General features: G+C 40.8%; 82 protein-coding genes (2 of these 82 only partly in view). 18 read left to right on the top strand and 64 right to left on the bottom strand.

All coding sequences use genetic code 11. The annotated features are described in order from the left end of the window. Positions 1-677, top strand: partial view of a helix-turn-helix domain-containing protein gene (locus ABIE26_RS04130; protein ID WP_310139711.1) — the 3' portion only. Its footprint begins 130 nt before the window's first position; only the last 677 of its 807 coding nucleotides appear in the window; the start codon falls outside the window, past its left edge; its stop codon occupies positions 675-677. Positions 678-1,164: 487 nt separating this feature from the next. Here the strand turns inward: ABIE26_RS04130 and ABIE26_RS04125 are convergent, their stop codons facing one another. After that, entirely contained in the window at positions 1,165-9,585 is an 8,421-nt protein-coding gene (locus ABIE26_RS04125; protein ID WP_310139713.1) for a neuraminidase-like domain-containing protein, read from the bottom strand. 61 nt (positions 9,586-9,646) lie between these two features. Beyond that, on the bottom strand, positions 9,647-17,185 hold the full coding sequence (locus ABIE26_RS04120) for a SpvB/TcaC N-terminal domain-containing protein (RefSeq protein WP_354375075.1): 7,539 nt from the start codon (positions 17,183-17,185) through the stop codon (positions 9,647-9,649). Positions 17,186-17,450: 265 nt separating this feature from the next. On the opposite strand from ABIE26_RS04120, the gene ABIE26_RS04115 reads away from it, so the two are divergent. After that, the gene (locus tag ABIE26_RS04115) at positions 17,451-18,599 is read left to right on the top strand and encodes a hypothetical protein (protein WP_310139716.1); all 1,149 of its coding nucleotides are present in this window, start codon (positions 17,451-17,453) and stop codon (positions 18,597-18,599) included. 386 nt (positions 18,600-18,985) lie between these two features. Here the strand turns inward: ABIE26_RS04115 and ABIE26_RS04110 are convergent, their stop codons facing one another. Then, on the bottom strand, positions 18,986-19,393 hold the full coding sequence (locus ABIE26_RS04110; protein WP_310139719.1) for a DUF1493 family protein: 408 nt from the start codon (positions 19,391-19,393) through the stop codon (positions 18,986-18,988). Between the two features lie 145 nt (positions 19,394-19,538). On the opposite strand from ABIE26_RS04110, the gene ABIE26_RS04105 reads away from it, so the two are divergent. Together ABIE26_RS04105 and ABIE26_RS04100 are read left to right on the top strand one after the other, a co-directional pair. After that, on the top strand, positions 19,539-20,030 hold the full coding sequence (locus ABIE26_RS04105) for a hypothetical protein (protein ID WP_310139721.1): 492 nt from the start codon (positions 19,539-19,541) through the stop codon (positions 20,028-20,030). A gap of 130 nt (positions 20,031-20,160) precedes the next feature. After that, positions 20,161-20,949 (top strand): hypothetical protein, encoded by a 789-nt coding sequence (locus tag ABIE26_RS04100; RefSeq protein WP_310139723.1) that lies wholly within the window; start codon positions 20,161-20,163, stop codon positions 20,947-20,949. Positions 20,950-21,155: 206 nt separating this feature from the next. Here ABIE26_RS04100 and ABIE26_RS04095 read toward each other — a convergent pair whose 3' ends face one another. The 3 genes from ABIE26_RS04095 to ABIE26_RS04085 form a co-directional block, all read right to left on the bottom strand. Beyond that, on the bottom strand, positions 21,156-22,694 hold the full coding sequence (locus tag ABIE26_RS04095; RefSeq protein ID WP_310139726.1) for an argonaute/piwi family protein: 1,539 nt from the start codon (positions 22,692-22,694) through the stop codon (positions 21,156-21,158). Further along, entirely contained in the window at positions 22,684-24,072 is a 1,389-nt protein-coding gene (locus tag ABIE26_RS04090; protein ID WP_310139728.1) for a toll/interleukin-1 receptor domain-containing protein, read from the bottom strand. The genes ABIE26_RS04095 and ABIE26_RS04090 overlap by 11 nt, the downstream gene beginning before the upstream one ends. A gap of 314 nt (positions 24,073-24,386) precedes the next feature. Continuing rightward, on the bottom strand, positions 24,387-24,827 hold the full coding sequence (locus tag ABIE26_RS04085; protein WP_310139731.1) for a helix-turn-helix domain-containing protein: 441 nt from the start codon (positions 24,825-24,827) through the stop codon (positions 24,387-24,389). Positions 24,828-25,166: 339 nt separating this feature from the next. Between ABIE26_RS04085 and ABIE26_RS04080 the strand changes: the two genes are divergently transcribed. Then, complete coding sequence (locus ABIE26_RS04080; protein WP_310139733.1) at positions 25,167-26,111, top strand: hypothetical protein; 945 nt, start codon at positions 25,167-25,169, stop codon at positions 26,109-26,111. Between the two features lie 153 nt (positions 26,112-26,264). On the opposite strand, the gene ABIE26_RS04075 is transcribed toward ABIE26_RS04080, so the two are convergent. Next, the gene (locus ABIE26_RS04075) at positions 26,265-27,785 is read right to left on the bottom strand and encodes a P-loop NTPase fold protein (RefSeq protein WP_310139735.1); all 1,521 of its coding nucleotides are present in this window, start codon (positions 27,783-27,785) and stop codon (positions 26,265-26,267) included. 23 nt (positions 27,786-27,808) lie between these two features. After that, positions 27,809-29,596 carry a tetratricopeptide repeat protein gene (locus tag ABIE26_RS04070; protein WP_310139738.1) on the bottom strand — a complete coding sequence of 596 codons (1,788 nt, stop codon included), beginning with the start codon at positions 29,594-29,596 and terminating at the stop codon, positions 27,809-27,811. Positions 29,597-29,863: 267 nt separating this feature from the next. Here ABIE26_RS04070 and ABIE26_RS04065 point away from each other — a divergent pair, with 267 nt between their 5' ends. From ABIE26_RS04065 to tnpC, 3 genes are read left to right on the top strand one after another with little or no spacing between them, the layout of a single operon-like run. Further along, positions 29,864-30,190 carry a transposase gene (locus ABIE26_RS04065; RefSeq protein WP_310139740.1) on the top strand — a complete coding sequence of 109 codons (327 nt, stop codon included), beginning with the start codon at positions 29,864-29,866 and terminating at the stop codon, positions 30,188-30,190. Next, positions 30,187-30,555 (top strand): IS66 family insertion sequence element accessory protein TnpB, encoded by a 369-nt coding sequence (tnpB, locus tag ABIE26_RS04060; protein ID WP_310139742.1) that lies wholly within the window; start codon positions 30,187-30,189, stop codon positions 30,553-30,555. The genes ABIE26_RS04065 and tnpB overlap by 4 nt, the downstream gene beginning before the upstream one ends. Before the next feature lie 60 nt (positions 30,556-30,615). Continuing rightward, positions 30,616-32,355, top strand: coding sequence for an IS66 family transposase (gene tnpC / locus ABIE26_RS04055; RefSeq protein ID WP_310139744.1), 1,740 nt, complete (start codon positions 30,616-30,618; stop codon positions 32,353-32,355). Here tnpC and ABIE26_RS04050 read toward each other — a convergent pair. The 21 genes from ABIE26_RS04050 to ABIE26_RS03950 all read right to left on the bottom strand — a co-directional run bounded on the left by ABIE26_RS04050 (position 32,352) and on the right by ABIE26_RS03950 (position 54,217). Then, positions 32,352-32,879 carry a hypothetical protein gene (locus ABIE26_RS04050; protein WP_310139746.1) on the bottom strand — a complete coding sequence of 176 codons (528 nt, stop codon included), beginning with the start codon at positions 32,877-32,879 and terminating at the stop codon, positions 32,352-32,354. The genes tnpC and ABIE26_RS04050 overlap by 4 nt on opposite strands. 284 nt (positions 32,880-33,163) lie before the next feature. Further along, positions 33,164-33,514, bottom strand: a complete 351-nt coding sequence (locus ABIE26_RS04045; protein ID WP_310139749.1) for a helix-turn-helix domain-containing protein — start codon at positions 33,512-33,514, stop codon at positions 33,164-33,166. Between the two features lie 17 nt (positions 33,515-33,531). Beyond that, complete coding sequence (locus ABIE26_RS04040) at positions 33,532-33,762, bottom strand: hypothetical protein (RefSeq protein ID WP_310139751.1); 231 nt, start codon at positions 33,760-33,762, stop codon at positions 33,532-33,534. 18 nt (positions 33,763-33,780) lie between these two features. Beyond that, positions 33,781-33,921 carry a hypothetical protein gene (locus tag ABIE26_RS04035; RefSeq protein ID WP_310139753.1) on the bottom strand — a complete coding sequence of 47 codons (141 nt, stop codon included), beginning with the start codon at positions 33,919-33,921 and terminating at the stop codon, positions 33,781-33,783. Between the two features lie 3 nt (positions 33,922-33,924). Continuing rightward, positions 33,925-34,302: a hypothetical protein gene (locus tag ABIE26_RS04030; RefSeq protein ID WP_310139754.1), complete on the bottom strand. Its 378-nt coding sequence runs from the start codon at positions 34,300-34,302 to the stop codon at positions 33,925-33,927. A 129-nt stretch (positions 34,303-34,431) separates the two neighbouring features. Then, entirely contained in the window at positions 34,432-36,921 is a 2,490-nt protein-coding gene (locus tag ABIE26_RS04025; RefSeq protein WP_310139756.1) for a zinc-dependent metalloprotease, read from the bottom strand. A gap of 115 nt (positions 36,922-37,036) precedes the next feature. After that, a complete protein-coding gene (locus ABIE26_RS04020; RefSeq protein WP_310139757.1) occupies positions 37,037-37,444 on the bottom strand; it encodes a hypothetical protein in 408 nt (135 codons plus the stop codon). 47 nt (positions 37,445-37,491) lie between these two features. After that, a complete protein-coding gene (locus ABIE26_RS04015) occupies positions 37,492-37,941 on the bottom strand; it encodes a protein-disulfide reductase DsbD domain-containing protein (protein WP_310139759.1) in 450 nt (149 codons plus the stop codon). A 2-nt stretch (positions 37,942-37,943) separates the two neighbouring features. Beyond that, positions 37,944-39,224: a TlpA family protein disulfide reductase gene (locus ABIE26_RS04010; RefSeq protein ID WP_310139761.1), complete on the bottom strand. Its 1,281-nt coding sequence runs from the start codon at positions 39,222-39,224 to the stop codon at positions 37,944-37,946. An 18-nt stretch (positions 39,225-39,242) separates the two neighbouring features. Then, positions 39,243-40,610 (bottom strand): RagB/SusD family nutrient uptake outer membrane protein, encoded by a 1,368-nt coding sequence (locus ABIE26_RS04005; protein WP_310139763.1) that lies wholly within the window; start codon positions 40,608-40,610, stop codon positions 39,243-39,245. Positions 40,611-40,626: 16 nt separating this feature from the next. Beyond that, positions 40,627-44,106, bottom strand: a complete 3,480-nt coding sequence (locus tag ABIE26_RS04000; RefSeq protein WP_310139765.1) for a SusC/RagA family TonB-linked outer membrane protein — start codon at positions 44,104-44,106, stop codon at positions 40,627-40,629. A gap of 316 nt (positions 44,107-44,422) precedes the next feature. Beyond that, positions 44,423-45,577: a FecR family protein gene (locus ABIE26_RS03995; protein ID WP_310139766.1), complete on the bottom strand. Its 1,155-nt coding sequence runs from the start codon at positions 45,575-45,577 to the stop codon at positions 44,423-44,425. A gap of 344 nt (positions 45,578-45,921) precedes the next feature. Beyond that, a complete protein-coding gene (locus ABIE26_RS03990; RefSeq protein WP_310139768.1) occupies positions 45,922-46,980 on the bottom strand; it encodes an alpha/beta hydrolase in 1,059 nt (352 codons plus the stop codon). A 73-nt stretch (positions 46,981-47,053) separates the two neighbouring features. Next, positions 47,054-47,632, bottom strand: a complete 579-nt coding sequence (locus ABIE26_RS03985) for a DapH/DapD/GlmU-related protein (protein WP_310139770.1) — start codon at positions 47,630-47,632, stop codon at positions 47,054-47,056. A 92-nt stretch (positions 47,633-47,724) separates the two neighbouring features. Then, positions 47,725-48,546, bottom strand: a complete 822-nt coding sequence (locus tag ABIE26_RS03980) for a helix-turn-helix domain-containing protein (protein ID WP_310139771.1) — start codon at positions 48,544-48,546, stop codon at positions 47,725-47,727. A gap of 155 nt (positions 48,547-48,701) precedes the next feature. Continuing rightward, complete coding sequence (locus tag ABIE26_RS03975; RefSeq protein WP_310139774.1) at positions 48,702-49,277, bottom strand: RNA polymerase sigma-70 factor; 576 nt, start codon at positions 49,275-49,277, stop codon at positions 48,702-48,704. 500 nt (positions 49,278-49,777) lie between these two features. Further along, positions 49,778-50,161, bottom strand: a complete 384-nt coding sequence (locus ABIE26_RS03970) for an endonuclease domain-containing protein (protein WP_310139776.1) — start codon at positions 50,159-50,161, stop codon at positions 49,778-49,780. Positions 50,162-51,142: 981 nt separating this feature from the next. Further along, positions 51,143-51,391 (bottom strand): hypothetical protein, encoded by a 249-nt coding sequence (locus ABIE26_RS03965; RefSeq protein WP_310139779.1) that lies wholly within the window; start codon positions 51,389-51,391, stop codon positions 51,143-51,145. 315 nt (positions 51,392-51,706) lie between these two features. Then, positions 51,707-52,039 (bottom strand): hypothetical protein, encoded by a 333-nt coding sequence (locus ABIE26_RS03960; RefSeq protein WP_310139780.1) that lies wholly within the window; start codon positions 52,037-52,039, stop codon positions 51,707-51,709. A gap of 227 nt (positions 52,040-52,266) precedes the next feature. Further along, a complete protein-coding gene (locus tag ABIE26_RS03955) occupies positions 52,267-53,649 on the bottom strand; it encodes an MFS transporter (protein ID WP_310139782.1) in 1,383 nt (460 codons plus the stop codon). 1 nt (position 53,650) lies between these two features. Next, the gene (locus ABIE26_RS03950) at positions 53,651-54,217 is read right to left on the bottom strand and encodes a TetR/AcrR family transcriptional regulator (RefSeq protein WP_310139783.1); all 567 of its coding nucleotides are present in this window, start codon (positions 54,215-54,217) and stop codon (positions 53,651-53,653) included. 682 nt (positions 54,218-54,899) lie between these two features. Here ABIE26_RS03950 and ABIE26_RS03945 point away from each other — a divergent pair. The 3 genes from ABIE26_RS03945 to ABIE26_RS03935 all read left to right on the top strand — a co-directional run bounded on the left by ABIE26_RS03945 (position 54,900) and on the right by ABIE26_RS03935 (position 57,819). Next, positions 54,900-55,775, top strand: coding sequence for a helix-turn-helix domain-containing protein (locus ABIE26_RS03945; RefSeq protein WP_310139785.1), 876 nt, complete (start codon positions 54,900-54,902; stop codon positions 55,773-55,775). A gap of 63 nt (positions 55,776-55,838) precedes the next feature. Continuing rightward, positions 55,839-56,963 carry an aldo/keto reductase gene (locus ABIE26_RS03940; protein ID WP_310139786.1) on the top strand — a complete coding sequence of 375 codons (1,125 nt, stop codon included), beginning with the start codon at positions 55,839-55,841 and terminating at the stop codon, positions 56,961-56,963. A gap of 10 nt (positions 56,964-56,973) precedes the next feature. Beyond that, a complete protein-coding gene (locus tag ABIE26_RS03935; RefSeq protein ID WP_310139788.1) occupies positions 56,974-57,819 on the top strand; it encodes an SDR family oxidoreductase in 846 nt (281 codons plus the stop codon). Between the two features lie 589 nt (positions 57,820-58,408). On the opposite strand, the gene ABIE26_RS03930 is transcribed toward ABIE26_RS03935, so the two are convergent. From ABIE26_RS03930 to ABIE26_RS03895, 8 genes are all read right to left on the bottom strand, one after another. After that, positions 58,409-59,995, bottom strand: coding sequence for an ATP-binding protein (locus ABIE26_RS03930; RefSeq protein ID WP_310139790.1), 1,587 nt, complete (start codon positions 59,993-59,995; stop codon positions 58,409-58,411). 31 nt (positions 59,996-60,026) lie between these two features. Beyond that, positions 60,027-61,247 carry a sensor histidine kinase gene (locus tag ABIE26_RS03925; protein ID WP_310139793.1) on the bottom strand — a complete coding sequence of 407 codons (1,221 nt, stop codon included), beginning with the start codon at positions 61,245-61,247 and terminating at the stop codon, positions 60,027-60,029. A 391-nt stretch (positions 61,248-61,638) separates the two neighbouring features. After that, entirely contained in the window at positions 61,639-62,748 is a 1,110-nt protein-coding gene (locus ABIE26_RS03920; RefSeq protein ID WP_310139796.1) for a TlpA family protein disulfide reductase, read from the bottom strand. 46 nt (positions 62,749-62,794) lie between these two features. Beyond that, entirely contained in the window at positions 62,795-64,198 is a 1,404-nt protein-coding gene (locus ABIE26_RS03915) for a RagB/SusD family nutrient uptake outer membrane protein (protein ID WP_310139798.1), read from the bottom strand. 11 nt (positions 64,199-64,209) lie between these two features. Further along, positions 64,210-67,749 carry a SusC/RagA family TonB-linked outer membrane protein gene (locus ABIE26_RS03910; protein ID WP_310139801.1) on the bottom strand — a complete coding sequence of 1,180 codons (3,540 nt, stop codon included), beginning with the start codon at positions 67,747-67,749 and terminating at the stop codon, positions 64,210-64,212. 279 nt (positions 67,750-68,028) lie between these two features. Further along, positions 68,029-69,141 carry a FecR family protein gene (locus tag ABIE26_RS03905; RefSeq protein ID WP_310139804.1) on the bottom strand — a complete coding sequence of 371 codons (1,113 nt, stop codon included), beginning with the start codon at positions 69,139-69,141 and terminating at the stop codon, positions 68,029-68,031. A gap of 134 nt (positions 69,142-69,275) precedes the next feature. Then, positions 69,276-69,854 carry an RNA polymerase sigma factor gene (locus ABIE26_RS03900; protein WP_310139807.1) on the bottom strand — a complete coding sequence of 193 codons (579 nt, stop codon included), beginning with the start codon at positions 69,852-69,854 and terminating at the stop codon, positions 69,276-69,278. Between the two features lie 406 nt (positions 69,855-70,260). Continuing rightward, positions 70,261-70,779 carry a GNAT family N-acetyltransferase gene (locus ABIE26_RS03895; RefSeq protein WP_310139810.1) on the bottom strand — a complete coding sequence of 173 codons (519 nt, stop codon included), beginning with the start codon at positions 70,777-70,779 and terminating at the stop codon, positions 70,261-70,263. A gap of 219 nt (positions 70,780-70,998) precedes the next feature. On the opposite strand from ABIE26_RS03895, the gene ABIE26_RS03890 reads away from it, so the two are divergent. Beyond that, positions 70,999-72,765, top strand: coding sequence for a PAS domain S-box protein (locus ABIE26_RS03890; protein WP_310139812.1), 1,767 nt, complete (start codon positions 70,999-71,001; stop codon positions 72,763-72,765). A 239-nt stretch (positions 72,766-73,004) separates the two neighbouring features. Here ABIE26_RS03890 and ABIE26_RS03885 read toward each other — a convergent pair whose 3' ends face one another. From ABIE26_RS03885 to ABIE26_RS03845, 9 genes are all read right to left on the bottom strand, one after another. Further along, entirely contained in the window at positions 73,005-74,006 is a 1,002-nt protein-coding gene (locus ABIE26_RS03885) for a type II toxin-antitoxin system HipA family toxin (protein ID WP_310139816.1), read from the bottom strand. Further along, positions 73,984-74,331 (bottom strand): HipA N-terminal domain-containing protein, encoded by a 348-nt coding sequence (locus ABIE26_RS03880; protein WP_310139819.1) that lies wholly within the window; start codon positions 74,329-74,331, stop codon positions 73,984-73,986. The genes ABIE26_RS03885 and ABIE26_RS03880 overlap by 23 nt, the downstream gene beginning before the upstream one ends. Further along, positions 74,318-74,539 (bottom strand): helix-turn-helix domain-containing protein, encoded by a 222-nt coding sequence (locus tag ABIE26_RS03875; RefSeq protein WP_310139822.1) that lies wholly within the window; start codon positions 74,537-74,539, stop codon positions 74,318-74,320. The genes ABIE26_RS03880 and ABIE26_RS03875 overlap by 14 nt, the downstream gene beginning before the upstream one ends. Positions 74,540-74,820: 281 nt before the next feature. After that, positions 74,821-76,263, bottom strand: a complete 1,443-nt coding sequence (locus ABIE26_RS03870; RefSeq protein WP_310139825.1) for a TlpA family protein disulfide reductase — start codon at positions 76,261-76,263, stop codon at positions 74,821-74,823. 2 nt (positions 76,264-76,265) lie between these two features. Continuing rightward, complete coding sequence (locus tag ABIE26_RS03865) at positions 76,266-77,720, bottom strand: TlpA family protein disulfide reductase (RefSeq protein WP_310139826.1); 1,455 nt, start codon at positions 77,718-77,720, stop codon at positions 76,266-76,268. Between the two features lie 36 nt (positions 77,721-77,756). Then, positions 77,757-79,121, bottom strand: a complete 1,365-nt coding sequence (locus ABIE26_RS03860) for a RagB/SusD family nutrient uptake outer membrane protein (protein WP_310139829.1) — start codon at positions 79,119-79,121, stop codon at positions 77,757-77,759. Positions 79,122-79,132: 11 nt separating this feature from the next. Then, positions 79,133-82,729 carry a SusC/RagA family TonB-linked outer membrane protein gene (locus ABIE26_RS03855; RefSeq protein WP_310139832.1) on the bottom strand — a complete coding sequence of 1,199 codons (3,597 nt, stop codon included), beginning with the start codon at positions 82,727-82,729 and terminating at the stop codon, positions 79,133-79,135. 132 nt (positions 82,730-82,861) lie between these two features. Beyond that, positions 82,862-83,977 carry a FecR family protein gene (locus ABIE26_RS03850; RefSeq protein ID WP_310139835.1) on the bottom strand — a complete coding sequence of 372 codons (1,116 nt, stop codon included), beginning with the start codon at positions 83,975-83,977 and terminating at the stop codon, positions 82,862-82,864. A gap of 81 nt (positions 83,978-84,058) precedes the next feature. Next, entirely contained in the window at positions 84,059-84,628 is a 570-nt protein-coding gene (locus ABIE26_RS03845; RefSeq protein WP_310139837.1) for an RNA polymerase sigma factor, read from the bottom strand. Positions 84,629-84,728: 100 nt separating this feature from the next. Here ABIE26_RS03845 and ABIE26_RS03840 point away from each other — a divergent pair, with 100 nt between their 5' ends. Beyond that, complete coding sequence (locus ABIE26_RS03840; protein ID WP_310139838.1) at positions 84,729-84,908, top strand: hypothetical protein; 180 nt, start codon at positions 84,729-84,731, stop codon at positions 84,906-84,908. 263 nt (positions 84,909-85,171) lie between these two features. Here ABIE26_RS03840 and ABIE26_RS03835 read toward each other — a convergent pair whose 3' ends face one another. Further along, the gene (locus ABIE26_RS03835; protein WP_310139841.1) at positions 85,172-85,429 is read right to left on the bottom strand and encodes a zf-TFIIB domain-containing protein; all 258 of its coding nucleotides are present in this window, start codon (positions 85,427-85,429) and stop codon (positions 85,172-85,174) included. Between the two features lie 187 nt (positions 85,430-85,616). Between ABIE26_RS03835 and ABIE26_RS03830 the strand changes: the two genes are divergently transcribed. From ABIE26_RS03830 to ABIE26_RS03820, 3 genes are read left to right on the top strand one after another with little or no spacing between them, the layout of a single operon-like run. Then, a complete protein-coding gene (locus ABIE26_RS03830; protein ID WP_310139844.1) occupies positions 85,617-88,067 on the top strand; it encodes a TonB-dependent receptor in 2,451 nt (816 codons plus the stop codon). 10 nt (positions 88,068-88,077) lie between these two features. After that, a complete protein-coding gene (locus ABIE26_RS03825; protein ID WP_310139846.1) occupies positions 88,078-89,415 on the top strand; it encodes a PepSY-associated TM helix domain-containing protein in 1,338 nt (445 codons plus the stop codon). After that, positions 89,412-89,645, top strand: coding sequence for a hypothetical protein (locus ABIE26_RS03820; RefSeq protein ID WP_310139849.1), 234 nt, complete (start codon positions 89,412-89,414; stop codon positions 89,643-89,645). Before ABIE26_RS03825 ends, ABIE26_RS03820 begins: the two co-directional genes overlap by 4 nt. 75 nt (positions 89,646-89,720) lie before the next feature. Here the strand turns inward: ABIE26_RS03820 and ABIE26_RS03815 are convergent, their stop codons facing one another. From ABIE26_RS03815 to ABIE26_RS03775, 9 genes are all read right to left on the bottom strand, one after another. Continuing rightward, a complete protein-coding gene (locus tag ABIE26_RS03815; RefSeq protein ID WP_310139852.1) occupies positions 89,721-91,100 on the bottom strand; it encodes a thioredoxin family protein in 1,380 nt (459 codons plus the stop codon). A gap of 18 nt (positions 91,101-91,118) precedes the next feature. After that, positions 91,119-92,282 carry a TlpA disulfide reductase family protein gene (locus ABIE26_RS03810; RefSeq protein WP_310139854.1) on the bottom strand — a complete coding sequence of 388 codons (1,164 nt, stop codon included), beginning with the start codon at positions 92,280-92,282 and terminating at the stop codon, positions 91,119-91,121. Between the two features lie 26 nt (positions 92,283-92,308). Beyond that, entirely contained in the window at positions 92,309-93,439 is a 1,131-nt protein-coding gene (locus ABIE26_RS03805) for a TlpA disulfide reductase family protein (protein ID WP_310139856.1), read from the bottom strand. A 41-nt stretch (positions 93,440-93,480) separates the two neighbouring features. After that, a complete protein-coding gene (locus ABIE26_RS03800) occupies positions 93,481-94,923 on the bottom strand; it encodes a RagB/SusD family nutrient uptake outer membrane protein (RefSeq protein ID WP_310139857.1) in 1,443 nt (480 codons plus the stop codon). 11 nt (positions 94,924-94,934) lie between these two features. Next, positions 94,935-98,585, bottom strand: a complete 3,651-nt coding sequence (locus tag ABIE26_RS03795; RefSeq protein WP_310139858.1) for a SusC/RagA family TonB-linked outer membrane protein — start codon at positions 98,583-98,585, stop codon at positions 94,935-94,937. Between the two features lie 256 nt (positions 98,586-98,841). Further along, positions 98,842-99,924, bottom strand: a complete 1,083-nt coding sequence (locus ABIE26_RS03790) for a FecR family protein (protein WP_310139860.1) — start codon at positions 99,922-99,924, stop codon at positions 98,842-98,844. Between the two features lie 82 nt (positions 99,925-100,006). Next, the gene (locus ABIE26_RS03785; protein WP_310139862.1) at positions 100,007-100,570 is read right to left on the bottom strand and encodes an RNA polymerase sigma factor; all 564 of its coding nucleotides are present in this window, start codon (positions 100,568-100,570) and stop codon (positions 100,007-100,009) included. Between the two features lie 151 nt (positions 100,571-100,721). Continuing rightward, complete coding sequence (locus ABIE26_RS03780) at positions 100,722-100,970, bottom strand: hypothetical protein (RefSeq protein ID WP_310139864.1); 249 nt, start codon at positions 100,968-100,970, stop codon at positions 100,722-100,724. A 349-nt stretch (positions 100,971-101,319) separates the two neighbouring features. Continuing rightward, positions 101,320-102,102 (bottom strand): hypothetical protein, encoded by a 783-nt coding sequence (locus ABIE26_RS03775; RefSeq protein ID WP_310139866.1) that lies wholly within the window; start codon positions 102,100-102,102, stop codon positions 101,320-101,322. 145 nt (positions 102,103-102,247) lie between these two features. Here ABIE26_RS03775 and ABIE26_RS03770 point away from each other — a divergent pair, with 145 nt between their 5' ends. Next, the gene (locus ABIE26_RS03770; protein ID WP_310139869.1) at positions 102,248-102,715 is read left to right on the top strand and encodes an SRPBCC family protein; all 468 of its coding nucleotides are present in this window, start codon (positions 102,248-102,250) and stop codon (positions 102,713-102,715) included. 20 nt (positions 102,716-102,735) lie between these two features. Here the strand turns inward: ABIE26_RS03770 and ABIE26_RS03765 are convergent, their stop codons facing one another. The 8 genes from ABIE26_RS03765 to ABIE26_RS03730 are packed head-to-tail and all read right to left on the bottom strand — an operon-like array spanning position 102,736 to position 114,615. Continuing rightward, entirely contained in the window at positions 102,736-103,947 is a 1,212-nt protein-coding gene (locus tag ABIE26_RS03765) for an aspartyl protease family protein (protein WP_310139870.1), read from the bottom strand. Then, positions 103,937-105,592, bottom strand: a complete 1,656-nt coding sequence (locus tag ABIE26_RS03760) for a S8 family peptidase (RefSeq protein ID WP_310139871.1) — start codon at positions 105,590-105,592, stop codon at positions 103,937-103,939. The genes ABIE26_RS03765 and ABIE26_RS03760 overlap by 11 nt, the downstream gene beginning before the upstream one ends. Before the next feature lie 31 nt (positions 105,593-105,623). Next, a complete protein-coding gene (locus ABIE26_RS03755; protein ID WP_310139873.1) occupies positions 105,624-106,760 on the bottom strand; it encodes a TlpA family protein disulfide reductase in 1,137 nt (378 codons plus the stop codon). A 24-nt stretch (positions 106,761-106,784) separates the two neighbouring features. Then, a complete protein-coding gene (locus tag ABIE26_RS03750) occupies positions 106,785-107,687 on the bottom strand; it encodes a hypothetical protein (RefSeq protein ID WP_310139874.1) in 903 nt (300 codons plus the stop codon). A gap of 11 nt (positions 107,688-107,698) precedes the next feature. After that, positions 107,699-109,204 (bottom strand): RagB/SusD family nutrient uptake outer membrane protein, encoded by a 1,506-nt coding sequence (locus tag ABIE26_RS03745; protein WP_310139876.1) that lies wholly within the window; start codon positions 109,202-109,204, stop codon positions 107,699-107,701. Positions 109,205-109,214: 10 nt separating this feature from the next. Continuing rightward, entirely contained in the window at positions 109,215-112,793 is a 3,579-nt protein-coding gene (locus ABIE26_RS03740; RefSeq protein WP_310139877.1) for a SusC/RagA family TonB-linked outer membrane protein, read from the bottom strand. 37 nt (positions 112,794-112,830) lie between these two features. After that, positions 112,831-113,997, bottom strand: a complete 1,167-nt coding sequence (locus ABIE26_RS03735) for a FecR family protein (protein ID WP_310139879.1) — start codon at positions 113,995-113,997, stop codon at positions 112,831-112,833. 54 nt (positions 113,998-114,051) lie between these two features. Beyond that, positions 114,052-114,615 carry an RNA polymerase sigma-70 factor gene (locus tag ABIE26_RS03730; protein ID WP_310139881.1) on the bottom strand — a complete coding sequence of 188 codons (564 nt, stop codon included), beginning with the start codon at positions 114,613-114,615 and terminating at the stop codon, positions 114,052-114,054. 216 nt (positions 114,616-114,831) lie between these two features. On the opposite strand from ABIE26_RS03730, the gene ABIE26_RS03725 reads away from it, so the two are divergent. After that, on the top strand, positions 114,832-115,343 hold the 5' portion of the coding sequence (locus ABIE26_RS03725; RefSeq protein ID WP_310139884.1) for a DUF4142 domain-containing protein. It continues 76 nt past the right edge of the window; only the first 512 of its 588 coding nucleotides appear in the window; its start codon is at positions 114,832-114,834; its stop codon lies beyond the right edge, outside the window.

The raw sequence follows: 115,343 nt of genomic DNA, 5'->3' as shown, positions 1-115,343 counted from the left end.
AAACGGCCGGACAGCGCATGGAGGTTAAAGCAGGCGAAATGATGCTGGTCGGTAAAAATCAGCTGGGTACACTGACTAAAACACCTCTTCCAGGCCAAAGTTACGAGAGCATCGTCATTTGCCTTCAGGAAGATCTGTTGCGTAAAATAGCACTAGAAGAACAAATCGGTGCCAGTCCTAAATATGTTGGCCCATCTAATGTGCCTATTCCACCCGATCCATTTCTTGTTGGTTATTTTCAATCCATTATTCCTTATGCACGTGCCATAGCAGGGCCGCTTACAGAAGATATGGGTATGCTCAAAGTCAAAGAAGGTGTTAAACTATTATTACATAGTCTGCCGCAATTGAGGTCGTACTTATTTGATTTTGCAGAACCTCATAAGATCGATCTGGAACGGTTTATGATGGCCAATTTTCATTTTAATGTCCCTATTGAAAGATTTGCACGGCTCACCGGACGCAGCCTGGCAGGCTTTAAACGCGACTTTACAAAAACCTTTGGCATGCCGCCGCGTCAATGGCTGTTAGATAAACGTCTTAATGCAGCAAAGCATTTGATCGAGCAGAAACATCAAAAGCCATCAGCCATTTATTTAGATCTCGGCTTCGAGAGTCTGCCCCATTTTTCACGTTCGTTCAAACAAAAATTCGGTAAAGCACCCTCGCTCATTTGATAATGCGACCGGAGCAGCCTATCATCCATACCTGATCAGCCAATTGAGAATAGTTCGCAGCCAGATATTTGTTTTCCCTCAATACCTCCTCATAGCCCAGTAGCCAGATATCAATCATAATTCTTCCTATATTGGCCTAGTCATATTAATTTGCGAATACCATGAAGTACTTATGTTATACTTTTTATCATTTTTAATCATTGCCTGCAGTAAACCAAAAAAAATAGATCTATCAAAACTAAGCCTGAAAGAAGGCCAGGCATAATGATTATACAACTCTACCTCATGTTGCCGCGATACAGTTTTCTCCGTATCAATATCGGGGCTGTTCTACGCCTGCTGCTTATTCAAATTAACAGGAAACAACTTATTTTCCCAATCCGGCTGCTGCAAAGCAAGCGGGGAAAGCAGTACTTTTACGACCAGACAATTGCTATTATCGGATTGTTTTTATTCCACTCTATTTTATGGGTTGGCAAGTACTATCCTACATTCCATACTTTATCAGCAATACCAAATCTTCAATTTTTCCCTTATCTGCTTCAGCAACTGATAGCGTAAACAATGTTTCCAACTGAATTGCCATACTTGTACCTATGAGCGTGCCCAGTTCAGTGTTTAGCTCAAGGGTAACCGTGCTGTTGTCCAGCGTCATGGTAAAAGTCTGTGGGTTACCTTTTACCTGGGCCATAAATGTCACCTGTTTCAACCCAACGTTCATCCCCTGAACCATATAAGGTAACCTGGATTTATCAATGCTTAGGTTTACAGTCCCTCCGGTCTTAAGCAAATTCCATCCAGAAGGAATATCCTGTCTTAAACCAATCAGCAAATGCATGCCGGTTTCATTAAGTTGCTGGCTAACTTTGTTCAGCTGTCCTGATACAGACTGTACTGCTGACGCTTTTAATTGCTGTCCGCCTTCGCAAGCGGTATACTTTACATGCAATACGATATCAGCAATATGCGTATAATCAAATTGTCTTAACTCAGGGAGCCCCAGCCTCCATCGGCTGATTACCCCCGCGCCTTCAAATGGCAAATAACGCTCATCTTTAAAATTGAGTTCAAACATACCGGCATCGTTCTGCGCAGAACTGGCCGCGATAGCTGTGATCGGGATATTGTATGCTATAAAACGCTCATCTTGTTCGTCTGTTTTTTCAGGATAGTTGTTTGATATAGAGCTGTTCCTGAATTTGTTGTTTAGCAAACGTAGCGTAGCATTTACCCCAACATACGGACCAGCAATACAAGGAATAGAAACCGAAATAGATTTAATTCTGCGTTTAAAATGCCCCGGATAGTCCATATCAAACAGAACTTCAGGTAAGTCAAACTCACAGGTGCCGGTTGTTTTAAGCTGCAGGAGTGCAAACGGATCCAGCTTACAAACAGAAACATGTTTGGTGATCTCATAGTCGTAACCACGTTTTTCCTGATATGCAGTCTCAAGTTGTTTCAAACCAACATAAAGCTGCTCACCTGCCAATAGCCCTTCCCTGCCTGCATCAAAATAAGTGGACTGGATAAAATTTGTGTTACTGATACCTCTTTCAAAACAATAGGTTTTTTCGGCTTTTTTGGCAAGATCATAAGCAAGGTTATACACCTGCCGGTAAAGCGTTTTCAGGCTCCCGCGCATCCAGGTATATAGTTCTTCGTTACTGTACTTGTTTTTTAAGAATTCTTCTATTTCCGCAGCATTGTCTATTTGTTTTTGCTGGTTACGAATCTCCTGGTTAGCCATATCGATCCTGATCTGCTGGGTTGTGATCTGTTTGTCTATTTGCTTCAATTCAAAGCCAGCAGCATTGGTCTGAAATATTCGTTCCTGCATTGCCCTTTGGAAACCACCTTTTTTTGCCGCAATTGATGCTACATAGGTTTTAACATTTGCATCATTTTGTAATGCCTTGGCCCATGCCTGCATAGCGCCGCCCAACATCGGTCCGCCAAACTGTACACCCAGTCCAATCCCAAACGGCTTTGCATCAACAGCAGCTGTAGGTAATAAATGAAGTATACTGGCCAATAATTCTTTTTGACCAACTTCTGTCTGAAGTTTATGTGCCTCAAAAGACTTGTCCATTTCTTCCTTTTCAAACTTGCTTAGCTTCAATCCGCTCTCGTCAACAGGCTGATCTATCCCATTGGCTAATTCTGCAAAATCGGTGTCCTGTCCGGGTATTTTCCCGACATCTTCGCCGATAAGCTGCAGGTAATATTTCATCCTTGCTTCTGGCGCTTTACGGTTTTGGAGCAGTGCATCAAGTGACTTTTGGGCTTCTTCCAATTGCAGCTTTTTGATTTCCATCATCAGGTTATTGGCCGTACTTTCGTGCCTGGCACGGATGAGGGTAACTGTTTCGTTGTCTTTTTTCTCGATAGCAGCAAGTATGGCTCCACCCATTGATTTTAATTCGCCGCACAACTCTAATGCTTTTTGCAGCAGGTAATAAAAGCGGTAATTGGGCATAGAGGTGTTCAGGTCGTTAACCACGCTTGACAGGCTTAGCCCTTGTGCTGCTGCTTTTACCAGCAAAGCCGGATCTATCGGCGCCTCAAACAACGGTAATTTGCGGAATACACCTTCGATATTCAGGCAATGCCGTATTTTAAATAGGCGATCGGCAAGTGTATCCCAATAAGCAGTTAGTTTAGGGTTGTTGGGGATACAGAAATATAATGCACTGGCGGTACCAAAAATATCCGCAACGGCCGTTTCGCCTGCTGTCTCGTCACTGTACCCAAGTTGTTGGATATTATAAATCGCCGCAATTTCCATCTCGCTGATCGCATTGCTGAAAGCATCCCATTTGTCCATTAAGGAATTGTAACTTTGTGCACTCAGTTCACCACGTTTAGGAATTACCATTGGTTTTCGGCCAAGGATATGGCCGGCCAGAACATATAGTTGTGTTGCCTGGTTAATACTTTCGATCGTATCCTGCCGGAAAAGATAATCGCCCCAGTCCAGAATATTGTCGATATATTTCATCACCACCCATTTCATATAGGCCACCGGACGGCTTCGCGCCACCACATGCGGTTTAAAAGGATTGTTACGCCATTCGCTAATCGCCGGATCAGGCTCATTGGCACCGAGGCTTCCGAAAATTTGTGCCAGTATGTTTTTGCTGTCTGTTTCCTTAAAGGGACCAAACATCCAGAAGCGCTTGTCATCTGTACCCTCGGCAATCGGGTTAAAGACATAATGGAACCATTTCATAGCCTCCTCAAATTGCTGCGCTTTGCTAAGTGCATCGGCAATCATAACGGGAGTATGAAAATACAATTCCCAATTGTAAAGCGAATAAGGCCGCTTCAGCTCATGGTAACTTGCATGGGCTGTTTTACCAAACGCATTTTCCAGCCCATCAGCAGGGATAGAAAGTGTATAATCAAACAGTTCTTTGAGCTGAGGTAAATTGGAAAGTTCTATTAATTTCGCAGCATTTACAAACCAGAATGGATAACTTTCCCAGGCCCATGTAGACCTGTTTGGTACCCACCGGAACTTTGTTACCAAGAAATTATCAAACAGTATATTTAACCTTTCTTCATGATCCTGATTACTACGTTTACCGTTGGAATAGTCAAAGTATATTGCGTCAGGGCCTCCCAGTTCGGATGAGCTGACCGTACCTGTGTGAAGCGTGCCGTCAAAATCAAATGCACCTATTTTGTATCTTCCCGCATAATTTCCGTATACAGTAATTTTAACAAAACCACCAGATATTACCGGGTAGAAATTATATGCGCCCAATGAAGGAAGGGATAACCTGACATCGTAAAGACAATCAGTACTCAATTGCTTTTGTGTCCATTTGCCATTTTTGTATTCGCTATAAGCCATCTTTATTTCGCGGTACTCAATTGGTTTTAATTGGTCCTGCGTTTTATCAGCCAGGGTTTTAATTTGTCCCGAACCAATATTAGGCTTCGTTTTAGCAGTAATCTGCGGAAAGAAAATCATTAACCGTCCGTTTAAGATCACAGGTGTAAGGTAGCAGCCATTGCCGAGAATGCGTCCATCAGTAAACAAAACATCATAGCTAGGAATATCGACCTGTATTTTTTCCCATGGGTACCAGTTCATTTCATCTAGTGCCATGTAGCGATAGTAAAAGAAGTACGGAGCATTACGGCTGCGCGAAAACACGTGCAACCTGGCACCGTCCTGCCAAACGGTATCTCCGTTTTTTTTACCTTCAATGTACAGACCAATCACTTCCATATTGGCTATTTCACCTACTTTGTACAAGTAAGTTTTCAGCGCTTCGGTTACGTTTTGCTGGTTAATGTCTTGTTGAAGCAACTCACTCTCCAGCTCTTTAAAAAATGGGCTTTTGTCATCGCGGAGATTGCTGTCTATCCAATTTTCGGGATAAAGAAAAACCTTTCGGTTGGCTTCCCAAACCCGGTAATGCTGCATCCACTCCCATCGTTCCCTGTCCAGCGCATTTGGGGCGATGCCGTAAATCACCTCTTCCAACCCCAGGAAACATCGTTGAACAAATAATTGAACAGAAGAAATCGCTTGTTTAACACGTGAGGTTTCCATACAGGTCTCCATCTGTACATCGATCAGGAAATATTCAAACAGGCCGTCAGCATCTGTAACTCCTGCTGTTTTGAGTTCCGGTTGCTGCAACAGATAGGCAATCAATGCATTTTTTTGATTGTTGCGTAAAACGTCATTTAAGGGTTTTACAACCTGCTCCCAATCCGATTGGTTGTATTTGGCGCGTAAGGCCATCTGAATACTTTCTGCTATAGCCCGAGTTGCATCAAAAGCAAAAGATGGTATTGCCCATTGAAATAAGGTATCAATGTCTACACCAATATTAGTGGCTACTGAAAGTGCCTGCTGAAGCTTCAAAAGATTCTTTTCGTTTCTAAAATCAGCTGCAACCAGATTAAAATGCGGACCGGAAATAAGCTTGCTGATCTGTTCTTGTTTCCATTTGGTCAGCTGTGCTATTTGTTCGGTTAAGTTTGCACCAGCCTGGTTCAGCTGCTCCCAGAACTGCAATAGATTGAGACTGGTTTTAGGCAACGAATCGCGAAGCCTGCAATAGCGGATGATCCTTATCAGGTGGTAAAAGCTCAGGTCACTAAAGTTAATATCCCCAAAATCAGAATGATTTGCCTGAATATGGTTAAGCTCATCGGCACTTAAAGCAAGTGTTTTGACCAGTATTGCCATTTTCCCGAGCTGTCTCAATGCGCTCCTAATAGCCTTTAGTTTCGCATCAGGTAACAGCGCCTTTGCCGGGATGTTTTCTATAGCGGAAGTTTCTGTTTTCCAGAACAGGTTTTCCGGCAGAATCCCTTCAAGCGAAAGCTGGCAGACTTTTCCGGCGCTGAGCTTTATTGCTTCACTACGCAGTTCAAAGTCCCCATTCGAAGGTATCCCTGTATGTTCCAGCACAACAACATTATCCAGGCTTAACTTGAAAGTTACATTTGTACCTACCCTGACAATAAACGTAAAGTTATCTTCTGATGCAGGAATCAGCTTGCCATACCAGGATGCAGGGGCAAGCGATGTAGAGGGAGCTGTGAGTTGGGCATACAACGAGGCCCCATCTGGCTTTAAGATATTTTTAATCAGGGATTGTACCAGCAAATGGTCTAAACCTGTTTGAGCAGACAATGTAGCTACAACATGTATCTGTATAAGTTTCTCTCTCAGATAAGGTAAAAACACCTCCAAAAAAGCGATACGTTTTTGCGGCGCAGAACTTGTATTATTTTCAGATTTGAGTAAGGTTGTTTCCACAGGGCTTGTTACGAAAATGCCAGCAAGTATATCGTTGAACAACTCATCTTGCTGCCTTTTTATTTCCGCTACAGCCTGTGTCCAGGCATTTGTACCAGGCACTGCTCCTTCCAGCTCTGCCAATTCATTCGCCGTCAGCGCCCCGTTTACCTGGAGAGAACCGGTACCTGTATCGTCATTTCTCCGGTATTTTATTTTTAGTTTGAGGGCTGCCCCAAGCGTGGCGCTATCGGTTAGTACCGTGTCGGCCAACAATGGTGCCGAGGTACTGTAAACCGTTGTCCCCTCTAAAATTGAGATGAGCTGCTCTGCCCGGTCCGTTTCAAATAACAAAGTAGCTTTGCTGCGTACCAGTTCAGTAGTGGCCTTGCTTATGATCGATTCGAGCTTCTCCGCATCGCTTGTTGCTGCGGCATCAGGCACAATATCGGCATGTTCCATTTCAATCGCAGTCTGTCCGTCATAAATGTCTTTAGCCAGGGCAAGGGTTGCTTTATTGTCAAGATGAGATAAATTACCAGTGCCATTAACCATATAGCTCAATTGATCAAACGTAAACCCAGCTGTTTCGGCCTCTGCTATTTGATCAAGAAAACGAAGTGTTATATGGGGGCTTTCAAAAACATCTCCCACCACTTCCATGAGGTTAATCAATCTGGAAATATTCAATCCCAGCATTTTTGAAAGCAGGCGATAACGATACAATAAAGAAAGATGCTCAAGGGTAAGCGTTAAAGGCCCCGACAAAGATTTATAGGTGCTGATTAGGGAAATATCATTTGCCGATAAATTGAGCGTTGCCATGATCGCCGGTAAATGATCGGCCAGCATTTCGGTACCGGATAGTTTTGTTGTAAAAACCGGATCAATAGCCGCCAGGTTATGAGCTATGAATAAACGGTTAAATAGTGCATTTTCTCCTGCCGTACCTATATTCCCCCAAAAGCATAGCAGTTTACTAAGCTCGATGCCGGTAAGATCTATTATCTTCTTAACGGCCATTAACCTATGGATCATTATCGGCGTAATATCGCCACTGCCTAAACTCATGATGACCTGATCGGTTTCCTCAATAGTAAAGCCCATTTTTCGCCAAAGACGGATAAACCGGTTGAATTTATTGTAATCATCCTCCGACAGGAAATCTTCATCATAACGCAGGAGCGTAACCTTATCAAGGTTACAATCATTATCGGGGCTATTCAATGCAAAACAGCCCGGAATACTTTCAAAAAAGCTACTCAGTTTTTGTAAACGTGTCTTTTCATCGTATTTATCCAGCAGTTTTTTAAGCTGGGGGTTATCCGTCAGCAGGTTTCCACCCATATCATCCTGATAAGTAAGCCATGCCGCCGCGAGAGGTTGTGAAAGACTGCGCAGCATTTCGCCATATTCCGGAACAACGAGCCCCGGATTGATATATTCTGTTTGAAGCAGGCCAACCAATTCAGTGTATAGCAGTCCTGTTCTTGGCAGAAATTCATCTTTTACGCGGCATAATCGCTCGCGCCAATTTGTAGCCACAGCCAGGCCATAATATTCTTTTGTGTTACGACTGTCGTTTGTTCCATCGAAATTCTTTTTTGTGATGATCCGATATTCTTCTTCTGTAAGTGCAAGAAACTCTGCATCTGCAGCTACTTCCAATCTGATATCCGAATGGTTGTTTTGAAAGGTATCCATCAACTCGTATCGGCTGGTATTCAATTGTTTTAAAAAGATACGGATGGCGTCAATGGGCTGATGGTATGGCAGACTAAAGGGGAAAAAAGCTTCTTGCAACACTTTGTAAGCTTCTTTACTGGTGTGCTGCGGAGCCGATAACAGTTCGCCGCTGGTCTCCTTGTCTACATTAAACCCCTTATAATTATTAAAACCGCCCGGTTTGAGGACAATATACTGCTCCATCACTTCATTCACCAGATCAACATAAGGTAAAATGGTATTGGTATTTTTGCAACTGAGTTCCAGATGGCCCAAATCGGGCCTACGTGCAAAAAGTGTTTGCAAAGGGGGATTGTCTTCAGTACCTGTTTTTACCTTACCCGTGTCAAGGTTGTTGTTTCTTAAATATTGCAGCAGGTCTACATAATAGGCGGTTGCACTATACACTGAGGTACATTCGCCACACTCACAAAAATCAGCGTCGCCAAAGAGGAGATTCCAGCTCAGGTTGTTTTTAGAAAGGATGCCCTCAACATCGGGGTCTACAGCAGAAGCGCCACTCTTACCGCTGCTATTGCCATCAATCATGGCGATACCGGTTTTCATCCCAGCTTCCTTAATGCTAAGCAGCGAATGTTCATAAAAAGCTTTCTTTTTTTGCGCTGCTGTATAAATACGTTTCAGGATATCGGTTGACAATTCAGTGCCTTGCATTGTGGCGATGAACTGCTTAAGCGGCAAGGCAGTAACTGCAGGTACAGATAGATAGTTTTTGTTGATCAAAACCGGAACAGCTTCAGGAACAGGACTCATTAAAGTTACACGCTGCAGCACCTTTAAGTTATGGATTACCGTATCTATATATTTTTTCGCTACGGGCTTCAACAGCTGTTCATCATTGATCAACTCATAAACAGATGTTGTGGTAATCTTGAAATCCGGAACTCTAGACAATATTGAAGAAATGATCTTGCCAGTTTCATTGTTCCACAAGGGCACTTTCGGATCGTTAATCATATTGACAATTATAGCTGTGGGTTCCAGCGCATAAAGGTTCGTATACAGACCATTAATAAAATCCTTCTTATTTTGCAATGGCGGCGTAGCAGTATTGTCTATTTTTTTTGATAAAGCCTCTTTGTTGTAATTGAGCGCTATATCACGCAGGGAATTCACTGCGCTATCTCCCCGAAAAGTATCCATCAACACCTGATTTGCGCCGGCCCACGTCATTAACCCAAAAGTAAAGGAGATATCTGCTAAAGTTTTTTTAGAAAAGAGTTTGTTCCCTGAAAGCTGGGCCAGTACCGAAGGTACGTTACCATCATTCTTCAGGTACAATTTGGTAAAAGCATCTGTTAAGCCAGCTTTCCCTTTAAAATTTGCAGAAAACAGTTTTATGTTTTCCATCAGCCGGGCATCTCCGGCCTCGCTTTCAATAACCTTTTTTTTCATGGTCAGGAAGATATTGTCGTTTATATGTATGCAGATTAAATGTTCCTAAGCTTTTAGCTCATCAACCATCCTGAATACGTTTCATAGGTTTATTTGTTTTTTTATCAAACCGTACCCCGCCAGGCCCCAGATATGTCCGCCCATCGTCAGAGTCCAATCTCGCATCGGGATCTCCACGTTCTACCTTCAATCTGTAGAGCTGCTCTCTCAGTGTGCTCATTTTCTTTGCATTTTCACCTGCTTTCATCATCGCCTCATGCAGTTTCTTGGTATCATATGCCTGACCGACTAAGGGAATTTCACCGAAAACTTTTTCTGCAAAATGCTCAACACCTTCTTCTGCAGCATTCATCGCAGCACTACTTTTATCACCTCTGTAAAGGTCATAAATTGAGGCCAGAGCCCAACCCACTATAGGAACAACGCCTAAAGACTCGGATTTGGCTTCTTCAAGGGACTTCTCCAGCTCCGGCTGCAGTTTCCTGATTTCCGATTTTACTTTGAAAATATCATCGTCTATATCTTCAGCAGTACGCTGCTTAGCCACTTCAATGATATCATCATCAAAATCGACCGATACAGGTTCAGGCTTTGGTTTAGGCTTGGGAGGTATACGAATCGGCCCGGCATCAACCAATGGCGGGGCAGAGAAACTAAGTTCACCAGGCGTTGTTTCTTTTACGGTGTCTGCACGGCTACCTACTCGCCATGCAAGTTGTTCCCAATAGGCGTTGCCTGGAATAATCGCGATCACATCCGGGGCATCATTGGGCAGTAAAAGTGTATATTCTTTACCCCTAATAAATTTTGTATACTGTGCTTCAGGCTTATATGCAGCTCCATCCCAAAGCCCCGTAAGTGGCGGACTGCTTGATTGATGCCCAGATGTATCGGTTAAAACAATTGGATTGTTCCGCGAAAATGCAAATACATTTGTACCGTCTGCCAGGCCTATCGGATCTGCACTCAGCCATCTGGCCATCCAGGGCATATAATATCGTGCGCTATGATAAGACAAGCCTGTTTCCTCGTCCCTTTCCATACCAGCGTAGCGGTAACGCTTAGCAGCAGCTCTGATCTCTGTGCTACGCGCCTGATAAGCTGTTGTACCATAAGGATGGTATTCCTCATAAGAAATTATCCTGGCAGTATCGTCTAATTCAAGAGCAGCCGAGCCTAAATGGTTATGTAGCTGATAACACGATAACCTTGTCCCTACCCGATCTGAAGGAACAGCACCAGGTTCCATATTCTTTGTAACGGTATCAACCATTACAAAACGATGCCCTTTATCCAGCAGGCTAAGTGTACTTCGCTCAAAAATCAGCTCATTTTCCTTGTAGGTTTTGTAACTCTCATAACCTTCTATATAAATACGTTCCTCTTTTTTTGTGGGAACATTTCCGGCGGCTGCCTGGTTTTCGGTTATCTTCCGGAGACGCTGTCCGCTGCCATCATACTGATAATAAGTAATTACAGGTATCTGGTCATCCGTACAGTGTTGCCTTATCGTAAGTACCATCTCTTCTTTAAAATTCCAGTTTATTTTTTCAAGATGGGGCAATGTTTCTATAAAGCCATGCGGGTTATGGTGCTTATAGGATGTGAAACTCACAGGGTTACCATTATCACCAATCCGGGTACTTTTTAGCCAGTTGTTGCTGGTTTGGTATTCGTAGTTTCGGGTCCAGTTTCCCGCCCGGGCAAGGTGTTTCATTTGCAGAATATTACCTACCGCATCATAGGCAAAGTGCTGGCTGTAATTTCTTACCGCCATTGGGTTAACAGGGTTTAGCACATGCATAAATGCTTTATCGTTCCAGTTATCACAGCCACCAAAGCCCGGCACGATATCATTTTCTTTACCTGTTGCAGCTATAATTCTATAAAGCGCGTCGTAAGTATACTCGTTCTTTGCGATGATTGCCTGATTGCTGTAGAACTGAACAGGTTGCGCCTTATCCTCAATACAGGTAATATTGCCTACAGCATCATAGGTGTAATACAAATCCTGCAGCAGTTCATTATTTTTTCTCCTGGTCTCCAGGTGTCTTAAACGCAAGGTCTCTTCATCATAAATAAAGCGGGTAATTACATCATTGCCATAAATAATTTTGTTGCGCTGGCCATGTTCATTATAGTCAATATCTTTAATATAGGTAGTTGTAACAGCAGAATGATGATGTATTACCTCCTCGCCATCCAACAACCCGGCCTCATTATAGGAAGGTAAAATAACAGCCCCGTCGGGTGTAATCTGCCTGATTATTCTTCCAAGGGCGTCTGTATAGGTAGTATGAGTAAACACATCATTTTCCAGGTCATTGACCAGGTTATCATCAGTCCAGTTAGCTACTTCTTTGTATTTGCTAAAAAACTTTCGGCTGGTATGCAAAGGCTGCCCTTTAAAATCATATTCCGGCGTAGTTACAAGCCCCCCAGTATCATAGTGCTTAACCGGCTTTCCCCTCAGATTTTTTCGTTCAGGTTCAGCTTCGTGCTCACCATAAAATATCCGGTTAAAAGTGTGGTTAAGCACAGCTCCCTCCCCTCCTTTAACTTTGGTTTCAATTGGACGGTGCAACACATCATAAAAATATTGGAACTCATAGTCCCGCTCATCCCAGGTATGTAAAGGACTGCCCATAATATCAAGCATCAGCCAGCGCCGGCCAGCATCCATGCTGTGCTGATATACCAGGTTACCTAGCATATCATATTTGTATTGCATTACCGCATTGCCCTTAAACCCATTTTCGGCCAACTCCCTGGCATCTATAACACTGCGTAGATGTCCTTCTGCATCAAGCACAATTTTGGTACTATAATATTCGTCTATGCCAGTACTGGTATCCCTATTGTGCTCAACGGACAATACCGGTCTGCCCAGCGTATCAAAATGCAACACCTTAGGTGTGCTGGCATGTTTGGCAGCTTTAACTGCTGCTACTTGCGCATTCAGATCAGTAATAAAATCGGTTCTTCCACTATCAGTCCGTTTTAAATACCATTCACTATCCAGTATGTTATCGTTGGCATCATAAACAGCTTGTTTCCACGAATCAAACACTACTTTAGTATAGCTGCCATCAGGCATTTCAGTTTTGATCAGACGTCCGGCAGCATCATAAAACAAAATTGAGGTAATGCCCGTTTCCACCAGCTCTTTTTCGTTTTCAAATTTTGGGGAAACAGAGAAAAACGGCTCATATTGTTTTACTGCATTACCTTTGTTGTTTTTAATTGTACGTCCATTGCCAATCCAGCGCAGTTGTCTGGCATTGCCTCCAGCAGAATTATTGGTATCAACACGGTCAATAATAATCGTATCACCTGTACCAGACCTTACATAGTTTGCCCATCCAGGTTCGGCCTGCACTTTTTTCATAATTACCTCGCCTAAGCCATTGACGTATTCAAAGCTAAGCTGAACATCACTTTCAGGATTAAGCTGCCCATCCTCGCTACGGTAATGTATTTCTCTTGTTATTGTGGCCACCACAAATGGCTGCCCATTTTGAGCATAGTTGTCAATATTATATATAAAACGCGTAGTGGCACGTTGCAACAATTGTTTCGCTATGTTTTGTAGGCTGACTGATTCACATATCCCGGGGGCATCGGCAACAGTAAAAAAATGATTAATGCCCGCTTGTTCATTTTCCGTAATTTCTTCCTGTCCGAACAACTCATCAGCCTGTGCCCCTTTCCCCATTACCGCCATTGCTTTTACAATCCCCAGCTCATCGCTGATCGTTTCTGATAAGTTATTGTTACTGTCAATCATACGTTGGGGAGAAAGCGTACGGAAGTTAAAGTCAACTACGCCCGTCTTGTTCCCCAATGCGTCTTCCGTTTCTTCTACAAACAGGAAATAAGTACCATCATATTTTACTTTGGTTACCGCACCATATGGATCTTTATGGGAAACGGGGGTATAAAAACGGTTTTTCGCAACCTGTTCGTCTTCACTGTCTTTTATAAAATGCATGGTACCAGAGCGTACCCACCAATTCGCATCCATTGTCCCGTTTTCGTCAATAACGTGGGTAAATCTGCCCTCTGCCATTAACGTTTCCAATGTGCCGTTATCTGCTTTATCTTTATAAATATCCTTAAGCAGTTCAGGTGTATATGCCAGTTGATAGCTTTCGTATGGCAGAGCTAAAGATGTCATTTTTCCCAAGGGCAGCGGATCAGTAAGATTACTTTTGTAAAAAAGTGACCGGGTATGCGCTATCGGTCTCCTCTGGGCCTTTCCGGCAACAGCTGTTATATCAAACTCTTGATAGCTAACTATGTCCGATCGGGTATCAAGAAGAATATCAGCAAAATCTTCCGGAGAATAGTAATCGTTAGTTTTAATAACTCCCCTTAGCTCAAATGTGTTCACTTCCGAATGCAGTGGCAATCGGTAGGTACCTGGTGTGATCACCTCATTGGTAAACTGATTTTGTGTATAGGTAATTACAGTTTTCTGCTGCGCATCCCGGGTTGTTTCAGGTAAGGATGTTTCAATATTGGATATCCGCCTGGGATAAACAACAGCAGCACTCTCCAGTACATTTCCATATTTATCTAAACTGATATTGAGCTTATGAGCAATACAGGGGTCATCGGCCTCCCTTTCGTAGCGGTAAGTAATAGTTTCACTTTCATTTATTGTAAATATCGCATGCTGGTTTTTCCCTTTGGGCTGAACCAATTCGATGAGGCAATTAGACGATACTACAGAAAATGGGATTTTTTCCCTTTGTAATGCTGCCTCGGTATTGCCAAAAGTAGCAGCGTCTTTGGCAAATACTTCTGATCTCAATATCATACCCTTACAGGCACGCATGGCTTCGTGCCATTCACCTGGCGTAAGGTGCCCCAATGCTGAAACATCAATACCTGAAGCAGCTACCAGTCGTGTATCGGGCAAATTCTTTTCCCGATGTGTATACACAGTACCCAACTTTTTCAGCTCCGCATACCAGTAATCGGCCTCAAACTGATTTAATATTGTCCCATCCTTTGAAAAAGCACCGGTGTGATACCACGTTTTAGTTATCACAGGCTCCTGATGTAACCTGGCTTCTGTAACATTTGCAGCCCCCTCTCTTTTCCAATGTTCAAAAAATTCAGTATCTGTTTGTTCTACCATACCAAATCCCCTGAACTCCCGTTCGGTGTGATCATAATAACCGTGATGGTATTTGTACCCTGTAACAAATTTGTATCCGGATACCTTATCCTCTGTAACAGTCTTTGAAACACAATGGACAGGAAAGTGCAGTTTGGTAACCCATGGACTTCCGGCCAGTTTATCCTCTATATAGAATTTAGTAGAGGGGCTGTATTCTAAAGATACTTCCTTTCCGAGATTGTTTTTATAGGAAACCATAATGTGCGGTTTCTTACTGTTCATCAGGTCGATATATTTTAGTGGCGCATGTGCATCTTTTGCCAGCGGACTGGACCAAACAATACAGGCAACTCCATTCCCCAATAGGTCAGTTACCGTTATACGGGCTTCATTTTGAACCTCAGGAATTACCTCTATTTCAAATGGGGCAATGCTAAAACGGTTACCGCTGAGATTTTTCCAGCAGCTGAATTTATTATTACCCAAATAAACAATGTCACTGGTACCGGAACCATCTATGTCGGCCAGGTAAATGTATTGTGGGTTAAATGCATCGGGATGATCAAAAACAGGAGTTTGATCCATGGTCACTTTTGTCCCAAATTTGCCGTATCCCAAATTTGGCCAGTAACACACTTCTCCGTTCCTGATGCGTAATATATCTGTCATGCCATCACCAGACATATCAGCCAGATAAATGCTTTGTTTGGCATCCGAAAACACCATGTGGGGCCCAGCTTCTTCATCAAATGACTTGAGGGTCTTTCTTGCCGTTGCAAAGCCTTCCCTGCCTTCAGAGGCATACCATGTAAAAACATCATCCTCCGATATCAACACCTCAGGTTTTCCATCGCCGTTAAGGTCCAATAATCTTATGTTGGCATCTCCAAAGTCAACATTCGGCATTGCTTTGAAAGGACGAAAGCACTGCCAGTCGCCATCATCACCCAATTCAAAAAAACCTGTTGGGGCAGTACCAAAACTGGTCAATTGTTTTCCTCCATCACCGTCCAGATCTGTTAGCGTCAAAGTAGTTCCAAGGCCGGCAAATGAAGGCCTGGAACAAACCATTTGAGCGGGTTCAAATACGGCATTCCCTAAATTATGTTTGTAATACCAGCCATTAGCCTGTTCGGTCAAAATACCAGCCAGTCCTTCATTGTACAGATCAGTGAATTGATATTGGTATTCACCCAATCCAACAGGAGCATGAATGAGCGCATCAGGTGCAACTGTTTTTATATCCTTGTTCCATTCGTGCTTTTGATAATCAAACACCATAGAAGGAAGCCTTTTATGAGCATAAGAACCATCTGATTTTTTTATATAACCGTATGAAGTTACCTTTTTCAGGAAAGTAAAATCCTGTTCAGCTGCCGTGTCGTATTCAAAGTTGACAGACCTGATCAGCGTTTTTTTATCCAACTTATCCAGCCTTAAAGCCAACTCTTCAAAAACATGAAATAACAATACTCTTTTACACAAACGGGTCGTCCTGATTTCAAACCCTGCTTTGTAGTCAGAGAAAGCGTCAATCCGGAAATCCCAGTTATTGATGGTTTCAACAGCGTCATTGGTGTGCAGGGTGCCATAGTCAAAAACAGTCTGGAACAGATAGTCTGTTTCCGAAGGCAGTGGATCCCCAAACCGTTCGTAAGGGGTTTTATTACCATAAAGGATTTTATCGGGATAAAGATTGGTATAAGTGATCAGGTTGCCTTTGATCCGATTGCGGTTGTGCAGTGAAGATACTTCAATACCGGAATTGTCCTCTTTTTTGTAAATATATTGTGAACAATTTCCCTTATCATCAAATACAAATTCGGGTAGCCATTCAAATATTTTGCTTTCATCTTGCGGATGGGTAATTCTTGCGTTAATGGTCCAGCCAAACAGAGTAGTAATATTATCCCGGGTAGTTACCCTCCATTTTTTTTCGTCAGACACCTTATTGCTCCATCGTTCTATCCGTGCAAACAGACCTTCGATACGCGGCTTGTAGCGCCTGATGGTAAACAGCCGGTCTGCAGAGTCTGTTTCAACGACGGTGTATTGGCCTTCATCCAGGATGAAACATCCGTCTGTGTCTTTTTTAAATTCGGGCACAAGGTCTTCAGCTTCCGAAAACAGAAAGATATCCGAATCAGCGGCATCCAGATATTGAGGTAAGCCCTTTTCAGTCTTTCTTTTGATAGAAGACAATCCCAAATTCCAGCCCAATCCGAAAATGCCATTACCAGAGCCAGAATTATAAGACAACCCTAATGTAGGAACTACCCCACGGGCAGGAGAAAAAGGTAATGGAATAGACAACGAAGCTGTGCCATTCACTGCATTTACAGCAAATTTTTCATCTATCCCCTTTAGCGCCCCACCTCCTTTAGGCAACGAGATTGAAGGTATTTCTATTGCATTTGATGGAGTTTTGCTGCCATCTGTCGCTAGGAACTGGTCGTTGACGTCTTTTAACATATTCATAAAATTTAAATACGCTCACCTCCAGTCCATTACACGTTAAACGAATGATTAATTTAATATACAGTTATTTTTTCAAATGCCAATTATTTGTTATCTATTTTCATCAAAAGTGCGAAAGTAATTTTCAGTTCTTCCAGGTTTTTATTTCGCGAGTAAATTGCAGACTGCTTCTTCAATATTGGGGTATTTTATAAATCAGAGATCAACGGCTGTAATAATTCTTCCTATATTGGCCTGGTCATATTAATTTGCAAATACCATGAAGTACTTATGTTATATCTTTTTATCATTTTTAATCATTGCCTGCAGTAAACCAAAAAAAATAGATCTATCAAAACTAAGCCTGAAAGAACCGATTGAAAGTGTAATCGATTTTAAAGATAAAAATGCGCTTGAAGTAAACACCGTCGAATACCCATTTTGCTTCCTGATTGAAGGAAAGGCATCAGGACAATTCATATTTGATGGAATTGATTTAAAAGGGCAAAAAGTGTTTTTTCAGGTTAATGCCGAACGGTTGAAAACAGACAGCATTACCAAATTTGGAGGTGGTCATTTTGCGATGCAGGGATTTAAAGACAAGGCAGAGCTTACCAAAATTTTGAAAGAATATCAAGCGAACGACAATATATATGGATTCAGAGTGGAAATGAAGTCCCCGGATCTAAAAAAAGAGATCCTGAAAAAACTGGAGGCCCGATATGGAAAGGGAACTAAGAATCCTAATACAGATCACGGATTATATTGGAACGTAAAGAAGGAGAATAAATATGTTTTTTATGCCCCAGACTATGACCGGCTCATTGTACTGAACAGCACTGATTTATCAAAAACGTGTTATTGGGACACGATGAATGGTCTTATAGATTTTGGAGGGTGTAACAATGAAGCGTACACGAAAGACTTAACGAAGAACCGAACAGATCCAAAGGACATAAAAAACAAACCGGTCTTAAAAATTGACAAAAATTGGAATATCAATGACCTTAATCTGGGTACTTCAACGGAAACTGACTTTCTTAAGTCTGCCACCAGCAAAAATTTTGAAAGAATGATCACATCAGACTCAAATGGAAATTTACAGGAAGTTATACATGAAAATAAATACAATAATTTCTATTTCTACTTTACAGCAGGTAAAAACGGGGAAAATGATCAAAAGAATAACATACTAAAAGGCTATTCCATTAATGACTTTAATGGTGTAGCTGTCTCGTTTGAAAATCAACTAAAAACAGGGATGAAAGGAGAGGATATCTTAAAAGTGATTGATAAAAAGGATATCATTGGAGATATAGCATTAAAATATTCTAATACCATCGAAATTAAAAACCCTGTTTATAAGATCAATTTAATATTTGATGACAACAAGTTGTTTTCAAGTATGTACGTGCTAAAGAAAGAATAATTTAGATCGTGTAACCAGGGAATAGACTTATGTTCTTCTCTCTTCTTATTTCCGCTTGTACTATTTCTATGTTAGTTTTTCCTCTTTGCGCTTCTCTTCCTGTTATTCGTTCTTGTGGAATTTTTGCAAATCTTGGGGAACAGACTTATGTTCTTCTCTCTTCTTATTTCCGCTTCTACTATTTCTATGTTAGTTTTCCTCTTTGCGCTTTTCTTCCTGTTATTCGTTCTTGTGGAATTTTTGCAAATCTTGGGGAACAGACTTATGTTCTTCTCTCTTCTTATTTCCGCTTCTACTATTTCTATGTTAGTTTTCCTCTTTGCGCTTTTCTTCCTGTTATTCGTTCTTGTGGAATTTTTGCAAATCTTGGGGAATAACGATCTGTCTCAAATAAATTGATAAATAATCAAACCTATTAAAACAATTAAAATGAACAGTGTAAAGTAACTGTTATATTCAGTCAATGTTATTTTATGTTCTGGATAAACCACATTCCATTTACCAGAATTAGCAAAGTCGGTAAGCATCGTGGGGGTTAGTGGAATTCTCTTAACCTGTTCATTCGCTCGAGGGAATAAACTGATACTTGTCCAGCTGCCCTCCTCTTCTGAATGAAAATACCACAGATAACCAGTCATATCAACTGAAAATTTTTCAGCATACGCTGTCATCATTTCGTGAAAATCATCTCCCCTCATTCCTATTTCATCGCATACATTCGTTTCCGGACTAATTTCATCCTCAAGAGATTGATCCTTTAAAAAGTTAATAATATCCTCTAAAGTATATTTCATAGACTACGTGCGCAGCAATGATATGTATAATTTTCTAATTCTGACTTTTCCACTTACAGGGTTATAATTCGAATGCACAAGTCCTGATTATCTTTTTATTCCTTATTGCTCGTGTAATCACTATCTTGGTCATAAGAATCAATTAATGAGCTCAAAACAAAAATATCTAAGACCGGCTATTATAACGCTCCCGGCATTAGTCTTCATCGCTTCGCTAACGCAGAAGGCATTCAGCTATCAGTATGTTCAAGTAGAAACAACTGATGGTTTATCACTCCTGCTGACGGGCGGAATAGCCTGGATTGGTGGTGGTTTGTTTGAGTCATTAATCTGGATAGCCAATCCCATTGCATTGATCGCTGCCATTCGATTCCTGAAAGAAAGTAATCCTGTGGTTAAGATAGAACCTGTTCTGAAAACGCCGCTTCCAAAGCCCAAACCGAATAGCTATTGGCTTTCCGCATTAGCAGCAATGATCGCCTGGTCATTCAGTCTCTGGGATGAAGTACTAGCTGCTGAAAGCGGCACAATGGGTAAGATTTTAAGCCTGGAACCAGGTTACTGGCTTTGGGTATCCAGCTTCACTTTACTGACAATTGGAATCAATTATTACCATTTCCGGATTAGCAATACTTAAACTTTCCAAAGCAAATCCTGGTATAAATCGATGAACATCCTGGCAAGATTAAGGAGTTAAAATGCGGATTCACTAGTAATCATTTGCCTAAATCTTTTCTATATTAGATTGATCTAAATACGTTATCAAAATGAAAACAATATTACTCTCAATACTTCTTAGTGTGTCATTAATGGGTGCTAAGGCGCAATTTGTTGCATTAAACGCCCTGATTAGATATGTAAGTATGCCTGTGGCAGATGTAACTGAAGAAATTATTTCAAGAAAAGGCTGGGAGTTAAGCGAATCAAAAAATCAAGATGGTACTGCAACTTTAAAATTTGAAGGTAACGGCAATAATAACTCTACCATAATCATAGAACAGGTTGATGATAATGAAAATGAGGTTTTCTTTATTTGTGATAAAATTAATTATGATCTTTTGACTAAATCCCTGCTTGCACTCAACCCAACCTTTGTAGGTTCAAAGGTTACAAAGCAAGGTAACATAGTTAAGACATATGATGGAAAAACTTACGGTTATGCTGTGACTATTGCTCCAAAATCATCGTTTTCTTTTCAGATATATAAAAGAAAAGGCAGTCTGTTAACGAAGGATGAAAATGACGATCGGCTTTCTATTCATAAAGGTGATGGTGGTTCTGGTTTTGGAGAAACGCCAATTGCACTAAGGAAATTTACTAATCTTGTTTTACCTGAAGATGATGGTCAGCAAATGGGAAAAATTGCTGTAAGGTTAAAAATTAACAAAAATGGGACGGTAATAGACGCTACACCCGGTGTAAAAGGCACCACCCTAACTGACCGTGAATTATGGCAAAAATGTAAAGATGCAGTGATGGGTGCCCGCTTAGAACAATCAGAATCTGCCCCAAATGTTCAGATAGGTATCGTTGTTTTCAATTTTAAAATAAAATAAAAAACACTGATTGCCATCCAGCCTTTCAAATTATCCGGAGCCCCCGATCAATACACTACCCACTACCGCGAATTGATCAAAATTATAAAATCAAAACTTTAACCATTTGTAAGCATTCTGACAAAGTCTATAAACGCTATAAAAGCCCTTCATCAAAACCAACTTTTGAACAGCCCTTAAAATAGTGAGTAGCATATTAGAAAAAGTTACACATAATGTTTAAAAGGAAGAATGTTATTAGTGATGTTTTTGCCCGCAGTAAGCACTTCTCCAATTGAATCTGCAAATCTCAAAGTAACAGGCTGTCCATCGGCGAATATACAGGCATTATAGTTAAGTTTTGTAAGGGCTAATACATCTTTGCAAACCTGTTCAATATCTGCATCCCCCCTAGTAACTTCAACAGAAATAGGATTTGGCACTTCCAAACCAACCTGAGTCTGAAGCCTTGGAATAAATCCTTTAGTCCATAAAAATGCTTTGTGTGTTCCTACTTTCATTATCATTCCACGGGGCACACAAAATGAGAACTGTCTAAATAATTTAAATTCACTGGTAGGCTGAATACGAACACCAATAATTTTAGATTTATCCTTGACAGCATCACTAAATCCCTCCCACTCATGGTCATCAAAATAAGTTTTAGCATGAATAAAAATTTCCTTAGGATAATTCCCTTTACCCAACTTCTCTTTAAATACCTCTAAAGAATTAGAAATTAGATTAATTGCATCGTTTTTTGAAATATGAAACTCTTTAGTTTTAGGATTAAAAAAGTCGCCTATGTTACCTCGAAAAACCATCCCATCCCCGGAATCGATAAACATTTGCGCTGCACAACATGCACTGCGATTATTAGGGTCTTCGTTAAGTTTTTTATAAACCAACCCTAAATAACAAACATCTTCACGAATATCACCAAGCCGCCAGGGTAGTCCACCAATCTTATAATATAATGTTGTAGATATATTCCAAGCCTTTGCACTATCAAAAACGGCTGTCGCTGTCCTTTTCTTCTCATCCGTGATTATTTGATCATACGCAATTGTACCTTCCCGAATAATCTGAGTCACAATTTTTTCCTTAAGCAGTTTTGCTTTAAGTTGGTTGTGAAAGTTAATTTCATAAGTATAAGCGTCTTTTAATTCCTCCATTTCCGGAAAAAGAAAAGATTGAGCAGTATTACGTTGATTCTTTTTTAAACCCAATTTAATGTTTTCTGCCGACTTAGGGAGCTTACTTTTAGGTCTACCAAATTTATAAATATCATCTTGGATAACCACGAACCAAACTGTCACCGGCCGCTCCTCTTCTTGAGTGTAACGAATAAGCTGGTCCGCAAAAAGATTGGTCAAATTATGCACTCTCTGGTGACCATCGGCATAAAAAAGGAATTTAGTAATTTCATTTTGATCAACTTCCAATTCGACCAAATTATCAAAATTAATATGGATTCCAAACGCAGATTGCAAGCCAGGAAAAAAAGGTCTGGCAATTTCATTTCCAGTCTGCAGGACAGGTTGGTGAAGTTTCTTTAAATAGTCTTTAAGGTATTCACGCTGTGGCTTGCTCCCGATGATTCCAACATTAATCTGTCCTTTAATCTTTAGATGATCATATGGTCCGAAAAGCATAAGCCCATCTCTTGGATCAGCTGTTTTTTGGCCATAACCAAACGATAGATTAGGCTCATTTATAAAAGTTAATTCAGGATCTAAGTTGTATATATTACCGCTATGATTCATTTAATGGTTCCTCTCTTTCAATTTCCTCTACGAATACACCCATCCGTTCTTTGTCCTTTGGATCTATATATCCAAACTTTGACAGAAAAGTTTCGGGCTCAGCTTTCATTTCTATTTGGTTTAGACTATTTGTATCTAGTATAATCGCATCATGACCATTTTTTAGTGAGGACATAAATGCCAGCAGTAAATCGCGCCAGTCCTCATTAAACATACGTTTACCTTTTTTTCTACGATGACTATGTTGTAAATCTTTATCTTTTATCGCGCCAAAGCCTGTTTCCGAAAAAATGAGATGACTTCGTAAATGGAAGCCGAGATAAGGGAAGAGTACAGGTTTAAATGATAGCGCATAATGCCATTTTCCTATATCTAAATGTTTTCCAATCAAATTCTTCTTTTTCTTCTTATCATGCATAGCTAAACTAAATTCCACTTTACTACTAGGAAGACTTTCATGCGTATGGTAATAAGCTTGATCTTTATTAGCAAGTTCATACCAAAATAATTTTCGTTTCTTTAAATAAAGATGAAGTGTTCTCTTTAGCAAGCGTTTGAAAAAATTTGCACTATCACGGTAACTAGGGAAACTTTCTTTCTCATAACCTAGCAGCAGATCAGTAACTTTTATCTTAAAAACCTCCCTTTTTTGGACTTGTACATGTCCATCTCTTCCCTCAACTTCTAGGTCAAGGTTAGAGGTAAAACTTATAATTGTATTAGCAGCTCTGAATCCAACTAACTCATTGTTTTTGTCAAAAACAGCCTTAGACTGAGCCTCATTAGTAAACTGGTGAATATAGAAATATTCTGGCAAATATTTTATACTCCACCAATTTGTGTAATACAACTCTTCTTTTTCAACGATTCCATTCTCGACAGAAAAGTTCTCCAAATAGAAATTTGCAGCCTCAGTAGTATCATTAACATTAACTTTTGGGATCTGATCTTTTTCGAGTTTTTTGGCTAAAGTATTCAATCCTTCGGCCCAATTATCTTCAAATGAAATTTGGTTTAAATCAGATGCGCCAGGAAAAAGATTTCTTGGCGCATTATCAATATGCAGAATTGTAAAAAAATCTTTTAAATCAGGATTCTCTATAATAACTTGATTGGCATAGTTAATTTCTTTTTGTATCCCAGCTTTGATTTCAAACCCAGCGTTTTTATAAGTTATATTATTGGAGTAAACCATTAAAAACTTAATTGCGTATTTAGTAATTGTTACTTCAATATCGCTCCAAAACTTCTCACCACCTAACAGTTCATTCTTATCGATCCAAACCCTGTACCCTAATAATTCTAACCTAGAGGCAAGCCAAATTGTAAATGCATTATCTTCAGGTGTAGCATGACTAATGAACAGTGTATCTCTCATGGATCGTTAATTTAAATTTGAGTAAAGTAAATATACCCTTTTCCTACCTAACTCAAACCATAAGACTCTTAACAGAGGACAATTCCGAGAGATCAAATTTTCACGCAGTAGCATATCAGACTGTTAAAATGCACTTAAGGCAGCTCCAAAAAAAAGGTCTATTCCAAAGCTGGGATAGACCTCAATAGTCCTTATTTTGCGATACAAAAAATAAAAAGGTTTGAAAACGAATAAATTACTTTATCCGAGGTACAAAAATAATACATAACTATAGACTTTCTAACATTTTCGATATAAGCGCTATCCGATGTTCATTAGAAAACTTGAAATTCTAATCTCGACGTAGTAATGACATATACAGTAGTCACAAATTCAAACGTTCCCGAAACCTCCCCCAAAAGCCCCCTCCTAAACTCACTCGGCGTCACCCCTTCCATCAGCTTAAAACTCCTGGTAAAATGCGCGGGATCACATACCCCAAGCTCAAAACAAATCTCTTTCGCCGTCATCGTAGTTTCCGAAAGCAGAAATACCGCCTCCTTATGAATGCGGTCTTGCAAAAGCTCGTATAGTGTTTTCTTAAAATAGAACCTTGTAACCTTGTTCAATCTTCTTATGGTAATACCCAACGCGTCACAATAGAATTGAAGCTCATGACTTTCCCTGAAATTGCCTTCTATCAATTCCTGAAGCCGGGTCATCATTTTCCAGTCTGGAGGGATATAATTTTCCATGGCTTCTTTTCTGTCTTTCAATTTACGGTATAACTTTTCTTTACATAACAGGGTTCCTGCATTTCCGGCACTTTCCCTTTTTTATAAAAGTAAAATTGCCTTCTCTGAAGAGAATGGCTATTTTACCCTTCATCAATGGTTGGCTTCATGAATTTTATCTCTTCTCTCATAAACTTAACTTCTTAAGACCTCCCGATTAAAATAGGTTTACTTTAAACTGAATATCAACGCAGATTAAGCTCAGATGTAAAGGTGATAATTGTACTTTTCAGGTTTAAAACTGTCCAAAATATGAACGAAATCTCACAAAGTCTATACATCAAATGAGCCTACTTATACATAAAACAAATAACTTTGGATATGATTAACCTCAAATCTATTTTACCAGAAAACAATGCTGCACGGCTGGCAGTGTCCGTGGCAATTACCGTTGCTATGGCAGGCTTATTTAGTGTGATCACAATTTTTTACTTCAGAACTTATGGCATAGCGCTGTTCATCCTATTGCCAATACTTATTGGTTTCTGCGCAACCACACTATACCACCACAAAAGAAATAATCCCGGAAGCCATAAAGCGGCATTTTTATCACTCCTTATGCTATGCTTGCTGTTTCTGTTATTTGCAATAGAGGGCTTAATCTGCATTGTCATGGCGCTTCCATTTGCGTTGATACTTACCTGGATTGGAAGCGGACTTGCCAGTGTTTTTAACAGACAGGAAAGTGGTTCCCAGGTACTGTTGCTTATTTTAATTTGCTCCATTCCAACAACAGCTTTTATAGAAAAGGATGTTTTACCGGAATTGACCTCCGTAAGCACAGCTGTCGAGATCAAAGCAAGTCCGGAAGTCGTTTGGCATAATGTTGTAGAATTCCCAGAACTTGCTGAACCAACAGAATTTCTATTTCAAACGGGAATAGCATATCCTATAAACGCAATAATCAAAGGAAAAGGGGTTGGTGCAATAAGGCACTGCAACTTTACAACAGGTAGTTTTGTAGAACCAATTACCGTATGGGACCAGCCCCGTTTATTGCAATTTGATGTATTGGCGCAACCAGCCCCAATGAAAGAAATTAGCTTTTGGGATGTAGATGCACCACACCTACATGATTATTTTGTTTCTAAAAAAGGACAGTTTAAGTTAACCAGACTAGCTAACGGCCATACCAGGCTCGAGGGTACCACCTGGTACTATCACAACATCAAACCTGGGTTCTATTGGCGTATATGGAGTAATTATATAGTTCATAAAATCCATATGAGGGTTTTGGAGCATATAAAAATAAACAGCGAAAACTAGATTATTTAAATCACCTCCGCATGATGCGCGCTATTCTATCTGCGGCATAGGCTCACAATCTTCAAAGGGTACAATTCGTTCCCGCATTTTCAATTTGCTTTTTGTTCAAAAATCATATTGAGCATAGTCCGGTCGGAAAGGCCGCAAGAATATTTAAATTATGACCCCGTCCTCCATGCATTTTTTTAATGTTTCATGCAAAATATAAAAAACATTAAACTCTACATCTATGCCGATGCGACCAGGCCTCGTCATAAATTTTGTGGCAATCGGCTTGGTATAATTTGAACGTGACTCAATTCGAAAGTAAATATGGCATTTATCCGTAAAGGGATATCGATAGTTTTTTTCATTACTGTCTTCATAGTTAGCAAGCTTATTTGGTGACAGTAAAAAAGTTAGACATATGCTTGCTATATATAAGTCAATTTCGCTCTTATTGTAAATATGTTTGTTTATTTCTGGATTATAATCAGCAGAATAACTACCCGATAATATCAGTAAGTTCATTAATAATGTCTGGTTATCGGGAAATAACGTCTTTAAATATTCTATTAAAATTATAAAATCGAACAAAAAAGCCGGATAAGTTCTGGAAAAGTCCCCGGCAAGCGAGATGTGCCTGCTCTGATCAAATACAAAATGCGGTGAATGGTCAAGGTTTCGTAAAGTCAACACGCCTTTATCAATTAATCCAGAAAGGATGAAATTTAAACTACGTTTAAACTCAGAATGCTCTATATGTTCTTTTATTGACGAATCCGTAATCCAACGTTTTGAATTAAAAAAGTCATTCAGCTTCCGTTTAACAATCTCCTTTGTATCTAAAACAAATGGCTTTATAGAATAGAATTTATTTATATAGCCGTCGTAATCTACATCTTTACCATACCTGTGCTGATACATCTTTCGTACATTATCAATATCGCACACAAATAGTACTTTGTCAAACCCAAACTTATTTTCATCAGTTACCGAGTCAAAATGAGCACTAAAAACATTAAACAAACGGAATATATGTTCGGGATCAAGCCTATCCAGATCATCAATAACCAATATATTTTGGGTATTTTCTTTTTTCTCTTTTAAGTCATTCAGACAGTTACTTATGATAATCGAAATATCATCCATCTCATGAATCCCTCCCTTTAATTTATCGAATTTTTTCAGATATTGTTTTATCGTCATTTCGTTAGCATTTTCTACATCATCCGAATAACCCTTAAATTCCAAATCCAGCTTATCCACTGTTTCCAGTACTTCATGGACAGGTTTACCAATACCACTCATTGCTGCGATTAAGGGCTTAAGCAAACTGTTTACAGTATTATTATACAATAAAAAAGTCTGGAGCCGCAATGCCAAAGAAAATTCCTGGCTCTTCAAAGTTTCAATATCATCCTTGTATTTTATGAGTAACTCTGCTATGATGTCAAATTTGATTAGTTCAAAAATATCCTGGTTAGACGCAACAGAATAATGAACAGGATATAAATTGAAAACACTGTATTTGTGGCCATATTTCTCAAAAAAATCTTTCAAAAAAGTTGATTTACCAGAGCCAAAAGGCCCCGACACTAAAATTCTAGAGTTGCTGTCTTCAGACAAATGATCAAAAAAATCCTGCTGTTGGTCAGTAGATTCTATAACTATATCAGATAATCTTTTCCGCATGAAATATTTGTCTATCTAAGTTTCTATTTAAAAGGTAGTCTGGAAATGACAATTTCTATCTTTTGATCCCTATCTGGTGATAATTCATTAATTTTATAATTGAATGCTGCCGCCCATTCATCTGCCCTTTCAACCTTTGGCCCGAGGGTAATTTTATGCAATACTGGTATAATACTTATCATTTTAATAAAAACTCTTGGCGGAGTCACGCCACTATCAATCGTCTTTTTAAATCCTATACCATTTACTACTAGCCTCACTTCATTTTCATATTGATAATCAGCTATTTTAAACAAATATGCAATATCGTTCAGGAGCTTTGTTATTTTATCTTTCTGTTTGCTAGTAAGTACATCTACCTGATTTTTTAATGATTCCATTAAGTTGTTTAATCTTTCATTTTGTACTGTACTCGCACCAGGTATTTTAAAAGAATCATGATCTCTGTACGCGACTTTATAGAAAGTAAACCGATCATTTTGTTGACTGATATCTTGTTTTCTATTTTTATCTTCAAAATCTAGAGAAGCTTCAAGATTTGAAATAAACTCCTGTCGTTTAATCGTCAAGGCACAACCTTTTGCTTCAGTTAAAGCTTCCTTACCATACATGCGCCAAAGCGTTAAATCATCATGTTTGGTATCTGCTACAAAACTTCCAATAAATGGCCTTTCTACATAAGTTTTGGCAATGGTATCGTCATCTACATATTTAACTACAGAATAAGACAAATATTTAAACAATTCCCTCCCCTCCGAAGTGTCATTCAAGAAGTTCCCCTCCGATAAGCGAAACAGGCTTTCTTCTAAAATCATAGCACGTGATGCGGACAAACTTGTAAAGTGTGTTAAACAGTTTTCTTCAAATAGTAATATTTCCTGAATAGATTTTATTGTTTTATCAATTTCATCATACCACTCGTTTTCAATCTTCTTTTTTAGATCGGTTATGGCAGTCCTTGCAAGTATCACCCGAGAGCTTGACGAATTGCCAATTAATTTAAGGTACCGTTCATAATCCTTTATTGCTTCTCTATAATTCCCGAACTGCCTATGTGATGAAGCCCGAAAATAATAAGAATCAAGATAAGTACTGTCTAATTTAAGTGCCTTGGTAAAATAATCAATAGCTTCTGAATATTTCTTTAATCTCCGAGACAGTAAGCCCAAATTATAATAAGATGCAAAATCTTCTGGATCTAACTCCATTGCTTTATTATAATCTTTCTCCGCTTTAGATAAATCTTGCAACCGCAGGTAAGCGTTTCCCCGACTCACAAACAATTCGGGGTTCTGATCGTCAATAGCTATTGCGCTACTATAGGTTCGTATAGCGCCACGATAATTCTTTAATTCATATTGACTGGCAGCTTTGTAATTGTATAGCCATGCTACATCTTTTTTTAACCGAATTGCAGAAGTGAATTTCATACTAGCTTCAGCATACTCTTCAAGTTGATAATGGTAATATCCCATTCCTGCCCAGGCCTCCCATAAATTGCTATCAAGAGAAACTGCTGTTTCATAATCCGCAATGCCACTTTCATACTGATTTTCATTATCCTGTGCGTCTCCCCTTGCCAAAAAGGCTAGGGCCGACATTGGATTCAATTTAGTAGCAACATCAGCATACTTAAAAGCTTTATCATAAATCTTCTTTTTGCTATAGGCTCTTGAGACCAAGGCATAAAGTTCTGCATCGTTATAGGATAAAAGGGCGTCATCATCTAAACGATTAATTATCGTTACAAATTTTCCTCGCTCAAATAAGCTTTTGATTTCTTTAACGAATTGTTCAGTAGAGCGTTCCATGAATTCATATTTGGTTATGGTAAATATAATAACTTATTAGTTAAATTAAAAAGAACTATTCCTCCTCCACTCCTAAGCTGTCATTCCCGTCATCCGCTTAAACCACCTGCAAAAATACCCCGGGTCCTCAAAGTTCAATTGGTAGGCAATATCGATGTACCTGTCTTGAGCAAGCTTGTGTAGTTGTATAGTCACGAGTTCATATATTTTTAGTTAGTGGTTCTATTTTACATTCTGTCTAGTTTAGTGGGAATCAAATATTACAGTATGAATACTAACTTAAAACTGTCCGAAGAAGCGATTAAAAAGGTACTTCAGGACTACTATCAAACCGGTTACAGCGTTGAAGAGTTCTGTTACGCAAATGGTACAACCCAAGCGGAACTCCATCAATGGATTGAAGAATATCCTGAGCTAAAACCATTAGGGTCAACAATTTCGATCGAAATCCTCGACGCGGAACCTCCTAAAACCACAACCCGAACCGGCAAAAAACAGCAAACTGTAGAAACCGGAGCGTTATTCGCACGCATTGGCGACATAGAACTCTACCAATATGTACCACACAGCTATCTTAAATCCCTGAAATCATGAGCATATTTCTATTTCCAAGCCGCCTTAAATACCGAATATTTCGCGAGCCGGTTGATTTCAGAAATGGTAAAAACGGATTGAGTAAAATGGTTTTCCGTCACCTGGGCAAAGGCATTAAAGACGAGCCGATCATGTTCCTGTTTTATAACAAATCGCGCAAAGAGATCAAGGGATTATTATACGATGATCCGTTGTTCACTTTACTACAATGTGGCCTGATCAGTGAAACCACCTTTCACATTCCTTACATTAACCCTTCGCTTAAAACCTTAGATGTTGACGCGGGAAAATTGATGAAGCTGTTAAATGGCTTTAAGATAGATCCAAAGCAAGATTCCGGCGACGAAGAAAGTGCTAGCTGTTAATATGTTAGCAAATTCCACTACCGCTGTAAAGCGATAAATACCAGCTTTGTTTCCCGTTATATGGGATATAAAGCAAATATCAATTGTAGCGAACTACTGGAAGCTGCCCTGCAGGAAAACCAGGCCTTAAGGCTGGAAAATGCAATGCTGCAGCAACAAGTAACCGATCTTTCCGATACTGTTGATTCCCAAGACCATATTATCCGCCAGCAGGCTGTTGAGATCCTGGATAAAGACCATCAAATTGCAGATCAAGAACTTACCATATCCTCATTAGAACAACGCTGCCATAACCTATCTGAACTTTGTGACCTGCAGCAAAAGCTGATCAACGAGCTTAGAACTCAAACCGAAGGAGATCAAAAACAGGTAGCCAAACTCGTAAAGGATCTGGATAAGATCAAACATAGTAAGGCACTGCTGGTTAAAGACAAGTACGGCCATAAGAGCGAAAAAACACGCGATACTACTTTCGATGCCAGCCTTAAAGGCATTGGTCTAACGCCAGAAGAACTGGCTGAGGCCAATGCCTTTTTTGCTGAACATGGCCACGTTAAAATCGAAAAGAAGCCTACTACAGATATCCTTAAGCAAGGGCTTCCTGTTAAAACAATTACAGTTGCAGGACCAAAAGGCAGCATCTACAAAGGCGAAACCACTGTTTACAAACTGGTGCATCATAAAGCATGGATGGAGGTACATAAAATTGTCCGTCATGTATGGCTTCCGGAAGGTTCGGATATTGCCATTACCGCACCAATACCAGGTTCTCCGGCCAAATGCAAAGCAGACGCAAGCATGATTGCCCAGCTCCTGCTGGATAAGTTCCTGTATCACATGCCCCTGCAAAGACAGCAGCAGAAATACCAGCGTTCGGGTGTCAATATTGCCTATTCTACTTTAAATGACTGGATCAGCTACGGCTGCAAAGCACTAACACCACTTTGGGAGGTGCTGATGGTAGAAGCTGTCAAAAACCAATACCTGCACTGCGATGAAACTGGCTTCAAAGTTATTGATAAAGCAAAGGAAGGTAAAGACAAGCTGCACCGGGGCCAGATGTGGGTACTTGTAAACCCTGCGCAGGGCCTGGCTGTATTCAAATATGCAAAAGGCCGGGGCCATAAAGATATAGACGGGATACTAGGTAACTTCAAAGGTATTCTGCATACGGATGGCTACGGTGCTTATGATAAATATGGGCTCCAGCTGGATGTACAGCACGGCAAATGCATGACCCACTGCCGCCGGTACTTCCTGCAGGCCGAAGGCCATAAGGGCAGCCGAAAAAAGGCAAGGTACGTGATCCGAACGTTCTTTGACCCCATATATGCCATTGAGCGGCAATGCCGGGAAATGGAATATCAATGGGAAGAAATCACCGAAATACGACAGAAGCATGCCGTCCCCATACTACAGGCCTTTCATAAATGGCTGCTGGAAAACCAGCATACCGTTAAGCTGGAAACCCCAATTGCCACCGCTATCAATTACATCTTAAAAAGATGGGAAGGCATTATGCTCTACACTACAGAAGGCATGCTCCAGATAGATAACAACTGCGCGGAAAGAATGATCAAGGACATGGCCGTTGGCCGGAAAAACTGGCTCTTTGCAGGCTCACACGAGGCAGCAGCCGAGGCCGCGGTAATGTTCTCCCTGATGGGGACCTGCAAACTGCAGGGCATAGATCCTGAAGCCTGGTTAACGGACGTGCTCCTACGGGTAGCTACCTGCCCCAAAGCTGAACTCATCAATCTGCTGCCTCATAAATGGAAGCACAAACAGGCAGCAGCCTAACGGTTAATGGCGCGGTCTGGCCCGTAAACAATCGCCTTATCAATATTCAAATGCACTTCCAGAAACTTCAATGCTGCATCCAGGCTGTCAAAACCATGAGCCCCTAAAGCAAAGTTCAATAGGTAACTGCCCGTCTTTTCGTCTTCCAGGATCTGGAAGCCGTTTAACTGCTCAGAAAACTCTTTCAATAAACCGAACTCCATATGCTTAGCCGAAGCTTGGGCCGATTGATGATAGGCATACCATTCGGCAACGTGCTGAAGTATGCTGATCATGTCATGGTGCACCCCCTGGTCAATATTATCTGTCACCCTTAAGGCATAAGGATATACCTGCTCATCACCCGGGGCACGAAAATAAAACAGTACCGTAATCCCCACGTAAGCAATAGAGGCGAGAGGAATACTGCCATCCAGTTTGGTCAGCGTAGCAAAAAAACGTGGCTTAACAGCCCCGTAAATGTAGGTTAACACCCCTGGGGGTAGTTCTTCATCGGGATTGTTGCATAAATAAAAACGCTTCATAATTGCTTAATTATAGGACTGTTACAAAATAGGCATTCTCCGTCAAAATTTTGACGGGCAAAACCAACTTAAATAAACTAGACAAAATGTTAAAGAACGTAGCCAGGCTAAAACCACTTCAACCTGTAAAAAATTGTTATAAAAAATTATTTCAGAATGTCAAAACCTATCTCGTGACTATACATTTCCCGATACAAAAAATAAAAAGGATTGAAAACGAATAAATTACTTTACCCGAGGTACAAAAATAATACATAACTATAGGCTTTCTAACATTTTCTCCCTCAAACCTCCCCCAAAAGCCCCCTCCTAAACTCACTCGGCGTCACCCCTTCCATCAGCTTAAAACTCCTGGTAAAATGCGCGGGGTCGCATACCCCAAGCTCAAAGCAAATCTCTTTCGCCGTCATCGTAGTTTCCGAAAGCAGAAATACCGCCTCCTTATGAATGCGGTCTTGCAAAAGCTCGTATAGTGTTTTCTTAAAATAGAACCTTGTAACCTTGTTCAATCTTCTTATGGTAATACCCAATGTTTCGCAATAGAATTGAAGCTCATGCCTTTCCCTGAAATTGCTTTCTATCAATTCCTGAAGCCGGTTCATCATTTTCCAGTCTGGAGGGATATAATTTTCCATGGCTTCTTATCTGTCTTTCAATTTACGGTATAACTTTTCTTTACATAACAGAGTTCCTTCATTTCCGGCAGCCAGGCAATTTCTACCCTACCCCTTTGGTACAAGTACTCCAGTAACAATTTTGCATTTGCTTCACTAATTTTCCATTCACTGGCGAAATCTATTGTAATGGGCCTACCATGCAAATGCTCAGTAATGCATTCCAGGTTCTCCATAAACTCCTTTGATAAGGCGGGCTTCTGTTCCATTTTGCAATAGCGTTAATTTTATTTAACCAGTTTTTCAGTTACCATAAACTGATCTAAAATTTCCTTAATACATTCTGGCGTTAGCTCCTGGTAAAGCTTGATGATTGTACCATCAGGACTTTTAATAATCAATGTGGGATGCTGTGTCTCCTGGCTCATACTTTATGGTTTTAGCAGGTTATCTGGTTGTATAAATGCAATCAAATCGCTTAATTGGCTGCTTACAAACATGGCCTGTCCGGCACGATAGGGGCTTACATCTGGTTTGCCAATTAACTGGCTGTGGTAGGTTGCCAGTTCCTCTGCACGGTCCAATAAAATTTTCAATGCGTCTCTTGCTTCAAAGTAGTGGTTCAGCATGTACAGGTTATCATCAAACAGGTAAACCTGTAGCCCGTCCAGCAATTCCCGGTAAATGACTTTGCTCCTGCTGGCAAAATGTTCGGGATGGATCAGTTCTTCGTTGGTATTGGCAATGTCCTTTAGCAGAATGGCCAGGGGCAGTGTGATTAGGTTAATGTCTTTAAGTGCTTGTTTCATGATTGCTGTTAATTTATTTAAGTAGCGAAGGGCTTGGCAGAACCCTTCGCTTGGATGATGTATTGAGGCGTTAACCGAGTTTTTCATGAGTTCAACGCAGTTAATCGCAGGTTCTCTTAATAATTATCATCATTTCTTATCTTTATAAAAATCCTTAATCCTCTCGTTCAAATCCATCAGATGTGCATTGCTCATCCGTTCAGAAGTCCTAGAAATTGCCCCTTTAATTAAACTATGCAATGTTCTAATCTCCATTTTTACAATGGTCGAAACATCATTCAAATCAGGTTCTGTACCAGGAAAAGGAGTACTTTTAGGTTTAAGTACCTGAAATAGTTTATCTAGATAACTTTTCTGCAGATTTCTCCTGTAAATACTGATCGATTTGCCTGTATAGAGCTCATTAAAGATGCACCCACGTAAATCTTGTAGCAATTCTATTGGACCATATGCATTTTCCCCGTTCATCGTTAGTGCCTGCTGCATCCCATTAAGGTCAGCGGCATTCACCAGGGCTCCTAATACCTTGTTCTGGGCATTACTAATTACACCTGTTAAACCCGCAGAACCAGTTTTCTTAAACAGTTCTTTATTTAGAAGCCATATCGGCGTATTGAACAATTCTGTATTTAAAAATTGTATAGCTTCTTTCTGTTTTCTTCTTGGCACAAACGCTACATAGTCGCCTTTACTTTCAACTACCTTAGGATTAAACATTACACCTCCAACATTTTTAACCACATGGCCTAAGTACCTATCGTATTGCTGCAACAATTCTCCATAGATCTGCTTTGCATTATCATACCCTTCGTTCTCTTCTTTAGTCCATTTTAGGATATTGGGCATTATTCTTTTAAGGTTTTTGATTCCATAACCACTTGCCATCATGGCATTATCTCCTATATCCTCGCTTTGGCAACGCGGGTCGGTAGTATTGGTTTCTGAACCAAACCAAAGCTGTTTATTATTTTCAGTTTTTTTGATGATCCAATTGTTCAAAAAAGATTTCTCTTTTACCTTATCCATTTCCGGATACCAACGGTAAGCCCATTCTATCGCCCATTTGTCATAATCGCCGATTCTGGGAAAAATGCCTTTTTCCGATATGCCATCCTCCGGCTGTGCTACATAATTGAACCGTGCATAATCCATAATGCTTGGGGTGTGCCCATTGGCTTCTACCCAGGCTTTGTCACGCAGTTTTTTTACTGGTACGGTTGATGAAGAACCAAAATTATGGCGCAGGCCCAATGTATGACCAATTTCATGTGAAGAAACGAATCGGATCAACTGCCCCATCAATTCATCATCAAACTTCATTTTCCTGGCTCTTGGATCAACTGCACTAGCTTGTATAAAGTACCAGTTGCGTAGCAATTGCATTACATTATGGTACCAGTTTACGTGCGTTTCTAATATTTCACCCGTACGTGGGTCATGCACATGCGGCCCACTGGCGTTCGCAACGGCCGATGGCTTATATACAATTACATTATGCCTTGCACTTTCTATGCTCCAGGTGCTATCTTGTTCGCTGCCCGGCGCTGGTTTAGCTACAATGGCATTTTTAAAACCAGCTGCTTCAAAAGCCACATTCCAGTCGTTTACTCCCTGCATCAGGTAAGGCACCCATTTTTTCGGTGTTGCAGGATCTATATAAAACACAATCGGCTGCCTGGGCTCTACCAATTCTCCTTCTAAATATTTGGCTTCATCTTCTTTTTTCGGTTCCAAACGCCAGCGGGTAATCATGCTGGTTTGTTCCACACCCTGGGGGTTCTGGTCAAAATCTGTATAACCCGTAGCAAAATATCCTATCCTTTCATCATATAACCTTGGTACCATTGGCCGTTTTGGTAATCTAATAATTGAACTATTCAGTTCATAAGTAGCATTAACGCCAGGTTCTGCAGTGCTATAAGTTTTCGTTGTCTTGATTTCTATATTTTCAGGAAATGTCCTTACAGCCGAGATATAAGATTTATCGGCTTGCAATCCACTAATTTTCAAAGCAGTTTTTATTTTTGAATCAAAAAAAAGCACCTCATTATCTGCAGTTAAATAATCGGTCATATCAATTACCGATGCGGCAGAATCCCTGCTCAATGCCTTTATATCAAATGATGCTACTATGGGTTGTAAACCAGAGTTCCTCACAGAGCGGTACATGCCATTATCGCTGCTGTCTGCAGATCGTTCAGTATAAGACATACTCTTTATAAATATTTTGTAGTTAGGTCCTTTAGCAAAACGGATTACCTTTTCGTTGATCTGGTCTCCACTATACCCAAACATGCCTTTGCTTGCACCAGTGGCTCCTTTTGATATTCTGTTCACAATGAGCAAATCTGTCTCTAACAACGAATCAGGGATCTCAAAAAAGTACTTGTCTTCTACCCGATGTACTTTAATCAGCCCCACTCCACTTACGGCTTTTTTGGTAATAATTTGATCATAAGGTTTCAATTTAGATGCCGTGGCTTTTTTTGTGGTATCTGCCAGGTTCTTCATAGCAATACCGGCCGAAACCGATACCTTTTTCTGAGGCTTTTTAAAAATCCCGCAGGAAAAAAAGGTAAAGGCCAGGCCATACAAAATGATAAATTTTGAATATTTCATGTTTTTGTGTGTTGTTTTATCTTAAGAGCGTTTTACAATAAGAAGAGCGCAAATTTGTCATATTTTAAAGATGGAAAGGCCTTTCTACCTTTCCACCTAACCCAATAATGCATGTTTAATAAAGCGCCTTTGTATAAAGTGAAAATCCTACTGCACCATACCAATAGTAGTTATACAACTGGCTTTGGGTATTTCCCCAGCTTGTATCTGAAAAATCGGGTTTCCAACTTCCTCCTGTAAAAGTTCGTTGACACATAATAATGCATAAGGCATCATCGCCGGACTCGCAATAATCTCCAACTCCTTCACCGGGAGCTAAGATTACATAGTTATTAGGATTAGTATAATCGCTAAAACTTGTGGGGCTTGAAGGTCCTATGTAATGAAAAGGATAGTAATAGTCAACAGCATTCCCTTCAGTCAATTGTGACTCAATCTTAGGAGTGTTCGCTTGTTTAAATGCCATTGCAGTTGCAACAATAGCCAACGCTAAAAGTGGTAATAAAATTTTCTTACGTAACATAGAAATAGTTTTAAATGAATAATATAGTTTGTTATTGGGTTTACTAATTATTTAAGAGCGATTTTAAACTCCATCTCGTCGGTTATACACTGAGTGTCATCACAGGTCATGTAACTTACCTTACCCTTAATGAAATCAGGTTTTACAGTTTTAAGTTTTATCACCTGTACAAAATCAATCTTATCAATAAAGTAGTGAACATCAACGCCAAACACTTCTTCATGCTTAATCCGCATTCGGCCTACTTCTTTGGCTTTTCCTCCCAGCAATATATTAGTGTCAGGTTCAAACGTAATTACCGTGGGCTGTGGCCCACCTTTAGGAGTCCATTGGCTGTAAATATTCCAGCCGTCCTGCACTTCAGCTGTTAGATGTAGCTCATATAAACCAGTTTTTATCTTCTTCGCCGTAAACTTCCAACTGGCCTTTTTACCAATCTGAGCATGTGTTACTATCGCTAGAAACATAACTATACTCAATAACATTAATCTTTTCATCACTACTTTCCTTTTAGTTCTGATTTATCAGTTATAACAAATACCTCTCTCAATCGCTTCTCCTTTACCAGGTCAAAGCCTTGCTGATTTAGCTGTTTAATGATATTGGCAATGTTTAAATTTGCAGTTCGATCAATTTTTACATTAATTTTATCTTTAAGTCCACTTTCATTCAGGATGGGTAAGCTTCGATATGTTCGTTTGGTATTTTTATCATAAATTGTACTTTTGATATACGACACCAACTCCTCAATATTTTTATATGCAGTACCTTTTGTTAAAGGATTTGAAGTATTAGCTACTTTTTTCTGTTTTAAAATCCAGCAATCCACTTCACGCTTTTCAAATCTCGCATTTACCCCTAAACGCTTGTTCAAATCAGTAAGCATCTTTTTTTGAACATTAGTTTTATTTTCTGATATGGGAAAATAAGCCTCATAGCAATAAGAATTCTTAGCAAGCCATTCATTCAAATAGGTATTAGGAAAATACCTAGATGAATCACTCGTTTCAATAACTATATTATCATTCGTAATCTTGCCATTTGAATCAAAAACGCCTTGCTGATAAATGCTTATAATGGGGCTATTAGCAATAAATAATTTTTGACGTTTCAGTCTGGATTCCTCTATAATTCCAAAAGAGCTGTCTAAGCCTCTACGATAGGATGAAAATTCCGAATGGAATATAGCATCAGTTGAATTTGTCTGCTGAAATAAGGGGCTTTTTCCATCGTAGAAGGCTTTTAATTCTATTTCCCATTCTGGAAAAATTCCGTTTAACATTTTTTGAATTTCCTTTTTGTTTACATATTCTGGACTTGTTATAGCCCTAATTATTCGATACTCGTCAATCCAAACCTGATAAGCAACTCTTACCGGAAAGTGCTTGGCAAAATTATCGTCTAAAATAGAGGGTAATGAAGTCTTTGATAAAATGGAACTCGAACGCCAGTATGAATCTAAATAGGTGACAAGGGTTTGATCCATTTTACCATTGATGTAGACATAAACGGGTAAAATAGCGATCTTATCTCCAAAATGTTTTTGCAAAGTGTCCATCTTCGGCATGCCTGCAATACATGAGCTACATGCCGTCGACCAAAAGTCAAGAATGATAAGTTTGCCTTTAAAATCGGATAATTTTGCCTTTTCAGTTTTATGGTAAAAAATTTTACTGATCTCGATATCAGGCAATTGTTGTCCGATCTTCAAAGAATTTTGTCCAAAGCTTTGCAAGCTTGCCACCACTATAGCGGCAAGGTAAATTAATTTTATTTTCATATGTGTGTTATTTTATAATTATGGATTTTGCTCAATTCCCGCCAGATCGATTTCAGTTTGTGGGATACGCAAGGTGTATCTTGGGCTATTTGGTTTCAGTTCAAAAACTTCAGCACCAATTTTTCGGGTAGGAGTAACAGAGTAATCTGCTTCATCCTTCAGTCTTCTTAAATCTGTCCAGCGGGTTCCCCTAAATAGGAGTTCTTTTCTTCGCTCTTCCAACACCTTTTTAACGGCTTCAATTTTGCTTGTAATGATTATTGGATTATACGGCACAGCGTTACTCCATCTGGTTTGAAGTAAAGTGTTTAAATCCTTCATTGCCTCAGTAATATTTCCCGCTCTTGCAGAGCTCTCTGCACGGATCAAGTACATTTCATCAGTTACTATACCACCAAAAGCATAACCGCTGCTTGTGCCGGAGCCACTATAGTCGCCTTTAAATCGATAACTGCCATCTGTATTTCTGGTAAAATACACAGCTTTACGCAAATCATTAGTGGCATACAAATTCATAAGGACAGAATCCATCTTAGCTCTAGAAGGAGAAAGAAGTCTGGTAATTTGGCCACTTTCCATATGGTAAATGACTTCCTTGTTAAATCTTTTAATCGGCGCAGCAGATGATGCAGTAAGTGTATTAAAATTCATTAAGCTATCATAGAGTTTCAAGCACCTATCTGCATACACACCTGCACTATCGTACATTTTCATCGAAAGATAAGTTTTGGCCAATGCGCCATATGCAGCGGGTTTACTTGCCCTTGTTTTATAGCCAGGTACCACTGGTAATAACGAACTTGCAATTTTTAAGTCCTCTATAATCCTTTCATAAGTTTCAGCCACTGTTGCACGCTTTACTTTATCATTAAAATCAGAACTGAGACGAACAACAATCCCAGGATTTGATATGCTACTATAAGGAGCGCAATAAAGCTGGGCATTGTGATAAAACAGAAAAGATCGCAAAAACAATGCTTGCCCTTTTACATTATTCCATTCTTGCAAATTCTTCTTTTTCATTTTATCCAGATTATCTAACACTACATTTGCCTTCAGCACATATTTATATGAAATTTCCCAGAAGTTGTATACTTTTGCATCTATGCTTTGCCATTTGTAGAAGGCTATCAGCTCTGCATCTGCGGCACTTAAAGTAGCTGGCAAAACATAATAATTATCACTTAACACTTCGGTAAGAGAAGAAATTGCTTGGTTATTGATATAATTGTCATCTAGTATAAGCTGAAGATCGTTTACTGTTTCAGGCAAGATCAAATTTGATTGGGGTTTTTCTTCCAAGTATTTCTTGCAGGAATAAAATGACACCAAAAAAACGACTCCAACTATTACATACAACCATTTTAAATGTTCAATATTTTTCATCGTATAATATTTTGTTTTATAAAATTAAATTCATTCCTAACGCAATTGTTCTGGCCATGATCCTTCCATTGAGATGTTCTGGATCTAATCCTACTTTATTTGCTTTCCATAGTAATATATTTAGATTGTTCCAGCTTAAAGAGAGGTCCAATTGCCGGAAAGGTAACCTGCGAAAATTGTTTCTATTTAAACTATAGCCCATCTGCAAGTCATTTAGGCGAACATGATCAGCTTTTTCCACATTCACTTCCGAAAAATTATAGAATGTGTTTCTTCTAAAGTCATTTGGAAATGCCAGAGAAGGGACGTTCGTGTATTGTTCGTCTCCAGGCTTTTGCCACCTTTTTAGATACTCTTTACTTGGTATAGCTCCTAAGTCCTGCCCGCCTAAATAAGAAGGTCTAAAGAAGTAGTATTTGAGCTTAAAATTAATATTTGCAGAGAATGATATGTTTTTCCAGCTCCAACTGTTAATCAAATTTCCAAAATAAAGCGGTATAGACGATCCATTTTTATTTTGCTCTGAAAAAGGCTTTTGGGTAATTGCATCGTAATCACTAGATCTCTCCCCATTCAAATACCCTAAAGGTGCGCCGGTCTGCGGTTCTAACCCAGCCCATCTGTAACTAATGACCAAATCTGGGCTAAACCCTTCTATCGGTTCTATACTACGTCCGTCGGATACTAGACCTTGGGTATTTGTTGATAGCAAAAGTTTACTGACTTTATATACGCTATAACTTGCTGAGAAATTACTTGTCCACATGAACGACTTGGACTGGATATTTCTCGACCTCAACTGAAAGTCAAATCCGTTCCCTTGCATTTGAGCTGAATTTGCCATTATACTATTTACTCCAACGGAAGATGGTAGAGGTCTTAAAGAAATTACATCTCTGGACTTTTTTACAAAATAATCTAAAGACATGTTGATTCGATCTTTCTTAAATCCGAGATCAACTCCAAAGTTTAAGGTCTGCACCTGTTCCCATTTTAACGAAGGATTCCCTAATTGTTGCATATCCGCATACAAAAGACTTGTATACAGCGGGTTAGTAGAGTTTGAAAGAATCAGCGTCGTCAATCCCGAAACTGAGTTATTCGTATTTCCTGCATAACCATAGGTTGCTCGTACACTTATACTAGGTAACAGTTCAACATTATAAAAATTTTCATTATGTATATTCCATTTCCCCCCTACGGACCACTGCGGTTTCCACTTTTGATTCGCCTCAACACCAAAAAGATTGGAAGCATCGTTTCTTGCACTAACAGAAATCACATATCTGTTGGCATATGAATAGGAAAGGTTAGCAAAGGCTGAAACAATACGATTAGTACCGTTCCCCAATCGGTCATAAGTCTTGATATTTGCCAGGTTTCCGAAGGGCATAGTTGGATATTGGCGAAATAAATCAACATTTTTAAAAGTCTGTGTGCTTTTATCATAACCATAAAGCAGATCACCCGTAAATGAGGTTTTGTTTTCCACTAATTCTCCACCGACAATTCCGTTTAAGCTGTGATTATTCCAGTCTGGATTAAAATTCAAAGAAGCCCTTACCGCCTGCCCACTCATTCCATTTCTATCTTCTTTTAACGTCCCACCCAAAGGTACAGGATAGCGCAATGAAAGATTTGTTACATTCAAATTGGTAAAACCATTTATGACATTTCGGGCAGCAAAAGTCTCAATACTCGCATATTGTTGATACAAATTATTGGACTGCTGATATTGATACTGAATGATGGCTTGCAGCCATTTAAATGCTTTGTAATTCAAACTAAAATTGGCATTTAAAGCATTATTCTTTCCTGAATTGTCTGCCAGGTTTAGTTCTTCTAAAGGCCGGTATTTCCAATCTAATAATTTTCCTTTTCCTAAAGTATCAAGAAAGTTATCTTGGTAAGATCGATCAATAACTAAGGGATTCCCCTGCTCATCTGCCAAACGGGCGTATGGAGGTAATACGTATTCTCCCCATTTATATTCTCCCCCGCCGTATTGCCCAGGGCTATTTGCGGTAGTTCTTGATGTTGAATAAAAAGCATTTATTTGTAATTGAAGTTTGGGTGTTATATTAAGTGTATTTCCAAAATTCAACGTAATTCGATCATCTCCATTACCAATCAGTTGATTTTTGGATTTATCATAACCAGCGGAGAGATAGTACTTCATATTTGCCGATCCACCTGAAACATTTAAAGCATAACGTTGATTTACTGAAGTCTGGTAAATGTAATTTAAAAAGTCATTACGTACGTCTCTGCCTCTTAATGCATCTAATCTTGTATCTGCTTCTTGTTGAGTAATCCGATTATTCTTTAAATCGGAGAGTATTCTCACGCCTTCGGTAACTGTTGGGAAAGAAAAATTATTGTTTAGTTTGTCATCAAAAACACCCTTATCAAATAACAGTTTCTCTAAATCCATAAACTGCGATGTGGAAATAATGGGTAGAGCAAATAGGTTGGGTTTTGGTGTTATAGTTATGCCTGATGTTATAGAAACTTTAGCCGGTTGGTTAAAGTTCCCATCCTTTGTTGTAATTACGATGACACCATTACCTGCCCGTGCACCCCAGATAGAAGCTGCCGCCGCATCTCGCAATACGGTTATATTTTCAATATCTGCAGGATTGATGTTGTTGATATCATCTTCATATGGAAAATTATTTACTACAATTAATGGCTTGGCAGTTTGTCCATTTAGAGTATACAATCCCCTGATTTGTATTCTCAAACTTGTAGGATCTCTTCTATCAAAAAGTACCCCCGGTGCTATTCCATCTAAACGTTTAAAAATGTTAGCTTCAGGACTCCTGTTAATCATAGCACTATCTATAAACACAAAACTTCCTGTAGCCCTTTCTTTGGGGATTTTTTGATATCCAGTGCTGTAATTTACCGCCACCTCTTCCAACTGCACCAGCCTTGTCCTTACATTCACATTCAATTCCTTTTTGCTGTTTACCTTCACCTCAAAAGTTTCAATACTCACTCCTGAAAACACCAGCATAGCATCTTCACTCACTCCCTTCAGCAAAAACTCTCCTTTTGCATTGGTACTTGTTCTATTACTAGTTCCTTTCACACTCACCGTAACACCCTCCAAAACTTCATTCTTTTCATTACGCACCACACCACGTATATCAGCAAGCTTGCCATCATCGTCATCACGAAAAAACCTTTCCAGAAAACTGGGTTCCTCCTTACTTAGCACAATGCTGTTTTTAACTATCTTGTAGTTTAAGGGCAAGCCTTTAATGGTGGCTTTAATGGCCTCTTCAACAGATAGATTATTAATGTTCAGCGTTACATGCTGGTTTTTCAAATCATCAGCATCGTAAAAAATTCTGTAACCACTTTGATCTCTTATAGATTGTAAAACTTTTTCAATAGGCGTATGATTGGTGTTGAGCGTTATCTTCTGTCCAAATCCCTTGGCGCTTACTTGTGCCAGGGCAATAATTAATATGAAAGTGGTTAGCCTCATTATTAACAATAGTTTAGGCGGTATACGTAATAGCATACCTAGGTTATGAGCAATAATTTGCATAACTTCGTTTTGGTTGAGTTGATAAAAATGTTGTTCAGTAATAATATTTATGCCGGTGTTTAATCGGCAAAGGTTGGCTCAATCATCTGCCGGCAAGTGGTCGAAACACTTTCCGGCTTTTTTCATTAAAGCCCCCTATCTGGTTTAGGTTTTCCTGTTCATTTAAGGCGTTGGTTCTGTTCCTCCTATTCGTTAGTTTCTTAATCTTTATGATCTGGTAAGAGTTGGTTAGGCTCTTTGATGATTTCTGTTTTTATTTAGTTACTATAATTTTCTTTCCATCTATTTTAAACTTTACTTTGGTAAAACGCAGCAGATCTAATGCCTCTGCAGCAGTTAGCTTTCTATCCAAATCGCCGGTAAACCTTCGGTTGGGTATCCCGTTAGGGTACACCACCTCTACATCGTACCAGCGGGCAAGCTGTTTCATTACCACTTCAAGGCTGGCATTGTTAAAGCTAAAAGCTCCTTTTACCCAGGCAGTAGCGTTAGGGTCTGCTTCGGTTACGGTTATGCCAGCGTTGGGGGTAACATGGGATTGCTGGTTGGGTTTGAGGGTTACGGCTCCTCTCTGTCCTGCGGACATCTCTCCTCCTGGAGGAGAGAGAAGGCCCACACGCACCGAGCCTTCCAATAGGGTGGTTTTAATTGCTTCGCCTTCATATGCACTGATGTTAAAGTGCGTGCCCAGTACGGTTATGTTCTGTCCTGCGCTTTGTACTATAAAAGGTTTACGTTTATTCTTTGCTACTTCAAAGTATGCTTCACCTTCAATTTTTACAATTCTTTGGAGTTTATTTCGGTAATCTGATAAAAACTCCAATTTACTATCAGCATTTAACCAGACTTTGGTCCCATCCTGCAAAATAACGAAGTAAGTTCCACCCCGTGGAGTGATGACGGTAAGGAGATGAGATTGCCGCGTCGTGCCTCCTCGCAATGACGGGTTTACGATGCTTCCGTCGTTGTATTTAATGTCGTCGTTTACTACAATACCTGCTTTGGTATCACTAAGGTTTATAGATTTGCCGTTGCTGGTTAAAGTAGCACGGTTGCCACCCGGGGCAATGTCATTGGCATAGTTCGGAGATCCTGAAACAAGTTCAGGATGACGGGCGGTGTTATTGGAAGTATAAAACCAAACCCCAAAGGCAATGGCTGCTACCGCAGCGGCTACGGTAAAAATGCGTGGCCACAGTTTGGTTGTTTTGGCTGGTTTAATTTTTGCACGTTCTGCAATGGCATAATATAAGGCATTCCCGTAAGCAGCTTCATCCATTTCAGAACCTACCGCTTGCTCCATGCTGTCATAGGTAGCATACCAGGCTTCCAGTTCCTGCAATTCCTGCTCGGTAATGGTTCCTTTTAACCATTTACTTGCAAGTACGTCTATTCTATCCTCATTCATTTTTTGGGCCATATATATACAAGCCCCAAAAAACACGGGATACCCTACCTTTTTTTTTAAAAATATTTTAAAATAAATCTTTGAGCTTTAATTTACATCCTTTAGTGGCTTGTTTTTACAATGTTTGATGGCTTATTGGCTCTATAGTCACATGTTTTTGCCATTAAAAAAGCAGAAATGTGATTCCTGCTTTTTTACTCAATGAAATTATTTTTTTTTACCGAATACATTATCCCCGTTCAAACATAACAGATACATTCCCTAAGCCCAATGCCTCAGCCAATCCACTGCTGCACAGCACCGAAACCATCAGCATTATAGTGATAAGTGGCTGTTTCATCGCCTTATTTTAAGTGTTCTTTAAAAAATGTTTCCAGTTTATCAAAAGGAATGACATCTATCTTATCATATAAGTCCACGTGAACCGCGCCAGGAATGATCATTAGTTCTTTTGGCTCGGAAGCCGCTTTATAAGCATCTTCACTAAAATAACGGGAATGCGCTTTTTCGCCCGCAATCAGCAGCATTGGCCTTGGCGAGATCTCTTTGATATAAGTGAGCAACGGCATATTCATAAAGGACAGTGAATTGGTCGCATTCCAGGCACCTGTAGAGTTCAACGAACGCTCATGAAAACCACGAGGTGTACGGTAATAATCATGGTATTCTTTTACAAATTGCGGTTCATCGCCTTTAAGTTTTTCAGCATTCAATATAGGTCCTGGCGCAAATGTTCCTGCTTCCGCGTCTTTCCATCGCTGCTCGCCCAATTGTTCCAGGATTTTAGTGCGTTGTTCCAATGTTGTGGCATCGAAATAGCCTTTTGACATTACCCTGGACATATCGTACATACTTGTGGTTGCCACGGCCTTCACACGTTTGTCAACAGCAGTAGCGTTTAAGGCAAAGCCTGCGAAACCACAGATGCCGATTAAACCGATGCGTTTCCTGTCTACGTTTTTCTGTAGGCCAAGGTAATCCACAGCGGCACTAAAGTCCTCGGTATTGATATCAGGGGATGCCACATTGCGCGGCTGCCCTCCACTCTCACCTGTATAAGAAGGATCGAATGCCAGTGCAATAAAACCTCGTTCTGCCATTTGGTTGGCATACAATCCGGATGATTGTTCTTTTACCGCACCGAAAGGCCCGCTGATGGCAAGGGCGGCCAAAGGCTCGTTACCGTAATTTTTCGGGAGGTATAGATCGCCGGTAAGGATAATGCCGTAACGGTTTTTGAAGTTCACTTTTTGACGGGTAACCTTATCGCTCAGTTTGAAAGTATAATGTTCTGATTTTGCTTTGTCATTCATTGTCTCCGAATTTTGCTTATTCCTATTTTGTGTGCAGGCTTGCCCTAAAAGTAATAGGGCTGTAACCACTACAATTGATAATCTTTTCATTGTTTCTGTTTTAATATTTTGTGTTGTTCACCTCTGCAAATCCCTCGTCTGTTACCGGTTTAAGCCAGCTTACCTATACCTCATTTTCTATTAGTTTGATGACTTTTGCAGGAACGCCTCCTACAATGGCATTGTCAGGCACATCTTTGGAAACAACGGCCCCTGCAGCTACCACTGCATTTTCACCGATAGTCACCCCTGGTAGTATAGTTGCATTCGCCCCTATCCAGGCGTTTCTTTTGATATGGATATGGCCCGGAACAAGTGATTGCCTGTTTTCGGGCGATATTGGATGACCTTCGGATAACAAACTAACTTTGGGTGCTATCAACACGTTATCTTCAATTGTAATACCGCCCAGCCCAAGAAAGGTACAGTCAAAGTTTATAAATACATTCCTGCCTATTTTGGTAGTCTTACCATAATTGATATTTAAAGGTGGAAACACAGTTGTGCTTTCGTCAATTTTGCTACCAGTGATCTGGCCCAATAACGCCCTGATCTCCGCCGGATCAGAACAACCATTCATCTGGGCTGATAATTTCATTGTTGCAAAAGAAGCCTCCCGCATCCTGTACGCTTCCGGGTCGCCGGGCAGGATGGTTTCACCACTTCGTAACCGTTCAAATATATCCGTTGCTCTTTTCTCCATTTTTGTCCTGTTGAATACAATGCAAAGTTAAAAACAAAGCCCCGCAGTGACTTTACTGCGGGGCTCAAATAACTTTTCTGCCAGGCTCAATTTTAAATCTCAGTGGGTGGAAATCCATACTGCTTTTTAAATGCGGTAGAAAAATGAGAAGGATTTCTAAAACCTACCTCTACATATACTTCCTGTACCTTTTTCCCTTCCTCTTTCAGTTTGACGTAAGCCGCTTCCAAACGTCTTTTGATGAGCCATTTCTGAGGGCTTAGGCTACTGATCTTTTGAAAATCCCGCTTGAATGTGGCAAGGCTTCTGCCTGTATATGAAGCGATCTGCTCCATTGTGAGATCATCCATGTAATTGTCATTCAGGAACTCCAGAATATCTATTTTCCAGGGTTCAGTAAAGTCAAACAAAATAGGGAAGAAAATATCCGAATTGTTTAGCAGGGCATAAATACCCTCCTGCAATTTTAGATGGGCCACCCCGTCGGTCGGTTTCACATTGTCCTCAAAATAGGGAGTTAGAGACTGGAACAGACTGGTAATATCGGCACGCGACTCGATCTTGATAACGTTTTTATCTGAAATACTTACTTTCTTAGGTATATCAGTCTTGCTGAGCTTGCTATAAAAATCACGCAGGACGCCCCGGTTAAAGGTCAGTGAGATACCTTTATAAAGCTCATTGCCCTTACTGTTCTTGTACATCATCAAACGGTGGTTGCGCCGGATAAATGCGCATTCCCCCGCCTTTATCGTAATCTTTTTATTCCTGTCCTCGATCACCTGTTCTCCGGAATACAGGTACAACAATACGTGTTCCGGTGTAGCGTGAATACATTTTTCGCTGTAGTCCGAAAAACAGGAAAGAAATATACCTGAATAGTTAATGGTCTTTAATTTATCTGGCTGTTCCATATAACTGTATTAATTATTCCCTATGGCAAAAGTAGCAATTACATTACCTTTCTTCATTACGCTAAGGCTCATTTAACTTTGCTCACCGGCTCATGTTTAGGATTTTGTTTGGGGCCATTAAATGATGTAAAAACAGGCCATCAAAAAAGTATAAGTTACATGAGCATCAAAATCAGCATTGCAGAATTGCCGAATTTGGTTTTTAAAACCTTCATGGCGCTGGTAATGTGTTTTTCAACCGCCTTTTCTGTAATGCCCATTTCTTCGGCAATTTGTTTATTCGTTTTGTCGCTTTCGCGGCTCATGGTAAAAACCAGTTTGCATTTTGGGGGCAGCGCATTAATGGTTTCGGCCAGTTTGGCTTTCAGGGCTTCAATGTCATACAAATTCCAATCGTGGTTTTCACGGTTTGCGTAACTGGCTTCCAATTCATGTTCCAGGTTTTGTTGTTTAACCCTTTTGGCCCTGTGCTTATACACCTCAAATTTGGTGGCCACAGCCAGATAATGTTCAAAGCTGGTTTTTAACTCAAAGCCCTCGCGCCTGTTCCATAAATTCAGGAATATATCCTGCACCACTTCTTCGGCTTCGGCAACATCATCCAGCTTTTTAGCGGCCACAAAGAGTAATTTTTGCCAATAGGCATCGTAAACCTGCCTAAAGGCCACAGCATCCCCTGCCTTTAGCAAGGCCGCCAGTTCGGCATCTGTATATTTGCTGTAATCAGCCATGGTATGCAAATTATCCCTCTATATAAATTTACTTATTTTCTGGTAAACTTAAATAAGTTCGAATTAAAAACCACACACCCAAAGTTGACAATCAGCTGGTTTGGTTCAAAAACCGCGTTTAAGCATCAAAAAACAAGATAATTGTTGCAAAATAAATTTAGCACACAGTAGTGTGCGAAAAAGAAAAAAGGCAAGCAGGCTAATATCTTACGCGAATGAAACTAGCTGATGGGTATTATTCGTATAGGGATGATGGGTTGTTAGGCTATATGAGCAACCGAGTATAAAATTATCGCATAAAAAAGCGGCAGATAGTATGAACCACCTACCGCAAATTAACGCTCTCGCAGCGAAGATAGAAAAAAATATAAAAGTATAAAGATACATTCCCTCTCCCCGTTGGGGAGAGGTGCCCGCAGGGCGGTGAGGGGCCTCCTCTCTGGGCTTCGCCCATCTCTCCTCCCTGAAGAGAGAGAATGCATGTGCATCTAACTAACGTTTTAGCATTTTAAGTGCAAAATTGTTTCTTCTATTTTTGTCAATACACACTCCATACAATCAAAAACATCCGCATTCTGGAACCGTAACACCTGGTATCGCTGGCTTCTTATAAATGCATCTCTGTTCATATCATAAGCGCTTTGTGCAATGTCATCATGCACTGCTCCATCCAGCTCTATAACCAGCCTGTACTGCGCACAATAAAAATCTACAGTATACGCACCAATGCTATGCTGTCTTCTAAATTTAATTTGCTTAAACCTTCTGTCTCTTAAGGCATACCACAATAGTCTTTCAGCTGGTGTAGCCTCCAGCCTGAGTTGCCTTCTGAATGCTACTTTTTCTATAAATTCCGTTTTGTTTGTAAATCTCGTTTTGTTCATATACTCCATATTATACTTACGAACTTATAGGAATAGGTAGCTTACATCCACAATTTAGCACAGGTATTTTTGCACCTTACATTCCTTCTCCCCTTTGGGGAGAAGTGGCCGCAGGCCGATGAGGGGCTGTTGCCTACTCCTCTCTCCCCTTCGGGGATCTCTCCTCAAGAGGAGAGAGAAAGCCGATGTACCTAATTACCAGCTCAATCTTTAGAGTCAAGATTATCCGTTTCAAAAAAATGATACGGATATACCCGGAACTATCCGGTTTTGTTCCGGCTCTGCCCTGCACCCCATCCCACATTTGCTGTACAAAACTATATAAACCATGTACAGCACAAACATTTTAGCCGAACCGAAACCAACCATTTTAAGGCAGCGTTTTTACCAGCCAGACAATTACTTGCATAACAAGGCTATTATAATGAGCGATGGAAACCTTTTGAAAAAGGAAAAAATTATAGCGCATTTTTGGTCACACTAAATAATTTAAGGATTTTAATTACTAGCCACAGAATGGGGATATTTTTTTCCTCGTATTGTACTTGTTAAAAAAATTAAACGGGATACCAGGTTTTGTTTCAGGTATCTAGGCTAAGGGAAAGATGTTGGCTAAAGAAATGCTCCGCTTTATGAAAAAAGCGGGGCATAAAAATATTAAGATGCAAAAATGTCGCGATACTTATGACAAATGATCTATTTTACGCTAAACAAGGCCAGCTTGGCTATAAACTTAAAATCCTTGGTATTGTAAGTAAACAATTCCAAATCTGTTTGTATCGCAGTAGCTGCTATCATCGAATCAGCAAGAGCAAGCAGTAAGATCAGCCTTATTGGTGGCACCTAATATTAACTCCATTTTTGTAATAGATGAAATTAAAATGTTAGAAAGTCCAATATTTTGGTCTAAAATGATTTTGGTTTCGGAATGGCGCTTTTGACTGGCATCAAAATAATCGATCAAGACATCTGTATCACAAATTATCTTTTTCTTTCCCATCCTGAACTCCTGAGTTGAGTTGCGTTTAAACCTTTACCGGTAAATACTTCATGTAATTCTGAAATATCTATAGACTCATCCCCTGGCACCATGGTAACACCATTAATCTTTATCTCTTCTTTTCTTTTGGATACAGTCTTTTCACAAACGGAAAAGCCTAAATATTTCCCTAAATCCTTTAAGGCTTCCAGGGTCTTATTGCTTTTATATTTAATAGTTACCTCTTTCATAATTGATATCTACGCTTCAGTATACAAATTTACAAAAATCTTTTGCAATTATACCTATTCTACAACCACCATATTCTTTCCAAGCGTTTTAAACCTAACACTATTCTTACCTTTCATAAGCAGCCTAGCTACCTCCCCGTTCTTAAATAAATTGTGATTTCCATATTTTATTCGTTTTAAAAAAGCACCAGAAGCGTGGAAAGGTCTAAGCGTGCATTAAAACAGCCATTTATGAGTGATGGGCGGCTTACAGCAAAATATACGAGGTCAAGTCAATAATATACTGACTTGACCTCGTATCAGCCTTAAAAAAATTTACAACTGCTCATCATAATCCTCGGCTTCTTTACTATCGTTCAGATCATCATCACCTTTTTCATCGTCTATATCCGATTCTTGATAGGAGTTTGAGTTGTCTTGCTGGTCATATTCCGAGGTTGATGATCCCCGCTCGCCGCCACCAGCTCCTTGCCCGCCATTTCCGTTGCCGTTTTGCTCCCGTGGATCGGCCCCACCGGCAGGATGGTTACCTCCGTTACCGTTATCACCAGCGCCATTTCGCGGCTGTTGCTGCTGACCTGCAGAATTCTGTTCCTGACCTGGTTGTTCCAGATTACCCTGTTGTTGATTTTGCTCTTGATTTTCCATGGTATGAATTGTTTAGGTATGTATAACAAGCTCAAAAAAACTAAGTTTCGGTTTAAATACCTGTTTTCCAAGGATTAATACGCGTTTAATTCACAGCACAAGGGGTTACTACCGCAACCATTCTGGCAACCGCCAACCTTACTGATATTGATTACGGGGGCAGAGGCCACGCTTGGTGTGGAATACGGCAGCAGGATACTCGCTGTTTGGCGTGAAAGAGAGAATGGTTAGGTGGGCTTGTGTTTGGGTAAGATAGAAAGTAGAATTCCTACCCCTAACACACAAACCAATATGGCAGTTAAGCCTGCCTGAAAAGCCTGCTGCCAGCCATGAGCTGAAAATGTAAAGAATATTCCGCCTATAATGCTCACGCCCAATGCCGAAGCCGTTTGCTGGAAAGTAGAATAGATTCCTGCAGCGGCGCCTGCATATGCTGCAGGTACACGTTGAAGCACAATGTTTAAAAGGGAAGGCAATACCAATCCATTTCCCAGCCCCCAAAGCCCCATTAGCGAAATAATTATCCAGGTTTGAACCCCGGGGGTCCATAGTATCATTTGTAATATAAAGGCCAGCGCAAGCAATACTACCCCTACCTGTAAAACACGCTTACCAAAACGCACTATTAGTTTTGAAGCAACTATAGAAGAGAAAATAAACATAATGCCGGGCAAAATAAAATACAAGCCACTATGCAGCGCAGAAATTCTAAGTCCTTTCTGAAGGTAAACCGCACTAAGCAGCAAATAAGAAGTATGCAGCATAAAATGAAACAATACTGCAAACAAACCGATGTTAAAATCTTTGAGCTCAAACAGGCGCACATCTATTAGCGGGGTTTTACCTGCCGCCAGTTTAGCCTTCTGGTCATAAATAAAATACGCAAATAACAGGATAGAAAATACAATAAGCAGGATACTCCATAAAGGCCATCCTGCTTCGCGCCCCTGGGTTAATGGATAAATAAGGCTAAATAAAGCCAGCGTTAAAATCAGCACCCCGGCATAGTCAAACTTACTGCCCAGGTTGCCGGTTGTTTCGGTAACATATCGCTTAGTGGCCCATAAAGTAAATATACCTATGGGCAGGTTAATAAAGAAAATCAGCCGCCAGCCTGCAATTGCCCAATGGGTATCAGAAAGATAACCTCCCAGCACCTGGCCAATTACCGCAGCTAAGCCTAAAGTAATACCGAACAGACCAACAGCCCTGGCCCTTTCGCGTTTATCTGTAAACAAAATTTGAATGAAGGCAATGGTTTGAGGCACCATAAAAGAGGCACTTAAGCCCTGCAGAAACCGGGTTAGGTTCAACTGCAAAGGTGTTACAGAGAGGCCGCACAGGCAAGAGGTCACCGTAAAAGCAAACATGCCCCAGAAAAATACCTTTTTTCGCCCAAAATGATCGCCAGCCCTGCCACCGGTAATCAGGAAAGCTGCATAGCCCAGCAGGTAACCGGCTATAACCAGTTGAACTTCTGCATCCGTGGCATGAACGCCTGCCTTAATTGCCGGAATAGCAATATTGATGATAAATACATCGATTACAGAGAGTAACGGTGCTGACAGCACAATGACCAGTTCCAGCCATTTGTTTTGAAGGGTTTTCATCTTACAGGAATTTTTCTATGATCCCCTTTGCAGCTTGCAGGTCATCCGCCGTTTTGAATACAGCGGCTGCAGTTACACCGCCTTCGAGCAAAAGAAATATCATTTCACTGAGTTCTTTATCGGATAAAAGCTTTTTATGCTCCGAGCCAGAAACCAGTTTTACAATAAAGCTTTTCAGCTGCAGTTTCATTCTCTGTATTTCGGCCAGTACCCTGGGTTCACTCTGGCCCGCCTCGGTATTTGCCTTTATAAAAGGACAACCTCTATATTCGCGGAACTGCTGCCGTTCACTCAGATGGTCAAAAATGGACAGTAATTTCTGTTTAGGATCTTTAGCTTTATCTACCCAGGTTTGCAGGTTTTCAAACCATTCTCCTCTGAAGCGCTCGATATAAGCAACCATCAGATCTGCCTTAGATTCAAAGTGCTTATAAAGCGATGCTTTGGCAATATCTGCTTCGGCTATAACCTGGTTAATGCCCGTTAAATTATATCCTTGATGGTAAAAAAGCCTTTCTGCTGTATCCAGGATTTTATCAGTTACGTTTTGTCCCCTCAGTTTTTTCATGATTGAGTTTTTTGATGAGGGTAAAGCTACGAACACAAATAGACAGATTTGTCTATTTAATGAAATATTACAGACTAACCTGTAGCATTTTGCATTTCCCTCTCCCTCCGGGAGAGGTGTCCGAAGGACGGTGAGGGTTGGCGCTTTACTCCTCTCTGCCCTACGGGCCTTTAGGTTTGTATAAGATTTTGTTAAGTGCAAAATAAGTTTTTTTAAGTGCTGATTAAGACAGCTATAACAGTGAAGAGGCGACTTATCCTACGGGCAAGATTAGAGATCTAATTCATGATTCATGCCTCTTCACTGTTATTGATTGCAAAGATTTAAATATTCCAGACATTTATTTGAAAAGTTAACACAGACAGGGGCGAACTAACTTGCGGGCAAGATTAATGATCTACTTTATGATTTAGGCTCCTGGCTGCTGTTTAAACAAGCTTCAAATAGAAATTCGAGTGTAAAGACTCATTAGTAAGGTATTGAGTGTGTTTAAATAAATTAACGGTAACCCAAAATATAAGTTATGAACTGGAAGTAATCAACGCAGTAAGGAATAAACTTGTACAACGTTTATTCAGTTGTGTGAATAATAATAGGTTATATAAGAAAGCGTACTCGGATCAAAACTCCCTCGTGGCAGTTTAGTTAGCTGTGTATTCTTTGATTTTCTTAACTTTGCAGTATGTCAGCAAATACAGAACCCGCTATTTCGGCATTCGGTGCAGAAGTGAAGCTCAAAGGATTTAAAGTTTATGAGGTGGATGTGAATACACCCAATGGGCATAGCTATAACCGGAAAGACTTTTATAAGATCAGTTTGAATACCGGCAAATACATCTTCCATTATGCTGATAAGAGTTATGAAACAGGGGAAACTATTTTGTTTTTTAGCAATCCACGCATTCCATATTCCTGTGAAGTGATTTCCCAGACTGATGGATATGCCTGCCTATTTACAGAAGAATTTTTCAGGTTAAGCGAAAGGTCTGAAAGTGTATTGCATTCGCCACTATTCAAGATTGGCGGAACACCGATATTCCAGATCACCAAAACGCAGAAGACCGAAATTGCTGATATTTTTAAGAAAATGATTGCTGAACAGGACTCTGACTATGCTTATAAAGATGAATTAATCCGCAATTACATCGGTTTGATCATTCATGAGGCCTTGAAATTACAGCCTTCAGATAACAGTCCTTCACAGAAGAATGCGGCGGTTCGCATAGCTTCGGTATTCCTGGAGTTGTTGGAACGGCAATTCCCGATTGAAAATATGGGTCAGCCTTTAGCGCTGCGGACAGCCCAGGATTACGCTGAGGCTCTTTCCGTGCATGTGAATTACCTGAACAGCGCCGTGAAGGAAATCACCGGGAAGCCAACAAGCATCCATATTGCTGACCGGATTATTAGCGAGGCAAAAGCGCTGTTGCAGCACACCGATTGGAGTATAGCTGAAATCGCATACGCTCTGGGTTTCGAATATCCAACCTATTTCAATAACTTTTTCAAGAAGAAGACCGGGCAGGTTCCTAAAACAGTCCGGGCAGCCCATCTTTGATAATTATACTTTTCCATTTGTATTTCTTTATTTCAGAAATTTAGTTATGGCGATCTTTGTGTTATGAAAGATCAGCAAGCAATCAACCGTCGGGATTTTTTGGCAATGACAACCTTAGCAGGTGCTGGCCTGATGGCTGCGCCATTGTATTCTTTTGGATCAATAAGCTCATCTGAAAAAACTAACAAAGTGGAAAATAAAATGAAAACAAGAAAACTGGGAACATTGGAGGTCTCTGAAATTGGGCTTGGTTGTATGAATATGACTGGCAACTATAATCCGCCTGCAGATCACCAACAATCAATTGCAACAATCCGTAAAGCATTTGAAAGTGGCGTTACGTTTTTTGATACCGCGGAAGTGTATGGCCCTTATCTGGACGAAACACTTGTTGGAGAGGCATTACAGCCGTTCCGTGATAAGGTGAAGATCGCTACCAAGTTTGGTTTCGCTATCGATGGCACGGTTGCACTGGATAGCCGCCCTGCCCATATAAAAAAAGTGCTGGAGGAATCATTGAAACGCTTGCGCACAGACCATATTGATCTATACTATCAGCACCGTGTCGATCCAAATGTACCGATAGAAGAAGTGGCAGGGACGATAAAGGAACTGATTCACCAGGGAAAAGTCTTACATTTCGGATTGTCCGAAGCTAGTGCAAAGACCATCCGTCGAGCACATGCAGTTCAACCTGTATCGGCAGTCCAATCTGAGTATTCGTTGTGGACACGTAATGTGGAGCTGAACGGAGTGCTTGATACCTGTGAGGAACTTGGTATCGGCTTCGTGCCATGGTCACCCATAGGCGCTGGCTTTCTTACCGGAAAGTATGATACGAATACGAAGTATGACGAAAAAACAGATTTCAGGGCTGGGTTCCCGCGTTTCTCAAAGGAATTTATGCCATTGAATATGCCAATCATCGAATGGCTAAAGGGTTATGCGGCCAAAAAGAACGCTACACCTGCACAGATAGCCCTCGCATGGTTGCTGGCCAAAAGCCCAAACATTGTTCCTATTCCTGGTACCCGTTACCAATCACACTTATTGGAGAATCTTGGAGCACAAGAAATTGAAATGAGTAAAGAAGATGTTCAGGAGATAGAAACTTGCCTTTCAAAATTCCCTGTGTATGGAGATCGTATGGGAGAAGCTCACATGAGTTCAATTGATTATACCTTTTAAATCTTAAATTATGACAGATAAAGTATGGCTCATTACCGGCGCAGGGCGCGGTATGGGAACTGATATAGCTAAAGCGGCACTTGATGCGGGACACCGTGTTATCGCTACCGGACGTAATCCTGAAAAGGTCCTTAAAGCGATTGGCGATCATAAGAACCTATTAGTTGTGAAGCTTGATATTACCAATGTGGCAGATGCGGAAGCCGCAGTTCAGACTGGGGTGAGCAAGTTTGGTAAGATTGACGTGCTGGTAAATAACGCTGCAAATTTCAATGCCGGTTATTTTGAAGAGCTTTCTATGGAAGAAGTTGAAGACCAGTTGGCAACCAGCTTATTCGGGCCAATGAAAGTAACAAAAGCGGTTTTACCTGTTATGCGCAAACAACGCTCAGGGCAAATTATAACCATATCATCGACTGCAGGACTAACGGGCTACACATTCTGCTCCGCTTACTCTGCCTCAAAATTCGGTCTCGAAGGCTGGATGCAATCATTGCAAACTGAGGTGGAACAATTCGGCATCGAGACAACCATTGTTAACCCCGGTTTTTTCCGGACTGAATTGCTTACGGAAGAATCTACAAAGTATACAGAAAACACGATTGACGATTACGACGAAGGCAGGAAACAGCAACTGGAGTTTTGGAAGGGTGCAAATGGTCAGCAGACAGGTGACCCAGCTAAACTTGCCCAGGCATTAATTACTATTGTGGATGCATCTAATCCACCCAGGCGTTTCCTCGCAGGGGCTGATGCTGTTGCTACCGCAGAGCAGGTGGCAGAGCAATTGCAAAAGGAAACCAACGCCTACCGTGAACTATCAAATTCATTGGCATATGATGAGTCGGCTAGTTAGTAAAAAATATATGGTGTTATTAAAGTCGTGGGATGGTTGGGGTCAATCTATTGCTCATGACTTTTTTTGATTTAAAATTTGGTTTAACCATAGAAATCATTTTACTGCGTAGAGCTCGCTGAAGGGGTAAACATGCATTCCTTTCCTCCTTTTTTTTGTTCCCTTATTTAAAACGCCCAAAGAGAACAACTTCTCTTTAACCATCTTAGATAAGTTCGAATTATAAACCACACACCGAAAGCTGACAATCAGCTGGTTTGGTGTGCGAATGAAAAAACAATGCCCCGCAATAATAGAGGATTGCAGGGCATGTATCATTTAACAGTATGAGGGATACTGAAAACATCCATTTTCAGGAGGGGCAAACATAGTTCATGCTGTTATAGCCGCAAACCTAGTTGTTGTGGTGTAGTGTTGCAAATCTTTTACGCGAACAGGCCAATATCTTACGTGAATGAAAGGTTTTGTTAGGTAAGCATCTGGACAGTGATACAAATATCATTTCGTACATCACCCTAAAAACGCCTGAAACAAAATAAAATTCCAAATACCCGCATTGGCATCTCACATACACTTGGGTTGGTATAAATTAACTGGTTTCGCTATTTTGTTCAAAGGGTAAAAGGATACTGAAAACTGCGCCGTTATGGTTGGTAACACTAATGCTTCCCCCATGGGCAACAACGCATTGTTTAACTATGGCCAGCCCTAGTCCGGTACCATTAACGGCATCGGTGGTTATAAAAGGATCAAAAAGGGTACTGATGATTTCTGATGGGATACCGGGCCCATTGTCTGCTACAGTGATTTGTACCTGGTTGCTTTTATCATCAAGGCTGGCGCTGATCTGGATGGCGGGTTCTTTTACCTTTTTAGCTTCCAGAGCCGTAATAGCATTATTAATGAGGTTTAGCAGGGCCCGTTTTATTTTTCGTTCATCCAATGGTACAAGCAGTTCTGAAGGAACTGACCGCTGTATGGATATGTGCTGCTTATCAGTACGGACAGCCATGTACACCGCAGATTCAATCAGGCGCTGTAAATTAACCGGCGCCTTTTGAACCGGCTTTTCTTTGATAAAGTCCAGGAAATCATCAAATATCTCTGATGCTTCGAGTGCACATTCGTCCAGCAGGTGCGTCCACTCCGGTTCCTTGTTTTCTTCCATCATCATACTGGTAATCATTTTCATGTTTTTGATGGGCGAACGGAGATCGTGCATCACCATGCCAATGGCTTTACCTACAATAGAAAGCTTTTCTTTCTGGATAAGTTGTTCCGTCAGTTCTGCGTTGCGAATGGCCTGGGCTGCATTTTGCACAAATAGTTTAAGCAGGTACATTTTTTCGGTTTTTAGTTTCTCCTGTTTTTGCAGTACTGCAAAAACTGAATAACTGTCCATGCGGGCAAGAACCAGCTCCTCGAGTTGAACCACTTCATCGGCCGCAATGCTGATTTTTTTTACCCTGTTGATCAGTTCATCAAGGTTAATCCTTGCTTCGATTGCCCCGATAGAAAGGATTTTTTCGTAGCTGAAATCATCATTTAATTTACCTAGAAGGGCCATATCGGTACCTACAGAGATGGCCAGCTGTTCAAGGATGTTTTTGAGCAGGGAATTCAACTGCCGCTCGCTTAAACCGATTGAGGATATGGATTCAATTAGTTTTTCGAGATTGCGAAGGCGGTCGTAATCTGTGATGGCTTTTGTAGCCAGCAATGTAATTTCTTCAGCGGCGTAAGGCTTGCAATGGTAGCCTACATTTTGGCCAGCTTTATCTACTATATCTTCTACAGACTGGTCACTATAAGCAGTAATGAAGATAATCTCGGCCTTGCTGTCGTATTTACGGATCTGCATAGCGGTTTCAAGTCCGTCCCAGCCTGGCATACGGATGTCCAGGAAAATGACGGCATAGGGCTTTCCTGCCTTAATTGCTTTTTTTACCATTTCAACACCTTCCATCCCGTTAGCGGCTTTTTTTACCGTAAAAACAGGAATCTGACTTGCACGTGGGGTCAGGATTTCCTGGGGCGTATCAAACAAAATGCTGGCAGCTGCAGTAATGCCGCTATCGGCAAGGTCTGCCTTTCGGGGTGTAAGTATCTCTTCAATGTTATCGCGTACCAGTTCTTCATCGTCAATTACCAATACAGCGGTATTTACTTGGTTCATAATTAAGTAGATTAGGGATGGATTTTAAATACTAATAGCTAAACCTGATCAGGGTTGTTGCGCCAAGGCCGGGGCCATTGCTACTCACCTCAATAGAGCCGGCATGGCTTTCTATGATGGATTTGCAATTGTAGAGTCCAAGGCCTGTACCTGTGTTTTTTGTGGTAAAGCCCCTTTCAAAAATATGGGTGGCGGTAGCAGCATCAAAGCCCTTCCCGCTGTCCATTATTGTCAGTTCCAACAATTCATCTTTAGGAAGCAGTTCAATAGAAATGTTCTTTTTCGGGGCATCTAAATCGATGGCTTCGATACTGTTTTTTAGCAGGTTTAAAATTACCTGCATCAGCTTGGTACGATCGCCTTTAATCAATGGCACCTCTGCTGGCGCATTTATGCTAAAGGCAATCCCTTTTTTATCATAGGAGGCAAACAGCATAGACTGGCAATCGTGGATGATCTCTTTTAAACTAACCGGTTTGCGCTCAGGCGTGCCCCTGCCTGTTATATAATGGCGTTGTATGTTCAGTATTTCCTGGATATGGCTCACTATACTCAGCTGTTCGGTAACTGCGCGGCGTATTTCTGCCTGACTATCTTTTTCCGACTTGGCAATCCCCTCTATGAGATTTAGCAAAGCACCGGCCTTCTGTTCGCCCAGGGCTGTGGCCAGCGCATCTTGCTGGCTTTTTAAAAACAGTGCCGTGTTTTCCAGGTTTTTTACATTATCCAGTTCCATAGCACGGTTAATGCGTGTTAAATACGAGCCAAAGCCTACCACGGCGTTGCCAATATCGTGCAATACCTCCGAAGCGATTTCGAACTTACCCTGTGCTACGGCATTGTCCAGCTTAACCTGCTGCATGGCCTTTTCTTCCTGGTATTTAGCAGTCTGGTCGTCAAAGCCTACAATAATGCAGTCCTCAAACATTTTACTAACGCTGAACTGGATATGCTTCTCTACCTGGTCATTCGGAGGGGGCAGTTTAAACTTGTGCAATTCGTTGTAAATGATCTGGCCGCCAGGTTCCCTGTAACTCTTAATCCGCTCTGTCATGCCCGGGAAGATCTTATCAAGAATGGGATAGAGGTTTTCGGTATCCAGCTCATAGAACTCACACACAGGATGTAACAAAGTTTGGCCAGCTAAATTTAGCATTGTTATTCTGCCATCCTCTTTAATTTCGGCAAGGCCCAGGGGGGCATAAGTAAAAATGGCATTGAACTTCTGTTCAGAAAGATCTGATTGCTTCATGGGATGATTGTTTTTGATCTTTTATAAAACTATACTACAGTTAAACATTAACGTGAACTTAATGTTTTTAATTGACAAACAAAACTGCTCATCATAATCCTCGGCTTCTTTACTATCGTTCAGATCATCCTCACCTTCTTCATCGTCAATATCCGATTCTTGATAGGAGTTTGAGTCGTCTTGCTGGTCATATTCCGAGGTTGATGATCCCCGCTCGCCGCCACCAGCTCCTTGTTCGCCATTTCCGTTGCCGTTTTGCTCCCGTGGATCTTGAAAATAATTGACCAGCAGTTCCTCCTAAGACAGCTTAGCTTATATACAAAAAGCCCCTGGATAATATCCAAGGGCTTAACAATTGTAAATTTACGAGAATACAAAAAGGTATTTAGCGTTAATTAATTTTAGTACTATACTCCTTTAACTTAGTTTCGTATTCTTTAACAGTATAATCCATTACCGAACCAACCATCGTACCTTCCTTTAAAGCTTTTTTTGCAAGTTCCAGTGCCTTTTCCTGATGTATTGCCGCATTTGCAAAATCGCCGGCTTTAGCATAACAAGTTGCTAAGGCATCAAATATTAGAGGATTTGTCACCTTTTCTGTACTACCAAAGTTTTTTACAACCCATAGATAGGTTTCTTTGGACAAGTTGTCTCTTTTATATATTTGCTCTAAATACATAGATGCAGCACTGGGATAATCCCATTTTGAAGCAAACTCTTGCACGTCCTTAAGACTAAAATTGTCAAGCAATATGCTGAACTTCATCAAATCGAATGAATTTTTCATTTGAGGCAAATCAGTCTTTCCTCTTTCCATCAATTCAAATGCTTTTTTGAAATCTTTTGCTTTTATTGCATCTTCAATTGGCTTTAGTACAGCCGTTATTTTTGCAGATTGATCTCTACCTGCATTTGCCCTTTTTTCAAAAGATGCTTTAAAAGCTTGCATATCGTACTTACCTGAAATTATTTTTGGTATAATGGTATCAAGTTCAGCAGGACTACCAATCCACATGACTTTATTATCCTTAATTATAAAAGTTGATGGAATACCATTTTCGCCTGCAGCCTTTAACCAATTGTTACCCATATGCTGCTCGTTGTTATCAGCAATTACAGAATAGCCCATATTTGCATCATTCCCCTTTACATACTTAACAACGGCAGGCAACGAACTCTCGTAAGGTTTATCTTTAGCAACTTTTTCCCATACACCGACACCAATAAATGTTGCTTTATCTTTGTATTCCTCCTGAAGTTTGGTAATATGGGGCATAGCTGCCTTACAAGGCCCACACCAGGTTGCCCAAAACTCCAGGATGTAAAGCTGGTCGCCATCAAAGGATTTTAGAGGCTTTCCTTTGATCCATTTTGAATATTTTAAGGCAGGGGCAGTATCGCCAATCGTTAGTTTATTTGAACTTTGACCGCTTGCATTATTAATACCTAAGCAAATACAAAGCGATATTATAAGTATTTTTCCAATTTTATTTTTCATGACTTTTATTTTATATTGTTATTTATGGTGTCTCTATTTTGGAGCATTAATAGTTTTGGCTTAATGTTTCGTTAAATTGTGTAGCACTTTGTGGAAAAGGGAATATGTACAATTTGGAATCGGGCATTAAAGTATAGGTTTTGCCACTAACTGTCCTGGTAATGGTTTGCTGGTATTTGCCCTCCCTGTTCCACCTTTTGATGTTGATAAAGTTCCTGATCGTAAAAATAAATTCAATTCGCGAGGTCTTTTGCAGATAGCCCATTGCCTGTGCTTCCGTTGTAGCGGAAAGCGTAACGTAATTGGCAGGATCGATGCGACGGATCCTGATTTTGTTTACCTCATCCATTCCTTCGTTGATTTTATTGGTCCGGATAAGGCATTCGGCTTTCATTAAAATTAAATCCGAAACGGTCATACCGGCAGAGTTACCCTGGTAATTAATTGCCAGCCAGGCAGGGCTGTTATTTAAACCTACATACAATTGTCCATAAAGGTAATTATAGGTTTCCGTCCTATCTTTGATGATATTTCCAGCTTCATAATTTGTCAATACCTCCGGAGACGCAGTTAGGATAGAAGGGTCGAAACTATTACCAAATGCATAAAATATATTATCGGCAGCACTAATTCCCACCCGGCTAAGTGTCCGGGCCGAAATGGGATTGATGGCCAATAACGGACGGTGATCTTCCAGGGTGCTATTGTATTTCAAAGCTTCGTTTACGGCCTCCAGTGCAGCCGGATAGTTTCTCATAGATAAAAGTACCTGTGCTTTCACACCATAAGCAAAACCTTTTCCAATACGCATACTGTTCTTAGGAGTACTAAGCAGCCCTTCAGCAGAAATTCCCGCATCCAGGTCCGCTAATAAATTGTCGTATACTTCTTTTACAGTCTTCTTGTCATTGACCTTATCAAAAACAATATCTTTTACGTAAGGTATACCACCATCAGTTGCAGCTGTTGCGGGGTCATAGGCTTTGGCATAAATGTTTACCAAACGGTAATGTAAAAATGCCCTTAAAATATAAGCTTCTGCTTTCAGCTGTTTAATCAATTGGGCATCGCCGCTTGCCTGATCGCCCATGGTAATCACAATATTTGCCACTTTAGAAATGGTAGCATAAATCCCTTCATATCTCGAATCAGTTGCAGTCAGACCTGCCCTATCGCCTGTCTCGTCATAAGTCAGCAAAATTTTATTTACACTCTGAACCCCGGAAATTACATTTGGTACATTATCCGCCAGAAGATAATTGTCGTTAATCAGCATAGTCTGCCTTAAGTAATCGTAGGCCGGTCCGGAAAAATTGACGTTCATCAGCAAATCCAAGTCACTGGCACGGTTGAGTAAATTCTGCCCTTTGGGCGTGATATCTGTATATTTTGCACATCCAAACACTAATGTCAGGATGATAATGGCTGCAAAGGATAATATTTTTTTCATGTTCATCATCATTAAAAATTAGCATTCAGACCAAAAACAAACGAAGTAGGAATCCTTGCACCGCTGGTTTCAGCATCTATACGGATATCCTTTTGCTTATACCATACAATATTCGGATTGTCTATCTGCAAACGTAGCCTCAGGTTTGCGGCTTTAATTTTCGATGCGATTTCGCGTGGAAGCATATAGCCCATAACGATGTTCCTGATCTTGAAAAAATCCGCGCTTCGCACCAGGTTATCAGCGTAATAGTATTGGTTATTCAATGGAACCTGGTAAAACTGACCACTGGCAGGCACATCTGTATTGGTATTCGTTGGCGACCATCCGTTTAACACGTAAGAAGGTGTCTGATTGTAGCTAGGTCCAGGATATCCAATAGGTACTTGCCTTGCCCTAAAGTAATTTCCACCCTGATAAATTGCAAAAACGCTAAGACTAAAACCTTTGTAACTAAAATCATTATTGACTGCAAGGTTATATTTTGGGTCTTCATTTCCCATGTAAACTATAGCATCCGCGTCATTCGGTCCAAGCGAGGCTGTTGTGGGTTGTCCCGCAGCATTGTAAAACTGAGGAACACCGGTAGCGCTTAATCCGGCAAATTTAAACGCAAAAATAGAGGCAACCGGATAGCCTACTTTGAAGGATCCTCCTGCGGCTAAGGTGAAAGGGTTTCGGGTCAGTTCGTCTACACTGATTACCTTGTTGTTATTCAAAGACCCTGTTAAATTTGAGGACCATTCAAATCCGTTCCTGGATGTTGGTCTAAACCAGTCATATCCTAAACTCAATTCAAGTCCCTTATTAACCATACTGGCGTTATTTATGGTCATGGAAATGAACCCTTCTGATGGATCAAGCCGTTTATTGGCAAACAAATCTGTACCTAATCGTCTGTACCAATCTATCGCTCCTCTTAAACGGTTATCCAACATAGCAAAATCTACTCCAATATTTGTAGTAGCAGTCTTTTCCCACCTTAGCTGAGGGTTAGGTGGATTAGATACGCTGGCATTTGGCAATTGTGTTACCGGGTTTATTCCTGTAGTAGCCGCCAGAAATGCAGTTACATTTTTGATGTTTCCAGTTAATCCGTAAGAACCTCTGACTTTCAGGTAATTGATTAGCTTTATATCTTTAACGAAATCCTCATTGGAAGCAATCCATGAAGCCCCTACAGACCATAGCGGCCTTCCACGATATTTTTCATCTCCACCAAACAGGTCAGCATAATCCTTCCTGGCCGAACCAAACAGGTTGTATTTTCTATCATAGGTATAGGTAACATTTGCATATCCCGAGCCATAACGATGTTTGGTTTCACGTGGGTCTAAGGCCATACTTGAAATCTGCCCGAAATGATATTGACGTGTAGGATAATTAGCATCCCACATTGCGCCATTGTTAATGTTATACAGTGTACCAAAATTTACCTGATTGGTAGATTGGGTTTGCAGCTGATCATCAAAACCTAATAAAATACCTTTGGTGCCTGCATTTGTAAGTGTTTGGCGGAATTCTGTTCCGATTAAGGCGATTACACCGTGTTTACCAAATTCCCTGTTGTAATTGGCCTGTGCCCGGGCCGTGTAATTGGTGCTTTTATATTGCGCAGTCATCATTTTACCGCCTTTTGGTAAAAGGTTGGTATAAACATAATTTCCAGCGGTGCCTGTACGGCTTGTATACACATTCTGGAGAATTCGCATCGTATAACTCTCGGCCTCTGAATAAGTAGAGGAAGTACTGCGGCCATCCTCAACCTGGAACATAGGTGATATGGTCAGGCCCTGCAAGGGTTTAAGGTTCAAATTCACATAATACCTCGTGTTTAATGTAGAGTTGTTATTAAAATCACGTTCCAGCTCATCAAGGTGGTTGAACTTAAATGAAGCCAGGGCTGAGCTGGTTTCGTTATTAATCGCATTGTAACCATTAAAACGACCGGTATAGTAATACGCCCTTGTGCCGTCATCATTCAGTAGTTTATAATAAGCCGGCACATTGCTTGGATCATTGGCAAATTCACTATTGTGTGCCCTGATCTTACCAATCACGCTATTTACACCATAATCCAGATCTAACCACTTTCCTACATTATAAGAGCCTTTGTAAAATAAATTGAGGGTTTTAGTAAAAGAATTTATCAGGGCTAAATTATTTCCGCCATTATTAAAGGTAGTATAATTGACAACCAGGCTGTTTTGATTTTTACCATTATTGGTCCTTATGGCAAAATTATACTGCTGTGTTAACCCGGTTTGAATCGCGTTATCTTTATATTGAGCAAGAAAATCATTCTTCTTCAGGTCATTCAATACTGCGTCAAGCTGAGTTTGGTTAATTGTCCCTTTTTTCTGCTGATAATAGGCGTAGGCAATGGGGGTAATAAAAGTTGATGAGGCTATTCTATTTTCGAAATCCCCAATTGGATTTGCAACTACAGGCCCGCCGTTTCCGCCACCGCCAAACCACCATTTATAGTAGTCACTCTCATAATCTACCTGCTGGGCAGGGCTCATCCAATTTTGATAACTGTAGTCTGGTTTTTGTGTGATGCTGATGTTGCCGGAAACTTCTATCGCTGTTTTGCCAACTTCCTTAGCTCGCTTTGTAGTGATTACAATTACACCATTTGACGCCCTGGCACCATAAATTGCAGCAGCAGCAGCATCTTTTAATACGCTCACACTCTCGATATCATAGGGATTAATTTGATTGATATTGCCTTCAATGGGCAATCCATCTACAACATACAGAATTCCGCGCATCGTATCATCGAAAGTACTTAAACCCCTGATGGTTGTGCGCAAGCGGGTTTGTACCAGTCCCGGCACAAGCCCTTCCAGGTTTTGCATGATATTGGTGCTGTTTCTTTTGTCGAGTTCAGCACTCCCTATTGTTGTTACAGATCCGGTCATTTTTATCTGTTGTATTTTCTGATATCCTGTGTTTACAATTGCTACCTCTTCCAAGTTGCTGGAGATCAGTTTTAATTTTATAGAAAGATCAGCTTCCTGTATAGATTTCACGACAGTTTCCGTACTTAAGTAACCAACATATGAAATCACCAAGATATCATCTACAGCAGCCCCAGAGATAAAAAAACGACCATTCTTATCTGTTACGGCACTGATGTTCTTGCCTTTCACCTTAACGGTAGCGCCGGGCAATGGCTTTCCGGTTTCATCTAATACCCTTCCTGAAACCTCAATAAAATTGAATTTAGACACCAGCTGATCTACGAATGAAGGTGTTCTTTTAGATAAAACGATCACCTTATCCTTAATTTCGAAAGTAAGTCCTTGTCCATCCAGAATTCTGGATAAAGCGTTTTCCAGATCTACATTTCTTAAATTCAGACTAACCGTTTTATTTGTGTTGATTAATTTTGAATCGTAAACGAAATCATACCCGGTCTGAGTTCGTATTTTTTTGAAAACAGATTCCAATGAAGCGCTCTTTTCGCTTAATGACACCTTCTGTGCAAAGCCCGCAGCAGAAACCTGCATTAGAGAAGCGATGAATATAATTATGACTAGTTTCATAATTAACAATAGTTTTTGCGGCAGCCACAGGCGTGACATACCTTGGTTAAAAGCATATATTTCCATACTTTTGATTGGTTTGAGTTGATACTTGTTGTTGACTACATCATTTGTTCTCCCGAATATTCGGGACGGTCGCTCAAACTCGCCGGAAAGTGTTGACAGCACTTTTCGGCTCTTTTTCAACGGCCTTACTTTGCTTTTAACTTTTCTGTCGTAAATGTCTTCTCATTTTGGTTTGGTTTAGGTTTATTATATAGTTCTCGGGTTGATTTATTTTTATCGCGGCAGCGCGGTTACGTTACGCCCATTTATTTTAAAACGCATTTGCCCAGCCGCACCTAATCTTTCCAGCACAATTGAAAGTGACTTAGACCGGGATATAAGACCATTAATAGATATAGATTTTAGGCGGGGATCAGCATATTCGACCTTGATGTCATACCACCTCTCAATTTGTTTCATCACACGCTCCATAGCTGTTTCCCTAAAATAAAAATCATTATTCTTCCAGGCCAGTTCTAAATCTATGTCTGCTGGCATAACATCCAACTTACCATTATCATTAATGGCAAGCTCCCCAGGTTTAAGTACATATTTATTGTCTATGAGCACACTTCCTTCTAATAAGGTGGTTTTTGTTGTATGCTCGTTGCTATAACTGTTTATGTTAAAATGAGTACCCAGCACTTTAACATCCTGATTCCTGGTTCTGACTATAAAGGGATGTTTTTTATCTTTCGAAATCTCGAAGTAAGCCTCTCCGGAGAGCTCTACCCGCCTTTCAGTTAAATAAGAAAAAGATGCCGGATAGCTTAGCGAAGATCCTGCATTCAGGAAAACTTTAGAGTTGTCAGGCAGAATGATCTTACTCTGTTCACCATTGCTTGTCTCTAAAGTATTGTATGCTGTAACAGTTCGGCCGGATGGCTTCACTTTATAAACAATCATCCCATCGGCAGTTTTGATAATGTTGATATCCGGGTCATCAACCAACATCCCAACAGACGCCTCAGAAATAACTATCTTTTTCCCGTTTCCTAAGGTTAAAGTAGCACCATCTTTACCGGCAGGAATATCTTTTGTGTAGGAAACAAGCTTTGCTGAATCTGAGTTTTTACGATTGTGAAAGTAAAAACCGCCTCCAAATATCAATATAATTGCAGCGGCGGCAGCAAAACGTTTAAACAGCTTAAAATGATAAGGTCTGCTTTTCCGATCAATCACTTGCCACATGTCCAATTCGGCCTTAGCAAAATCTTCATCTTTTAGCCCGGTGGGGCCATCAGAATTAAATTTATGAATATAATTAAGAGCCTGCCGCTCTTCAACCGCAGTAAAGCTGCCCGCAGCCAGCTTATCCAGTAACTCGTTAATTTGGCTTTTATCCATACGGCCTGTCAGTTGTTAATATTTTACAATTTTATGCCACATAGACAACTCAGCCCGAGCAATCAACCACAAGCATTTAACTTTTTTTTCAAAAAAATAAATATTAAAAAAAACGACGATTAACAGGTTTAAAATCACCTCTGCAGCATATAAATTGCAAAAACCATCACGCCCAGTTTATTTTTCAAATGAACAGCAGCACGCTGGAGTTGAGTAGCCACAGTATTTTCAGAAATGTTCAAGTCCTTTGCAATCTGTTTCACCGACATGTACTGCCGGTACTTCAACTCATAAATTTCACGCATCCTGGGTGGCATAGCCGCAATTTCCTTTTCCACTAAAGCAAGGATATCCTTTTCCCGAATCAGAAAATCAGTCTCTTTTGAATCTACATCTACTTCTAATGACTGACTAAGTACATGATGCCGGATTACACGTTTGTGCTTCCATATATTCAATATTTTGTTCAGAACAGATTTATATAAAAACCCGGATAGATAAGTTTTTAGAATAAAATCAGCGCGGTTTTCCCAGAGTCCGATAAAAACTTCCTGGATCACATCCTTTGCTTCATCTTCTATCTGTAATCTCTTATAAGCGTATGCAAACAAAAGCCCGTTATAGCGATTGTAGATTTCCTTAAAAGCGTTATGATTATTATCTTTCAATAATGCAATCAACTCTTTGTCAGTTTTTTCACTATAGTTCGACATCAGTACTTCCTGTTGGACAAAAATAATTAAAGGTTTTTAGCAAATCCCGCTTCATTGATAAGTTGGCTATAAAGCTACGAAAAAAGCGGTTGCGCTTTTTTAACTCGGCAGCATCTTTAGTCTCTGGTATAAAAAATTCTTCTACATAATTCTATCTTCTGGTTGTTACCCTTTTCGCTTTAACAACACCCCTGCTTAAAACTGGAACAGGATCACTTGTTCCGGCAAATTTTACAGCGGCTTCCCATATTTCAGGTAACCACTATCTCTGTCTCCAATCCCAAAAACATAGCTTTGACTATTTTTATTCAGTGTATGCAAGATTGTAAAAGGCTTTTGAGAAGGTTTCTGCAAAATGCTATTCCCAGCATTTAGTTCATATTTGTTATTCCAATGGCTTGGTAGATTATAATTCCTTCTTCATCATAATATCAACCTGCGCATCATTGCCCATCTTGAATATATGCTTGTCAAATGCTATAAATCCATTCTTTTCATAAAATCTTATGGCCCTTGGATTTTTTTCCCAAACGCCCAGCCATAGGTAGGAATTATGCTGCTGTTGGGCTACTTCTAAAGCTTTTTCATAAAGCAGCTGACCAACTTTTTTGCCATGATGGCTGCCCTTTACATAAATACGCTCAATTTCAAGCGCTTTTTTATCCTGCTGCTCTGTTTGTGCTGCCCCAGTGTTTACTTTTAGGTAGCCAACAGGGGTTTCATCTGCCCAGGCAATATAAAACAATGAATCTGGATTACTCAATTCAGCAGATACCTTACCATCATTAAAACTGTCTTCTAAATACTTGTTCATGTCATCTTCGGTATTGCTGTCGGCAAATGTTTCAAAGAATGTTTCTCTGCCAATGAGCTGAACTGTACGTAAATCCCTGGCTGTAGCTTTTCTAATCTGTATCGAATCCATTGTCTGATTTGTTTTTTACAAATTTATTCAATAATCGGTTCAGAAAGATACCGGTAACTCATATTACCAAACAATACGGTATTTTAGATGTTACTATTTAATAAAAACATCAAATGGAAGGATCAATTACTAAAAACCAATTGCCGGATGGCATCAGGGTAAGGATGTATTAAAGTGAGCGGCTACATTAACCTATTAACACCTCAAATTCCAACACAGATGAACGAACCTCAGCAGAATATACAATCTGGCAAGGATAATCCTGAAAAATTGAACTTTGAAACGCAACTCCAAAATTACCAGAAAAGAATTGCCAATATCCTGGAAAGCTTTACGGATGCTTTTTTTGAGGTAGACAGCAACTGGACTGTAACTTATTGGAACAACGAAGCTGAAAAGCTGTTACTTAGGCCAAGAAATGAAATCATTGGGAAGAACCTTTGGGAAGAGTATAAAGATGCCATTCCGCTAAAGTTCTATTCCGAATACCACAAAGCCGTTGCAAAAAATGTTGCCGTACGTTTTCAGGAATATTTCCCACCAAAAGACATTTGGGTGGAAGTAGCTGCATTTCCTTCAGGCGAAGGACTGTCTGTTTACTTTAAAGACATCACCAAACGCAAACGAGCTGAAGAACAACTCAAAAATGAAAAGCAAAAGTATATTGACCTTTTTAACCTGAGCCCATTGCCGCAATGGGTTTATGACCAGGAAACACTGTATTTCTTAAATGTTAATGAGGCGGCTATAAAGCATTATGGTTATAGCAGAGATGAATTTTTGAACATGACGATTGAAGACATAAGACCCCCTGAAGACCTTAAAGAATTAAAGGATATCTTGAATACCAGAATCATTAAAGGGCTTTTTAATTCTGCTGCAGTAAGGCACCGAAAAAAAAATGGTGAGCTTATTTTTGTACATGTTGAAGGGAACTCGGTGTTTTTTGATGGGAAAAATGCCCGCCTGGTCATGGTCATAGATCAAACTGAACGTTTAAATGCCGAACTTGCGCTCGCAAAAAGCGAACAACGGTTCAAAGCGCTGGTACAGGATGGGTCTGACCTCATTGCCATATTAGATCAAAGCGGGAATTATCAATATATAAGCCCTACCATCATGCCCATATTGGGCATAAAAGCTGCCGACCTCATAGGGAAAAATGCCTTTGCCAACATCCATCCGGAAGACCGGATAAAAGCCTTTCGACAGTTTACAACCTTAAAAACAAAAAAACAGGTGAAGCTGCCCCCTTTCCGGTTTAAAAATTCGAAAGGCCAATATCAGTGGATTGAGACCATCGCCACCAACATGACAGATGATACTGCTATAGGCGGCATTGTAGTGAACTCGAGAGACATCACCGGTCGCATAGAAAATGAACTCAGAACTGAAGAAAGCATCAAACGTTTTAATATAGTTTCGAAGGCTACCAGCGATGCCATCTGGGACTGGAACATGCAAACTGGTCAGATCGAATGGAACCAGGGCATCAAGGGTATTTTTGGTCATAACCTGAATTCGTGTGGTTTTGAATGGTGGCAAAGCCAGGTTCATCCTGATGACCTGGAAAAAGTATTTAAACAGTTTGAGCAACTCCTCCAGCAACGAAAATCAAGGTTACAGGTAGAATATCGCTTCCGATGCGCAAACGGACAATATAAATCGGTGTTGGACAGATCTTTCATCCAATTTAACAGTGATGGCAACCCGGTACGGATGATCGGTTCAATGCAGGACATCACAGAGCGGATAAATCAAATTAAAGCAATAGAAGCTCAAAATAAACTCCTGCGCGACATTTCCTGGATCCAGGCTCATGAGGTAAGAGCACCCTTAGCCAAGATCATGAGCCTAACACAGATCTTAAATGATGATGATAAAGCCAGTTCATCGATAAAAGAACTGTCAAACTATTTAATAATTTCAGCCAATCAGCTGGACGAAGTGATCAGCAATATCCTTAAAAAAGCACGTGCCAGCTGAGTGGGGTTACGTGAAGGTTATTAAGGTTTTAAAACAACTTTTACACAGTTATCCTCTTTTTCATCGAAGAGTTTATACCCCTGTGCAACCTCGCTGAGCGGCAGGCTATGTGTAATGATGTCATCCAGTACAACCTTTTCTTCTCTTACAAGTGAAATTCCTGCCCACCAACTTCTAGCTTGTATTGGTTATCAGCAAAGGTATAATCGCTTCCCATCTCCAATAAAAATGCCCTTATTTCATTTCAAAAGGTTCCTTTTTCTATTATAATAAAGAAGGTAAGCTTTTTTTGTTTCGTCTTTCAGATACGACCTGCTAACCAAATCTTCAACCAATGGCTGCCGCTCTAAAAACGGAGCCAGCAGCATTTCAATTCTATTCTCCCGAATACCAATACGTTTACCAAATTCAATAAAATCCAGCGAAGATGGTGCATTGTTTTTTTTCCATTTCCATGATTTAAAGCCATCTGCAAAAAGTCCGCTGTCCAATGCAAAATTCGGATCGTCAACATGAATCCTTGTATTCAGCAAATCATAAGCAGGGCTCAATACAAAATCGCCCGATGGGGTTTCCAGCAGCGCAAAGTTCTTTAAGTGCGCATCCCCATTAGAAAAAAGATAATTAAACACCACCAGCCTAAAAAACTTTTCCATTTCTACCTTCCAGGTGGGCACGTATTGCTTTATTAGTGCGGCAAGCTGCTCATAACTATAATGATATTTAAAATCTGGCCCATCCGTATCGTTCGATTTTCCGGCCAGGCTTGCAAAATCTTCTTTCCTGTATTTACCACCTGATGGGTTAATGTCAAACCTTAAAGTAATATAAGCAGGTGTGCCATCTTCAAAAAAGACGAGCGCATTCTCGGCAGTGCTTATCTTATATACCTGCCTGGCAATTTGCATGGTCAGGTGCTCATTGGCTGGTACCTGGCTGGTTTGTTTAACATCCCTGGGTATAGGTTTTAAAATATAAGTCCCCTGCTCCCCTTCTTCAGTTAATCGCAATTTATTTTTTTCCAGTAATAACGACATCTTTTCCTGAACACCAGAAATAGAGATCCTTTTGCGGTTTTCAATAAAATGCTCAGTATCTTTCCCTTCTTTATCGGGCGCCATATACGGCAATACATGACTTACTTTTTTTCCATAAAAAACCCTGCGCAAAGCCAGCCCACTATACGTATCAAATCCTTCGGCCAATGTTCCGGGGCAATTATTTATCTCTAGTAAGCTCATTTTGTGGTATCGGTTTAACGGTAACTGCACCAATTGTATCGTTACCTGTTGTAGCTAGCAGCAATCCAAAAGCATCGTCTTTGTCAATTCTCAATTGTCTGCTTTGCAATTCTTTATTTACCCCTTCGGCAAGCATGTTGTAAAAGAAAGGGAACAAATGATCAGATCGGTATTCTTTGTTTGCTTTTGGCAAAGTTAAGCTTACTGCAGGTGCAGTTGTATCGTTATAATAATCAGCATCATACTTAAAAATGTATAACTTCCTGTTTTCTTCAGTAATGATACCGGCAAACCTTTTATTCAGAAATACTTTACCTGCTCTCATTTGTATTCAAACCCTTAACTTCCAATTTCAAAACCAAGCCCAGCACATCCGCAATCTTCTCTAAAACTTCTACCGTAGGATTGGCCTCACCACGTTCAATTCTGGAAATGGTATTCAAATTTATTCCAGCAATATCTGCAACATAAGTCTGTGACAACTTAAGTTCCTTTCTACGCCTTTTAATCGATTCCGAAATAGAATTTAACATTATAGTGTGATTTTTGTATAAAAATACACCAAACAAACAAATAAACAAACAAAATTCACATTATAACATGAAAATTAGTAAATTTAGATCTAAAAAAGCCGTCGAGATAACTGATTTAATATTATAATGTGAAAAATTAAAACCCAGATCGGCCCATGCCCACGCAAAGGCAGAAAAATTTCCACCAGCGTGTTCATGGGTAAATCCAGACGACTTTTTTCAATGAGCTGGAAAGCCTTGCCCGCACTTAACTTTTCCAGCACACTGAATGTTCCTTTTAACTACAGATACTTCTCAATATATTTTTTAAAACCTGCTTTATCACTGCGCGGATCCGGAGGTGTACCTGCCATATTCCCATTTTTATCTACAATAACCAAACGAGGATAGGCAGAGAAATTTAAATGCTTAATAAAGGGATGATTACTTTCTTGCTCTTCAGTATACAATTGCAGAGAATTTTTGCTAGAATATTTGCCAATACCGTCTAACCAAGTGTCTTTTTTATCAACGTTTACAGATATGAACTGAATATCTTTACCTTCATACTCTTTTTCTAATTCTTCTATTAATGGTACCATTTGCTTGCATCCTGAACAACCATTGAACCAAAAATCTAACACCAGCACTTTCCCTTTAAAATCGGCAAGCTGGTAAGTCTTTCCCTTGGGATCTGGCAAAGAGAATTTGAAAAAAGGAGTGCCTGCCGTCAAATTCTTTTGCACATATTCATAAGCATTTTTGACTTTGCTATAGAATGGATTATTAGGATCTACGTTATCAACATATAACTGATATAACTCTTTGACATTCGGATCATCCGATTTCGATCTGATATAATCATATGTTTGTGAAGAAAGCAGATAGTCTCTTACAACAGGCTTTTCTTTAAGATATTTTATCTCCATTTTAGCCAAACTGATTTTATTTCGTGTTTTAAAAGCATCCCCCCCAACGTATGCTGGATTTCTGAATTCGGACAAAATGATGTAATCAGACACAATTTTTCCTCCATCATAGTATATAACATCATCTTTAAAAAAGGTGTTCATTCGCTTTTTTTCTACTATGTATTTTTCAAACAGGAACTTTACAGAGTCATTTTCGCTTCGCAATGAACCCAACATCACATTGTCGAGAATATTATCGTATAACTGAACCTTAAACATGTCCTTGGATATTTGAGAGGTCTTGCCTTTGTAATTTGAGAAAACAGAATCAACTATATTTAGTTTCCGGTCTGCAAGCTCATATCTATAGGTTAATGATTGCTTGCCAAGTGGGGGAGCTAAGTTGGAAAGTTGTAAAATCGAACCAACCGCACTTTTTAACAGGTTCAGTTTCTCACTCCCCCTCCCGGAAAACTCTACATTCATAATCCCGAAACCAAAATGTCCGGCAGATTTCATTTCTGGAACAGAAATATGGATATCGTCGTTAGGTTCCAGCATGATATTCCAAACACCAGGCATAACGACATATTTATTGTTGATATGTACACCAATTGCTGTGGGTTTATCTATATCAAATTTGAATTCAAATTTTCCGGTATTAGTTGAGAATTCATGACTTTGTTTCTCTTTAAATCCAAAAATAGAAACTTCAATTTTCAATACTGAACCCTTGGCATTAAGAATGGTTCCGGATATTCTTGTGCTCCCCTGTGCAATGCCTTCTACGATAAACAACAGGGCAAATAATATAGCTGCTATGATCTTTTTCATTATTATAGGTATTTATTTATAAATTTTTTAAAACTTTGCTTATCTAGCAGCGGATTTGGAGGCGTACCTACCATTTTACCGTCTTTATCTACAACAATTAAACGCGGATAGGCAGAAAAGTTCAGGTGTTTAATAAAGGGATGCTTAAAACCCTGTTCCTCGGTATACAATTGCAAGGAGTTCTTACTGCAAAATTTCCCAATTCCATTTAACCAATCAGCCTTTTTATCAGTGCCTACCGATAAGAACTGTACTTTTTCTCCTTCATATTCTCTTTCTAATTCTTCTATTACCGAGGCCATACTTTTACACCCGAAACAGCCATTAAACCAAAAATCAAAAACCAGGACTTTCCCTTTAAAGTCCGCTAAGCGGTGTATCTTTCCTGTGGGATCGGGTAATGAAAAGTTGTAAAAAGGAACGCCACGTGTTAAATTCTTTTGAGTCTGCTCAAAACTTAATACTACCTGGTTAAAAAAAGGATTACCGGCATCTGCTTTTTCTTTGTATAATTTATACAAAGCTTGTACGTCGGGACTGTCATATTGCTCCTCCACCAAAGCATAAGTTAAATTAGACAATAAGTAATCCCGCACAATAGCATTATTTTTCACATGTTTTAGCGCTATCTTTGCCAAATTCAACCTTTTATTAAGTCTGAATTGCTCGCCTCCAGTGTAAACAGGATTCTCAAATTCTGCCAATAAAATATAATTAGGCAAAACGAGCCTACCATAATAATAAATTACATCGTCTTTAAAAAAGACATCCATTCGCTTTTTAGCCAGAATATATTTGCTAAATAATAATCTTAGTGAGTCACTTTCACTTTTTGTTGAACTGACAAAAAGCATATCTAACACCGCATCATACAATTGCGCCCTGATGATATCTTTTGCTTTGGGAGCGACCTTTCCTTTATAATTGTAATATATAGAGTCAATAGCATTTAACTTTCGATCTGAAGTTTCGTATTTATAGGCTAGAGATTGGTCTTTATATTTAATATCTGTTGCAAATATTTTTAACATTGCATCTACCATGTTTTTAGTGAAAATCAATTTTTCACTGCCTCTTCCCGACAGATCCAAATTTGTGATGCCAAAGCCGAAATACCCGGCTTTCTTCATTTCCGGGATAGAAATATGAATATCATCACCTGGCTCTACCAATATCTCATACACGCCTGGAAAAAAGACAAGTTTATTATTAATACGTAATCTAATAGCTGTTGGCTTATTGATGTAAAATCTGAAGTCAAATTTTCCAGTTGTCGTCTTGATTTGAGATTCTGTTTCGGTATCTGATAACTTAAATGCGTCACAAATTATCATTGTCACATTTAATGTGGAGTCTTTTGCATTCAGGACTGTTCCCGATATACGTGTATTGCTTCCAGCAAAGGCCACTCTGGTACATACCAGGGCGAAGAAAATAATAGCTATGATCTTTTTCATTGTTTTTTTATTAAAAATGTATGGTAGTTGAACTCTTTAACGTGGATTCTGTTGTATGCCGTTGTAATTAATAATATACTGCGGAATTGGAAAAACATAACGTTTGTCATTTGGTGGAAGCACATAAGTCTTGTCACCAATTTTTCTGACGATTGTTTTGGCGTACCTGTTTTCTTTATTTAACCTCTTGAGATCCTGAAAACGTAATCCTCTCTTCAAAAGCTCCTTCCTTCTTTCCGTTAGGATAATATCCAATGCTTCCTCATTGTTCCCGGCACTTAAGGGTATAAATGTTCCGGTTTTCAACCTCTTTTCGAGCAAGGTATTGAGCAGCGCCATGGCTTTTTCTTTATTATTGAGCCTAGCTGCACATTCTGCTCCAATAAGCAATACTTCATCTGTTGCAGTTCCTGAGAGATTGTTATTTACCAATTCTCCTCTCCAAAAAGCCCTTCCGTTCTGCACCTTAAAAAATAGGGTTTTCCTCAAGTCATTATCGCTGTATAGCTGATACAATTCATTTGGCACCGCTGAAGTAAAACCGGCACTGCCATAGCCGACAGTCATTTCTATTCTGATATGTGTTTCCTTGCTGTTATTTGCTAACGGATATGAGGGCGCAGGATCTATTTTATTATAATCATCCAGGAAGGGATGATATCTGAGGGACAAATCAGCATTTTCTAAAGCATGTTGATAGGCGTTCATATACAGGTAAGTTCTAGCCAGCAATGCATAAGCCCCTCCCTTGGTAATATGAGTAACTGATATCTGGTTTTCAGGTAATAGACCTGCCGCCGCCGCAAGATCTTTTGTGATCTGCTGATAGGTTTCTGCCAAGGTACTTCTGAAAATCGGTTCATTGATATTTTCATCCAGTTTTAACGGGATTCCCAGATCGGTACCGGCAGTAACAGGATCATAGTACTTGCAAAAAGTCATCGCAACGTTCATGAAGGCTCTTGCCCTGTGATACAACGCTGTACCTTTAAGGCGGTCGTATATGGAGGCATTGCTTTCAGTTCTCTGAATTTTTTCAAGGGCTTTTAAGGCCACATTACAGGCTTGTACCTGAGCATATGGATAATCCCATTCTTCCTGATATTCTACGGATCCTAATTTTGGAAATTCATCAATATTCCAGGTAATCAGTTTACGTTCAAAATCATACCATAGGGAATTAAATTCCTCCAGGGTCATTTCAAAATCATCATTTGAGGCTTCGGAAGATCCACGGCCATCATAACTGAACCTATTGGAATTCATCAACAGATTCAGGTCGCTCAGTGTTTGGGGAATAACCAGCTTAATATCCTGTTTTTCCTCCAGCCATTCTTTGCTACAGGAGGAAAGTAATAAAAGAAACGCCGATAGTACGGTGTAAAAAAAACTTCTTTTCATAATCAGTATCGTTAAAATCCACAGTTTATGCCAAACGCAAGTGTTCGAGCAGGTTTCATCGTTGGAAAGTCAGGATCCATATTTACCTTATTGGCCCTCCATAAAATGCCCAGATTATTGGCATAGGCAAACAACTTCAGGTTTTTGATCTTCAGTTTTTGCAAGGCTACACCCCTAAAATTATATGCAAGTGTCAAATCCTGAAGACGGATATGATCACCTTTGCTGATCATTGCTTCTGAAAAACGATAATAATCATCAGCTTGCAGATCGGCCGGATACCTCATAGCAGGCACATTGGTAATTAACTCATCTCCAGGTTTCTGCCAGCGTCTGTAAAAATCACCGTGATCAAAATAAGTATATAATGCCGAGTACATGATCGTATTGCTCCTGAAATAATAACCAAACCGGTAGGTGATGTTGAAGGAAAGTTCTATCCCTTTATAGTCAAACGTATTACGCAACGCACCGAAATACGGTGCCAACGCATTGCCATTAAAGATCAGATTGTTAGCGGGATCCTGGCTTAAATATGAGGTGATCTGCGAGTATTGAGAAGATGGATCGCCATTCAAATAACCTCTTGGCTGTCCCGTATTAGGATCCAAACCTGCCCATGGATAGGAATAAACACTAAATAACGGCCGCCCTACTACCGGTGCGTAACCACTTGGTGTACGGCCAATACTGAAATCGTTAACACTGATAAAACTGCTGATGGTAGCAATTCGTTGGTATTTGGTTATTTCGTCTTTTGCATAGGAAAAGATCGCCGAAGTCTGCCAATTGAAACTTTTCGATCTAATATTAATCGAGTTTATCTCCAAATCTATACCCCTGCCTTTCATATTGGCCACATTGCCCCTATAAGAAGTAAAACCAGTGGTTGGATCTATTTCACCATTGCCTATCAGGTCTGTACCTGTTCTGTTGAAATATTCTATACTTCCTATAAGCCGATTATGTTTAAAACCAAAGTCAAGGCCAATATTCCACATGGCATTTCTTTCCCAACGAAGTTCTTTATTGGGCGGAGTTACCAGATCTGCGTTAGGGAGGCTATTGTTACTATTTCTGGAAAGGCGGGCAGTGGTATAAGCAGTAGTGGTCCTGTCAATATTTCCGCTGTATCCGTAAGTAGACCGTAAACTCAATTCCGGCAACCAGTCTAATTTATAAAACTCCTCTTTGTTTACATTCCATTTCATTCCGACCGACCATAAAGGCACAGATTTTTGGTTGGTCTGCGCTCCAAAAAGATTGGATTGATCTATCCTGGCACTTGCAGAAATAACATAACGCAAATCATAGTTATAGGCGCCATTCATATAGTAGGACCGTATCCTATCTACTGTACCGGAGTAACTGTCAGAATTTGAAATCGTAGCAGATCCCCCCTTACCATACTGGGTGAAGCGTGTTAGGTAGTCTACCAGCATGCTTGAACCCACATTTGGATCAAAACCATATTGCCTAGAACTTATTCCGCTGGATTTAGTTTCCCTTACCTCAAAACCTCCAATAGCATTGACCTGATGTTTATTCCATTTCTGATCGTAGTTTAACTGAAACCGTCCGTTAAGCGCATTGAGTTCTGTATTTGTATTATCCAGTCTGCCGCCCAAAGGTATATTACGGGTCATTACCCCATTTGTAAACGTGGTATACTTATTAATCTGATCGCGCATGGCATAGCTTTCCTGATCATAAAAATTACGCCGTCGGCCTAACTGGTTTTCATACTGAAACCTGGCTTCTGCCGACAACTGTGGAAGAATCGCATATTTTACAGCCGTATTTAAGCGCATCTCACTTTGTCTATATTTATTGTCTTGTAGCGCCAGTTCTTTTAAGGGCAAAAAATCCCAGTTCAATAGGCCCTCCGTCAAGGCTTTTTGTTTCAACACAGTACTGTGATCTTTAGTTACCACGGCTGGGTTGCCATTATCATCCACAAGACGGGCATATGGGTACATCTTTTCCTGCCCCATGTTATTGAGCATTGAAACCACATTTGTTGTGGTCTGAGTATTTTGGTTGTAGGCAAGACCCGCGCTAATCTCCAGGTTTTTTAAAGGTTTAAAAACCTGATTGCTGTTCAGGCTTATCCTACTCAGGCTATTTCCTATCTCTGCACCACGATTTTTATCAAAACCCGAAGAAAAATAATAGGTATATTTCTCCGAACCACCACTAAGATTAACAGCATACTGCTGGTTTAAAGAGGTCTGGTAAAGATAATCGTGCATGTCCTTTCTTAGGTCATAATTACGTAGAGCATCTATCCTGGTCTTAGCCTCATTCGCCGTTATGCGATTGTTCTTTTGATCGTTCAGGATTTCTATTACCGGAGAGTAGGGTCTGTTGACAGTTGTGTTACTAATAATAGTATTGTATGCCCCTTTTTCAAATAACATCTTTTCTATATCTATAAGATCAGTTGGCTTCATCCGCGAGACGTACCAAAGGTCAGGACGTTCGCCAAAAGTGTTATTAGCAGTTATACTAATATTCATGGGTTGGTTGGCCTTTCCCTTTTTGGTTTTGATTACAATAACTCCATTTCCTGCCCTGACACCCCAGATAGAAGCAGCTGCCGCATCTTTTAGGATATCAATATCTTCAATATCATTCGGATTGATGTTCCTGATATCTCCCTCGTACGGAAAATTGTCCACAACAATGAGTGGCTGATCATTTCCAAAGATTGTTGCCTGCCCACGAATCGTTAACTTTGGATTGACCGAACGTTCATCAAAAAAGATAGAGGGCGCTATACCCTTCAACCTGCTGATGACGTCGGTGGATATTTGCCTATTGAAGGTATCATTATCCACCTTAGAGAATGATCCTGTAGCCCTTTCCTTTGGCAGGCCCTGATATCCGGTAGAAACAACAGATAATTCATCCAGTTGGCTGTTTCCGATCTCCATTATTAAAGTTCCCAGCTGCGCGGCCGCCTTAACTTCCCGGGTTCTGTAGCCAACATAGCTAATCTCCAATACGGAATTTTCCTCGACATCAGCCAGCCTAAACTCGCCATTGCTGTTCGTTTTGGTCATTTGGTTCTTCCCTTTAACCTTTACAGTTGCCCCTGGCAGCGGATTTTTCGCTTCATCCACCACACGGCCGCGCACATCAATAGCAGCAAAACGATCAACAATCCTCTCCAGAAAGGAAGGCTCATCTTTCTTTTTAATCATCAGTGTTTTTCCGGAAACCTGATACATTACCGGCTGCTCTTTGAACGCTGCCTGTAAAGCAGCATCTATACTTACATTACTCAGTGTTAATGTAACTGGTTTTGTATGCTTAAAATCCAGATTGGAGTACACCAGGTCATAGCCAGTTTGTTTGCTGATCTTTTCCAGGACTTTTTGCAAAGATGTTCCTTTCTCATTGAGTGTAATTTGTGCTTTGGTTAAGGCACTTACCTGTACCAGGAACACTAACATTACAATGGCCGTTAGTTTCATCGCGCGTAAAAATTGTTTTAAGGTGTAATGGCTTCTCACCCAAAAGAACGGGTTCGAGGTCATAATCCGCAATATTTTAGGAGGTATGCCCCAAAAAGGATATCCTCCAAATTTTCCATTAATTTTCATTAATTTTGATTGTTTGGTTCTAGTTGATAGTTAGTTCTCTTGAAGGAATGATTTGGCAGAACCAGGCATTTAAAGCGGTGGTAGTCCCAATTACCTCCGCTTTTTTCTGATCTACCCTTTTTACGTAGACTTCTATTTCATCACGATGACCCTCCTTCCCTCAATTTTGAAGTGAATATTCTGTGTATAGGTAATTTTATCCAGGATCGTAGAAATATCATCATACTTACTGATGAATGCTGTAAATGGAATATCTTGTACGTCATCCTGATAAACAACTTCGACATTATACCACCTGGCCAATTGCCGCATAATAGATTCAATCTTTTCATTTTCAAACATAAACCTGCCGGTTTTCCAGGCTATTGCTTTCTCTACGTCAACTTTGTAAACAGCTATTTTCTTGTCCACCAGTATGTTTGCCTGTTCTCCTGGCCTAAGTACTGTACCCTTATTGATTTGTACTGATCCTTCAATTAGTGTGGTTTTAGTTGACCGGTCATCAAAATAAGAGCTGATGTTAAAGTGTGTGCCCAGAACTTTAACAGTCTGCTTCGTTGTTTCTACTATGAATGGATGTTTTTTGTCTTTTGCAACTTCGAAATAAGCCTCGCCCTCGAGCCTTACCCTGCGCAACCCACGCTCATTTAGGCTGGCAGAATAAGTTAAACTCGAAGCGGCGTTAAGCCAGACTTTTGATTTATCTGGCAAGGTTATCATATAGGTTTCACCTTTGGCCGTTGAGAGGGTATTTATTTTATTACTTTCAGACTGTCTGCCTTTTATTTCATATACCACTTGTCCACCTGCAGTTTTGTTGATCTGAACGCCAGCTTCTTCGGCCAGCTGTCCATAGGCCTGATCAGTTAATCTGATCTTTTTGCCATTAGCTAGTGTAAGCGTAGCACCTTGTTTACCCGGGGCAATGTTTTTAGCTGCCATGGCAAGTTCTGTGCCGGCGGTATCTTTAAAGCGGCTGCTATAAAACCAAATGCCAAATGTGATAAGCGCTACCGCAGCGGCGATGCCTGAAATACGCGGCCACAGCCGGACCCTACCCTTTACCGAAACAGGCAGGCGAACCTGCTTGTCCATCAACGCTATATCCGACAGCAGTTCCTCCCTTGAAACACCGCTGGCCGGAAGTTCCCCAAAAAGTAACCATTCTTTAACCAATTTTTGCTCTTCTTCTGTAGCCTCACCAGCTTCTAGCCGCGCAAAAATAGATTTAGCATCTTTGTTTTCCATCTGAAATCGGGATTGCATTCTGGGCAATCTGTACTTAGGACGGAGAGCATACCACTTAGGGTTATGCGACTATGATTTTTTTTAAAAAAAGATCAAAATAAATGCAGCACCCAAACGGGACTTCAGGAGTTTTAACGCCTTATGCATCTGATTTTTTACCGTTTCCTCAGAAACGCCCAGCCGTTGCGAAATCTCAGCTCTTGACAGTTGGGTTTCTCTGGAAAGCAGGAAAATTTCGCGCATTTTTTCTGGTAAAGCGTGGATTTCAGCATCAATCATTGCAGCCATTTCCTTACTCCTTACCAGGTGGTCGGCATTGTCTTCGCCCCTATCCAGGTAGTGTTGAAAACTGTCTATATACCTACCTTCAACTTTTCTGCGCGAGATCACATCAAACGCCCTGTTGCGTGCAGACACATATAAATAAGACGAAAGTGAGGAACTGAGTTTAATGGCATCCCGCTTAGACCAAATGGTAACAAATAAATCTGATACCAGATCCCGGGACGCTTCGCGGTCGCCAAGCATGCGTAAAGTAAAAGTATACAGCTTTGATTTATAGCGGTCCCAGATTTCGTTGAACGCAGCATGGTCTCCGTCTTTTAGCAGACCGGAAAGCGTTTCATCAGTATATCCAGCATAGTTCCCCATTGAAATATCTTTTTGAAAAGGTAAAAGACTGTCAATTATAACCATTTCTTGCGATATAAATTAAATTGCCTTGAGTAAATCAATATATTTGATAATAATAATGAAAGGAATTAATATGTGTGCAGTTAAATTTGTAAGAGTTACGGAACAAGGCTATCCCAAAGCCCAAGTGGTAAAAAGTGAAAAAAGCCACGCAAACGACCCTTATATCTTAACAAAGGTAGCAAAAGCCAAGACTATGCTTAGCCAGGTAAAGCTTCCTGCTCATTTAAACAAATAACTGCAGTCGAGTTATTTACAAATAATCCCGAGGTGTTTCCGGGGCTTTATACTTTAAAGTGTCAATGCCCTGTCTTCATCGCCCATTACTTTGTCCAATGAAAAAGTATAAACAGCAAATTTCATATACTCTGCTACCTTATCAACCGGCTGCCCAATATAGGTTCATTGCAAAGTTTTTTTGTGGTAAATGAAGCTAAAAGGGAGCTGGTATACCCTTTGAAAAATAAAGGCTAAAGCGCATATTGAAGCTGCTTTTGCCTTTTAGAAATCAAAAATATCTCCCAAAAAAGATTTTTTCTTGTGGTATGGTTTGGAATGACGCTCTTCATAACGGGGAGCATAACGATCCTGGTCTTTCTGATAATTGTCTTTATTGGAATAATGAGCAGCAGAGCGTTCAATGATCTTATCAAGTTCTCCGCGGTCAAGCCAAATGCCCCGGCAATTAGGGCAATAGTCTATTTCAATTCCATTTTTATCACTCATTAATAAGGTTTCATTACAGCTTGGACATTTCATACTTCGTCAATTTATATAAGTTTATTGTTTAGAAAACGCCTGGCAGGGACTTATGTTACACTTACAATTGTAACATTTGTAAAGGAATAAAGGGCAAAACTGATTTTGTCTTTGTTCACTCCTATTGCCAATATCAAAACTCTTCCTATATTTGTCATTATTTTTAATTAATCTAAATAAGTGGTATATGAGAATTCTTTACACTGCGCTCTCCCTGATAGGCCTTGCCCTATTTTCACCTGCAGCTTTTGCCCAGCTTACTTTAAGCGGTAAAATAACCGACAAAAACAGCAAGCCTATACCAGGGGCTACCATAAAACTTATCGAAAAAAAAATTGTTCAGGTAACCGATCAGGATGGAACTTTTGAATTCCCGGATCTTGCGCCGGGTACCTATAATTTTACCACTTCTTATATAGGTTACGATACCCGCAATACCCGCTTTAACCTGCAGCAGGGAAAAACGTATTTAATTGTGGTACTGCAGGATAAAGACAATGAATTACAGGGTGTAGAAATTACCGGCCGAAAGGAACAGGCTTACAAAAACACGAAATCCTTTTCCGGCACCAAAACAGAAACCCCGCTCAGATACGTACCACAGGCCATCAGCTATGTAACTAAAGAGGTCATAGACGACCAGCAAGCCTTTAAAGCCAGCGATGTGATCAGAAACATCAGCGGTGCAACCCATTTCTCTTATTATAACAACGACATCTCTTTACGCGGCTTCCGCTCTGGCAACGCCTTAATTAACGGCTTGCGTACCCCAACCAGCAGCTGGAGCCAACCCCTGCTGCCCAATGTAGAGCGTATAGAGGTCATCAAGGGCCCGGCATCCGCCTTGTTTGCCAATACCGATCCGGGCGGCACAGTAAACACTGTTACCAAAAAACCATTGGACGAAGCGCGCAAGTCTATCAATTTTGCTACCGGCAGTTACAATACAAACAGGCTGATGGCCGATTTTACAGGACCAATGAACGAATCAAAGACTTTGCTTTACCGCTTAAACCTGGCCTATCAGAATGCAGAATCTTTCCGTGTATTACAAGGTGGCGAGGATCTCGTTATTGCACCTTCCATTTCCTTTATCCCCGATGATAAAACACAGGTAAACTTTGATTTTGTATATTCTAAAACCAAAAGTCGTTTAGACAGGGGCCAGCCAATCTTTGATGCCACAGCTGGCACCAATCTTAATTCAACGCCCATTTCTTTCGCTATTGGTAAACGGAACGATTTTGAGAATGAGTTAAATATATATGTGACAACCTCTCTGCAAAGAAAGATCACTGACAAGATCACATTCAATGCGTCGTACATGAAGTTTCTGTACGACGAAGATTTGTTGGAACATAGAACCTCTAACAGCTATGCTTCGGATTTAGCGGGTAATCCCATCCCTACAAAAATGGGGATGATCACCCAACGCAGGCAGGCAAAAAATTACAATGATAACATTACGCTCTATTTTGTTTCTGATCTTAATACCGGCCCTTTAAAGCATAAAATAGTTACCGGTTATGACTATATTTTAAACATAAACCCGGTTGGAAACTCCAGTTATAATGCGTCCGGCTATCGCAAAACAAATGGGAATGTAGGTAATTACGACAAAAACAAACCTGGTGACTTTATTATGGAAAACGGTAATCCAAAACCAAACGTCCCTCACTTCGATTTGGTTAACCCAGATTACTCCATTTCCGAAATTTCAGGGTACATCAATACTTCTGTTGCACAGGCAGCTACTAAATATTACGTAAATGGCATTTACCTGCAGGACCAAATCTCCTGGGGCAAATTTCAAGCCCTGTTAGGACTCAGACAAGAATACTATACCGACGTATTAAACTATACCAAAAACAATGAGAAACGCGTGGAGCAAAAGGCTTTGATTCCCAGGGTTGGCCTGGTGTATACCCCCTTTGATCAGGTTAGTTTTTACGGAACGTATACCGAAGGGTACCAACCACAGGTTGCAGGAACAATAGGTGCACCTGAAATATATGGTGGCCCGTTTGATCCTTTGATCAGCAATATGTATGAAGTGGGGGCTAAGACAGAGTTTTTTGAAAAACGCTTGTCGGCCAATATTTCCTTCTACAGAATTGAAATGAACAATGTTTTAGCCCAATTAAGGCTAGACCCTGCCAAACCGGATCTATATTCAAATGTAGGGCAACAACGTTCAAAAGGTATAGAGCTGGATATTAACGGTTCCATTATGCCCAACTTCAGCGTTACAGCTAATTTTGCCATCAGCAGGGCCGAGACTACAAAAAGCGAAAAACCAGAAAATGTTGGCTTCCTAAATGCCAATGCGCCTAAGGCACAAGGCGGGCTATGGGCTAAATATACCTTCGTCAACCCCGATTTAAAAGGACTGGGATTGGGGGCGGGTGTCAATTACACTGGCAAAAGAAATACACTAAGCACATTGATCAACGGACTTGAACTGCCTGAATATACCCTGTTCAATGCCGCACTGTATTACAGCATTGATAAGTTCAAACTTTCTGCCAACCTCAATAACGTGTTCAATAAAACACATTGGGTGGGCGGATACGATTTTAACCGCTTATACCCTGGCGCACCACGTAACTTTATGGTGGGTATTGGTTATACTTTTTAGCATCTAAGCGATGAAACCGAACAGTAAGGAAAAGAAAAACCAGAACCTGCTCTGGAAAATACACCATTGGGCAGGTTTATACACAGGCATCATTATTGGCATACTCTGTATTACCGGGGCTATTGCCGTGTTTATTCCTGAAATAGACCTTTTCATCCAGAAACAGTATTATTCGGTTTCATCCTCTCCTTATACCACGCCCAGAATAGACAGTGCACTGGCCCAGGCCAAAAAAGATTACCCTAAAATGAGCGGTTTGCTGATAGATATGCCCGATAAGCCCGGGCAAACAGCCACCTTTAGTTTTGCCATAAAGGGAAAAGGTAAAGCCGACAGCAAATTTCATTTCCTGTTTGTTGATGCCGGCCAGGATAAGATTATAGGCAGCAGAGACCGGCAAAACTCGCTGGCCAACTACCTGCGGCAGATGCATGTGCGGCTGTACGAAGGCTTTTGGGGCAGACAGCTGGTGGGCCTGGCCGGCATTGCCTTTATTGTGCTTACCATTACAGGCATGCTCATTTACAGCAGCTTTATGAAAAAGCAGCCCTACCCCAAAATCCGTAAAAAAAATACCCGCATCCTGATGGCCGACTGGCATAAAATTCTGGGCATCAGTGCCCTGGCATTTAATTTTGTGATTGCCTGTACCGGGGCCTGGCTTGGGCTGCTGCCCAAGCTGATGCAGTGGTTTGGGGTAAAAGAACCCAGCCATTTTGAAGCCAGGGCAATCATGGATAAAAAAGAAGATGCAAAAACCACGGTACGTTGGGACCAGGTATTTAAAACCGTTAAAAAGGAATTCCCTGAATTAAAACCCGGTTACATGCGCGCTTCCGAAGACGGCTCGGCAAGTATAGAAGTACATGGCAGCATAGAAGGGCTTATTTACGAAAGGAACATCAATGCGCTGGTAATCTCCAAAACCTCTTACCAGCCTTTGTTTAAGTTCGACATCAGGCAGGCCTCTTTTTCCGATAAATTGTATGCCGTGCAGGAAGCCTTGCATTTCGGGGATTTTGGAGGCCTGGGCCTAAAAATATTGTATGCCATGCTGGGCTTAACCAGTGCCTTTTTATCCATCAGTGGTTTTGTGGTGTACCTGTACCGTACAGATAAGAAGAAGAAAAGAACCCTAAGCCCGTTAAAAACTACATTTATTTATACCGTATTGATTTTACTGGTACTCATCGTTATCGCAGTCATCAGCATGCTTATCGGTTACCGGCAAGCTGCATTTGTTGCCGCAATTATTGTAAACGGCACACTGGCCGGCTTTATTATGTATGCCATTGTACGCGCCATACTAAAGAAACTAAAAACCAAATCCAGCATTGCCCCCATATGAAAACATTCGCCTTCATACAGCATCAGTTAATTCCAAGGGCCCTTATTGCAGGCAATATAGCCGTTGTACACCTCATTTTCCTGTTGGCAAAAGCAGATTATGGCTACGTGTTATGGGCAACAGCCTGCTGCATTGTTATGCTTACTGCAGGAATTGTACGCGCCAGTAAATACCTGCTCATTGCAGGCATAACAGCATACCTGGCGGTGCTGCTCTTCCTTTCAATTTAGCCAATTTTTGATTGTGGCGAACCGGTAGCGGCCATCTGCGTTAGCAGCTGGCCGCTACCGGTAGTTATAAAACGCTTACCACAATTGCTCAGGAACCTCCCCCTTTTCCATCTGTGTAACATTGGCCAGCAACATTTTCTGTTTATCGCCGCCTTTGATAAAACCATCTTCACTTGCCACCTTCATCAGGGCTATAGCTTCCTGCTTTCTTCCGGTTTTCAACAATAAACCAGCATACACCGCTTTTGTAGAAAAATGAGGGAAATAGGTGTCGGCCAATTTTGCCCATTCAATAGCCTTAGCAAGCATTTCAGGATCATCTACTGTAGCATAAACAGCTTCTGCGGCATCCCGTAATTTGTACGATAAATCTACCATTTGCTCATTGGCAGCGATTCGCTGCATAGCAGCCCAACCTTCCACTTTGGTCGAATCTTGCTCCCCGCGTAAATAAGGCTCCCTCATTTTCTGGAACGCAGCTTTATCCGCAGCTATTTTTCCGGGAATATCCAGTTTCAGCAAACCCTTGTTCACATAATCTAAAGCCGCAGGAACTAATTTCTTTGCATTCTTAGTCCCCTTGTAATACCTCAGCGTCAGTCCTTTCAAAGTTGCATCCACTTCCTCGCGCTTCATCAATTCCATCACCTGCTTTTGTGCAGCCAGCATCACTGGCAACATTTGCGCTTTATTATTTTTAATGATCTCTGTATTGAAATACTGAAACATTCCGGCATCCATTACAGCCAATACGTAATTGTCTTTTTTGCCAATGAGCCCTTCTATCGAATCGTGATTTTGGATCACGTACTGATAAAATTTACCACCAGGCACAAAAGTCATGTTCGGATCGTAAGCAAATATCGCATCCATCAATTCCTTATTCCCAAGATCTTCCTTGCTCAATAAAGGAAAAGCCTCTTCCAGGATATCCCCATTCGGCACTTTAACCACCGACCTTTTTTTTAGATAGCCGATTAAAAAAGCCTTATCCCTTTTTCCGGCCCGGTACTCATCATCCCATAAAGCCAATGGTTTGGGGTCATGTTTTTCTTTGATCGCAACTCCTGCTTCCTTTAAAAAAACCGGTGCCGGATTATAGCCGCCAGAACGGTACACCAATATGCCATCTCCGTTTACAAACAAATAGGTAGGAAAAGACTTTACCCCAAATTTTTTGGCAATGTCAATACCTTCTCCTTTTTCTGCATCAATTTTATAATTAACGAAATTGGGGTTGAATACCTGCCCAACTTCGGCAAGCGGAAAAACCTCGGCGGCCATTTTTTTACACGGACCGCACCAGCTGGTATACACATCAACAAAAACCAATTTATCTTCAGCTTTGGCCTTGGCCAAAACTTCCTTCCAGGTACCGTGGTCAAAATTAATACCCTGGGCAAATAAAGCACCTGTACAAAACAACAGGCAGCTCAACAACAAATATTTTTTCATCTGATTTTTTAATTATAATTATTTACCAAAAAGAGCGCGCAGTTTGGCATCGATCTCCTCACCATCCCCCACATAACGTGCAACGATTTTGCCTTCCTTATCCAATAAAATTTTGGTTGGAAAGGCGCTTACGCCATAGGCACGAACTGCATCAAAAGTTTTGATGCCATCATTGTTCAACACTTGTATCCAGCCAATACCATCCTCTGCAATTGCTTTTTTCCAGGTCTTTAAATTGTCTGCTAACTTCTCGCTTTGCTCCTGTGCAATCCCCACGATTTCGAATCCCTCAGCTTTATATTTAGCATATAATTTCTTCAGGTGCGGATGGGAAGAACGACAAGGCCCGCACCAGCTTCCCCAGAAATCAAGCAGCACATATTTCCCTTTTAAACTCTCCAGATTTACATCTTTACCATTGATGTCTTTTTTATGGAGCGGAATTGCCTTTTTACCGATAGCCGTAGCTTCCATACTGGAAATTTTGCCTGCAATTCCTTTGGCAAAGGAGCTGTTTTTATGTGCCGCACCTAATTTGGTATAAGCTGCCTTTAAAGCTTCGAAACTCAAAGAATTTTGCATATTGGCAAGAAAGTACATACTAACCAGTGAGTTTGGATAGTTTTTCATAAAATCGAGCTGTAGTTTTTCCTCCTTTGCAGCGTTGACATCACGTATTTTAGAAGCCTGCTTAAAAACCAGTGAATCGGTTCCCGGCTTATAAGTATCAAATGCTTTCTTTAAGCTCGTCCAGGTTTGATGGGTTAAGGCATTTTGTTTAGCCTTAATCACCGCCCATTCCTGGTTCGCTTTTCCTCCGGTTACTTTTGCCATATACACCGTATTTGCATCCCCCTCTATTTGTATGCTTTCATTGCTGAGGAAGAAATTAAGTGAAGGACCCGGAATCATTCCACCACCATCGGTTTCAATTTGCGTTGCCGGATTCCGGCGGAAACCAAAGCTGGCCAGTGCCGTTCCGGAAACTTTACCTTTGAATAACATCCAACCGTTCAACACGGTATAGGCAGTATCTACTACATAACTATCTGTAGTGGGGTACGCCAGATATGGCGTATAATTTTTGCGGTTGCTTACTTTGACTTTCACCGTATAGCCTTGCTGTGCATAGCTGCTAAACAGACCAAAAACAAAGCATAGGGTCAAAAAATATCTTTTCATGACTTTAGAATTAGCTCAATACAGGATTAGTTTTTGATGAATTTAGCCAGTTCGCTTTCCAGTTCTTCGCCGCGCAGATTCTTAGCGATAATGGTACCATCAGGTCCAAGCAAAAAGTTCTGCGGAACGGCTTTAACATCATATAAAGCAGCAACCTCATTTTTCCAGCCTTTTAAATCACTCACATGGATCCAGGGTAAACCATCGGTTTCAATTGCCTTTAACCAGGCCTCTTTTTTATCATCCAGGGAAACAGCGATGATTTCAAAATTTTTGTCCTTAAACCTCTGATAAGCTTTAAGCACATTGGGGTTTTCAGCCCGGCATGGGCCACACCAGCTCGCCCAGAAATCAATCAGCACATATTTCCCTTTTAAAGAAGCCAATGATACCGGTACCCCGGCAGTATTGTTCTGGGTAAAACCAACAGCAGGCTGCCCGATATCAGTTTTTTTCGCAATTGCCAGGCGGGCAGCCAGGTCTTTCCCGGTATTGGTATTCTTCATCCGCGTACTGAGCAGATTAAAGAACGGCTCAAATTTAGATGGCTCTATTACGCCCCCTCTACCATTGATCAGGTTAAGGCTCACATAGGAATCCGGATGCTGGCGAATAAAATCATCCTCCACCTTATTCATGTCTACACGGATGGCACGCAACTGCGGGAAAAGTGCATTGGAAGCAGCTTCATTCTTTTCTTCGAACAGCCGGCGCATCTGCTCGCTCAGGGGCTTCATCTTATCCTCCAGGGGTTTCAATTGCGATTGTAGCAATAAATAATCTGCCTGTGCTTTGCCACCTTTAATCAGGGCAGTTTTAATGTTTGCTCCGGCAACAGTAAACCCAGCATTTTCAAGAAAGAAATCCTGTTCATCAACGGCCATCATTTCTTTATAGTTTGAAGGTGCTTTTCCTGCTTTTAGCGGCTTTAAAGTCAGATTAGCCTGTACAACTTCTCCCACTTTGCCTTGCAGTAAAAAACTCCCATTTTTGACAATGGCAGAATCTTTAACCATCTTGCCTTTGTCCCGATAATCCAGCAATACTTTTTGTCCGTTGTATTCCGGGGCCACTTTTCCTTTGATGGAAAAACCGTTTTGCGCATTTGCAGAAAAGGCAAGCAAGCCCATTACTGCGGTAATTAGTGTTTTTAACATATCTGTTTCGAATTATTTGATAAAAAATGGATGATTTATGCTTATAGGTTATTTTGCATACCTGGATTTTCATTGATTATTTTTTCCGGAAAACGCAGTACAAAACGCTCCGGGCGGAAAGTAAAAGTAGTCTTGCTTCCTGTATTCGAATACAGTGTATGGGTAAAAGTTTTAGTTCCGAAAAGTGGATCTACAGATAACCGCCGCATGTCGAACCAGCGATAGCCACTCATGGCAAATTCGCGCAGGCGTTCATCCATGATGTAGTTTAGCAAAGGCATCTTTTGTCCGGCGGTGGCAGCCGGAACAGCAAAACTTCCCGCAGGCATCCGCTTGCTGCGCAAGGCCTCAACATCAGCCCTAGCACCAGGCAAGTCGTTTGCCCGGGCCTTGCATTCAGCCCGCAGCAAATACAGATCAGGCACCACCACGCCAAATTGAATGCTGCCCGGTCCAATTTTCCGCAGCAATCCTGAAGGATACGCAGGACCGAAAAAAGCATCTGTAGAATAGAAATTTAACCGTAAATCTGCAGCGGTATATAAGTCGGCAGTTTTTTTATCTATTACCAGTTCGTTATTGGTAAAACTCCAATTGTTAAAAGCCTGCTTACCAAATACATTTTCCAGGTTGTTAGGTACTGTCGGATAAGTAGGTCCAAACAGATCAATGGGTAAAAAGTCGCCTCCCGTAGCAAAAGTGACATTATAATCGTAAAGCTGCACAGGAATTGCTGAATTTTTAATACCGTTCAGGGCAGCATCAAAATGAGGAATCGCTTCGTTAAACTTACCCATAAAAACGTACACTTTACCCAACAAACCTTCCGCAGCAGGTTTTGACATCCTTAAACGGTGCGTTGTTTTTTCAGGTAAGTCCGGAATTGAAGCCAGCAGATCGGCGAGGATAAAATCATAGACTTCCTGTACAGTTGCCCGGCTAAACTTATTCGCCGTTACATCGGCGTCTTTCACAATTGGGAAGCCCGGATCTGTAGCAGAGGTAGTCGTATTGTAAGGTTTACCAAAGTAATTGATCAGCAGGAAATAAGTCCAGGCCCTGCCGGCCATAGCCTCGGCCCGTATCGACATTTTTTGCTGTTCGGTACCATCCGTGGCATTGGGCACTTCGTTGATAATTTTATTGAAAGTATAGATATTTTGTAAGGGAACGGCAATTTCCGAGGGTTTCTCATCTGGTTCGTAAACCACATCGTCCCAGCGAAAAAGTCGCTGTGTTTTTAACTCGGCCCCACTAAAATAAGGTTCAACGGCAACCACCTCATCCCCCATCACTACCTGGGCATTTGCAGAAATGTTAACCAGGTCCAGGTTACTGAGTAACAAATTATAATCAGACACTTTTTGTGCGATCATTTTTCCTTTGGGAGTAATTTCCAGAAAGGATTTTTTACAGGATAAAATGATGGTCATCAGCAAGGCCAGTGTAACCCTGATCCTGATGTTTGTAGCTAAATTTTTCATTTCCGTGTGTATTAGAATTTTACGTTCAAACCAAATGATACCGCACCCTGGTTAACCAGCATGCTCCGGTAAGCAAAGGCTGCTTCCTGGAATTCAGGATCAATACCATCTTTATTGGCCTTCCACAACATCAGGTTGGAAACCTGAGCGCGAAAGGTAACCTGGTCTGCTTTAAGCTTTTTAAGGAATAAAGCAGGCAGGCCGTAAGACAAGGTAATATCCCGCAACTTCAGGTAAGAGGCACTAACCACATTGATATCGGCACGGGTGTAGTACCTGACATCCCTGCGGGTGTCACTTAGCGAACTATTGACCACAAAAGCCGGCACATTGGTGTGTAACTCATCTCCGGGCTTCTGCCAGCGATCAGCAAAATCTGCCCTTAAATTACCGCCCCTGAAACCACTTCCGGTACTCTGGCTTTCTACATTGATGTGCGACAATCTTCCGTTGTAAGCTTCATTAACATCTTTTCTCATGACATGGCCCAAACTGAAGACCATATTGGCACTCAGACCAAAACCACCATAGCTAAATACATTCGATAAGCCGCCATTCCATATGGGCTGGTAAGTTCCCATAAACCTGAGGTCATCCGGTTTGGCTACGTACGGAGTTTTGGTTATTGTACCGTCAGCCAGTTTGATCTGGGGGTCACCCATCTCATCCAATCCAACAAAACGGTAAGCAAAAACGGCAAATGCAGGATAATTGGCTACATAGTTATTATAAATCCGCTCACTGGCCTGGGTAACCGGTGTACTTAAATTAAGTTTGGTAATGGTATTCTTGTTATAGGCAATATTCAAAATGGTATTCCATTTGAATCGCCCCTGGCGGATGTTGGCAGAATTTAAGCTCAGTTCTATGCCCTTATTCTGCAAATCGCCAAGGTTACCGATGATACTGGAATACCCGGTAAAAATATTGGTTGGCAGATTGCCCAGCAGGTTACTGGTTTTCTTTTGATAGGCATCAATGGAACCGCCCAAACGATTTTCCCATGCGGAGAAATCAAGTCCAAGGTTAATGGTTTGCGTACTCTCCCAGGTAAGTTTGGCGTTGGATGCAGTGGCTATTCGAAGCCCCGCTCCACCAGGCAAAAAGTTACTCCTCTGCGTCTGCAAAATATCAAAAGAGGCCGCAGTACCAGGTACTGGTGAATTACCAGTGATGCCATAGGTTGCCCGTAAGGCCAGGGTATTTAACCAGGAAACTGGTGCCATAAAACCTTCCTGCCCCAGTAACCACTTCCCTCCTATGCTCCAAACCGGTTTATTCTGCGCCGATTTGTCCAGGCCAAACAGATTGCTCTTGTCTATCCGGAAACTGCTATTGATAGAATATTTGCGGTTGTAGGTATAGGCCATGTTGGCATAATAAGAAGAAAACCGGGTCTGGTATTCAGACTGGTTGAAAGCATCATCAGGCAACAAGCTTCTTCCAAAATTGTTGGGCATAAGCGGACCCGCTACACCGGTTACACCCAGGGTAGCATAATCTATTGAGGCATAAGTTTGCAGCAATTCATTATAGCCCCTAACGGTACTTCCATTCCTGGATTCCAATTGTTGTTGCGCTTCCTGCCCCAGTAATACACTTAACTGGTGTACATCTTGTTTCCAGCTGTTGTTGTAGCTCAATTGGTTCCTGATGGTCCAGTTTTGCTGATTCAGGTTGGTAGTGGTGTAACGCCCTCCGCTATTGGGTAAATAATAAACCGGGCTGGAAGTTGCATCGGGCGCTACGGTAAACTCAAGAAGTTCACTCCTGACCTTATAACTTTTGGTGTCCTCATAACGCTCTCCCTTTCCGCTACCTTTGATATAGCCATAGGTACCCTCAAATTTCAAACCTTTAACCAGGTTCACATTGAGACCTAAAATATTACGGCTCAGAATGCCATTATTTTTACTGTACCCATAATTGTACTCGTCCAATGGATTGTAATCCATGCTAATGCGGCTACGGTTTTGGAAGTCAATTCTGTTTTCTTCACTTAAAAACTGCATATAAGGCATGGAAATGTTATTTCCCGCAGCATCCCTGAACAATTGATAAGGATAGAATTTGTTATCGATCTCTATGTTCCGGTGGCTGCTGGTAATGGTATTGCTCAGATCGGTGATCAAGTTAAGCTGCACATATTTACCGAGGGAAATGTCTTGTCTGACATTGATTTTATAACTGTTGTTTTGCTCACCAGGACGGTTGCTGGTGGTATTGGTATAAGCTGCAGAACCGTAAAAAGTATAGTTGTTGCTACCGCCCGATAAAGAAAGCGTATGGTTCATTAAAGAAGCATTACGGTACCAAAGATCTTTGATCTGCTGGCGGTTATTGATTCCCGACAGACTGTCCAGGCTGGAGCTGGCTTGCGCTGCAGTGGTTAGTCCGCGGTACCTGTTGTATAAAATCAATTCATGAGGTGCAACCCCGGTACCTGAAGAGCCAAATTCAGCCACACTTTCCCAGGGATTGAGTACCGGGTCAAAAAGTTCTGTAGCAGCCTGTATAAATTGCCGGCTGTTTAAGGTAGGCAAATAGTCCAGATCGGGCTTCCCCTGAAAATTCATGAAAGCATCATAGTTTACCCGTATGCGGTCGCCTTTGAGTCCTCTTTTAGTGACGATAACGATGACCCCATTGGAGGCACGTGCACCCCATATGGAAGCAGCAGTAGCATCTTTTAAAACGGTAACGTCGGCCACATCCTGAGGATTAACAGCAGACAAATCGTCCAGCGCAATGCCATCCACCACAAACAACGGGCTCCTATTGGTACCTACATAAGCTCCAAATTCATTATCTGCCGGAATACCAACGGTAGATAAACCACGGATCAGGAATGGGCTCTGACTTGCACTTGGTGCGTTGTTTACTGTTAAGCCGGCTACAAGGCCATCCAGTCGCTGTAAAATATTCATGCTACCAGTCCGGCTTTCAATGATACTCATATCAGGTTTGGCAAAAGACCCCGCACTGCGCTCTTTGGAAAGGGTTTGGTAACCGGTATTGACCGTAACCTTCACTTCAACCAGCTTGCCTGACTGCAAATCCATCGAGATGTCTCCCAGGTCTTTAGCAACCTTCACACGCCTGGGCATATACCCGATATAGGAAATCATGAGAAAGGCATTTTCATCTACATTCCGGATTGAAAATTCTCCCGAGGCATTGGTTACCCCTGCAACTTTAAACTTCTTAGCCATCAGGTTCAGGCCATCTTCCTGAACAAAGCTCACCTCTTCTGCTTCCTGCATAATGAATATGGTGGCCCCGGCAAGTGGCTTTCCTTCTTCGTCCAGCACCCGGCCTTTGACATCAATGGTTTTGAAAATCTCCAGGACTTTATCAATCAGGGAGGATTCCTTAGGTTTAATAATGATGTTCCGGGAATCAATAGAATATTCTATCGGATGCCCTTTTACAACCAGATCGAGCACAGTTTTCAGGCTTACATTTTTAAAATCTACATCCAGTTTTCTATTGACATTGACTTTTTCATCTGCATAAAACACATGATATCCGGTCTGTTTCTTGATTTCAGTGAAGATATCAGTTAAGCTGGCAGCTTTCTTGCTGTAGTTGAGTCGCTGCGCAAAACTAGCTGCATTTACTTGCGCAAGTGTGAGGATCATTATGAAAGTAGCTAGTTTCATAATTAAAAATAGTTTAGCAGGCAGCCTAAATCTAGGCATACCTGAATTAAAAGCATTTTTATTCATACTTTTGAATGGTTTGAGTTGATCGTGAATAGTTGGTCTATTTTTATCCTTACCGGCATCTGCCCCTAAGGAAGGGTTTGCTCAAACTTCCGCCGGATTGTGTACCACCACTTTCCGGCTTTTTTTAAGCTAACCGCCGCTTTGGCTCAGGGTAAATTTTTCTTCATAATGATTTGGTTTAGGTTTTGGTTTATAATACTTGAATTTGCCGGCCTGTTAATTTAAACCGGAGGGTTCCCGCTTGCTCGAGGGCACTTAAAACACCTGAAACATGGTCATAACGGGATAGTGATCCACTAAAAGTGATATTTTTAAGCTCCGGATGGGCATATACTACTGTTAAGTCGTACCAGCGAGCAATTTTTTGCATAATTTGATATAGGGGTTCATTTTTACACGAAAATTCCCCGTTTTTCCAGTCTATCGCATCTTCCGGATTTACTTTTCGAACTTGCATCCGGCCATTTTTTAATATGGATTGCTCACCCGGAGCTATGGTTGTCTGATTAACCCGCACAGCACCTTCCAGCAAGGTTGTTTTAACATTTTCTTCATCGGCATAGGCACTAATGTTAAAATGGGTTCCCAGAACCTGTACTTCCTGCTTTTCGGAAGACACCACGAAAGGTTGTTTTCTGTTCTTAGCTACCTCAAAATAGGCTTCCCCACTTAGTATCACCTTACGTTGACCCGCACCGGTAAAGCTGGACGGAAATTTAAGGCTGCTTTCTGCGTTGAGCCATACTTTGGTACCATCAGCAAGGCTAATCTGGTAGGTTCCGCCACGTGGTGTGCGGATCACGGCCATTTGACTTGCGGAGATACTCACTGCCGTACCATCGGCATACGCCAGCTGCCCCGCCTTTACAATTACACTTTTCTGATGTTCGCTTAAGTTAATGACCTTACCGTCTTCCAACATCAGGATAGCCTTATTTCTGCCCGGTGCGATGTCAGTCGTATAACGGGTAAGCCGGGAACTTTTATCCTGAACACGAAAGAACCAGATACCGGCCACGAGCAGGGCTACTGCCGCCGCAGCTACCGGGATAAGGGACCAAAGTCTGACTGACTTTCGCCCTGCAGGAAAAGCACCTGTTGCAATATTGCTCCAGATTTCCTTTTCAATGCCTTCTAAATCTGTTTTACCTCCGGGAAGGTTTTTGGTGCCGAGTGTATGGATGTACCAGCCTTCGACCAGGATCTTTTCTTCCGGGGTACATTCTTTATTCTCATATCTGGTTAATAATGCCTTAGCTTCCTGGTCTGTCATGTTCAGTAGTTATAAAAATAACATTCGTTATATGGGTATAACTAACAGCCTGCTAAAAAGGGGTAGAAAAAACTAATTTTTTTTAAAAAAAATAAGATTTTAGTCTCGTACGCAGAATTTTAAGTGCGTTATAAATTTGTTTCTTCACGGTTTCCTCAGACAATTGTGTTGTCTCGGCAATTTCTTTACGGCTCAGGTTTGCTTTGCGGCTCAGTTCAAACACTTCTCTCATTTTGGGTGGCAGGCTGGCGATTTCCTGATCAATTTGCCGCTGCATTTCATTTTCCAGTACCTGATTGTCGGTTACATACTCTCCCGCATTTACATACTCCTGAAAGCTACTGATGTAATTGATTTTTAACTTATTACGGTTAATATATGTAATTACGGCATTCCGAACCAATGTGTATAAATAAGGAGCTATATTGATTTGCTGAAAATTCAATACCCCGATCTGAATATACAACTTGGTAAAGGTATCCTGTACAATGTCTTTAGCCTGCTCATTGTCCTGAAGCATTTTACGGGCAAAGCCATAAAGCACCGCCCAATAGCGCCTGTAAATTTCTTCAAATGCAGCCTTATCCTGCTGATCGAGCAGGTTGGCAAGTTGTACATCTGTCAGTAATTTATAATCGCCTTTCATTCAAACAGCCGAATCGATAGGAATATCCATTTTTTTGGGCTTAAATTTTCAAGTTTGACAAGTTAGCCCTCTTTTCCTATTTAGACCTGCCTCTCAAAGATAATGGAATTTCCATGGTTTCTCAAAGTTATTCAATTATAACTACCATAGTCTACGACATATGTTCTTCTATGTTATTCATCTGTACTTCCAATTCGTTTACTGCCCTTTGCATCATCAACAGCCCTGCCTTGGTGGTCCTGTATCCGTTTGCTTTAAAGATATTCATCAGCCCCATAATGTTGGTAACCGGTGCCCGAAAATGGTGTGAATGGATATAAGCTATGGCCTTCAATGCATACTTAAACTCCTGTTCCATACGCACCGGGATACCTTCAAGTGCCTTGTTGTAATTTTGCATAAAGCTTGATAATTGATCTTTATGTAAAAGCCGTGATACCTTTGTACCTACTTTTATATTTACCTTACAGTACTTTTTTGCAAAAGCCTCAGCAGCCCTGTTAAAATCAATTAACCGGCAGTCAGTGCCTATAAGCAGGTGGATTACGCCTGAGCTCTCAAAAAAAGAGCGTAATTTATTTTGAGCACTTCTGGCTTCAGTCTTTAAATCTGTTATTTCCTGTAGCTCACTGTTTAAAAAATTCTGCATAATCGCTTATTAGTTCAAGGCATTTCCTTCACTACAACAGATTAGGTAACAGTAAGTTTCATTTTAAATATTTATATGCCCAGATAGAATGTAATTATTCCTACATTTCTTCAATAGACCGATGGCGATTTTTTAAAACACTAAGGATGATAACTATAAACAGGATTGCGGCTACCACATAACAGGTATAAATAATGGATTTGGGCCCGTTATTATTGACATTTGAGACAGAAATGGCCAGTAAGGCCCAGATACCTACAGCGGCACATTCGCGCAGGTTTCGCATCCTGACCATAACTATATTTACCAGGCCTGCTGTACAAATCATAATGATCGTCCAGGCAGCAGCAGAGATTCCCCATCCACTCCATCCAGTTTTTGTAAGGAAAGCAGCTATATTGGCAATAAGCGCCACAGAAATCCATCCAAAATATATAGCAAATGGCCAAAAAATAAAAAGGTACCTTTTAAAAGGATGCTTATCCAGCTCCATTCTGGTGTTCACAACAATCTTTGCTAAGGAAACAAGAATAACAACCATAATTAAAACCGACAAGGCGGTGTATTCATATAACCAGGAAATGACCCATAATGAATTTGCACAACTGGAAAGCACAAACCACCAACCAATTTTCGTAAGTATTGGATCGTCGTTGTCTTTTTTAAACGCATGACGTCCTGTATAAATCACAAACGCAATCAGCCCAGCATAGATAAGCCCCCAGATAGAAAAAGCAAAACCGGCCGGAGTGAAGTAATTGAAATATTTATCTGACACCGTTTTCATGGTATTGCCATTTAACAGCCCGGTATTTGACAAATAATTAACTGCAATGGTAATAATTAAAGCTATACCGTTTATTAACGCAAGTGTTTTTTTCATAATTCGTTTATTTAATGGCTGCAAAATGTATGCCTGTCCATACAAAAATTAGTATACAAAAATACTATTATAATTTTACACACGCTATTAATTTAATATTATAGTATATTTATAAACTAATACATTTTCAGTACAGCATCAACTTATGGGAAAAATTTATCAGCTTAAAAGGGAGCAGCAATTACATTGTGACATTCAAACTGCCTGGGATTTCTTTTCTTCCCCACACAACCTGTCGCGCATTACGCCTGAAGAGATGGGCTTTGTTGTATTGAGCAATCTGCCTGAGGCCGGGATCTATAAAGGAATGATTATCGATTATACCGTTTCTCCTGTGCTGGGTATCCCACTGCGGTGGCAAACCGAAATTACAGCAGTAAACCATCAAAAAAGCTTTACCGATTTTCAGAAAAAAGGCCCGTACAAATTGTGGAGGCACCACCATGAATTTATTCCAAACCAGCTAGGGGTTCTGATGATAGATACAGTAGATTATGAGTTGCCCTTTGGCTTTATTGGTAAAATAGCACATGACCTGATGGTAAAGAAAAAATTAAACGCAATTTTCAACTTCCGCTATCGGGTACTGGAAGAGTTATTCAATTCTGCTTAAGCGATTCCATAAAAGTAAGTTTAATAACTGGTACCGTACTCGACATTAGGAAGTATAACCGACCTTATCTTGCCTTTATCATCTAAAAACTTCAGTTTTAACTCCGTCATTTCTTTAACCCTCTTGTCCTTCTCTTCCAGTAAAATCTCACAAACCTCTTGCTCATTCAGGTTTTCTACCTTCTTATTACCGTACTCAATAATCTTATACCCAGCCTTAAGCCCTGCCCTTTCAGCAGCTGAGTTTTTCCATACGATACCTACAAAAAAGTTATTCCCTTCCATTTTAAGCTCAAAACCCACAGTTTTTTCGGCTAGCGCTATTGTATTTGGAACAAGAGGCTCAAAATAAAAGCGTTCATTGATGAAATCCAGTGTAACTTTGCCATACTTTAACAGCTGCACACCCAATAAAGAATAGGTATGATTTCCAGTGTTACTAAAAGGTTTTTTAATTATAGCCTTGCCAATGCTAAATTCATCAAATTTCAATTTAATTTTTTCGCTTTCCGCTTCAGTACCCGAAGCAACTTTTGAAATTGCCCCATAGCCTCTGGCCACAACATAGGAATCCAAGGATGTTGTCTTATTGACATAACTATAGGTTTGTCTCGCAATGCTGTACAAACCACCCGTCATGCCCGTATCAAACAACGCTTTTTCCATAAAGACTTTTCCAAACTTCACCTCCACCATGGGTGAGTTCTGTGCTTTCAGCAGCGTCATTTTACTTACAAACTGCTCATCCAGATGCAGTAGAGCCGCCGCCCCCGCCACAATAAACAGTTTATTTTGCAGGTCTATCTGTAAAACCTTATGCTTGAACATATCTGCACCTAAAAAGCCTGTTATATCCATACAGGCCAACTGAGGAATGCTTTTGCGCATATCAAATACAGTCACAGGCACATCACTTAACTTTAAGTTCCCAAGTTTTAATGAGGGAATAACTGTCCCGCTCATTTCAGTTGTTTTACTACTGGCGTCTGTTACAACTTTAGCTGAGCCTAAAACCAGGTGGAGTTCCTGTTGTAATTCCTTCGAAATTAATGTAGGTGCTCCGGTATCAAAGAAGAAATTACGGGGCTTACCCATTATATCTACCTTAACAATGATCATATTGTTCCGGTATTCAAAAGGGATAGTATCTGGCCTGATGGCTATATCCTGACCATAGCAACATGTAAAACCCAGCAGCATAAAAAATACTGCCAGGTAAACTTTATTTTCCATAAGTATTGGCCAGTTTTAAGGCTTCATAGGCATTCACAATTCCTCCGGTGGCCGATAGTGTGGCAAAAGGAACTTCAATTGGATCTTGCGCCCCCGGCAGTAGGGTAACACCCGACACCCTGGTAACCGATTTAAGCAGGATTTCTTTTAGCTGAAGGTAAGTTAATTTTGGAAAACGCGACCAAACCAGTGCAGCAGTACCTGTCACAACGGGACTAGCCATGCTTGTTCCGGGTAAAAACAAATATTCATTATTGGGTACAGCAGAATAGATATCAACCCCTGGAGCAAACAGATCTACCGTATTTTTGCCGTAATTGCTAAACTGAGCGGCCTTCCCTTCCGCCGTTGATGCACCTACAGTAATCACATTTCCAGCTTTTTTACCATCTAAAAAAACAGCGTCCGGAAAAGTTTTGTCTACATCCAGGTCTTTTGCATCATTACCAGCCGCCTTTACAATAAGTACCCCTTTTTTCTCAGCATATCTGAACGCCTCATCTACCCATTGTTTCTGAGGTGAAAAAGGTTTGCCAAAACTCATATTGATAATTTTAGCACCATTGTCCACTGCATAGTAAATGGCATTGGCAATATCTTTATCGTATTCATCTCCATCTGGTACGGCCCGGATCGCCATGATAGAAACGTTATCGGCTATGCCATCCAAACCCAGTCCGTTATTCCGCTCAGCAGCTACAATACCAGCCACATGCGTTCCATGTTTCGCGTTGGGCAACAGTAAGGTATTGTTACCATAATACCGGTTGACGTTTTTTGTAAAATCATCGCCCATCAAATCCCGGTTATCCGTTACAGATTGCTTTGCGGTCAGGTACTCCTGCTGGTTAGAAGCAATCATATCATCCGAAAACTTTTGCATAAAAGGCCCCAGCACAGTTGTATCGGGTACTTTCTTATACATCACGGCCATCATCACTGCCGCCTGGGCATACATGAACATGCTGTCTGTCGGTTTATAACCCGCATAATCTACCATATGCAATACCTTTCCCGGATTTTTTTGCTGAATTTCTGCCACGAGTTTCTTATTCTCTTCGGCCAATCGCTTTACCACTATAACCGCAAATTCCTTACTGCCTAGTGCCGATTTAGTAACCACCGAGCGGAAATAGGCATATTTTGGATTTTTGCGGTAGTCATCAAAAGAAACGTTGATGTACCTGTCTCTTAAACGCAGGTACTCTCTGTCGGCCTCCAGGTTTGTTTTAACCACATTGTGCTTTCCGTCGGCAGTTCCCAGAAAATTCCAGCCATGGACATCATCTATATAACCATTGTTGTCATCGTCCTTGCCATTTCCTTTGATCTCCTTTTCGTTCGTCCAAAGCATATTTTTCAGATCGGCATGCGCCGTATCTACACCGGAGTCTATAATGGCTACAACCAGCTTTTTCTTTGCCTTGTTTTTTGGAAATGCATGGTAAGCCCTATCCAACGCTATACCATACACGCTATCTTTCTCAAAAGAAAGATGCTCCCAGTTTTTCCGCGGAACCGGCTTTCCGGCTTTTTCTGCGGCTGCATCTCTCATGCCTGGAGTTGGGACAACAACCTGTGCATCCACATTCAATATATAACCTGCGCTTAATGCTAAAACGACATATAGTTTCGAAAACTTCATCTTGATTTGGTTCTTTTATAATTGTACTTTGTTAGTTGGCGATTGTTTTCAGCAGCATTTCTTTAAAGCCAGCCTTACTTGGGTAAGGCCCATAGGAATCTACAAACCGCCCTTGCTTATCAATAAAAATGTACCGGGGCATGGTATGGAGCACCAGTTTTTGTTGCAGGTTATCTTTTTCATTTTTGTTACGTACTGAGAGCAACTGAATACCTTCAAGTTTGTGATCATTAACGAACTTTTTCCATTCTGTTACAGCATCGGCCTGTTCCCAACCTATAGTTATGAACACCACATCATTGCGGTCTTTCATTTCTTTTTTAAAGGCATCAAAATAAGGCATCTCTTTGATGCAGACACTGCACCAGGTAGCCCAGACATCAATAATCACGGCTTTACCTTTAAAGTCAGAAAATTTTACCATTTTACCGTGCTGATCCGGCAATTCAAAATCCGGCATAGGTTTACCTGCCATTATTGGTGAATACAAAGCTTCCCACTCATTCACCTTCTTTTTAAAGGCCTCATCTTTAGACAGCCTGTTTACCGCCCTGATCAGATCAATCATCTCCGGATCCATCATGTAACGGCTGTTCCTGCTGGAAATGCTCATTCCAACAAAATCACTTTTCAACTCCTCGTTGGTTAAATGGGTCAAAGCATACTTCGATTGATCAAACATGGTCGGCTCCGCTTTTCCCAAACGATAATGCAGCAAGGCCACATAGGCATTAAAAAAATTAGAGAACTCACTGGTTTGTTTGTTATTTTGAAATAGCGGGTCATTGATGCTCAAGACATCCAGTAATCCGTAAAAACTTTGCGGCACTACCGATTTGTCTTTTTGGTTCCTCAAAAAACTTCTTCGGGCAGAGAGTTCTGCAAAATCAGCGAATACCTTATTTTCAATGGCCCTTAAGGGTTGTTGTTTAACCAGCTCCGCTGCCTTTTGCCGGCAATTCAAAACCTCCTTTTCAAAATTCTCCAGGCTGATGTCAGCTTTCCAAAACAATTCGCTGTTCCAGGCTTTTAAAATTTTCCTTTTCAAGGTATCAACGGCCAGATACTCCTTTTGTTCAGAAAGGGCAATATCAGGTTTTAAACTATGACCCAGCACCATTCCCCAGGAAAGAACGCTAAAAGAAGCTGTTATGATTATTGATTTCATTTGTGTGTTTTAATTATATTTTAGTTAGGGTACCAGCACTGCATCTCCTATGGCCTGCAGGTCAACATTATAAACCATTTTATAATAGTTGATCACCAGGTTATATTTTTGTTTTACCAGGCCTTTGGTATCATTTGCCGGTTTCAGAATGGTATTGTCCAGTGTTGCTTTAGAATTATTGGTGATGGCCTTCACATAGGTTCTGAGGTCATACAACGCGGGGTTGTTTTGGGACTTTGCCCTGGTATCTAAAAACCCGTTTGCATACATTGTTGATTGGGAAACCGTCAGCGTATAATTACTAACCTGGGCGAAACCACTTGCCATGCCAACCTTACCCGTGCTAAACATGTAATTCCAATATTCAATATGCAGATCTCCCTTAAAAAATGCTTTTTGAGGTAATGTCATCGCATCGAATGAAGCTGAAAAATTACTGATCGTAATGTGATAATACCCTAAAATCGTATTCGGAAAGGTTCCGGAAGTGAGTCCGGTATTGCTTAAGGTATAATCTGAAGTGTTTGGGTTTACCAGCCTTTTTAGATTTTTGGCCAAAAGTACTTTAAAAGGCAAGGTCCTTTTCAAAAATGTATCCGGATAAAGGTTCAACCAGTTTTTCTGCATAAAGGGCAGAACTTTTGCCACAGCTGCTTCATCGGCCTGTTCGCATGAAAATTTTGTACTGAATAAATTATCTGTACCCACAGCAGCTGGTACCCATGCAAAATCTACTGCAGGGTTAAATTTGTAAAGAAAGTAGCTGCCATAGTTTTGATAAATGTTAACCAGGTCGGTATCAAAGGCATTGCTACCTTGCGGAAGTTTGTATTCAATCTTAGCGTCACCAGGCTCCAACACCTCTTTTTTCTTGCATCCCGATGAAATTAATCCCAGGAAGACTATAATTAAAGCTATATTTTTCATCTATCTAAAGTTTAGGGGTTTTGAACAAGTTCAGCGTTGGCACGCATCGCCGTTTGCGGAATTTGCAGGGTAAACTCACTGTCGCCGGCTGAAATCGTTTTTGTATCTGTTCCAGTGGCCGATAGCTGAATTGAGTGGCTAACCGGCAGGTTCCACCTTCTCAGGTCAAACCATCGCTGATCTTCAAAACACAACTCCCTGCGACGTTCGGCTTTGTAAAACTCAAACAACGCAGCAGGATCGGTGATGTTGATGTTCTGGAATTTAGCTGTGGTAATGCGTTTGGAGCGCAACAAGTTCAGATCGGCCAGCGCCTCGCCCAGCCCCTGTACACTTCCCGCCAAGGCTTTTTGTATATTGGCCTCCGCCCTGTTCAGATAGGCCTCAGAAACCCTTAAAGCCTTGCTGTTTTGTATAATAGCAGTTAAGGATCCGTATTTAAAACCATAATATTTGTACCATGTCAAAACGCCTGTATTCTGGTTGTACTGCCCCGCAAAACTGAAATACAGGACATTTCTTCTATCATCAGTTTCATAAGAGTCAGAAAGCGCTGCCGATACGGTAAAGGCTCCTTTTTCAAACAAAACCCCCGGCACACCCGCACCCAGTGCCGCACCGGAATAATCGCCATCAAATCCATATCCCCAGTATACCTCGGGGCTAACCAGCGCATTGACCATCTGGTAAGCTGGGCTTGCTTCATTAAAGCCCGATGGTGGATTAGCTGCTACTTCATTCAGGTTTTTCAGACTCGACTTAACGGCCAGTGCCCTGGTCGCATAATCTATACTCTTGTCCCACTGCTTTTCGTATAAATATACTCTTGAAAGCAGCAGACAAGCTGCACCTGCACCGGGATGGTAAACATTAGAAACAGGGCTGGTACCTAACAAAGCATGGGCATCCAACAGATCTTTTTCTACCTGGCTGTAAACCTGCGCAACGGTTGCCCTTTTGATCAGGTCCCGGGTCACATCCGAGCTTAACACCAAAGGCACCCCTAAATCAGTCTCCGGATTGCTGCCATTTGCAGCATAAGCTTTACCATATAAATTAACCAGATTAAAATAATAAAACCCGCGAAGAAACAATGCTTCTCCTTTAATTTTGGCCTTTTCGGCAGCAGTTCCCGATACTTTATCCAGGTAATCCAATACAACATTACACCCTTTTATTCTGGCATAATAAGTCGTATAGCTGTCACTTCCCGGTATTCCGGAAACCGGCATATCTTCAAACATGGTTTTCTTCCACAAAAAGGCAGAAGACCATCTGGATAATGCGGCAATCTGGAAGGGATCGTTCAGGTAATTGGCCTCCACGTCATCTGTAATCACATCCATATACGTGTGGAAGCGGTCTGTCAATGGAAAACCTTCACCCAATAGTGTTTGGGCCAGATCGGATGCAGTACTGGGCCGCAGCAAATTCTGATTGCTTTCTTCCAGGAACTTTTTACAGGAACCCAGGATCAGGGTAAATGAGAGCAAACCTAAGCTTATATATTTTTTCATAACTATCTGATTAAAAACCTACGTTTAAGGTTAAGGAATACGTTCTGGGCATTGGCAGACTGTTTCCTGAAACCTCAGGATCTATGCCTTCAAGCTTCCCTGATGCAAGGTAAAAGAGATTCGTTACCGAAGCCTGTAAACTCAGCTGGTGGATATGCGCCTTAGCCAGCATCCTTGGAGGAATAGCGTAAGAAAAACCAATGTTACGGCAACGCAGGTAATCGGCATCAACCACCCTTACCGTTGAATTGTCATACAGGCTATATATCGGATAACTTGAATTGCCAATATAGGTAAAGGGGATGTTTGCTGTGGGCAAAGAGGGGATATTGGTAAAAGCCTCATCACCTGGTTTTCGCCAGCGCTCATTTAATACCGATGACAGGTTTTGTGTTGGGTACGGCGCAGATTGATTGCTATTGTTGTATAACGGGGCCAGGAACTTTTGGGCACCCATACTAACCACAAAACTGGTGTTCAGACTAAAATTCCTGTACCGGATATTGGTACCAAAACCACCAGTAAATTTCGGATCCAATTGCCCGGCATGCTGCATTAACAAGGATACATTCTTTTTACTTGCGTCCGTTAGTTCCGGAATATTAAAGGTTGGATATCCTGTAGCAGGATCCAGCCCCTTGTAGTTAAATGCAAAGAAACTACTGGCTGCATAGCCCTCCACATAAGCTGATCCGCTAGCAAGGGAATTCCAGGTTTCAAGCTGATTATTTCCCGATCTGGTTACCTTGTTAAAATTCCTGGCCGTATTGAAATTTACTGCCCAGGTAAAGTCTTTCGAGTTTACTGGTACAACATTCATATAAATTTCATAACCATGATTGCGGATGTTTCCTGCATTAACAGGCATAGTCGCTACCCCGTATTCAACCGGGATTACAACTTCTGCCAGGGCATCAGTAGTCTTTTTATTATAATAATCTACTGTTGCCGAGATGCGATTGTTTAAAATAGCCAGGTCAAGCCCCAGGTTTATTGTTGCTGTTTTTTCCCAGCGCAAATCAGGATAGCCCAGGTTTTTAATGTTCAAAAGCCCTTCTCCGGTTATCGTACTGATAGATCTGGTTGGATATTGCAATATCAGTTCCGGCCCAAAATTTTCGGCTACATTTCCCTGAAAACCATAGGTTGTCCTGAATGAAAACTGGTTCAGCCATTTCAGCTTGTCACTAAAAAAGCTTTCTTCCATAATATTCCATTTAATCCCTGCCGACCATATCGGCAGGAAACGGTTATTTGTAGATTGACCAAACCGGTTTGAAGCATCAGTTCTGATTGTCCCATTCAGCACATACCTATTGTCCCAGTTGTAAGTAGCCGTACCAAAGTAAGACACAAAGTTGGCCTTCTGATCTGTTATTACAGGTATGTTCCGGTAAAGTATTGGGCTTTGCTGAGGTGTTGCCCCCGCAGCAACAGGAAGATATGTAACCGGGATTTCAGCAAAAGTTCGACCACGCTCTGGCATATAACCAAAATTTGCCTGCGTAAGCCCATCATATTTCGAACTGCGCATTTCAGCCCCTACAAGTACGGTCAGGTTATCTTTATCCTTTCTGAAATTCTTATTGTATGTGATGGAATTCCTGAAGGTATAAGACTGGTTATTTACACCCGTGGTATGCAACAGGCCTCCTTGCGGTAAATAAGAGGCCGCATATGCCGGCGTCCCCGGAACCGCAGAATTATAGGCGTTCATACGAAAATTCTGTGCAATGTAATAAGACTGTGCAGTTGCATAACTTTCCCCATTCGTTTGGGTATAGTTTATTCCCAGTAAGGATTGAAAGGTAAAATCTTCCAGGAATTTATAATCCAGATTTGTGGTCGCAGAGAAATTTGCCGACTTGTTTTTATTTCCTGTATTATCTCTTTCATGGATAATATTAAAGCTATCAAAATCGCCGCTTCTTTTATAGGCATAATAGCTGCCATCTTCATGGTAAGCAGGAACAGCTCTGCTGGTATTAAATGCATAATTAAAAGGGTTTACCTGGTAAAAACCCGTCGTTTTACCCATATTGCCTCCTAATTTGAAGCCCAGTTTTAATTTTTTTGATACATCCACATTAATACTCAGGTTTCCATTATAAGTATCCTGGCCGTTTCCAATGGTATTTCCCCGATTACTGGCATATCCCATAGAAGCGTAATACTTTATTTTATCAGTTCCTCCCGATACGCTTAAAGCGTGGTTCTGGCTAAATGGATTTTGGTACAACAGGCCAAACCAGTCTGTATTCATGGTTTCCAGCTTGCCCACTTTTTCATTAAATTGTTCCTGGGTAATGGTTTTGTTCAGCAGTTGGGTAAGATATCCCTCGTAAGAAAGGTTATCTGGTACAAACTGAAAGGTAAGCCCCCTCGCATAAATCTCTTTAGAGACATCAATACGCTCTTTGGAGTTCATCAGGTTAAAATCACGATAAGACGGAGCTGCCGAGATGGAAAGATTGGTCACATAATTGAACCGGGCAGGGCCGGCTTTTCCTTTTTTTGTGGTGATCACAATTACGCCATTGGCAGCCTTGGTTCCATAAATGGCTGTAGCAGACGCATCTTTTAAAACAGAAATATCCTGAATATCCTCAATGTTAAAAAAAGAAACAGAGCTACCAATCAGGTCCCTGATCCCACTGCTGCTGCTGGTATTGATCAGCGAATAATCAAAAGGCAAACGATCTTGCTGTATGATACCGTCTACCACCCAAACAGGCTCCTGGTTACCGAGCAAGGTAGAAGTTCCGCGGACCCTGACTTTTGGTGAGGAACCGATTATTCCGGTCGGGTTGGCTACAGAAACCCCTGCAAGCTGGCCCTGTAAAAGCTGGTCAATGCTCCTGATGCCAGCAGCTTTAATGTCATCGGCCTTCACGGTTGCTATAGAGCCCACCAGATTGCGTTTCGTAATATCCTGATATCCTGTCGATACCGTAACCTCGTTCAGCACATTTGCAGATGTGTTCAGCTGCACATTTTGTTTTACTTCAGTAACCCCAACGGCATTAATAGAAGTTCTAAAAGCTTCGGCACCTACATAACTAAAAATAAGCGAAGCACCCCTTCTTACATTGATGCTATACTCTCCATTATTGTTACTGGTTGTGGCGTGTTCATTTCTTGAATCCTTGATGCTGGCGCCAGGCAATGGCTTGCCTTCTTCATCGGTAATCTTTCCCGAAACATTCAGCATAAGCCCTAAATATTCGCCTGCTTTTGTAGTTTCTCCTACCAGCAAAATGTTCACTACATTATTGTCGATGGTATATTTTAAATTGGTATCCTTTATCAAAAGCTTGATCACTTCTGTTATAGATTCGTTTTTTACATTAATAGACATCAGACCATACTTGTCCATTTCCTTTACATTGTAAAAGAACTCCATGTCCACCTGTTTTTTTATTTCGTTAAGTATGGCCGTACGCTTCGCATTTTTCATATTCAGGGTAATTTTCTTAACCTGAGCAAAGCCATTCTGGCTTACCAGTAATAAAAAAGCAAACAGAAAAATCAGTTTTTTCAGGCAAAGCGCGTTGCCTCCGATAATCGGCTTGGTAAATTTTTCTCTCATTGAATAAGTTTTAGTGGTTTAGTTGATTTGTGGTGGATTAATTTTTATGTTGTATATAAATTGTCTGTCCTGAGATGCTGCATTTGAGTTCGTTGGAGCGTTCTATTACGTTAAGCACATCGGTAATCTTTTTAGATTTGCGCAATTTACCGCCAAACCGAAGTGCTTTAAGTTCTTGTGATTCAAAAGAAATACGGTAATCATACCAACGCCCAACCTGCTCCATTACCTCTCCAATTGAATTGTCGTTAAACACCAGCCAGCCATCTTTCCATGATGTAAAAGGATATATATCCACTTCGGATTTGGTAATACCGCCGGTTAGTGGGTCAAAATTCGATTGTTCACCCGGAACCTGTAAAACCGGTGGTTTTCCTTTTCGGTTTACCCTTATGCTTCCCTCAACCAGTGTGGTGCTGATTTTTTGGTTAAAGCTATTGATGTTGAAAGATGTCCCCAGGACCTCAACCTGCATTCCGTTCAGGTTTACCATAAATGGTGCGTGCTTATTTTTGGTTACCTTAAAGTAGGCCTCTCCGCTTTCCAGGTAAACCATTCTTTCTCCCGTTTCATTTAATGTCGCCGGATAACGTAGCCTGGTTTCAGAATTTAGCCAGACTTCTGTTCCGTCGCTCATCAGCAGCTTATATTCTCCGCCCCTGGGTACTACCAGGGTATGGTAAACATTCGCTGCCGCTCTAGCCGCCTGGTAGCTGATAGCCCTGGCAGAGTCTGATAAGACGGCCGTTCCATCAGTTATTTTTTGCTTTGTTTTATGGTCTAATGCAATGGCGGTTCCATTTTCCAATATCAGGGTAGCCTTATGCTTATCTACATCCTGTTGAACTACCGGGTTTTTATCAGAAATCCTGTTTTGTTTCAAAACCAACCAGCCCAGGCCAATAACCAATGCTACCGATGCGGCATAAACCAGGTACCGGCGCATGGGATTTAAACGAACTGTGGTTACAGGAACACTCATCCTGCTCCTTATCGCCTGCCAGCCAAGCTCGGTATCAATTAATGGAAAGACTTCCGCTAAAGTTGTATTCAACAAAATGCCCTGGATTTCCTCCAGCTGTACTTCTTCGTCGGCGTCAAGGTTTCCTGCCGCTTTTTTATGCAGCAAAATGGCTTCTTTACGTTGTAAATCGGCAATAAATGCCTGCCATTCAGAAGAATTGTACTGATCGTAACTGTTCATATCTGTAGCTATGTGATAAAAAAATAAAAACGGGTGACCGGAAATGAAAAAAAATTAAAAGTTTTTTATTGAAGACAATAAAATAGCCAAAACAGTAAGGTCGCCCATGTCTTCACGAATAAAAGCATAAGCTTTTTTGATTTGTGTCTTTACAGTGTTGATGGAAATATCCAGCCGATCAGCTATTTGTTGATAGGTTAAGCCTTCTTTGTTGCTTAACAAAAAAATCTTTTGCCGTTCTACAGGTAATTTATCAATTGCCTGTTCCAAACGCTTATGCATCATTTCATTTTTTAGCAGATGGTCCAGATCAGCTCCGGCATCAAATCCTTCTATTTCCAGCGAATGCTCATCGAGGCTTATGGTTGGTCTTTGTTTATTCTTGTACGCCATGCACAGGTATTTGATGGCACGGCTTGCATAGGCAGATAATGAAGTTTGAATATTCAGCCGATCTCTCCTGTTCCAAAAATCAAGGAAGAAATCCTGTACCATGTCTTTAGCGACATCCATATCTCCCACATGCCTGAATGCTACCAGACATAAGAAACGATAGTTGTCCTTTACAAAGCTTTCAAACTGATCCGGGGTTATTATTCCCCCATTTTCCTGTGCCATTTATTTATTAGCGAAGCATAAACCTATTCGAGCGCATAATAATCCATGCAATTATAAGATTTTAATCCTAAAAATATGTCAGGTGTTAACATTCTAAACATCAAATGGTCTGGAAATACATTGATCAACACTAAAACCCAGAAATTTAGCTGATCATTCCAAACCAGAAACGCATTTGAATTGTTTACATCACTGCATTTGGTTTAACAAAAAAACATGAAAAATTTAAGATTTCGCATCCTGATTTTCAGTTCGGTATGCGTACTAACCGCCTCCTCTTTCACAACAGCAAACGTCCATGTTGTAAATGCGCGGATCTCTATTCAGGATACCCTGAACATTGGACATTTTCTGCAAAAAGTTTCAATGGATTATGCCTGGGAACTCAACCTGTCCAAACAAATAAAAACCAAGACGCAGCTTTCCCGGATCAGGGAATATGCTGTTAAAACCATTGATATGTGCATACTTGCACATAAGGATCTGCAGGTTTTAGCCGGGCCGGAAAAAGTTACACTTGCCGATTCTGCATCCGTGCCGCAGAAGATCCGGGAAGTGATGTTCGCAAAAAAACCAAATTCAGATATTAACACAACTTACCTGCTTACTTCTATCAGTAACCATCAGCAAATTATAAACCGCTATGAAAAAGCAATTTTATCCGGCGATACGGCTATTGTAAGCATGGCAAAAAAGCATTTGCGTAGCTTGCGCAGAAACCTGGAGAT

The sequence above is a fragment of the Pedobacter africanus genome (genome assembly GCF_040548825.1).
GTDB classification, from domain to species: domain Bacteria; phylum Bacteroidota; class Bacteroidia; order Sphingobacteriales; family Sphingobacteriaceae; genus Pedobacter; species Pedobacter africanus_A.
Note: the sequence above shows the minus strand (reverse complement) of the source record. Positions and strands in the feature narration are given on the sequence as shown.

Excerpts from the sequence above, each read along its gene's own strand:
- ABIE26_RS04125 (WP_310139713.1), bottom strand. The coding sequence starts at position 9,585 with ATGAAAAAAAAGGTTATTGAAAGCGAGGCCGGAGATGCCCGGCTGATG.
- ABIE26_RS04120 (WP_354375075.1), bottom strand. The coding sequence starts at position 17,185 with ATGTTAAAAGACGTCAACGACCAGTTCCTAGCGACAGATGGCAGCAAA.
- ABIE26_RS04115 (WP_310139716.1), top strand. The coding sequence starts at position 17,451 with ATGAAGTACTTATGTTATATCTTTTTATCATTTTTAATCATTGCCTGC.
- ABIE26_RS04110 (WP_310139719.1), bottom strand. The coding sequence starts at position 19,393 with ATGAAATATACTTTAGAGGATATTATTAACTTTTTAAAGGATCAATCT.
- ABIE26_RS04105 (WP_310139721.1), top strand. The coding sequence starts at position 19,539 with ATGAGCTCAAAACAAAAATATCTAAGACCGGCTATTATAACGCTCCCG.
- ABIE26_RS04100 (WP_310139723.1), top strand. The coding sequence starts at position 20,161 with ATGAAAACAATATTACTCTCAATACTTCTTAGTGTGTCATTAATGGGT.
- ABIE26_RS04095 (WP_310139726.1), bottom strand. The coding sequence starts at position 22,694 with ATGAATCATAGCGGTAATATATACAACTTAGATCCTGAATTAACTTTT.
- ABIE26_RS04090 (WP_310139728.1), bottom strand. The coding sequence starts at position 24,072 with ATGAGAGATACACTGTTCATTAGTCATGCTACACCTGAAGATAATGCA.
- ABIE26_RS04080 (WP_310139733.1), top strand. The coding sequence starts at position 25,167 with ATGATTAACCTCAAATCTATTTTACCAGAAAACAATGCTGCACGGCTG.
- ABIE26_RS04075 (WP_310139735.1), bottom strand. The coding sequence starts at position 27,785 with ATGCGGAAAAGATTATCTGATATAGTTATAGAATCTACTGACCAACAG.
- ABIE26_RS04070 (WP_310139738.1), bottom strand. The coding sequence starts at position 29,596 with ATGGAACGCTCTACTGAACAATTCGTTAAAGAAATCAAAAGCTTATTT.
- ABIE26_RS04065 (WP_310139740.1), top strand. The coding sequence starts at position 29,864 with ATGAATACTAACTTAAAACTGTCCGAAGAAGCGATTAAAAAGGTACTT.
- tnpB (WP_310139742.1), top strand. The coding sequence starts at position 30,187 with ATGAGCATATTTCTATTTCCAAGCCGCCTTAAATACCGAATATTTCGC.
- tnpC (WP_310139744.1), top strand. The coding sequence starts at position 30,616 with ATGGGATATAAAGCAAATATCAATTGTAGCGAACTACTGGAAGCTGCC.
- ABIE26_RS04050 (WP_310139746.1), bottom strand. The coding sequence starts at position 32,879 with ATGAAGCGTTTTTATTTATGCAACAATCCCGATGAAGAACTACCCCCA.
- ABIE26_RS04045 (WP_310139749.1), bottom strand. The coding sequence starts at position 33,514 with ATGGAAAATTATATCCCTCCAGACTGGAAAATGATGAACCGGCTTCAG.
- ABIE26_RS04040 (WP_310139751.1), bottom strand. The coding sequence starts at position 33,762 with ATGGAACAGAAGCCCGCCTTATCAAAGGAGTTTATGGAGAACCTGGAA.
- ABIE26_RS04035 (WP_310139753.1), bottom strand. The coding sequence starts at position 33,921 with ATGAGCCAGGAGACACAGCATCCCACATTGATTATTAAAAGTCCTGAT.
- ABIE26_RS04030 (WP_310139754.1), bottom strand. The coding sequence starts at position 34,302 with ATGAAACAAGCACTTAAAGACATTAACCTAATCACACTGCCCCTGGCC.
- ABIE26_RS04025 (WP_310139756.1), bottom strand. The coding sequence starts at position 36,921 with ATGAAATATTCAAAATTTATCATTTTGTATGGCCTGGCCTTTACCTTT.
- ABIE26_RS04020 (WP_310139757.1), bottom strand. The coding sequence starts at position 37,444 with ATGTTACGTAAGAAAATTTTATTACCACTTTTAGCGTTGGCTATTGTT.
- ABIE26_RS04015 (WP_310139759.1), bottom strand. The coding sequence starts at position 37,941 with ATGAAAAGATTAATGTTATTGAGTATAGTTATGTTTCTAGCGATAGTA.
- ABIE26_RS04010 (WP_310139761.1), bottom strand. The coding sequence starts at position 39,224 with ATGAAAATAAAATTAATTTACCTTGCCGCTATAGTGGTGGCAAGCTTG.
- ABIE26_RS04005 (WP_310139763.1), bottom strand. The coding sequence starts at position 40,610 with ATGAAAAATATTGAACATTTAAAATGGTTGTATGTAATAGTTGGAGTC.
- ABIE26_RS04000 (WP_310139765.1), bottom strand. The coding sequence starts at position 44,106 with ATGAGGCTAACCACTTTCATATTAATTATTGCCCTGGCACAAGTAAGC.
- ABIE26_RS03995 (WP_310139766.1), bottom strand. The coding sequence starts at position 45,577 with ATGAATGAGGATAGAATAGACGTACTTGCAAGTAAATGGTTAAAAGGA.
- ABIE26_RS03990 (WP_310139768.1), bottom strand. The coding sequence starts at position 46,980 with ATGAAAAGATTATCAATTGTAGTGGTTACAGCCCTATTACTTTTAGGG.
- ABIE26_RS03985 (WP_310139770.1), bottom strand. The coding sequence starts at position 47,632 with ATGGAGAAAAGAGCAACGGATATATTTGAACGGTTACGAAGTGGTGAA.
- ABIE26_RS03980 (WP_310139771.1), bottom strand. The coding sequence starts at position 48,546 with ATGGAACAGCCAGATAAATTAAAGACCATTAACTATTCAGGTATATTT.
- ABIE26_RS03975 (WP_310139774.1), bottom strand. The coding sequence starts at position 49,277 with ATGGCTGATTACAGCAAATATACAGATGCCGAACTGGCGGCCTTGCTA.
- ABIE26_RS03970 (WP_310139776.1), bottom strand. The coding sequence starts at position 50,161 with ATGAACAAAACGAGATTTACAAACAAAACGGAATTTATAGAAAAAGTA.
- ABIE26_RS03965 (WP_310139779.1), bottom strand. The coding sequence starts at position 51,391 with ATGAAAGAGGTAACTATTAAATATAAAAGCAATAAGACCCTGGAAGCC.
- ABIE26_RS03960 (WP_310139780.1), bottom strand. The coding sequence starts at position 52,039 with ATGGAAAATCAAGAGCAAAATCAACAACAGGGTAATCTGGAACAACCA.
- ABIE26_RS03955 (WP_310139782.1), bottom strand. The coding sequence starts at position 53,649 with ATGAAAACCCTTCAAAACAAATGGCTGGAACTGGTCATTGTGCTGTCA.
- ABIE26_RS03950 (WP_310139783.1), bottom strand. The coding sequence starts at position 54,217 with ATGAAAAAACTGAGGGGACAAAACGTAACTGATAAAATCCTGGATACA.
- ABIE26_RS03945 (WP_310139785.1), top strand. The coding sequence starts at position 54,900 with ATGTCAGCAAATACAGAACCCGCTATTTCGGCATTCGGTGCAGAAGTG.
- ABIE26_RS03940 (WP_310139786.1), top strand. The coding sequence starts at position 55,839 with ATGAAAGATCAGCAAGCAATCAACCGTCGGGATTTTTTGGCAATGACA.
- ABIE26_RS03935 (WP_310139788.1), top strand. The coding sequence starts at position 56,974 with ATGACAGATAAAGTATGGCTCATTACCGGCGCAGGGCGCGGTATGGGA.
- ABIE26_RS03930 (WP_310139790.1), bottom strand. The coding sequence starts at position 59,995 with ATGAACCAAGTAAATACCGCTGTATTGGTAATTGACGATGAAGAACTG.
- ABIE26_RS03925 (WP_310139793.1), bottom strand. The coding sequence starts at position 61,247 with ATGAAGCAATCAGATCTTTCTGAACAGAAGTTCAATGCCATTTTTACT.
- ABIE26_RS03920 (WP_310139796.1), bottom strand. The coding sequence starts at position 62,748 with ATGAAAAATAAAATTGGAAAAATACTTATAATATCGCTTTGTATTTGC.
- ABIE26_RS03915 (WP_310139798.1), bottom strand. The coding sequence starts at position 64,198 with ATGAAAAAAATATTATCCTTTGCAGCCATTATCATCCTGACATTAGTG.
- ABIE26_RS03910 (WP_310139801.1), bottom strand. The coding sequence starts at position 67,749 with ATGAAACTAGTCATAATTATATTCATCGCTTCTCTAATGCAGGTTTCT.
- ABIE26_RS03905 (WP_310139804.1), bottom strand. The coding sequence starts at position 69,141 with ATGGATAAAAGCCAAATTAACGAGTTACTGGATAAGCTGGCTGCGGGC.
- ABIE26_RS03900 (WP_310139807.1), bottom strand. The coding sequence starts at position 69,854 with ATGTCGAACTATAGTGAAAAAACTGACAAAGAGTTGATTGCATTATTG.
- ABIE26_RS03895 (WP_310139810.1), bottom strand. The coding sequence starts at position 70,779 with ATGGATTCGATACAGATTAGAAAAGCTACAGCCAGGGATTTACGTACA.
- ABIE26_RS03890 (WP_310139812.1), top strand. The coding sequence starts at position 70,999 with ATGAACGAACCTCAGCAGAATATACAATCTGGCAAGGATAATCCTGAA.
- ABIE26_RS03885 (WP_310139816.1), bottom strand. The coding sequence starts at position 74,006 with ATGAGCTTACTAGAGATAAATAATTGCCCCGGAACATTGGCCGAAGGA.
- ABIE26_RS03880 (WP_310139819.1), bottom strand. The coding sequence starts at position 74,331 with ATGAGAGCAGGTAAAGTATTTCTGAATAAAAGGTTTGCCGGTATCATT.
- ABIE26_RS03875 (WP_310139822.1), bottom strand. The coding sequence starts at position 74,539 with ATGTTAAATTCTATTTCGGAATCGATTAAAAGGCGTAGAAAGGAACTT.
- ABIE26_RS03870 (WP_310139825.1), bottom strand. The coding sequence starts at position 76,263 with ATGAAAAAGATCATAGCAGCTATATTATTTGCCCTGTTGTTTATCGTA.
- ABIE26_RS03865 (WP_310139826.1), bottom strand. The coding sequence starts at position 77,720 with ATGAAAAAGATCATAGCTATTATTTTCTTCGCCCTGGTATGTACCAGA.
- ABIE26_RS03860 (WP_310139829.1), bottom strand. The coding sequence starts at position 79,121 with ATGAAAAGAAGTTTTTTTTACACCGTACTATCGGCGTTTCTTTTATTA.
- ABIE26_RS03855 (WP_310139832.1), bottom strand. The coding sequence starts at position 82,729 with ATGAAAATTAATGGAAAATTTGGAGGATATCCTTTTTGGGGCATACCT.
- ABIE26_RS03850 (WP_310139835.1), bottom strand. The coding sequence starts at position 83,977 with ATGGAAAACAAAGATGCTAAATCTATTTTTGCGCGGCTAGAAGCTGGT.
- ABIE26_RS03845 (WP_310139837.1), bottom strand. The coding sequence starts at position 84,628 with ATGGGGAACTATGCTGGATATACTGATGAAACGCTTTCCGGTCTGCTA.
- ABIE26_RS03840 (WP_310139838.1), top strand. The coding sequence starts at position 84,729 with ATGAAAGGAATTAATATGTGTGCAGTTAAATTTGTAAGAGTTACGGAA.
- ABIE26_RS03835 (WP_310139841.1), bottom strand. The coding sequence starts at position 85,429 with ATGAAATGTCCAAGCTGTAATGAAACCTTATTAATGAGTGATAAAAAT.
- ABIE26_RS03830 (WP_310139844.1), top strand. The coding sequence starts at position 85,617 with ATGAGAATTCTTTACACTGCGCTCTCCCTGATAGGCCTTGCCCTATTT.
- ABIE26_RS03825 (WP_310139846.1), top strand. The coding sequence starts at position 88,078 with ATGAAACCGAACAGTAAGGAAAAGAAAAACCAGAACCTGCTCTGGAAA.
- ABIE26_RS03820 (WP_310139849.1), top strand. The coding sequence starts at position 89,412 with ATGAAAACATTCGCCTTCATACAGCATCAGTTAATTCCAAGGGCCCTT.
- ABIE26_RS03815 (WP_310139852.1), bottom strand. The coding sequence starts at position 91,100 with ATGAAAAAATATTTGTTGTTGAGCTGCCTGTTGTTTTGTACAGGTGCT.
- ABIE26_RS03810 (WP_310139854.1), bottom strand. The coding sequence starts at position 92,282 with ATGAAAAGATATTTTTTGACCCTATGCTTTGTTTTTGGTCTGTTTAGC.
- ABIE26_RS03805 (WP_310139856.1), bottom strand. The coding sequence starts at position 93,439 with ATGTTAAAAACACTAATTACCGCAGTAATGGGCTTGCTTGCCTTTTCT.
- ABIE26_RS03800 (WP_310139857.1), bottom strand. The coding sequence starts at position 94,923 with ATGAAAAATTTAGCTACAAACATCAGGATCAGGGTTACACTGGCCTTG.
- ABIE26_RS03795 (WP_310139858.1), bottom strand. The coding sequence starts at position 98,585 with ATGAAACTAGCTACTTTCATAATGATCCTCACACTTGCGCAAGTAAAT.
- ABIE26_RS03790 (WP_310139860.1), bottom strand. The coding sequence starts at position 99,924 with ATGACAGACCAGGAAGCTAAGGCATTATTAACCAGATATGAGAATAAA.
- ABIE26_RS03785 (WP_310139862.1), bottom strand. The coding sequence starts at position 100,570 with ATGAAAGGCGATTATAAATTACTGACAGATGTACAACTTGCCAACCTG.
- ABIE26_RS03780 (WP_310139864.1), bottom strand. The coding sequence starts at position 100,970 with ATGCAAAATTACAACAAGGCACTTGAAGGTATCCCGGTGCGTATGGAA.
- ABIE26_RS03775 (WP_310139866.1), bottom strand. The coding sequence starts at position 102,102 with ATGAAAAAAACACTTGCGTTAATAAACGGTATAGCTTTAATTATTACC.
- ABIE26_RS03770 (WP_310139869.1), top strand. The coding sequence starts at position 102,248 with ATGGGAAAAATTTATCAGCTTAAAAGGGAGCAGCAATTACATTGTGAC.
- ABIE26_RS03765 (WP_310139870.1), bottom strand. The coding sequence starts at position 103,947 with ATGGAAAATAAAGTTTACCTGGCAGTATTTTTTATGCTGCTGGGTTTT.
- ABIE26_RS03760 (WP_310139871.1), bottom strand. The coding sequence starts at position 105,592 with ATGAAGTTTTCGAAACTATATGTCGTTTTAGCATTAAGCGCAGGTTAT.
- ABIE26_RS03755 (WP_310139873.1), bottom strand. The coding sequence starts at position 106,760 with ATGAAATCAATAATCATAACAGCTTCTTTTAGCGTTCTTTCCTGGGGA.
- ABIE26_RS03750 (WP_310139874.1), bottom strand. The coding sequence starts at position 107,687 with ATGAAAAATATAGCTTTAATTATAGTCTTCCTGGGATTAATTTCATCG.
- ABIE26_RS03745 (WP_310139876.1), bottom strand. The coding sequence starts at position 109,204 with ATGAAAAAATATATAAGCTTAGGTTTGCTCTCATTTACCCTGATCCTG.
- ABIE26_RS03740 (WP_310139877.1), bottom strand. The coding sequence starts at position 112,793 with ATGAGAGAAAAATTTACCAAGCCGATTATCGGAGGCAACGCGCTTTGC.
- ABIE26_RS03735 (WP_310139879.1), bottom strand. The coding sequence starts at position 113,997 with ATGAACAGTTACGATCAGTACAATTCTTCTGAATGGCAGGCATTTATT.
- ABIE26_RS03730 (WP_310139881.1), bottom strand. The coding sequence starts at position 114,615 with ATGGCACAGGAAAATGGGGGAATAATAACCCCGGATCAGTTTGAAAGC.